The organism is Dyadobacter sp. HNCC25DJ184, from assembly GCF_056895215.1.
In genome coordinates this window covers 115,344-230,686 of record NZ_JBXHAQ010000010.1, presented here as the reverse complement: position 1 = coordinate 230,686, position 115,343 = coordinate 115,344, and the positions used below count along the sequence as shown (strand labels likewise).

Below are 115,343 nucleotides of genomic sequence, written 5' to 3'. Positions count from 1 at the left end.
TCCTCGTCATCATCAACGAGCAACACGTTAATAATTTTGCTATTCATAATCGCAACGTTAGCGCCTGAGCATATTGCTGTTTCCCACCGTCTCCTGCTTACAAGTCAAATTGTTTCATTTTATTGTAAAGCGTCTTTCTATCTATATTCAGCAACCTTGCGGCTTTGCTTTTATTGAAATTAACATCGCGTAGCACCTGCATAATCATATCATACTCAGCCTCGTTGGCCACTGTTTTCAGGCTGGGCTTCGTATCATCCCCTTCAGCCGTTTCAGAATGAGTAACTGTTACGTGCGCAATAACCGGCTGCTCGTCGTCCAAATCTTTAAGCCTTTTGTAATTGACTATTTCAAATGGAAGCGCCTTTTCCTCAATCAAATCACCATCTGACAACAGCGTTGATCTTTTGATTACATTCCTCAGTTCTCTCAAATTCCCTGGCCAGGAGTAGTTCAGAAAGTCATTGATAACCTCCTTCGAAAACCCTTTCACATCTTTACCCAACTCTCTGTTAGTCGATTCAAGGAAGCTTTCAGCAAAAATCATCAGGTCATCTTTTCTATTTCTCAAAGCTGGCACTTCAATGGTAAATTCGTTGAAACGGTAGTATAGATCCTCTCTGAATTTTCCGTTTTTTGCAGAATCGAGCAATCGCTCATTACTCGCAACAATGATCCGTACATCCAGATCAATTTCCTTTGAACCTCCAATCCGTCTCATCTTTCGTTCCTGAACTACACGTAGCAGAGCAACCTGTGTTTCATATGATAAGTTGGACACTTCATCAAGGAATAGCGTGCCGCCATTGGCGAGCTCAAAATGCCCGATTTTAGTTTGCAAAGCGCCTGTAAATGAACCTTTTTCATGGCCAAACAACTCGCTTCCAGCCAGTTCCTTTGATATTGCACCGCAATCCATCGCCACAAATGGCATATCCTTACGGTTCGATCTGTTGTGGATTTCATGAGCGATCGCCTCTTTTCCTGAGCCACTTTCACCATATATGATCACAGAGAAATTCGTGGGTGCTACCAGATCAACCTGCTTGTATAAATTTTCAGAAATATCACTTTCACCAGTCAGGTATCCTGGTTTTGAACGCGTCGAGAATTTCCTTCCTGCTTTTACAGCCGGTGCCGCCGAATTCGGTTGTGCGTTATTTACAAACTGTTCTTGCTGATCATCAGACGACTCAGCGTCGGCCAGCGCTTTTTTAACAGTCACTAAAATCTCGTCAGGAAAGAGGGGCTTGGTGATATAATCATATGCCCCCAGTTTCATAACATTTACTGCTACCTTGATATCTGAATAGCCTGTGATAATCAATACCGGCACTTTCGGCATTTTCGATTTAATAGCCGTCAACAATTCTGTTCCGGTAATATCTCCCAAGCGGAAGTCCGTCATCACTAAATCCGGCGAAACTCTCGCAATCAATTCCAGCCCATCTTTTCCGTTTTGCGCTGTTTCTACCTCAAAATCATTTTTTGACAAAAACCTCTTCAGCAGAAAACAAATGTCTGCCTCATCATCAACAACAACTATTTTTTTCATGAAATATTAGTAATTAGGCTAAATTCAAATGGTGACTCTCAATCTTGCCGTAGGTATATTCAACTGTTCTCTGTACTTCGCGACCGTTCTTCTGGCCACCGAATACCCTTTTTCTGCAAGCATATCGGTAATCTGTTGATCGTTGTATGGATGTCGCTTGTCTTCTACTTCCACGATCTCACGAATCGCTTCCTGAATTTCACGGTTAGAAACTTCCGTGCCATCCTCGTTCGTTACACCTTCGGTGAAAAGGTCTTTTAGCAAAACAATACCAAATGGCGTCTGAACATACTTATTGGTTGTCACCCTCGAAACGGTCGAAATATCCATATTGATGATCTCTGCGACGTCTTTTAGAATCATAGGGCGCAACTTCTTGATATCTCCCGTCTGAAAATAATCATATTGGAGTTTAACAATTGCTCTCAAAGTGTTCAACATCGTATTCTCTCGTTGCTTAATTGCATCGATGAACCACTTTGCTGAATTCATTTTACTTTTGATGAACTGATTGGTAGCCTTGTCCTTTTTCTTGTCGACCATCTCGGTGAAAACTTTGTTCATTTTCAACGCCGGGCTGTTTCCCCAAGTCAATTGAACTTCTATTTCCCCGTCTGAAGCATACCATAACAAAAAGTCAGGCTTGATGCTTTCATTTACAATTGAATCGTTTCTAAGACCTGATGCCGGCTTTGGATTGAGGGTTGTGATCAGCTGAATCGCCTTTTTCAGTAATTCCTCATCCAGGCCAAGCACCCGCATGATTTTGTCATAATTACGGGTTCCCAATTCGTCGAAAGTATCGGAAATAATCCTGAACGCTGCCTTCCAAATCTTGTCCTGAACTTCTAAACGATTGAGCTGAATGATCAAACATTCTTTCAGATCACTCGCTGCTATACCTGCTGGCTCCAATTGCTGGATCACCCGCAACATTAGCTCAACCTCCTCAGAATCAATAAACAAGCTATTGGCAAAAGATATATCATCAGCAATTACATCACATTCCCTTCTCAAAAATCCATCCTCATCCAGAGAGTCAAGAATAAAGTCTGCAATGAGTTGTTGCCTTTCATCTAATTGAAGGAAGTGCACCTGTTGCTTAAGATCGTCCCGAAACGATATGGTCTCCACCATAGGACGGGTATACAGCTCATTATCAGGTGAGTTGTTATTCGAATATGTTTTATAATCAGGTATATCGTCGTCGCGGAATTCATCCCAGTCATAATAATCCTGGACGGAGGACGAATCGTCGTCACCTGTGTTAATGTCGTCACCGAACTCATCGCCGGTCTCCTCGGTCGTATTCTCTTCCTTCCCCTCTTCCAATATGGGATTTTCTTCAAGCTCCTCTTTGATGCGCTGTTCCAACTCCATAGTTGTCAAATGCAATAGATTGAGCATTTGAATCTGAAGAGGAGAATACTTAAGTGTTTGCTTTTGCGTCTGCGTCTGTCTTTGCATAGAGCAACTGAGAAAAATTTAATTCTAACTGTAACTTTTTACGGCCCTTCTTTTCGGTCGGGTCTGTTCTATTTCTAAATTTACTACTCTTTCCCTAATCTATTGGCGTAAACTCAAAACTTCATATGAGTAGATATTTCCACACGTTGAGCAGATTCATTCAGGATGTAGATTTTCTCCTCAAGATTTCGGTTCAAATTAGGATTTGAAAACGCCGATATGTGTATGTAGTGTGCTGTTTTTGAGTAAAAAACGAATGTGTAGACACTGTCTCTTTTATGAATTTCTATATCCTACAACTATAAAGATAAGGCAATCAACACATTACATTTTCTTAAAAAATCGGGAGATTGTCAATCACTTTCCGAGGACCAGAATCGATGTCACTTCCCGTTTAACGTATAGTAGAAAAAGCTTTGCCAGCGATGTGCGACTTGTTAGCCTACAATAGCATAACAACCAAAAAAGCGGTATCGACTCAGATAACCTGGATCGATACCGCTTTACTGAAAGACCTCAAAGACTCAAGAATAGGTCGGTCTGTTATTTCATATTACTTTGTCAATTTGCTAGCCGCAGCTTCATCGACGAACCAGTGCAAATTCCCATTTTCAGGTTTAATAATCTGAGAAGGATAGGTATTAACGTTGGACTCGCCCTCCAGAACCTCTTTTAATACATCTGCCTTACCTGCTCCGGCGGCCGCGAAAACAACAGCCGAAGAGATATTTACAGCGGGGGCTGTCAGCGTTATACGAAACATATCCTGAGACGGCAGAAAGAAAGCGTCAACCCACGCATCTTCTTTCGATATCACATCGGTGCCCGGGAAAAGCGATAAAGTATGTCCGTCATCGCCCATACCCAGCAGTACCAGATCAAAAGTGACCGGAGAATCTCGGAAATATTGGTGCAATATTGATTCATAATTTGCCACCGACTCCGCAGGTTCGATATCCGTTTTCATAATATGAATCTGCGATGGAACAACACCAACTTTGTTCAGCAAGGTTTCGAAAGCCATTCTTGCATTGTTACGATCATCCTCAAAAGGTACGAATCGCTCATCGCCCCAGAAGAAATGCATTTTCTCCCAAGCAATTGCATCACGATATGGCTCATTAGCGAGCAATTGATACAAAACCTTCGGCGTGCTGCCTCCCGAAAGGACGAAGGTAAAACGATCTTGCTGACTAAGTACATCCAGGATGTAGTTCTTGATCCATTCGGCCAGAGATTCACTCAACTGCCCGGCATCCTTTGAGATATGTAACTCCACTTTTAGCTATGTTTTGTATTCACAAAATTAATCCAGGTATGACCGTCGCGGGCCAGAAGTGCCTCCGCTTCATCCGGTCCCCATGAATCCGGCGTATAGTTCGGAAAATCCTGAGGTTTGCGATTTTCCCAAGTTTCCAAAATCGGCATAATCACCTTCCATGCAGCTTCCACCTGATCAGCCCGCATAAACAGCGTAGCATCTCCTTCCATCACATCCAAAAGCAACGTTTCGTATGCTTCTGGTGCGTGTTCACCTTCCGCCTCCTCATAATGGAATTTCATATCCACAGGATCAAGCGACATGGTTTGTCCCGGACGTTTTACTTGAAAACGAACGCTGATATCCATATTTGGCTGAATACTGATTGTCAACCGGTTAGATCTCCAGCTTTCGGCAGCTTCCGCCGGGAAAGAGTAATGAGGTGCCGGCTTAAACTCGATATTGATATGTGTCGCCTTGTCGTGCAGATATTTTCCAGTTCTAACATAAAACGGAACCCCCTGCCAACGCCAGTTGTCGATATAGAATTTTGCAGCCGCAAAAGTATCAGTATTTGAATTTGGATCTACACCCGTTTCCTCGCGATATCCCACTACCTCAGTGCCTTTTTTCCAGCCAGAAGAATATTGTCCTCTTACGGCAAAATCGTGCACCTGACTGTGTTCAATTTTCCGGATTGCGTTCAATACATCCACCTTCTTATTTCTGATTTCATTGGCATCAAACGACACCGGAGCTTCCATCGCCACCATGCACAATATCTGCAATATGTGGTTTTGAACCATATCTCTCAATGCACCTGCATGTTCAAAATATCCACCACGACCTTCCAACCCCACACTTTCCGCTGCCGTGATCTGAATATGATCGATATAATGACGGTTCCAAAGCGGCTCGAATAATGCGTTTGCAAAACGGAGCGCGATGATATTCTGAACCGTTTCTTTTCCAAGATAATGGTCGATCCGGAAGATCTGCTCCTCTTCAAACATGCTGGTTAACAGCGTGTTGAGTTCATGAGCACTTTGAAGATCATGACCAAAAGGTTTTTCAACCACGATGCGTGTGCTGCTTGTATCCGAACAGATTTTAAGCGCCCCCAGCTTGCTTGCGATGGAAGGAACCAACTGCGGAGCAACTGCCAGGTAGAATACCACGTTAGGATGAACACCCCATTCGGCCTCCTTGGCTTTCACCAGATCAGTGATCAGACTATATGCCTGCTCATCGTCGGCGTTCATTTGAAGGTAGTTTACGTGCTGGCTGAATTCTGTCCAGTGCCCGTTTAACTTCCCTTTGCGTCTCGAAAATTTCGTAACTCCTTCCAATAAGTGCTGACGATAAGCATCATCAGTATATGGGCTCCGACCAATTCCCGCAATGGCGAACTGCTCAGGCATCCATTTATCTAGAAAGAGATTATATAAAGCTGGAGTAAGTTTTCTGTAATTCAAATCGCCACTTCCTCCGAATATGAATATGATCGAGGCTGGTGGACGTTTACTATCTTGCATAGATCTATAAGATTAAATTTGAGCCCAATCGGCGTGAAAAGTCCCTGGCATATCCAAACGCTGATATGTATGTGCTCCGAAGAAATCACGCTGAGCCTGTATTAAATTTGTCGGCATTTTTTCCGAACGGTAATTGTCAAAATAAGCCAGAGAAGCCATCAGCCCCCCTGATGCAGTACCCGAAAGTGCCGCCTGAGCAATCACTTTTCTCGTATTTCCTACCAAAGATCCAACAAGCGCAGCGAGCTCTTCGTTCAATAGAATATTGGGTAATTCAGGAGAAGCCGCGTATGCCCGCGAAAAAATTTCCAACAAGGAAGATCTGATAATGCAACCACCTCTCCAAACGCTTACTACCTGTGGCAAAGGTATCTCCATCGCCAAATCTTTCGAAGCCTGATGAAGCATCGCCAGGCCTTGTGCGTAACTCAAAATCGTAGCGAAATAAAGCGCGTCATGCACTTGATTGATCCATTCCTGAGTTGAAGCGGGGTATGATTTGTCGGGAGCGGCATACAGCTGTGATGCTTGCGTACGCTCTTCTTTATATCCGGACAAGGTGCGCATAGCAACTGCCATATCAATCACCGGAACGGCAACCGGAAGCTCCATAGCATCCTGAGAGGTCCATTTCCCAGTTCCTTTTGAACCGGCTTTATCAGATATAACGTCTACCAGCTTCTGGTCTGTTTTGTCGTCGTTTTTCTGGAAAATACTCGCAGTTATTTCCACCAGAAACGATTGCAACGCGCCTTCATTCCAGCTTTTGAATACTTCATGCAACTGGTCGTTATTAAGTCCACCGTGCTGAAGTAATGCGTAGCTCTCACTAATTAGCTGCATGATAGCATATTCAATGCCATTGTGGACCATTTTAACATAGTGACCTGCACCTTCTTTTCCGAGCCACGCCACGCAAGGAACTCCGTCAACCTTGGCAGCGATGGATTCCAAAACCGGACGTACATTTTCATAGGCATCCTTTTCTCCGCCCGGCATCATACTTGGGCCCGTGCGAGCCCCTTGTTCGCCACCGGATACTCCGATTCCCATGAAGTTAATACTCTTTTCACGCAGGTATTTTACCCGACGAAGCGTATCTGTGTAGTGTGAATTTCCTCCATCAATAATAACGTCATCTTTTTCCAGAAGTGGGAGCAACGATTCAATTACGTCGTCAACAGGCTTACCCGCCGGCACCAGCATCATAATTTTGCGCGGACTTTTCAACTGGCTAACCATATGTGCCAAATCCTGAACGCCTTTTACTGTCGTTCCCGCTGAAGCTGATTTCTCAAGTGCCTCATTTTTTGTTGCATCCTTATCAAAACCTATAACAGAAAAGCCATGGTCGGCCATGTTTAGCAACAGGTTACGCCCCATTACGCCAAGTCCGATCATTCCAAAATCAAAAAGGGTATTCGTCATATGTAGGAAGTCTATTTAAAAGATGTGCAATATTAGCCTTTTCGGAGCTAAAAATGAACTTATTATAGTACTCAAAATTAAGATTTAACGAAAAACCCGCCCTTTTTCCGCCGAAAATGAATCACGATTTCAGACGAAAAAACACGGGTTAAGCACTGACAGAAGTCAGGAATTTGATACTCCTATCTGTAAAACAGAGATGAAGAATGTAGAAAACAAAGTATTAACGCATAGCTTACCGAAAGGCAGATTTGACTTTAAAAGGCGCTATCTTCCAGAAAATGAAAATCAAATGACCATTTTCTGACAAAATCTGACCATGGTTCTTACTATACCATAACTTCCTTCTTCTCAGCGGTCGTGCCAAACTCATTGATATATATACGGACCAGTAACAAGAAATAGCTGATCAGAAGCGGACCAAAAATGAAGCCCCAAAAGCCTAGTAGTTTCAACCCTACAATCAGACCCAATACCGCCACAACCGGATGTACATCACCAATGCGCTTGAGTAGGGTAATCCTGGCCAGATAATCGACATTTCCTGTCACCACCAGGCTATAAATTGCCAGTCCTATACCCTGAGCGTCGTGGCCCGTTGAAAAGAGATTAATTACCAGCGGAACCCATATCAGCGTGGTACCTACCACAGGGAAAAAAGCAAATATGGCTGTCAAAAATCCCCAGAGAGCTACCTCCTTAACTCCGAAAATGGAATAGCCTATAATAGCAAAAACACCTTGAATAATGGATATGAGCGGGATTCCAATCGCATTTGCCTTCACCATTGTCTTGGTTTCTTCGGCGAGGATTTTTACGTTTTGCTTTTTTAGGGGTATATGCCTGGCAAGGACATCTTCAACCTGACGCCCACCAACCAGCATGAAAAAATATAGAAACAAGAGCATCAGAAAATTACCAACCATGCCCGCCCCGCTATTCAAGACCTTGGGGAGCATTGTAGTGAGAATTTTTGGTAGTTCTTCCAGGTTCTTCGCGCTCAGTACCTCACTCCCCGCCCACTCATTGACTTTTGAAACAACAGACTGGAACACCTGAACGATATCGTCAGAGTTGTTCATCACCATCTCAATTTTGGTAAAAACGAGACGTACCGTGAAAAACAACGGAATGCCGATCAAAACCACAAACCCAACAAGAAAAAGCAGGGCTGTGAGGCTTTTTTTCCACCCCTTCTCTGTGAGGTTATAGTACCAACCCCGACTCAATATATAGATAGTCAAAGCACCCAAAAAACCCGGCAAAAAACCGATCAACTCTTTGAATAGCAGAATAGTAAGTCCCAGAATAAAGATCAATAATGCAATCTGGCGAATTTTGTTGTCAAAAGTTGGCATAGCACTGATAGTCAATTGTTTATTTACGAAAATGAGATTTCAATTCACACCTAAAATTTTTGAAGACATTTGTTGTGTTTTGCTCATCACCATTTATATAAAAACCATTCCGAATAAAACCTGTCGAGAGACGGTCTACAGCTTGATCAAATTTAAGGTAGCCAAAGATCCGCCGGGAAATTGCTGCAGTTTACCGCCCTGTGAAAGCGAACCAAGATCGATACCTGCAAACCCTATACGGCTTATAATTTCAGCAACTACAGCTTTCGATTCTCCATCATCGCCAGAATAAAACATTACGCGGTTACCTCCATTTTCAGCAGGATCAGCAGCTAGCGTAGCAGTTGCAAGTGTATTAAAAGCCTTTACCACCTTTGCTCCCGGAATCCATGATGCTACCACTTCGGACGACGTTTTACCTCCTAAATCTGCAACCTGGAAGTTCGGTAAAAAAGGATTTGTCGCGTCTATGATAATTTTTCCTTCCCCGTATATGGTTGCTGCAATATCCTTGAGCGGTGGCCAGGTTACGCTTAGAAAAATGATATCTGCAGTGGCCGCCTCCCGAACGCTACTTGCTTTTACCTTTGGCCCCAGTTGCTCAGCCGTGGCACGTAGCGTCTCTGGCCCGCGACTGTTACTTATAATCAGCTCATATCCTGCCTTGGCCACATGTCCCGCAAAGGCACTTCCGATTCCGCCCATTCCAATAATTCCAATTTTCATAATGTTAAGTGTCTAGTTATCAATAATACTATATTTGTTACAAAAGCTTTGAAATACTAATTTGATCAATATACGAAGCATTTGGAAGTATTACCATCAAGCTATTTAGAAAATAAGAAGCAGTGAAAGACAAGTCGTTTTCCGGCGAAACTTCTATGAAATCAACTGAAAAGACTGAAAGCCGCAAAACAAAACGGACATGCCCAAACGGACATGTTTATTACAAATCCAGCGACTGTCCTGTATGCCCAATATGCGAAGACAATGCGAAGCCTGAGGACACTTTCCTGGCCAGTCTGTCGGCGCCTGCTCGCCGTGCCCTGCAGAATAACGGTGTGGTTGAGCTCAGGGAGTTAGCAAAAAAGACCGAGAAAGAAATTTTAGAATTCCATGGAATGGGCCCGGGTTCACTGCCGAAGTTGAGAAAGGCACTGAAAGATGCGGGGCTAGGATTCAGAAGCTGATTATTATCCTTAAAACGGTGAAGGGTATTAACGGAGAATGGAAAACCACTTCGTTAATACCCTTCTAACCCTTTCACCTGTTATCCTTTTAACCCTCCTTCTCCTGCCTGAAACTCTTCATAATCCACCCTCCTCCGATCACATCATCTCCTTCGTAGAAAACTGCTGCTTGTCCGGGAGCGATACCGTTTACTCCGTCGTGAAAGCGGGCCACGATACGATCTTTTTCCAGTTGCTCGATGATCGCAGGAGTTCCTTCATGTTTGTAACGGACTTTGGTTACTGTTTCCATTGGTGATTCGATGGAGGCATATTTTTGTAAATTCAGTTTGCTCACATACATGCCGTCGCGGAACAGATCGGGCATATCGCCTAGCACAACTTCATTTGTTTCTTTTCTGATTTCTGTCACAAAAACCGGCCTTCCCAACGCAATACCTAATCCTTTGCGCTGACCCACTGTGTAGAAGGGATATCCCTCGTGCTTTCCAACTACGGTTCCGTCTTCATACACAAAATTTCCGCCAGCGACTTCGGCTTCCAATCCCGGAATTCTTCTTTTCAGAAAGCCGCGATAGTCGTTATCAGGGACAAAGCATATCTCATAACTTTCTGATTTATTGACCAGATCCATAAATCCTCTCTCGCGGGCCATATCTCGGATCTCAGATTTGTGCAAAAATCCTAATGGCAATTTGGTTCTTGCCAAACTTTCCTGCGATACGCCCCAAAGCACATAACTTTGGTCTTTCCAGGCGTCAATTCCTTTGGAAACGTAGTGACGACCATTGTGGATATTCATGTTGGCATAATGACCAGTTGCAATAAATTCGCAATCGAGCCGGTCAGCACGGCGAAGCAATGCGTCCCATTTGATATGCGTATTGCACAAAACACAAGGGTTTGGAGTGCGACCTTCCAGATATTCACCTGTAAAATGGTCGATGACATAATCACCGAATTCATTCCTGATATCGAGGATATAGTGCGGAAAACCAAGCTCCACAGCTATTGTTCGCGCGTCGTTGATAGAGTCAAGCGAACAGCAGCCGGTTTCTTTTTTTGTACCACCGCTACTGGCATAGTCCCATGTTTTCATGGTCATACCAATTACCTCATAGCCTTGTTCGTGTAATAAAACAGCTGCGAGCGAGCTGTCGATGCCGCCACTCATGGCGACGAGGATTCTTCCGTGTTTGCTCATTGTTAATCTGCCGAAGGTTCAACGCCTTCCGATTTTAGCTAAAAAATATTTTGACCGGTTTTTTCCGGACTGCAAAGGTACTTATTAAAAATCAGATAAATGCAGTTAAGATAGAATTTACAATACATTCAATTCCAGAAGGTTATAAAAATCAACTTGCAGTAACGCTTAAATAAGTACAATTCGTGAGCGGTTATTCTTTCAATAATATATAGCTTAGATTCGAAAACGATCTGCAGCTTTAAGAAGAACATCGATGCGATTCAGAAGGCTATTAGTTTTGAGAAATTGAGGGAGATGTTGGGGGAAGTAGAAGTCTATATCACTTTCACATAGCCCAATATTTTCAATTTAATATCATTATTTTTTCCTGTCCAAGCTGTAAACGCCTTGGCACTTCATTGGTCGAAAGAACCAAGATCTGTCTTCTTTTGAATCTTTAATATACTAACACGAAAAACACCGCAATTATATTAACAAGTGCAACCAATCCGAACGCTTCTCGAAAAGTCATCGAAATTATCAGATAACGACTGGCATATCTTTTCCTCGAAATTAACAAAGCGGGTATATCCCAAAAAAACGACGCTGCTCAAAGTCGGACAGACCGAAAACTCATTATCCTTTGTGGAAACTGGTATTGTTCGTTTCTATATCCCGAAAGAAGAAAATGATCTGACCTTTGGTTTTGTCTTTGCCAACGAATTCAGCAGCGCATATGACTCATTTCTGACTAGAATGCCATCATCTTACAATATCGAAACGCTCGCAGAAACAACACTTTGGAGTTTGACTTACGAAGACTTGCAAGACGTGTACAAACAAACTGAAATCGGAAATGCGATTGGGCGTCATGCCGCGGAAGACTTGTTTTTAAGAAAATCCAAACGTGAACTTTCGTTACTAAACGACACGGCGGAGCAGCGATATTTGAATCTCTTTGAAGAACGTCCTAACCTCCTCCGGGAAATTCCTTTGAAGTATATTGCCTCCTACATTGGTGTAACGCCTCAGGCTCTGAGCAGGATACGGAAACGCATTTCTTAACCTGGGTTCATTGTTTGGACGTCTCAATCGGCCGAACTTTACTCAAAAAAAGATGAAGCCATTGATCGTTTTACTCACCGTATCTTGTCTGTCAGTTTTAGGGATTAAACTAATAACTGATGAATATCAAATCTCAACAGCCGCCAGAATCGCGATGTCAGGAATGCTCTTATTCACAGCAATCGGTCATTTCGTTTTCACAAAAGGAATGTCGTTGATGCTTCCCCAATTCATTCCTTTCAAAACACAGGCAGTTCACTTCACTGGCCTGCTGGAAATCGTGTTTGCTTTAGGCCTCTTCCTACCAACCTATCGTATCCTGACCGCCACCTTGCTTATTGTCTTTTTCATATTGATACTTCCCGCAAACACATATGCCGCGGTCAAAAATCTAGACTATCAGAAAGGAACTTATGACGGAAACGGTCTGAAACACTTATGGTTTAGAATTCCTTTGCAGCTGTTTTTTATTGTGTGGGTTTATTTGTCGGTAATTTTTAAACTAGATTAAAGGCGAAAAGGTCAGAGGACAAACGACGCCCACCGTTGCCCTTCCACTGGCCCGAGCTTGGTTTTAACCCTCCTCCCTTTCGTCCTTCCTGCCTTTCATCCTTCCATCATAAAGTCCCAAGCTTCATCTTTTGCAAAGTCTCCTGATATGAATTAGACGATCCGCCCGTTACATTTTGCGCTTCAACTGCTTTCGTTTGCCATTGGATGGCCTCATCTCTTCTACCAAGTTTGTACAAAATTTGTGCGTAAGTATCGATATATGCCGGGTTACCTAGTCTCATGGGATTACCTGTATTCCGATTTAGGGCGTTGAAAAACTCCTGAGATTGATATGACCATTTCAATGCTCTCTCCAGATCATCGGCATTGGAAAACAACTCATAAAAATGCCACGCATGCTCATTCAAATCCAGGTGGTAAAACTGGGATGCAGGTGCATAATTAAGAGTTTGGGGCCGCACATTAGCTGATTTTGAGTTTAAGGGTAGCCTGGCCTTTACATCTCGTTCATCCATTCTCCTCAACGAGTCAGCCGTTAGTCTCATATGATTATATTCTAAAAACTCGATCACCTGTCGCTTATATTGCGCAGTATCTTTAAGTTCATAATAGAATTTAAGCTGATTCCTGTTTTGCGCTACACTTCCCCGCTGGTAATCGTTTCCAAACGTCCGAGCAGTAAAGTTTGCAGTCTCGAAAGCCAAATTCTGATCCTTGTTTTTTACAGCTTTTTGGTAAGAGTTACCGATAATCCGATTGTTAATATCAACGGCCTCTGACCAAGGTATCGTTTTATACAAACTGTCAACCATCTTCCGCGATTGTCTTGTCTGCAGTAAAGTGTATGCCCGGCTGTCGACCGAAGGGCCTTGAGAGTATATAAATTTGACAGTTTGTAAACTTTCCAGTGGATCTACTGTTAACCTGCCTACATATTGATCCAGCAATTCGTCGACAGGAAGTCTTGCCTCTGAGCGTTTAGATATGTACTCCTGGAGGAATCTCAGTGAGCGCTCGCCAGCATTATAGTCTTTCTGATAATCACTGAGTTGTTTACCTGATCGCCTTGTCAGCGCGAGTTCGGCCTCCTCCGCATATTTAAATCCTGCATCCGTCGAACCTAAAAATTTGTTGAGCACATTTCCATTCGAATCAGCGAACAGTGCTACCGGACCACGCTCCACGTTAAATTTTGCCCCAACTTTGCGGCCTTCTTCCGTTTCAAGGTTGCATTTGATCGAAACAAAATTTTGGGCAAACTTTTCCCTCAACATGCTTGATGACAAACCTTTCGCCGCTACTTCATTGCATTGCGCACATTTACTGTCTTCAAACTCGATAAAAATGAGTTTCTTTTCTTTCTGAGCCCTTTTTGATGCCTCTTCCCAAGTTTGGATATTGGTAAAATTAACCTGACAGAAGCCTGGTAACGAGATTAATAGTAATAGATAAAGGATTGTTGTTTTCATGATTATTTGTTGATTTGAAGTGGAAATAGTATTAAAATATTGGTCGTTATATAAATGTTAATTTACTTTTTTTCGAGTGCTTTTTCTTAACTATTACCGAAGCCATTCCAATATCCAACCGAAGGTTAATCTGCGGCCCAGCAACTTTTTGAACAAAATTCGTCGGACAAATAGATAACTTCGCTTTCCAATACAGGTGTATGATTTGCGTATCCGTCGTGCTCAGCAGACGAATTGTGTTGTTTAGCTCTACTCCAACAACGGGGCTATATCCCGTGAAACTTCTCTTATCTTCCCGATTGTTATTTCTTGGGGTTATCTCATTGACGGCGAACCCAAAATATGGAATCGTCGACCACTTTTTGACCATAAATTTATACCCATATGAAAATTCAAAAGAGGCGACAGTAGTTTTTAAATCCGGAGCCCATTCTCCCTCTTTTTCAATAAATTTCTTTACTTTATTACCTCCCAGGTTTAGATCCATGGTAAATCTCGACCGTTTAACATCAAAATCCAGACCCAAATTCACGCCTGTTGAATTAGAAAAATAAGTTCCAGTTTTGCCAGGGAAGAAATTGCTCCCAATGCCCATAAAAACATTTGTCTGCAGTTTTCCAATTTCACTAACAACCTCTGCATCTGCAGTTTTACGGAGCAATTCGGATATTCTCACCTCCCATATCCCGAGCGCATCATCTTTGTTAACCATTTGGAGGTCCTTACTAAATTCCTTTCTCAGTTGAGCTATTTGCTGTCCGACATTAAATAAAACGCTTTCTACTTTCTGCGTTAAAATCGCATTCGATCCCTTCATTTCGCCGAGCTTCATTACCTCCTGTCGAACCAGTTTTCCATAATAGCCTTCAATATCAAACTCAAGTTGGGCGTAGCGTAAGTCATGATCAGACCCCTTGGATATCGTCGACGTCCGCCTATTCAGATAGATGTCGGTGTCAATAATCGCAATGGCTTTTCCAAAAGTGTTTCGATGGAAATAATATTGATAGCCAAACACAACATCGACATATGCCGGACCATCCTCATTTACAAAATCACTGTGCTTGAGTTGAATACCTTCATGCCAGTGAAGTGTATCCAATTGTGCATGGGCGAAGTGGAACGTAAAGAGAAATAACTGGGCTAAAAGAGTCAGTTTAAATTTTCGAAACATAATTCCGTTTATGGTATTCTCTGGCCATTGCTACGACTCCAGCCAGAATTTTTAATGTCACCAATATACGACAAAATCATATTTTACAAATACATTGACTTCATACTTACAGCACAACGATCGGGAGTCAAAAAATTCAAAAAGGGGTATATATAATCCGGATCTAATCAGCTTTCAGGGATTTGCGGTTGACGGATCGCCTGCTATTTTGATTGTTTTGGTTAGGTTAGGTTAGCACACAAACAGTCCGTGCCGCCGTAGTTAATCCTGGTAAAAGATTGCTAGCAAAATATCAATAATCAGCTGATTTACAAATCCTTATATCACGATATAACCTGCCGGATCACATTCTTGATATTGAGTTCGATGATATCCGTCATGGTCTTGCAGCGGAGATATGCCGAGTCGTTGTGTTGGGAAGCCAGGCCGGTGCTCAATTCCTCAATGTTTTCAGGAGTTGATATATTGTCTTTAATTGATATGTCGCGAAGTTCGCGTAAACGGTGTTTTTCGCTACGCGCCTGATACATGATAGACGACTGCTCTTCCTGGCGGTACTGAAGCACGGTTTTGTCCGTCAAATGCTCCATCGCAAGTTTCACAAAAGGCAAATTTTCCTTAAAGAACTGAGGCATATATACCTTAGGATTGCCCTCATAAAACTGCTGGTCAAAATCTATCGCCCGCAAGTGGAACTGAAACGCGTCAAAATCGGGGGTAATTTGCATGACAAAGTTGTAGGATCGCATATCGCCCAAAAGCGTGATCATACAGCGTTCGTTGAATTTTACAAATTCCTTGGCAATTCGTGTGGGATTATAATCGGGATGATTCAGTCGTGTTCTGGCAAATTCGTCACCAGGAATGCCGGCGATATGCTCCTCGATCAAAGTATTTCCGTCCACCAAATAATTTACCTGATTGGGCGAAAAAATCTCTTCCAGCTCGAGCCCGTATATCCTCGAAGCATCTGCTTTTTTTACATAAAAATAATCGTAGATATCATTCAACCGGTTCACTATCTTGATTCTGAACGGGTTGGAATTTCCGAATTTACAATAATCAATGCGCTCAATATATTTATGCTGAACAACTTTCAGATTTCCAGACGCTTTTAATAAGGCATATGCAACTTTCAGCCCGGCATGAAGCTTCTCGATGTCATGGGCAGGATATAGCGGGCATTCCCATAATGTATCATTTCCATTTTTGTCCGTGACCGGAAACGACTCGTAAAAATTGATCAGGTCCGAATAGCCAACCGGTAGCCGGGCATCACGCTGGTAGAAACGCAGGTATTTCCGTAAAGCCGGATTGATGGGATATATCGGTTTCTTTTTAAGTATTTTAACGTCTCCCTGCTCCATTTTCCGGGTTCAATTTTATTCTAAATATAGTAAAAATGGATTAAACGCAGAGTGATAGGAGTACAACGCGGAGTATGGGGAGATTTTCAACCGCTGCCAATGTCCCCACCAGACTCCTTTCTAAACAACGATAAGTTTGTTTAAAACCCGGTTTATAGCGAATCCAAAAAACTCAGCTGAGTACTCACCCAAACGCTGCGTTAAACAACCAACATAAAAATTGGTATATTTCGCGTCGTCGCAAACAAACTAAATATGTCAGTTGAAAGTCAACTTTATGGACTCGTAGTGTGCGGTGGTCAGAGCAGTCGAATGGGAGTCGATAAAAGCCGGCTTGTGTACCATCAAAAGGAACAGCGTTTTCATGTTTATGATATGCTGAAAAGTTTTTGTACCAAAGTGATTATCAGCTGTAACAATGAACAGGTCAAATCAATATCTTCTGATATCACCGCCATTGGAGACAGTGCAGAATATACGGAAATAGGCCCGATGGCAGCATTGTTAACAGCTTTTGACAAATTCCAAAATCAGGACTTTCTCGTTGTTGGCATTGATTATCCTTTTTTAACTGCTGCGGATCTTGAACATTTTCTGACCCATACCAAAAGAAATAGCATGGCCGCTGCCTTTTTCAATGCAGAAGGATTTTATGAACCCCTCCTGGCATGGTATTCCAAGGATTGTGGCAATCCCCTCCGGCAAATGTTCAAAAATGGCGAGTATTCGTTGCAACGATTTTTGCGAGATCACCATACAGAGCGATATATACCTGTCTTAAAGCAGGTTACATATAGTTCGGATACAACAGAAGACTATCAAAAAGCTAAATCATTTATTGCCAAGGGAGCACCTTTAAGCAATTTCAAGGCAACGTAAAAATGGAAACAATATCGGTTACTACCCACATCGTCTATAAAATCGGAAGGGATCAGGAAAAAGTGCAGGAAGACATACTGGCGATCGAGGAACCGTTGGAAATTCGTATCAGGCATGGTTTGGATGGGGATCTAAAAACGAAAAGTATATCCGTTACCATGCGTACGCCCGGCAACGATGCGGAGTTAGCCTCGGGTTTTCTTTTTACCGAGGGAATAATCAGCAATGCTAACCAAATAGTTGATATTCAATCAGATCCGTTTGACAATAATATTATCACTGTTGTATCCGCAGCGGATTTCGTGCCACAGTTGAACACTTCGGATCGTAATTTTTACACGACTTCAAGTTGCGGCGTGTGTGGAAAGTCGAGTATTGATTCCATTCGTTCCCATTCGGTATTTCACAATTTTCCATCTGACATCAGCGTATCCCCCGACGTTCTGTTTTCGTTAAAAGATAAGTTGTTCAGTCAGCAGGAAATTTTCGAACATACCGGAGGGATCCACGCCTCGGCGATTTTTTCCAAAACGGGTGAGTTGATATTGCTCCGTGAAGACGTGGGCAGGCACAATGCACTCGACAAAATTATCGGAACAGGTCTTGTACAGCATATGTTGCCATTTTCTGAAAACATCCTGTTGCTAAGTGGACGGGCAAGTTTCGAGCTTCTGCAGAAAGCATATATGGCAGGCATAAAAATAGTGGCGGCCATTGGTGCGCCTTCCAGTCTGGCAGTTCAGGCAGCTGAAGAGTTCGGTATTACCTTGGTGGGCTTTTTGAAACGTGATGGTTTTAATATTTACACCAATCCTGAAAGAATTATTCGTGGCGGATGAGTGAAAGTGTCACCCCTTCGGGGTTTTGTAAATTTCGATGATCGTATTTTCTATAATCATGTCAGCCTTTCAGGCTTTTGTAAACGGAATTGACAGGCGAAAGGGTTAATACCAGCTTGGAAAATCCGAAGGGATGAAATGATTTTAAAGAAAAGTAAAACAAATTAATCCCAAAGGGATGAAACGATTATAGAAAGAAATAGAACAGCAAAGCAATCCCGAAGGGATGAAATGATTATAGAAAGAAGTAAAACAGCAACGTAATCCCGAAGGGATGAAACGATTATAGAAATAAGTGGAACAGCAAAAAAATCCCAAAAGGATGAAACGAATATAGAAAGAAATAGAACAGCAAAGCAATCCCGAAGGGATGAAATGATTATAGAAAGAATAAGTGGAACAGCAAAAAAATCCCGAAGGGATGAAACGATTATAGAAAGAAATAGAACAGCAACGCAATCCCGAAGGGATGAAATGATTATAGAAAGAAGTTGAACAGCAGATTAATCCCAAAGGGATGAAACGATTATAGAAAGAAGTTGAACAGCAACGCAATCCCGAAGGGATGAAATGATTATAGAAAGAAGTTGAACAGCAGATTAATCCCAAAGGGATGAAACGATTATAGAAAGAAATAGAATAGCAGATTAATCCCAAAGGGATGAAACGATTATAGAAAGAAATAGAATAGCAACGCAATCCCGAAGGGATGAAATGATTATAGAAAGAAATAGAACAGCAACGCAATCCCGAAGGGATGAAACGATTATAGTGATTAATAACTGTACCGGCATTTCACAAAACAGAATACCGGCCAGAAAAAAAGCAATTACCTCATTAACTCATCGATCTTTACTGTTAACTTCTATGCCTTGTATGAAAATAAAATAACTTATGAAAATACGAATCAGCGGCAACACACTCAGAATCAGGCTATCTAAATCAGAAGTTTCCACGTTGGCAACTGAGGGTGTTCTGGAAAATAAGGCAAATTTTGGCACTGGAGTCTTGAAATACAGGCTGGCTCAATCTGCTGTTGACAAGCAGTTGATCGCAACTTTTAGCGACGAGACAATCGTAGTCAGTGTACCAGATTCCTTTGCATTGGATTGGCCCAACAACGACATTATTGGCCTCGACGGCAATCAGCCGGTATCTGAGACAGAAACGCTTTATATCCTGATTGAAAAGGATTTTAAATGTATCGACAATTCGGCCGAAGACCAGTCTGACAATTACGAAAACCCGAAAGCATGCTGAAAGAGGCATGATATCCATCCAAATGCGGTCTGTATGAAAAATGAAGCGGAAATACCTTCGTCTGAAAATCCGGAAGATTTTACGGGAATTAAAAGGGGTAAAATAAAGAAACAGGCGGCCGGAATACCCGCCGTCATATCTGCACTTGAAAAAACAATCAGTGAAGCGGGTGTAAACCGCGGCTTAACTGCGCTTTGGAACCTAAATAAAAAAGGAGGCTTCGACTGTCCGAGTTGCGCCTGGCCGGATCCTGACGACGAACGCTCGGGTATAGCAGAATATTGCGAAAACGGAGCCCGGGCAGTTGCCGAAGAAGCCACAACCAAAAAATTAACTGCGGATTTCTTTTCCAAAAATTCAGTCAAGGATCTGGCACACTTATCAGACTACGAAATCGGAGGCAAGGGCCGTTTGGCAGAACCGATGTATCTTCCTGTCGGAGGCACTCATTATCAGCCCATTTCGTGGAAATCAGCATTCAATAAAATTGGCAATAAGCTCAATGAGTTGGCTTCGCCAAACGAGGCAGTTTTTTACACTTCGGGCAGAACCAGCAACGAAGCCGCATTTTTATACCAGTTGTTTGTGCGTGAGTATGGTACCAATAACCTGCCCGACTGCAGTAATATGTGCCACGAAAGCAGCGGCGTTGCCCTTGGCGAGTCGCTGGGAATCGGGAAAGGGTCTGTCAAGCTCGAAGATTTTTACGAGGCGGAAGTGATTATCATATTAGGGCAAAATCCAGGCACAAATCATCCCCGGATGCTGACGGCTTTGCAAAAGGCCAAAGCAAAAGGTGCAGCGATTATATCCGTAAATCCGCTGCCGGAAACGGGGCTGATGGGTTTTAATAATCCCCAGACTTTCAACGGAATATTCCAGATATCATCCGAATTGACGGATCTTTTTTTACAGGTAAAAATCAACGGGGATCTCGCACTTCTGCAAGCGGTCGAAAAATTGCTTTTTCTGGAAGAAGCCAAAAATCCGTTCATGGTACTGGATCACGATTTTATTAATAACAAAACCATTGGATTTGAGGATTTTAAACACAATATACTTCAACAGGACATTCAGGAATTATCTGCTATTTCCGGCGTTTCCATTCCGGAAATTGAAGCGTTTGCAAGACTTTTAACCAATAAATCAAAAATCATCGCTTGCTGGGCGATGGGATTGACACAGCACAAAAATGCCGTTGATACGATTAAAGAAGTGGTTAATCTACTTCTGATGAAAGGCAGCATCGGCAAGCCTGGTGCGGGTACCTGTCCGGTACGTGGTCATAGCAACGTGCAAGGCGACAGAACGATGGGTATTTATGAAAAGCCCTCGGAAAAGTTTCTCTCTGCGTTGGACAGTAACTTTGGATTTAAGGCTCCGAGGGAACACGGCTTTGATACCGTGGAAGCAATCAAAGCCATGCACGAAGGCAAGGCAACGGTTTTCTTTGGTATGGGTGGCAATTTCCTTTCGGCAACACCTGACACCAATTTTACTGCTGAAGCGCTCCGTAGCTGTCAGTTAACCGTTCACGTCTCCACCAAACTCAACCGTAGCCATCTGGTACATGGCGAAGAAGCCATTATCCTACCCTGTCTGGCACGCTCCGATAGAGACATGACCGGCGGACAAAATCAGTTCGTTTCCTGCGAAAATTCCATGGGGGTTGTGCAGTTGTCACGAGGTATTCTGGATCCTGTGTCAGAAAACCTGTTGAGCGAACCCGCAATTGTCTGCGAGTTGGCGAAGGCGACTTTAGGCAAAAAATCGATGGTCAACTGGGAAAAATATGCGACAGATTACGATATAATCAGAACGGATATTGAAAGAACCATCCCCGGATTTGATGATTATAACGAGAAAGTCCGGGTGCCGGGCGGATTTTACCTGCCGAATTGTTCGCGAGAAGGAACGTTCAATACCGAATCTCAAAAAGCGCACTTTAACATCGGTATAGCAGAAGCTCTGGTGGTCGGAGAGAATGAATTGGTGATGATGACGATCCGAAGTCATGATCAGTTCAATACAACCATATATGGGCTAAATGACAGATATAGAGGCATATACAATGAAAGAAGGGTGATATTAATGAACGAAAAAGATATCTCCAGACTCAACCTGGCAGATAACATGGTCGTCGATATAAGAAATAATGACGATGGAATTGAGCGTATTGCAAGGAAATTTATTGTGATCGAATATTCCATCCCGGAAGGTTCATGTGCTACGTACTTCCCCGAAACCAACGTTCTTGTTCCGATTTCAAGCGTGGCGAAAAAGAGTAACACCCCAACCTCGAAGCATATTGTGGTGACCGTCGAAAGACATCAGGCCTTGACTAGCTAGTCTTCACATAATCTTAATCCACTTTATCGCGGGCATTCGTAATATTGCGTTCTGAAGATATTCCAAACCTTAACATTTGAATCAATACCTGCATATGTTATCCAGAAAAATTATTTTAATTTATTCGTTAAGTCTCCTTTGCCTGATGACCGTGACTGCCATGACGCGAAAAGATAAACAAACCAAAGTGATCGCTCACCGTGGTGCCTGGAAAAATACAAAAGTTCCTGAAAACTCAATTGCGGCCCTGAAAGCAGCTATCGATATGAAGTGTTACGGCAGCGAATTTGACGTGCATATGTCAGCCGACTCTATTTTATATATTAGCCATGATCACGAAATTCACGGATTGGATATCGAAAAATCAACTTCTGCACAATTGGATACAGTTAAACTGTCTAACGGAGAAGTTTTACCGACGTTAAAGTCATATCTGAATGCAGGTTCAAAACAGAAGAAAACACGCCTGATATTAGAAATCAAAGCCTCCAGAATCAGTAAGGAAAGGTCTTTGATACTGGCTCAAAAATGTGTGGAGCTTGTAAATGCGACGAAAACAGACAAGATAACCGACTATATCAGTTTCGATTTTGACGTATGTAAAAAGGTAAAAGAGCTTGCCCCCAAAGCAGAAGTTTGCTACCTGAACGGTGAAAAGTCTCCTGAGGAAATCAAGGCATCCGGCCTGAGCGGTGTTGACTATCATTACAATGTGTTCAAGGCAAAACCGAACTGGCTGTCAGAATTTAAAAATGCGAATCTGGTTACCAACGCCTGGACGGTGAACGACGAGAAAACCATGCAATCGCTTATAGATCAAGGAATTGACTATATCACAACCAACGAACCTGAAAAATTGCTTACGTTGGTAAAGAAATAAACTGAGGGGCTAACTAGCCTGATAGCATACTGAAAGAGGTTTATTTGTCTAATAGTCAGACAAGTAAACCTCTTTCTTTTTTATAAACCAGCAAGACCTCGCCAAAATAGTACACAACAATATCAATTGGTCATTGGCAGAAATGGATATAAAATACAATTTTTGTCTCCTATAATACCAAATGCAGCGCACCTTCGGGTTTGCGCTTTCCCAGCCACTTTTCAGCTATTAGACGTACAATGATGATGAGCAAATACTTTAAACATCTGGCCACAGTTTTGGTACTCATCATTATTGCGGTTTCGTGTTTTCAGAAAAATGGAACAATCAGTAAAACCTCTTCTCATGACAGGGTTTCTTACAATTTTGACGTACGGCCCATCCTTTCCGACAAGTGTTTTGCCTGCCACGGTCCTGATGCCAAAAAGCGCGAAGCCGGTCTTCGGTTGGATATGGCTGAAAGTGCATATGCCAAATTGAAAGACGGAAAGCATTTCGCCATTGTGCCGGGTAAGCCGGAAGAATCAGAACTTTACAAACGGATCAGTTCGTTGGATCCTGAATATCAGATGCCTACACCCGAATCTCATTTAGGAACCTTGAATGAGCATGAAATTGGTATTCTAAAAAAATGGATTGAACAAGGCGGGAAATATGAACAGCACTGGGCTTTTGTTGCTCCAAAACAGTCCCCGTTACCAAAAGTTAGCGACAACGATTGGCCCAAAAATGAAATCGACTATTTCACGCTGTCCAAAATGGAGGACTTTGGCCTTGAACCCAGTGAGGAAGCAAAGCCTGAAGAATTGCTTAAACGGTTATCACTCGACCTGACAGGTTTGGCACCCTCCCTGCAGCTCCAGCAAAAATTTGCAAACGAAAAGAGTCCAGATGCATATGAAAAGATGGTCGACGAATTGATCAGTAAGAAGACATATGGAGAGAAAATGGCTTTGCATTGGCTTGATATCTCGCGTTTTTCTGATTCGTTCGGATATCAGAATGACGGTCTAAGAACCCAGTGGCCGTGGAGAGACTGGCTTATTAGCGCTTTGAATCGGAATATGCCTTATGATCAATTTTTGACGTGGCAATTGGCCGGTGATATGTTGCCAAACCCCACAAAGGAGCAGGTTCTGGCAACTGCCTTTCTAAGAAACCATAAGATCACCGAAGAGGATGGCGTAATACCTGAAGAGTATCGAATTGAATATAACCTTGACAAAACCAAGACTTTCAGCAGTGCGCTTTTGGGATTAACCGTCGAATGTGCCCAATGTCATGACCACAAATACGACCCGATCTCGCAGGAGGATTATTATCGGCTTTTCGCTTTTTTCAATAATTCCAGGGAAAAAGGGTTTGATGGCAGTGTCGGTGGCGGACCGGCCAAAACTCCCATATTGACTATTTCTCAGGAAGAAGTAAGGAACCTGCTGACGTTTGTGAATAGTCAGGATACTGCGAAGTTGGAGGTTTCGGTAATGGGTGAAAACGATACGCTGAGGACCACCCATATACTCAATCGTGGCGTTTATGATCAACCTGGACGAATTGTCACAGCAAGCGGCTTAAAAGCCGTGATGAATTTCGATACTACGAGATATCCAAAGAACCGTCTTGGTTTGGCCAAATGGACAACAAGCAAGGATAATCCATTGACTGCCAGGGTATTTGTAAATCAGGTATGGCAGGAGTTTTTCGGCCGAGGAATTGTTAAAACATCTGGTGATTTTGGAATGCAGGGCGATCTCCCTACCCATCCTGAATTACTGGACTGGTTGGCGGTCGATTTTATGAATCATGGTTGGGATATGAAGCGTTTGGTCAAACAAATTGTGACTTCCGCGACGTACAGGCAGTCTTCCCGGATTACAGATCAGAAAAGAGAACAGGATCCTGACAATATTTACCTTTCAAGAGCCACAAGATATCGGGTTCCTGCCGAAATGGTGAGGGATATTGTACTGTCGACCAGCGGATTGATCAGCCCCAAAATCGGAGGGGCAAGCGCAAAGCCATATCAGCCAAAAGGCCTTTGGGAGGCGAGCACAGCTGGTCGCGGAGAACTTACCCGATATGTTCAGGATACCGGGCAGGAACTGTATCGCCGTGGAATGTATACGTTTATCAAACTCACCATGCCACCTCCCACCACGATTTTGTTTGACGGTAGCAATAGGGACCTTTGTGAGGTGAAAAGGCAAAAAACCAACACGCCGTTGCAGGCATTGGTGATGCTGAATGATCCGACAGTACTGGAAGCGTCGAGAGTGCTGGCGGAACGTACCGATGCGAAGAATTTGACCGCCACCGAAAAGATCAATGAACTTTTTCAGCGTATTGTCTGCCGTACCCCGAACAGCTCAGAGACAAAACTGCTTGTTGAATATTATGAAGAAGAATTATCTCGTTTTTCAAAAGACAGGAAGAAGGCCCAAAAAGTATTGAACGTCGGGGATCATCATCATGAAAAAGCTGTGAAAGTAGACCGCGCGGCAGCATTAATGCGTGTGATCAGTACGATGTATAATATGGAAGAGACCTTGACGAAGTCTTGATACCCAACCGATTATAATTCAGCTAAAATCATTTAGGGTTAGCTTGCTGATCTTTATACTTTTCAATAGCAGCTTTAATCTTTTCAGTTCTGTTTGCCGGGCTTGGGTGCGTGCTCATGAACTCGGCAGGCTGCTGACCGTTTGAAGCCTCTGCCAAAATGTCCATGACCCCCAAAAGTGCGTGTGGATCATATCCGGCCTGATACATATATTTCACTCCGAAATCATCTGACTCCAGCTCGTCATCACGTCCATAGCTTAAGTTCACCAGATTTGCCACATACTGAGCTGTTTGGGCAGAAGTATAATCGCCGCCGGCCACTCCAGCAGCACCTGCCAGACCTTGTAATAAATCCCCCTTGGCCATCTGTTCCGCCGAATGTCTACCTATTACATGCCCCATTTCATGACCTAAAACACCGGCCAGCTGATCTTCGGTCTTTAACCTTTTAAGCAAACCAACGGTAATAAAAATCTGTCCGCCCGGAACTGCAAAAGCATTAACGGTATTTGGGTCAGTTAATACGTGGAAATCAAACTTATATGGCGACCGGCTGGCTTCCGTGGTATTCACCAACTTTTGCCCAACCATTTTGACATCCTTTTGTACTTCCTCGTTTTGATATAGCCCACCAAATTCTGCTGCCATTTGAGGAGCCGATTGAAGCCCCAACTGTACCTCCTCCTCAGGAGTAAGATTGACCCGCTGTTTTTCCCCCGTCACCGGATTTTCCTGAGTTTTGCTGAAATAGGTAAATAAAGTCACCAGAACGATGACAACTGCAAAAATGAGTCTGCCTCCGAGTCTTCGCATGTTTTTGGCTGTTAGTGGTTAGTTAGTTATTAGTTTCAGTTGACCGTTATATCAGTTGGTTCTGCTTTGATTATGATCAGCGCGGGTCCAAATTCCTCAGTAAACTGTTTAAATTTAAAAAAAGTCCCACACAAATGCGGGACTCAAATTAACTATTTAATTTCATGCCAGTTTGAAAAAATCGGAGCCAGTTTAGCAGAAAATCAAGCGATCCTTCGAATTTCGTCGGTCTCCATCCTCCATTTCCTCCTTTTAATCATAACCGCTCACTCAATCTGCGCCAACTCCAGCCTCCCGTTACTATCCTGCCACGCCCGGATAACCTGTGTAAGTTGTTTATATTCAATCAAAAAACCATCATGCCCATATAGAGAATCAATTTCCTGGAAGCTCGCTCTTGGAATATGTCTCGCCAAAAACTGCTGCTCCGATATTGGAAACAAAAGGTCTGATTTGATACCTAACACCAATGTTTTCGCTTTCACGAGACCCAAAGCATGCACGATCCCGCCACGATTTCGGCCTATATTGTGCGAATCCATGATCTTTGATAACGTCCAGTATGAAAATGCGTTGAACCGTTTTACAAACTTATCGCCCTGATATTGCTGGTAAGACGAAGCACGGAAATCGTCGATTTGATCCGGATTATCTCTTGCCTGTGTAAAATTGTAAGTATCATAATTACGATATGAGAGCAACGCAATTGACCTGGCGGCACGCATTCCCATGCTACCGGCATCTTCTCTTTCCTCATCATAAGTAGGATCCGCTTCGATCGCCATACGCTGCGATTCGTTGAATGCAACTCCCCATGGCGAATGCAGCGCGTTTGTTGCGATCAATATCAATTCGTCAAATACGTCAGGAACCTCAATCGCCCACTCCAGCGCCTGCTGACCGCCCAACGATCCACCGATGCAGATTTTTATTTTGTTGATAGCCAATTCCTGGCGGAGTATTTCCAACGCTGCAACGACATCCTTAACGGTAATGATCGGGAAATTTTGATAATAAGGCTTTTGCGTTTTTGGATTGATTGACAATGGATTCGTAGATCCATATGCAGAACCCAGAATATTGGCGCAAATGATGAAGTGTTTTTCCGGATCAAAGTATTTCCCGTCACCTACCAACCCGTCCCACCATTCGGCTGCCTGCGAACTCCCAGTCAGCGCGTGGCATATCCACACGATATTGTCGTCGTTTTCATTCCGGGTTCCGTAGGTGGTATATGCCAGTTCAAAGCCGTTTAATTCATCGCCCAATTCCAGCGAAAAAGCATATGGATACTTAAATATTTTTTGTTCTGCCTGCATGGGTGCAAAAGCATTTTTAATTATAACAATTGAAACAACAACTTGTCAGTCTGCTATTTACACCGAATACTCCTTCTACATGCACCTTATTTCCATACGCTTTCCCTGCTCCAGAAATGGAAAGTAAAGACGCAAAAAAAGATCCTGCCAATTTGTCTCCTGCAATGTTGCCGGTGAAAATTAGCGGATAGCGACCAAAAGCCTTACGGCCCGAAAAAGAATAGAATAATTTCATTTACTAATTGAGTTTATATCTCCTAATTGCTTAGGTGGGAATTAGCACCTTTCTCCGTCGTGGTAGCAGGTTGCCAGAGGTTCATAGAGCCCATTCTCTCGCCTCTTCTTTATAAATCAATTACTATATACTGGTGAAGCAATTGACTTGATGACACAATATTAAGGCCGAAACACGGAATATGCAAATGTTGGATCAAATCAGGAATACTTTTTTACCTTTGTGGTAATCGCTCACTACTATGGCCCAACAATACCGTTTCGATAGAGAAAAAGCTTCAAGGCGTCCAGGAATCACTCCTCTTAAAGACGCAATTGATCAGATGTTGGAGAAATATCACTTGCGAAACCGCTTTGATCAGTCATATGTTGTTGCCCATTGGGATACCATTATGGGAACGGCGATTGCCTCCAGAACCAAAAAGGTGTTCATCAAAGACAATAAGCTTTTTTTACAGATCGAGTCGGCGCCATTACGGAACGAACTCGTGCGGGCAAAATCGAAAATCGTGGAGCTGATTAACCGGGAAATGAAGTCCAATCTCGTGGAAGATGTCGTCTTTATTTAAGATATCGTTCAATACTACCGCCGGAAATCCTGTCCCGGAAACCTTAAATTTCTAGCATGCCTCACAAAATAGCACCTCCCTTTTTAAAACAGGGCGATACCATTGGAATTATAGCTCCGGCAAGTGTAATTGACTATGAAGATCTTGTTCCCGGAATCAAACTATTGCAAGAATTAGGATTAAATGTATTGGAAGGTTCCACGTTGCGTGGCTCTTTCAACCAGTTTTCAGCCACAGATGAAGACAGGTTGGCCGACTTTCAAAAAATGCTGGATAATCCGGAAGTAAACGCAATCATAGCGGCGCGAGGTGGTTACGGCTGTTCGAGAATCATTGACCAGCTTGATTTTTCGAAATTTACCCAGAATCCAAAATGGATTGTCGGTTTTAGTGATCTTACCGTTGTCCTTTCCAGAATTCAGCTTTTGGGTTTTCAGAGCATTCACGCGCCGATGGTGAAATCCATGATGCAACAAGGTGCCGAAGTCGCCCGGGAAACTTTGATGAAACTACTTTTCGGAGAACTACCCGCGTATGAAATTGATGGAGGCTCCATGAACCGCCCTGGTATAGCTTCTGCGGAAATTACTGGCGGAAACCTTTGTCTGCTTGCCCATTTGATCGGCTCGGAAACGGAAGTCAATACGGAGGGAAAAATTCTTTTTATCGAGGATGTCAACGAATATTTATACAATCTGGACCGGATGATGCTGCAACTGAGACGCGCCGGAAAGCTATCTTCTTTGGCAGGATTAATTGTCGGGCAGTTTTCGGATGTAAAAGATAATGTTGCTCCGGTATTCGGGAAAAGTATCTATGAAATTATTGAAGAACATGTTTCCGGGTTCGACTATCCGGTTTGTTACAACTTTCCGGTTGGTCACGTTTCGGATAACAGACCGATGGTAACCGGGGCATATGCTGAGCTTGAGGTTACGAAGGAAAAGGCATCGTTAAAGTTTTTTGAATAATATTTCCTGACCGGGAAACGCTGATAATATGAATAGCTTTCAAAATAAGGTAGTATGGATCACAGGTGCCTCGTCCGGTATCGGGGAGGCGATTGCAATTGCTTTTGCCAAAGAAGGCGCCAAACTCGTTTTGACCGCCAGAAGACCAGATGAACTTGAAAGAGTTAAAAAACAAAGCGGGCTGGCAGATCAGGATGTGCTGATTTTACCGATGGATGTAACTCAGTTTGATCAAGCACAAAAGTCTGCTGATCAAGCAGTTGCCCATTTTGGCAGGATTGATATTATGGTTCACAACGCAGGTGTAAGTCAACGATCTTACATACAGGATACTTCTTTTGAGGTATATCAACAGTTAATGAATGTAAACTTTTTCAGCACGGTTGCTATTACAAAAGCGGTATTGCCCTATATGGTGAAACAACAAAGCGGACATTTTATCGTGATCAGCAGTGTGGCCGGTAAAATAGGAACGATTATGCGTTCAGGATATAATGCAGCCAAGCATGCATTGCAAGGATTTTACGACTCATTACGTGCAGAAGGGTATAAAGACAATATCCACGTTACAACCGTATGCCCAGGGTATATTCAAACCAACATATCTTTGAATGCGCTCGATAAAGCCGGCGATAAATTTGGCAAAATGGATAGCAATCAAGCCAACGGAATTCCGGTTAATGAGTGTGCCAGGAGAATATTAGATGCTGTCAGGAAAGACAAAAAAGAGATTTATATTGGAGGATTTAAGGAGGTTGCAGCACTATACCTGAAACGTTTTCTTCCCGACCTTCTTTTTGATCAGGTAAGAAAAAATATCCCTGAATAGAAAAAATTGGACATCAAACGCAAGTTGCTTCAGAACTTGAGGGATTGCCACTCGGATAGGCCGAAATCCTCAAATAAAGATTCGATTTGATATTAGTACCCGTAGACAACTACATGTGGTTCAGTATCGGTATGTTCTGCTTTTTTATTCGGCAGATTCTCTCTTTTAACAAAAACGATATGCCCACCGATTGCGGCGGCAGATTTCTGGATTTTCTCAACTTCTTTTTCGTCAGCCGCCTTCTTGCGAAGCTCAGTTTTATCCCCATAGTGAGAACGTATCTCACCTTTTTTTGTTAAGCCAACGACATCAAATTGGTTGTAAGTGATGACGACGTTCTTCCAGTCATCGACACTCTGAACCACAATTTTACGTGAAATCTGCTGAACATATCCCGTCTCGTAAACGATTTTTTCTACTTCCGGTCTTCCAATAAAAGAAACCGATTTCGGATCACCGTTAAGGCCATAGATGACTTTGCTTTCGGTCAGATAGCGGACTTTGACATTCAGCTTTTCGCCATTGTGTTTGTAAATCATATCTTGAGCAACAGCAATACTTGCCGACAGCGTCAACAATTTCAGGGAGAGTAAAAGGGTTTTCAAGTGGGATATTCTAAAATTTTGCACAAATTAACACTCAATCATTATTATACTGACGAAGCGGACTTAATTTCTTCCAACTATTTGTACATTTTAAGTACAATGCAAAAAGATTCTACTCAATTTATTGAATTACAATTGAATGATTTTTATCAAATAGGTTCGGAATATTTTTATGAATCCCGGAAATCCTGATGGACGCACGATTTAAATGGTTAAAGTAATAGAATTTCTCTTAAAATTAATATTGGGGCTGATATATTTAATTTCAGTCATAGTTACTTCTATTTTAATGGCCCCCATTATATTTTATTCCGCTATAACCAAAATCACCCAAAGAATTCTGGAACAAAGAAAACCCAAAGAATAGAAATAAATGCTAATTAGGTATAATCTTACGCATGCTTGCTAGCCGAATATTTTCTAAGTTTGGGTAGACAGAAAGAGCACTGCTCTTATATATTCACTGAATAGTGAACTGCAATCACACCCGATCCGAGCGTTTTTGTTTCGAGCAATTTCAGGGAACTCATAGTACTGTTGATATCAAATAGCTTAATACCACTCCCTAATATCACAGGGTGCAACGTGAGTTTATATTCGTCTATCAGCCCCAGATTCATAAAACTTTTGGCAAGCCCGGGGCTGCCGAATATAACCAGGTCTTTGCCTGGCTGCTGTTTGAGCCAATTCACTTCTTCAACAATATTATCTTTGATCAGAGTGGTATTGTTCCATGTCACGCTGTCCAAAGTTGTTGAGAAAACTACCTTTGGAATATCGTGCACCCATCGCGCATGTTCCGACGAGAATTTGCCGGCGTTGGGATTATTTAGTTCATTGGGCCAATAACCCTCCATCAATTGAAAAGTAGTCTTGCCATATAGGGGTGACCCTACTGTGTTTATCAGCTCCGCCGCATATTTTTCCAGTTCTTCGTCATATGACAAAAAACCCAGTCCACCATTTATATCTCCAGCAAAACCATCCAGCGACATGTGCGCAAATAATACTACCTTTCTCATTTTGAATACAGTTTTTTAGATTTAAAGTACAAGCCTTTGTGCGGTTTAAAAGTTGAACAAAAATCCGTAAGCCCCAAAAATAAGTTTAACAAATTTCAGGCAATTATCAAACCGGCAGGAACATGCCGGGAACGGCTGGTCTTACGCTTATTCTTTTGACACTCAACTGATAGAATTATAGATAATTCGAGACCTCCGCCGCCTGTTTTTATGGAGATGCTTTACTATATTTAGGCTACCTCTTACTCTTACTGACATATATGAAGCGCAGATCTTTTTTACGTTCAGGTTCTTTCTCGGGCATATCTATACTCTTGTTGTCAACTGGTAAAGCATTCTCTTTTGCCACAAACATACTCAGTTCAAATGCTCCCGAGGATGGGTATGAAGAAATGCCTGTAAACCAGATTCAGATGCTTATGGATGCCAAAACGTTGAATTCAGTAACTCTGGTCAAATATTATCTTCAACGGATAAAGGATATAGACCAGTCTCAAACCGGGTTGAATAGTATAATCCAAGTCAATCCTGAGGCGCTGAAAATCGCGGATCAACTGGATATTGAAAGAAACAACGGCCGGAAAAGAGGACCTTTGCATGGAATTCCGGTTCTTCTGAAAGACAATATTGATACAGCAGATCAACTCCAAACCACTGCCGGATCAGTCGCCATGGAAGGGAATTTTGCAAAAACGGACGCGTTTGTGGCCCAGCAGCTCCGTAAAGCGGGGGCCATTATATTGGGCAAGACCAACATGAGCGAATGGGCCAATTTCAGGTCTACCAATTCGTCAAGCGGATGGAGCAGCCGTGGCGGGCAAACCCATAATCCGTATGTACTGGACCGCTCTCCTTGTGGCTCAAGTTCAGGATCGGCGGTAGCGGTAGCTTCCAATCTCTGCTCAGTATCAATCGGTACCGAAACCAACGGGTCCATTGCCTGTCCGGCATCAATGAACAACATTGTTGGCATTAAACCAACGGTCGGTTTAGTGAGCAGAAGTGGCATCATACCTATTTCAAAAACGCAGGACACCGCTGGTCCCTTTGGAAGAACTGTAGCCGATGCCGCCGTGCTGCTAGGTACAATCGTGGGCGTCGATTCAAACGATGAAGTGACAAAAACCAGTTCAGGGAAAAGCTTCACCGATTATACCCAATTTTTGAAGGCAGACGGTTTAAAGGGAAAGAGGATCGGTGTGGAAAAAACGCTTTTGAAAAAGACCGCAGGAATTGATAAACTATTTGAGAAGAGCATCGAGCAAATGAAAGCGGAAGGTGCAACAATTGTCGAAGTAGAATTTGTAAATCAGAAACTGGGTAATGCCGAAGGTGAGTTACTAAGATTTGAATTCAAAGATGGTTTGAATAAATATCTCTCCGGAGCGAATGGTAAAGTCAAAAACCTGGAGGAGCTGATTGCTTTCAACATCAAAAACAAGGAAAAGGCAATGCCTTATTTCCAGCAAGAACTTTTGGAACAATCGCAGGCGAAGGGAAATCTGGAAAGCGCCGAATATAAAACGGCATATGAGAAAGTCATCGGCGTGAGGAAAAATCTCAACAAACTATTTCAGGAAGAGCAACTGGATGCTGTTTGTGGCCCAGCCACAGGGCCATCGTGGTGTATTGATAAAGTGAATGGGGATTTCTGGACAGGATATGGTTCATATGGCCCCGCGGCCATGGCTGGATATCCCTCTATCACCGTTCCTATGGGTTTGGTAAACGAATTGCCCGTTGGTCTTAGTTTTTTGGGTAAAGCTTATGACGAACCCGGACTGATCAGTATAGGATTCGCATATGAGCAAATCAGTAAAAACCGCACCAAACCAAAGTTTATAAAATCGCTGTAATTTACTTTGCACCCGCTTATCCCACTGATTATCATATAATTAATTGGAAATTATTTGATAAATTTGGTAAAGGACTTAAACGGGTGCGGATATGAAGAGACTTCCCTTATTGCTCCTGGCACTTCTGCCCTATTGGGCGTTTGCCAATTTTGTCATGATACCGATGGATCAGTCCCAGACGAACCATTTAAAAGCTTACGGTATCGCATATAAACTTCTGAAAGAAGAAATTGACGTCGACTGGCTCCTGAATTATCGGGGTGGCAGTTTTATGATTAAATATACGAAGGCTCTGGAAGATGAATGCCGGTTGAGAGCAGTGTCTTTTGAAGTGATTTCTGACGCGGAGAGCAGACGCGTTACCGCGGAGATCGAGGCACAAAATGTCAACATGAGTGATGTAAAACTCCATAAGGCCGCAAAAATCGCCGTTTATTCCCCCATAAAAATCAGCCCTTCCGAATTCGAGAATACGGATGCTGTTTTGTTGGTATTAAAATACGCTGAAATTCCGTTCGAAGTGATATATGACGAAGAAATCCTGAGAGGTGATCTTCCCAAATATGACTGGGTACACCTTCATCATGAAGACTTTACCGGACAGTTTGGACGAAATTTAAGGCGTGTATCCGAAGCCGATATCAAAGCGCAGGAATCTATAGCCAGCAGGTTTGGCTATAAAAAAGTGTCGCAAATGAAGTTGGCAGTGGCCAAATCAATTAAGGAGTTCTGTGCAGGCGGAGGCTTTCTCTTCGCCATGTGCTCGGGAGCAGAAACCTTTGATATTGCGCTTGCCGCGGAAGGAGTAGATATCGTCGAAAATATCGACGGCGATGGAAGTGATCCAAATGCAAACTCAAAACTGGATTTCGATAAAACGTTTGCCTTCCAGAATTTTAAGCTGCAGATGGATGAATATGACGGCATTGCGTTTTCAAATATTAATTCTTCGGCGGGCGGTCGGTATTGGGGAGGTGGAAGTGAAGAGTTTTTCACCATATTCGACTTCTCTGCCAAATGGGACGTAATACCCAGCATGTTGGTACAAAATCATGAACATCTGATTAGGGAATTTTTTGGACAAACTACTGCTTTTACAAAGGAAACTGTGAAGCCAAATGTGTTGGTGATGGGAACCAGCCCCCGTTCAGACCGCTACATTTATGGAGAGTTGGGAAGAGGACAGTGGACGTTTTACGGCGGCCACGACCCCGAGGGACGAGGCGGTGGCGGCAGAAAAATGGCCACCGACTTAAATTTATATCCCAACTCGCCCGGTTACAGGCTTATTTTAAATAATGTATTATTCCCGTCGGCCAGAAAGAAAAAACGTAAAACTTAGGTATTATGGCGTCAAGCCAGGCAAAAAAATGAAAGGCAAAGCACACAGAAGATGTCCTATCAGACCCTTTTGCGTGTTTTGCCTTTTTTCGGTCAACTTTTAGATTAATTTTTTAACCAACGAGTTGATAACCGGGTTTATCTCTTTCCCCCGATCAGGTAAAATACACTTACCTGGATGACGCTGTTTCTGAAATCAGGGTCAATATTGGATTGATCAAAATTACCTACTTTTGACAAACCGGCCACATACCTTGCACCCACACCAAATCCTCCAGCTGCCTGAAAACCAAGACCAACGGCACCCGCCAGATCCAGATTTTTGGCAAAATTATCTATCGTTTGATCTGGAATATTCTCTGACGTTTTGAAACCAGCCTGTGGGCCTAACTCAAAATAGAGTCCCTTCTGCGCCCTGAATTTGAACATTACGGGCACGGTAACATAGGTTGTCTTGAATTCCCTCTTTTGACCGTTGTCTTCGATCTTCGCTCCTTGTGTTGAAAACAACACTTCTGGCTGAATGGAGAACGTGTTGCCAACTGCCATATTCAACATACCTCCCAGATGAAATCCGACCAATGCATCGGATTTAATATCTCCGCCCATATAATTACTCATATTGACACCTACTTTCGGGCCGAAAGAAAGCTGAGCCTGAGCAGCAGTGAAGCTGGCACAGAAAACTGCAAAAACTAGAACTAACTTTTTCATACTTCATGTTATTTCGTGTGCGGGAACATTCCCTATCTTTTGGTAATATTAAAAAATCATTCCAACCACATACAGATAGTTTGATGTCCGCTCCTGAGAATTCAGGACGGCTTTTGATTGCTGATTGGACGTCTGGAAAAATTTTGTTGGAAAATTTAAAGTAATTTCCTGAGTGATTCGTCTGCCCGAAAAAGTCATACCCAATATATATTGTCGCACCAGGGATCAAATATAGTTCAGACCGTCAGAAGCTATGGAAAACAGCTGCTCTCGTTTATACGCAGCAGGGTTAATTCGGACGAAGATGCGGAAGATATACTACAGGACGTGTGGTACCAACTGAGCAGTTTTCCGGAAGTGGAGGCAATTGAACAGATGAGCGCATGGCTGTACCGCGTTGCACGCAACAGAATTATCGACAAATATCGCAAAAAACAGCCCGAGGCGTTGGAAGACGATATTTTTTGGGATGATGAAGGCAATTCTCATATCCGTGAAATACTTTTGGCAGAAGACAACACGCCGGAAACGGTTTATATGAAAGAGCTTTTTTGGGAACAACTGAATATTGCGCTCGACGAGCTCCCCAAAGATCAGAAGCAAGTATTTATTTGGAATGAACTGGAAAACATGACGTTCAGGGAGATATCAGAAAAAACGGGGGAAAACATCAAAACACTCATTTCCCGAAAAAAATATGCTGTAACGCATCTCCGTAAACGGTTGGAGTCTGTATATCAGGAATTTGTAAATTATTAATATAGAATAAGATGAGACAACCAAGACCATATAAGGCGCATTTTCCCTTTTTTCCAGTCTTTTTCATAATCGCCATTTTAGGGCTCGGATTTGTGGTTCGGTTTCTATGGAATACTGTACTCGTGGCGGTACTGTCCGTCACAGTGATTTCATATTGGCAGGCGGTGGGTCTGCTAGCATTGTGCAGGATTCTCTTTGGCAGTTTCGGAGGACCGGGAAGTCGCCAGTGGGGTCGCCAGCCTGGCCCACATCGATTTGGAAATATGGGCGGAGATCCTTCATGGCGCAGTAAATGGAGGCATATGACAGATGAAGAAAGAGCGAAGTTTCGCGAGGAAATGATTAACAGACGTAACAACAGATTTAATCGCTGAAGGTCGTACCGGAAGATATTCAAAAATATTTTTTCAAAGTTTAAAGTAATTCTCTCCGATATCCGTCAACCTAACTGTACACGCAAGCTGTACAGTTTTTTTATGTTCAACTAAATCGTTTGTATCATGATATTACAGATTTTATCGATAGTAGGCTTTGGTTTACTAGGCGGGATTTTCCTTTTTCTCTTTCCTTTTTTGTTGATTAAACTGATCCTTATCCTCTTGTTTATCAGCATTATTTTCAGACGGTTTCGCGCCCGCCGTTTTTATGGAAGAGGCTTTCATTCAAGACGTTTTCACCACGGGCGTTTCTATGCGGGACACCCATATTCAGATTATTTTGCTGAAGACCGGTTCGGCGACAGACGTTTCCGTAATCAGTTTTATGGTTGGCAAAACCAGCAAGCTTATGATGACCGCGAATCGCTTCGGGACAATTCTTCTAACAGATCACCCATATCCATATAGCCATGAGCAGAAAGACCAGATTTATAACCGCGCTCGGAATAGCATTGATTACAGCCGGAGCACTTGAGCTGACCGTTGGGGAGAAATACAATGCATATCGGGGAAAACATTGCCATTCCCGCTGGTATTCGAAAACGTGGGGTAAGAGGGATGCTCCAGGCCAAAAACCAGCTGAGCAATTTTAATATATATACACCGATTTAGGGCAAACAACCTTAGTCATTAACTCAAAAAAACATGTGTAATCAACACCACGGCCGGTTTGGCCACCGCATGCGCCATCCATTTCTTGGCGATTTCAATCAAAATCATGGAACATATAAAGTTCCTGTCAATATCATTAAATGGGACGGCGGCTACGAGATTGAGGTCTTCGCTCCTGCCCGGAACAAGGAAGATTTCAGGATTAATCTGACGGGCAACAAACTGTCGATATCCTACCAGTTGCCGGAAGAACGGGCAGAAACCCAAAACTGGGTGCGACGTGAATTTAGTAAGGTTTCATTCGACCGCTCTTTTATTCTCGAAGAACCAGTTGAAAAAGAATTGGTAACTGCTGAATATATCAACGGGATTCTACGCCTCAAACTTCCTGTATTGCCCTCCGTAAATCAGGAAGGCCAGACAATCGAAATTATTTAATAGCCACGAACAAAGGCTCTCATCGGACCGCAATCCGATGAGAGCTCTTTATTTTACGAGACGTTCTTTTCCTTTTGAGTCTGTGATTTTAATATTCTTCGCATCGGTAGGAGCCAGCAAATTTCTGGTCGATGCCGACAAAAAGGAAGAGCCATAACTCAGATCCACTTTTCTTTGTTTCCCATTTTTTAGAACAATTACTGCAGAAGATTCCAGCGCAGTAACCCGAATGGCTTTGGGTGAAATGCGCCATTCATGAACGCTGAGCGAGTCCCGGTTTCGGGAGGATACAGTCAACACTTTACCATTTCCATTCACCAGATTGACCATTGCTTTCGCATTGCCGTCCACGCGAAACCCGCTAACCTGAGCAGATAGGGCTACAAAACTTCCTTTGCCGTCTCCTTTCAACAACAGCCCGTGCGATGCATCGTACCGCCCAACGATTAGGTCTGAGCCATAATCATTACCTACCAACAACACATCCAGATTTCCGTCATTGTCGAAATCGTTCGAAATCATCCCGAAAACCGGCGCTAACTGAGCTTGAATAGGAAGCGCTTTGATTATGAAATTCCCCTTTCCATCATTTTCCAGGAAACTGCTTTGCATCCAGTTCGCCCGCATGATCAACGCTTCTTTCAACTCTTCCGGCTTGAATATATCCGTAATTCCGGCGTCTGAAAACTTGGAATACTCCTGAAATCTCTGCCGAACCTGAATAATTTGCTTGCCCATTTCGTCGCGGTTATTATACGGAAATTCCTTTTTCACTCCCTGATCGTCGGGGTAATATACCGTTGGAATAGCGTCAAAATAACCGTCTTTGTTAAAATCGGCGGCATAGATCGAAGTCGGTTCCGCATCTGTAGCTTTCATGAATGAGTTAACACCCAGATTACCAGCTACATAATCCATATCACCGTCATTATCAAAATCTCCGGCAACAAGGCTACCCCATAAACCTTTTGCTTTCTCCAGCCCCGAACTGGACTTTTGGAATTTACCGTTGCTATTTCTCAAAACTGTGATTGGCATCCACTCCCCGGCAAGTACCAGATCGGGCCAGTTGTCATTGTCGACATCCGACCATAACGCATCGCAAACGAGGCCGATATTGTTCAATTCAGGAGCGAGTTGAGAAGTAACATTGGTGAATTTAACCTTCCCTCCATTGGAATCATTGCGCAAAATATAGCTGGACACCGAGACAGGATAAGCTCCAGGTTTCACCCGCCCACCAACAAAAAGATCAAGATCGCCATCACGATCAAAGTCGGCAGCACGGATACAGGACCCGCTTTTGGAAAAAGAAGGCAGCGCATCGGGCAGTAACTCAAACCGACCCGCACCCATATTGCGATAAAAACGATCCTGCAATCCGCTCGAAGTTGTGTCGGTTTCGTAGCTGCCACTTACTATATAGAGATCGTCGTAGCCATCCATGTCGGCGTCAAACAGCAACACGCCCATATCTTCGGCATTTTTACCCTCCCCGTCCGTTCCTGGCAATCGGTCCTCATTTGTAAAACCTCCCCCCTTTTTCTGAATCAAAAAACGCCCCTTGTGGCCCATGGAACCGCCAATAAAAATATCTTCCAAACCGTCACCATTTACATCGGCGACCGCCATTCCCGGACCATATTGGGAAAGTTTATGCGGTAATAGTTTTTGGACATTAAAATCGATTACGTCACTTTCTGAATGTACATAAGGTATCGCCAAAGAAGAAGTAACATTCATGAATGTCGTCGGTAGCACATCTGGTTTGATATCCTGAACAATTGCATTCTTTTCAAACACATGGAGCACCTGATTTGCCTTTACATCCTTCAGTATCTGTTTTTTTCCACCTGGCCAGGTGATTGTCAATGATTTAATATCAGCGATATCTCCCAAACCAAAATGAACCAAGGGCTCCATGGAAGATAGATATCCACGGAACGGCGAATTTTCAGCAGTTTGTTGTTGGTTTTGCCCGTAACTGATGTCGGCGATCGCCCCGATACCGTTTCTGTTATGGTGTTCTCCGTGAAAAGCGATCCGAAGGAAATTAGGCGCCTTTTCACTGATTTTCCGCGTATTGTTCTTATAAACAAAAGCCGAATCATTGATATTATTGACAATCCAATCGAGGTCACCGTCGTTGTCCAGGTCCACATATGCAGCACCATTTGAAAAACTGGGAACGTCAATCCCCCAATCGTCCGTAACATCTTTAAAGGTAAGATCGCCCTGATTATGATATGCGAAGTTTTTGATTTTGACCGAAGGAACCTGTTCAAGAAGCATCATCTTCGACATAATCCGCTCCACCGACGCCCGATATACCATAAAATCCATATCGGTAATGTCTTTCGGAAAGCCATTCGTTACGATAATATCACGATAACCATCATTATCAAAATCGGTTACCAACGGCGTCCAGCTCCAGTCGGTTTGGGCTATGCCGCTTAATAAGCCTATTTCTGAAAAAACCGGATTATTGTCATAGCCTGAAACTTTGCCTTGGTTCAATTGCAGTGTATTTCTGGCTGTCTGGTACTGATACCCCCATTTTTCGTTGTTCTGATAGGTGATATAACTATTCGCGGGCGTCATCATCTTCTTCCGGCGATTAGTATTGGGCATCATATCCAAAGCCACGATATCAGGCAGACCGTCATTGTTCAAGTCTGCCACATCGTTACCCATTGCGGAATAGGAAGTGTGCCCGAAATATTGGCCCGCTCGATCTGTAAACGTGCCATCATGGTTGTTGATATAAAGCAAATCATTCGTGACATAGTCATTGGTTACATATATATCTTTCCACCCATCCTGATTGATATCCGTCACATTCACACCGAGCCCAAATCCTTCCGTTAAAATTCCGGCTTGTTTTGAAACATTGGTGTAAACAGGATGGCTGCCCAGACTATCCCAATCGCAACGGTAAAGCCGGTCTGTGGTTCTTGAGGATCCATCTTTAATCTTCTCGTGATATTTGTTGGGATAAAAAGTGTTATCCATTTCATTGACTACCAGAAAAAGATCGAGGTCGCCGTCATTATCATAGTCAAAAAAGGCAGCGTTGGTGGTGTGTGTAGTATCGGCTATGCCATATGCTTTCCCCATTTCTTTAAAAACAGGCACATTATCTTCGTCATTACCCTGATTGACATATAGCAAATTTTCACGCTGCGAGGCTACCTTGCGAACAGTATTGCACACATACAAGTCCAGCTTTCCGTCGTTGTTGATATCGACTACTGCGACCCCGGAAGACCACCTGTCGTGAGCGGCAACACCGGCTTTTTTTGTAACATCCTCAAAATGAAAATCCCCTTTGTTAAGATATAGTTTGTTGTCGACGCAGTTGCCCGTGAAATAAACATCGGGCAGGCTGTCATTATTGAAATCGCCGATCGCGACGCCGCCTCCGTTGTAGATGTACTCGAAAGACAGGACGTTCATCGTGTCATTTTCGGAAATACGGTTGGAAAAATCGATCCCTGTGTCGTCGCTTTCCAACCTTGTAAACCGCTTCTCTTGCTTACATGAAATCCATAAGATTCCTAACAGAAGGACGGGAATCCATGTCCGGATCGTTTTTGCCATACCAGCTTTTTCGTTCTTTTTGGAAATAAAAAGGATATTTCTCATTAAAGCAAAAAGTGAGGGAATCTCCCCCACTTTTATACTCAATGTACCCTGATTAAAGTTATTTATAAGCCGGATCCTGAACCAAAGTAGCTGCACCCGCCTTGTAAGAACGGTCGATGGCTTCCTGAGGAATAGGAAAATACTCGTTTTTGTTTTTGGTGAATACCGCACCTTTTTTGTAGACGCGTTTGTTCTGCTCAGCTTCGTTATACTTATTGAGCGTTTCGGCAGCTATGCCCCATCTAACGAGGTCGAAGAAACGGTGGCCTTCCATTGCAAATTCCAATCTGTTTTCGAAGCGTACCGCCTTTCTGGCTGTCGCCACGTCAGTCCACGGTTTATCGTAAGTTTTGATCAGATAGTTGGCAGCCGGTTCGTCAAGTACGGTGAAATCGTCACGCGAGGCTGGGCCTTGAACCGCTTTTTTTACGAAAAAGGCAGGATTCGCGGCGCGGGTCCGGACTTGATTGACCAATTCTCTGGCCTCGTCGAGAGCACCTAATTCTACGTTGCATTCTGCCAGCCATAGCAATATCATACCATACCGCATGATTCTATAATTGTTACTGGAGAGGTTACCCCATCCATTTATACCAAAGCCTGCTTTTTCAGCGATATGCTTTTTAGGAGAATATGGTCCCGCGTAAGTCTGATCACGGATAAAATCACTACCGTGGATTTTAAAGTCCTTAAACAAAATCCCTCTTCTTCCAACTGTAAAGTCCACACGAGGGTCCAATGTACCTGCATATGGGACAAATGGATCAGCGTATTTCAGCCCTTGGTCATTTTTAACATCCGAATCATTGAATGTATCCAGCAAAGGCAAACCGTCTGCGCCAGTTTTATAGCTATTTACCAAATTTTGGGAAGGTTGGTAAAAACCGCAGCAGCCCCATGGATCAATATAAGGGTGAGCAAGCCCAACACCTGCATCAGCCGCATCACCGGATGCACTTGACACAGCATATTGTACTTCGAATATAGACTCCGCATTGTTCCTGGAACCAATCAAAAAGTTGTTCTGAAAATTAGGTACCAGTGAAAACTTGCCAGAGTTCACAATCTCCTCGAGAAGCGTTTTGGCTTTCTGAAGTACTGCCGTATTAGGGGCGCCTGTGTATACATCCCAACCCTGATACATATATGCTTTCGCCAGGAATGCCTTCGCCGCCCATTTTGTCGGACGTCCCACCTGAGCCTGAGTTTCTGGCAATCCATCAATTGCTGCCTGAAAATCGGCCTCAATCATTGGCCATATGTTCTGATCGTTCGGCACCTTCGTACTCTCCAGATCATTCAGATTGTACGTTTTTTCATCTATATAAGGTACTGTTTTCCACATTTTCTTGGCCTCAAAGTGGTAAAATCCTCTCAAGAATCTGGCTTCGGCTATCATCGTTTTTCGTCTGGCATCCGTCACCTCAGGCACCTCCGCAAGCGTATTGATCATATCATTCGTTCTGGCCACACCTTTATATAACCCTCTCCACTTGTTCTTGATATGGTTATTAGTTGGTTGAAAATCCCATTTTTCGATAAAGGATTGTTCCGGCTGGTCACCCGCATCCGTTCCTTTGTAGGAATCATCAGAAGCAATTCCGCCGAACACCCAACTTTGAACGTCGTTATTCCACGAATCCTGGCCGTCAAGTCCCTGACCATCGATCATTGCATATGCACCCAGCAACAAACCTTCGACACCATTCGGCGTTTTCAGGGCAGTCGGGCTATATTGCCCCTGCGGGTCTCTAGTTAAAAATTCCTCTTTACACGCGGTAATTACCAGTATAACTAAACCTGCGCAAAGTATATATTTCGTTATTGTCGTTTTCATATATCAGTTAGTTAGCCAGGTTTTAAAATTAAAATGCGAAGTTTAAACCTAACAGAAACGTTCTGGAAACTGGCATATAGCCTCCGTCAAAGCCGATCGTATTGTCAGTTCCTGCCTGGATTTCAGGATTAAGACCTGTGTATTTTGTCGCGGTGAAAAGGTTTTGAGCCTGTATGTAAATCTGGGCGTTACTGAAACCTGCTTTAGCTCCGGCTGCTCTTGGCAGCGAGTAAGTCAGCTGCACGTTTTTCATCCTGAAATAGGTTCCCTTTTCAACGAAGTAGCTCGAAGGCCGGCTACTGATCTGGTCATCTGCATCCATGATTGGAACAGTTCCACTTTTGTGATCAGGCTGCCAGGCATCATATAGTGCTCTTTTCGCACGATTTCCCTGAAAGGTGTTGAAGTCAGTAAAATAACGAACATAGTTAAAGATCTCATTACCAACCACACCGTTACCGAATACAGTCAAATCGAAAGCTTTGTAACCAAGGTTCAAGCTTATACCGTATACAAAATCCGGGTGAGGATTTCCGATAACCGTCCTGTCATCATCCGTGATTTTACCGTCACCGTTTATATCCGCCATTTTGAATTTACCTGCCTTGTTATACGAGCCATATGGTGCCCACGCTTTGGCCTCTTCATCCGACTGGAATATGCCCAAAACTTGGTATCCATAGTAAGAAGAAAGCGGTAAACCTGCTTGTGTAAGCGTCACGGCTGGAACACGTGATCCTGATCCAAAATATTTAGTGTTCGGACTTTCATCCAATTTGTCCACATTGTTCCGGTACATCGAATAATTGACCGAGCCACCATATCTGAAATCTCCGTTCTTCGAATTATTCTTGTAGCTGATACCCAAGTCAATTCCTTTGTTGGTCATCCCACCGACATTGAAAGACGGCGCATTGGCATCACCTGCAGTGAACGTGATTGGCGTTGAAAACAGCATGTCTGTTGTTTTTCTATTCCAGAAGTCTATTTCGAAGGTTAAAGCTCCGTTCAGGAATGATGCGTCCAAACCAAGGTTGTTTGAAGTTGTTGTCTCCCATTTCGCATTCGGGTTTCCAAAAGAAGCCGCATCATATCCGATTGTCGGCTGGCTTCCGGATCCGTCGATAGGATATCCTGCGTGGAAAATATCGGAACGATAGGTTGTAAAGGCGTTGTAATCCCCGATTTTCTGGTTACCGGTTTTACCCCAACCATATCTCAGTTTCAAATTGGAAATAAACGTCAGATCCTTCATGAAGTTCTCATCAGACAAGCGCCATCCAGCACTGAACGCCGGAAAAACAGCGCTACGAGAAGCCTGTTGGAATCTTGAGGACGCATCTCTACGAAGAATAAACTGTACAAGGTATTTATCCGCGTAAGAATAGTTCAGTTTACCGAATTGAGAATAAAGACTGTAGTCCTTGTCGGTACCACCGTAGTTGGTTGCTTTCGTCGCATCCCCCAGATTCAGATAACTTATAATTGCCGGGATTTCAAAAGCATATCCCTGACGGGCCGCTCCAAACGTCTCCCCAAATTCACGAATCGCTTCTATTCCTACATATGCGTCAACTTTGTGATTCGCGCCAAATGATTTGGAATAGCTCAGCGTATTCGTCCAAACCCATTGGTAGGAATATTTATCCTCCGCTTGCGAGCTGTTCACAAAACTACCCTCAACATATTCCGGGTTCGCCCTTCCTATATAGCGACCACGCTGACTTACACCATCGATCCCTAAACTTGTTTTGACGGTAAGGTTAGGAATGATATCAAACTCTCCATATGCATTTCCGAAGACACGCAGACGATAAGTTCTGTTGTCCTGCTGACGATATAGCGTAGCATATGGGTTGGAGTTATTTCCAAGGTTAGCTCCACGGGATCCTGCAAAATTACCTGCAATGTCATAAATCGGAAGCAACGGGTGATGTTTGTAACTTCCTGATACCGCATTTTGCTCATCGTTATTACCAAAACCTCCCTTACGATTATCAAACGATACCGCAAGATTCTCACCGATCCGTAAGCGCTTGCCCAAAGCAGAGAATTCAGTGTTCGCTCTAATGGTAAAACGGTCGTAGCCTATGAATTTAACAACCCCTTTTTGATTGAAATACCCCAAGGAAAGCGCATACCGGCTATTTTCGCTACCACCACTTGCCGAAACCTGGTAGTTTTGAATTGGTGCTCTTTCTGTAACCTCTTTCCACCAATCGGTGTCTGCTGCTCTGGTGATCGCGTATATGTTTCCGGGTGCCAAAGAATACTTCGCGGGGTCTACTTCGGGAGTCCCTTCTTTGCCTTTGCTTGGAAATACATAGTCAGGGATTGTTACCTCGCCATTAGCGCCAAATGTATACTGTCCATGAGTTGGTGTTTTGCCAGCATATTTGTCAGCCAGATAAAGATAAGTACCCAAATCCTTCGCATTCAAAGCCTGTACGTCTTCTGAAGCTTTTTGGGTTCCGAAATACGCATTGAAAGAAATAACGGGCTTACCGACCTTACCTCGTTTTGTTGTAATAATAACTACACCATTCGCAGCACGTGAACCGTAAATAGATGCAGCAGATGCATCCTTGAGGATCTGAATGGTTTCAATATCGTTTGGATTCAAATTGCCTTGGTTCTCGGTAGGCACACCGTCGATGATAAATAATGGGTCATTGTTACCGATCGTACCAAAACCTCTGATACGAACTGTTGCATTTCCACCGGGTGTCGCGTCATTAACGATGTTAAGACCGGACGCACGTCCCTGTAGCTGCTGTGCAAACGTTGTAGCGGGCACAGATTGTAAATCTTTCGCATTCACTGTCGTTACCGATCCGGTGATATCCCTTCTTGATTGGGATCCATAACCAGTTACAATAACCTCTTCAAGCGCACTGACATCACTGGCGAGCTGAACATCTACAACACTTTGGTTCCCAATCGCGACTTCCTTGGCAATGTAGCCAATAAAGGAAAAAACAAGAACTGAGGCATTTGATGGAATTTTCAGGGTGTAGTTTCCCTCAGCATCTGTTGTACTACCGATGGTGGAAGACCCCTTTACTGTGACGCTCGCACCTGGCAACCCCGAACCGGTCGAATTTTCAGAAACTTTACCGGTGATGGTTCGATCTTGAGCAAAAATTGCCGAACCTAAAAGGCACAGCAACATACAAAAGAAGAAGCTTCTTCTGCTAAACAGATAGAATTTTTTCATAATGTTTTGTTAGGTTAATAATCGTACTTCTCTCAAAAATATGCATTAATATCGTACAATAATTCTATACTTGAAAGTATATGCTTATTTTTTATTTATTTTGTACTATTCCAATAGATCATGTGCTAGAAAAATAGGACTTTTACAATAGAGAGTTCGTATTTTTAATCAAATTTTAATCCCAGCAAGTGTGTAAATATTTGTTTAGCAACAACTTAAATACCCTGAAGTTACATAGTTAAAATATTAACCTCGTATAGAAAATGTCTTATTCTAATAATTGTATAATTGACATTTCATTCGACATATAAAGATATAGAATAAGTATATCTTTATATTGTACAATAAATTATGCGAACGATAATTCTTCTACTACAAAATCAGCATAACAAAAAGCCCTGTAACGTCTTAATGTATACGTATGCAATGAAAAAAGAAGCTGTATATGACCCGACAACGGCTCTAAAGATCCCGAACCCAGTCTGCAGGAAGTAGCGTTGAAAAGCGATCATTTCCCAGATCACCGGCGATTTCGAACGACATTGGCATAACTACCCAGCCTTCTGGCGTAATAATCATATAACCGCGAGGGAGCGTGATCTGGGTATAGGCATAGGGCATATCGGGGTATAACGACCTCCCTTTCTTTTTCATATTAAATACTTCCAACTTAGTGGATGAAACGACAAGGCGTTCATTTTCCAGCTCACCCGGGCGGATAAGCTTTTCGCCTCTCACGAGCGTGATCCTGGTGTTAATGTGATTTGAAATACTATTGTATCCATTGGAAGGCCGCATCGACGAGAACCGAAGCGAATCGGGAATTTCCTGATAAACCCGAAACCCGTTTTCTACCAAACTGTCTGAAACCATGCTCGCCAGTAAGTTTTTCAATGAGCCTTTATACGCAGCTTCCTGATTGGCTCTCCACAACTTTTTTTGTGCCTCATCTTTTGGTTTTAATAATTCAAAACGAGTCGCCCCCCCATAATAAACTTTGCCATTATAATAATCGAAATCATCCAGATCCTGATAGATCCGATACCCAAGCGCGTTGTTTTCAATAATCAGAGGACTTGTAGTTTGCGCACCCACGTGACCATCTTCTGACGAAATGCGCAATACCTCTGTATTCATTAACTGGCATTGCTTGCTGAATTTGCTGTTTCCTAGCAGTTCCTTGGTAATAGTCTTTATATCCCTCTCTCTTTTCTTATTTTTTTTTGCATGAATCGTGACTGCTCCCAACTGCATACCTTCACGCATCTTGAAGATAACGGTTTTCGTACCTGGTGTTTCAAATCTCAATGTTTGCTTGATAGTCTCGTAACCCAGAAAAGTGACTGCAATTTCCAGCGTACCGATCGGCAGGTCTGCTAATTTATAGTTTCCATTTCCATCGGCATTGGTACCGATGGACGAGTTGTTCAGAAATACATTTGCAAATGGCAAAGGCAGACCGTTTTTCTCATCAGTAACTTTTCCAGTTAACGTCACCTTTCCGCCCTGAGCGTAAGAAGTTTCGCCCATGAAAACAGCAATTAATAAAAAAATCGCTTTAAGAAAATGTCCAATCCTTGTCATTATAACTTCGAGTATTGCTAATGTGGGTACTATCAGCTATCAATTTGTGTTGCAAAGAACTGCAAACTTCGAGAAAATTGAGCATAGAAAAAGGCTGGAACCCTTAACAAAAGAGTTCCAGCCCTATATTTTAATCAAAAAATAATTATTTAAGATTAAGCTCAGTTCCGATCGCGTTTACTTTTTCTTTCAGACTTGCATATACCGCATCAAAATCTTCATTCTTTTCGAGTACTGCACGAACACCTACATAGAATTTAATCTTAGGCTCAGTACCGGAAGGACGGCAAGTGAACTTGGTTCCGTCTTCTGTAAAGAACTGCAAAACGTTTGACGATTCGATTCCCATTTCCCCGGAAGGAATTGCTGTGGTTACACCCGATCCAAAGTCTGTAGTTGTCAAAGCTTTGTAGTCGTCCATGCGGATCACAGTTGAGCCTGCAATTGACTTCGGAGGATTTGCGCGGAAGTCAGCCATCATTTGCTGAATTTCGTCCGCTCCTGCCTTCCCTTTTTTAGTCAGGGAAATCAAGCCTTCATAATAGAAACCAAATTGCTTATAAATTTCCATCAGCATATCGAAGAGACTTAATCCCTTGTCTTTCGCATATGCGGTTAACTCGGCGATTACTGCACAAGATGCAATTGCGTCCTTATCTCTCACTGCGTCACCAATCAGATATCCGTAGCTTTCTTCACCACCACCGATAAACTGTTCCTTGCCTTCCTTCTCACGAATAACCTGAGCGATATATTTGAAACCCGTCAGCGTATTGTAGCAATTGACATCATATGACTCTGCCATCTTGTCGATCAGGTCAGTCGTCACGATTGTTTTACAAACAAACTGTGTCCCTGTTAATTTTCCTGCATCTTTCCATGCGTTTAACAGATAGTAAATCAAGACGCTTGCCGTCTGATTTCCATTCAAAAGCTGGATTTCGCCATGGTGATTTTTCACAGCGATACCCACACGGTCAGAATCAGGATCCGTTCCCAGAACCAAATCAGCATCGATCTCTTTTGCCTTGTTAACAGCAATCGACATCGCTTCGCTTTCCTCCGGATTTGGATATACCACAGTCGGGAATTGACCATTTCCAGCAGGTTCAGCTTGTTCCTCAATTACAGTCACAGACTCAAAGCCCATTTTTTTAAGCAATTGCGGTACAAGAGTCACGCCTGTTCCATGCAAAGGTGTATATACAATTTTCAAATCCTTCTGACGCGCAATCGCATCCTTTGATATTGAAAGCGAAAGGATATGCGCCAGATATTTCTCATCCACATCTGCACCGATCTTGATGATTTTGGAAGGATCGCCAGCAAATCTGATTTCGTCAATGGAAGTAATAGCATTCACCTCATCGATTACATTCGTGTCATGAGGAGCAACTACCTGCGACCCGTCTGTCCAGTAAGCCTTATATCCATTATATTCCTTTGGATTGTGTGATGCAGTTACCACTACCCCACTTTTGCAACCCAGCAAACGAATGGCGAAAGACAACTCCGGCGTAGGTCTCAGCGCTTCGAAAAGGTAGACAGTGATACCGTTCGCCGAAAAGATATCCGCAATAATTCCGGCAAATTCATCCGACTTAATCCGGCTGTCGTATGCGATTGCCACTTTAATTTCTTGTCCCGGGAAAGTTTTGTTCAGATAATTCGCGAGGCCTTGAGTTGCAGTGCCGACAGTATATCGGTTCATTCTGTTTGAACCAACGCCGATCAGCCCCCGAAGGCCACCTGTTCCAAATTCAAGATCTTTGTAAAATGAATCCGTCAGCTCAGTTTCATTTGCATCATCTATTAATTTTTGAATATACTGTTTGGTATCGATGTCATATTCTCCATTTAACCAGGTATTTACTTTCTCCAGTACGTTCGGTTCTAATTGCGTGGTCATAGTTAAAAATTTGGTAAAACTTATTAAACTTCATTTAGCAAGAAGTCCCTTTCTGATAAAAGGCCTGTGCCTCTGTTACAAAAAGGGACCATGGATTTTTGCAAATCCAATAGAATTATAAATGTAAATATTTAATGCAATTATTCACTTATTTCAAGATCATGTTTTGCAAACTCTTTTATTTCCTCACCTGCGGTTTTGTGGATCAGTTCCGCAACCAAACCAGTCCAACCCGTTTGATGACTTGCACCGCAGCCTCTCCCTGTATCGCCGTGAAAATACTCATAGAACAATACATGATCTTTAAAATTCGGATCATTTTGCATCTTCGCATCATGGCCATATACCGGCCTGATGCCTTCGTTATTCTTTTTGAAGATATCAATTAAGCGAGTCGCAATTCCAATCGCTGCATCTTTAATCGTGGTGAGATTACCTGAGTTAGTTGGATACTCAATTAGGAAATCTTCTCCATAATATTGATGGAATTTCATGAGCGAGTCAAACAGCAGGTAATTCAGCGGGAACCAGATCGGCCCGCGCCAGTTGGAGTTTCCACCCATGATATTGGTGAGTGCTTCCGCAGGGGTATAATCCACCTGCAAAACCTCTCCATTGATATAAAACTTATACGGGTTTGCAGCATGGAATTTCGAAAGGGCACGAACTCCGTAGTCAGATAGAAACTCAGACTCGTCCAACATCCGCTTCAGGATCATCTTCATCCGGTGACCACGCAGGATAGACAACAACCGGTTCTCCCCTTTACCGGATTCAAACCACCTTGATATCAACCTGGCAAGATCCGGCCGGTTGGCAAGCACCCACTCCACCCTTCGCTTGAAGGCTGGCAGCTTATCCAGATTCTGGGGCTCCAGAAGCTCTACTGCAAACAGTGGAATCAAGCCGACCATAGACCTCACTTTCAGCAGGATACTCTGACCGTTCGGGATATGGATGACATCATAATAAAACTGGTCTTCCTCATCCCAAAGACTGATCGACGAGTTTTTCCCTCCTATCGATTCCATGGCACCGGCGATGTTCAGAAAGTGCTCAAAGAATTTAGATGCCATGTCCTGATAAACCGGATGAACCAGAGAAATCTCTACCGAGATCCGAAGCATGTTCAACGTATACATGGCCATCCAGCCAGTGGCATCCGCCTGTTGTAATTTCCCGCCGAAAGGCATAGGCGTCGAGCGGTCAAATACACCGATATTATCGAGCCCAAGGAAACCACCACTGAAAATGTTATTGCCGGTGTCGTCCTTTTGATTTACCCACCATGTAAAGTTCAATAGTAGCTTGTGGAATATCTTCTCGAGGAATTCGATATCACCGACGCCGTTATTCTGCTCACGGTCTATCTCATATACTTTCCATGTAGCCCAACCGTGAACCGGCGGGTTTACATCAGAGAAATTCCATTCATATGCCGGAATCTGCCCATTAGGGTGCATATAGTATTCCCGCAACAATATTTCAAGCTGGCGCTTCGCAAAATCCGGGTCAACACGTGCCAGCGGAACACAATGAAACGCCAAATCCCACGCCGCAAACCATGGATATTCCCACTTATCAGGCATGGATATCAAGTTGGCCGCATACAAGTGCTTCCAGCCTGAATTTCTCCCCCATTTCCGACCCTGATTTGGTCCGGGCTGAGCCGGATCGCCTTTCAGCCATTCGTATACATTATAATAGTAGAACTGCTTGCTCCACAGCATACCCGCATAGGCCTGTCTGGAAATAGACTGAAGATCCGGATCGGAGACGTCCTTCTGAAGATCATCATAAAACTCGTCGGCTTCGCGAATCCTTTTGTCAAACAAATCCTCAAAACCGCCAAACGGTTCTGATATACTATGGTTGACAAGGCGCATTCTTAAGGTAATAGTTTCGCCAGCCCTAACCGTTCTGGTAAACCTTGCAGAAGCTTTTGTACCAATTCCGTTCGGATTTACCGTATTGCTTTTTCCGCCGCTTACGATATAGTCATTTATTCCGTCCTTCGGGTAAGCACTGCTATTAGCAGTGCCATATAGTTTTTTAAAGTTGGTTTCGTTTTCACAGAAGAGCAGTTCGTCAGCACCATCCAGATACAGATTATACTTCCCATGTTTTCTATGAGTAACTTCTATTAAACGGGTAGCAATCCCGTTCATCATCGGCTTGTAATTAAACGATTCATATCCCCACGACCAGGTATTGCGAAAAAGGATGGTGGGCAGCACTGTAATGGGAGCATCATTTGGGCCACGGTTTATGATCGTCACCTTCATCATGATATCCTCCTGATCAGCTTTCGCGTGCTCAATAAATATGTCGAAATATTCATCATTATCGAATATTCCAGTATCTGTTATCTCATACTCAAGCTCTTCCTTGGTTCTCCTCCGGTTTTCCTGACGGAGTTTTTCATATGGAAAAGCCTGCTGCGGATATTTGTAGAGCATTTTGGTATAAGAATGCGTCGGTGTACTATCCAGATAATAGTACATTTCCTTTACATCCTCTCCGTGGTTGGACTCACCATTCGTTAAACCGAAAATCCGCTCTTTGATCATCTTATCCTGATGATTCCAGAAGCCAAACGATAAACAGATATGCTGCTTACTATCGGAAAACCCCGCGATACCATCCTCTCCCCACCTGTAGGTTTTCGAATAGGCCATCTCATGGGTTATGTAGTTCCAGGCATCTCCATTTCCACTATAATCCTCACGCACTGTGCCCCATTGTCTTTCTGACAAATACGGACCCCATTTTTTCCAGCCTTTGTTTTCCTTCTGAAGACGTAATCTTACTTTTTCCGCACCTTGTGCCATTTAATCTGCTGATAATTTGGTGTAACAATTCCGATTAATTTACGTGATTAATCGTTAAAAGTCATGGAAATACCTTTTAACTGGTAAAATTTAATAGAAGACGGTGATACAAAACCATATTCTTCTCATTTATCCCGAAATTATATTATTTAACTTTTCCAATTTCCACCCACTCATCTATTTCACCAATTTCCGCGAGGCTAGAGTATGAACTTACATCATAATTTACATTCCCTGCAAAAAATTGAGTGAGCGGAGTCGCCTTTAAAGCTGTTTCTGTTAGTAAAGGATTTCGAGTTAGCCTAAGCAGTTCGTCCACGTCAGAAAAGAACTCTTTAAACATCAATGGATTTGGCAGTTTGTAATACTTTCCGTCCGTGTGATGGAGAACGGGAGTTACTGAAAGGATTCCCTCAGCGTTCAATTGACCATATTTCGTTCTGGTCTCAACATATGCATCCTCGCTGGCTTCAAACAATATCCCGACAGCTTTCTTCCGCTGATTATTCTGAGCAACAATCTTTTCATCAAGTTCAGAAAGCAGCTTACGCAACGTCCAGGTATCCTTTCCTATTCTGATTCTTTCTCTTAGCGATTGGCGGATTAAGTAAGTCAACGCCTGGGTTACGTTCAACCCGATTTCCGCCATTTGCTTGAATATAAATGACGTCGGCGACATCCCCGGAATGGTATTCGGGTCGTGAAGGAGAATTGTTCCGTCTGGTGTCAAAAAACCATCAATACGAACGCAGGCAGTGATACCCAGCTGCTCAAACACGGCAGCGATCATTTCCTGTATCTCTCTGTTCTTTTCCAAAGAGGCATCCACCGGAATTTTCTTGCGACTTCCCCCTGGTTTGTATTTCGAGTTGAAATCAAAAACCTCAACCAGTTTCACCACTTCACTTGGTGGCAATGCCAGTGATTTTCCGTCATCAAATTGTATACAGCCGCACGAGAACTCCTGACCGGAGATAAATTCTTCGATCAATACCTGATCTTCAGCATTTGAGCTGCTCAAAAGTGCAAATTCCTCGGTGTCTGTTTCAAAAAGTTGATCCAACTCTGTGATGAGTACTGAAGGATGGAAAACAGTTTTTCCTCCATTGATAATCATCGGAAAGCCTATCCCCTCATCCAGATTAGCCATTTTTTGGGCCCAGTCTTGCTTTGCCTTTGGTGTTTTGGATTTCCATTCAGAACCAATGACCTCCGTTTGAAAAAAGCACTGGTTAACGGCTGCAATGAAGTGTTCGAGAGAATCTTCCTTAACGATGGCAACGCCTATGGACGACCCTTGATGTGGCGCTTTCATCACCAGCGGCAAACCCAAATGTTTCTTTAAAACCTGAAACAATATACCGTATTCTGAAGGAATCCATTGGCTATATCGCAACGTCCAGCTCTTTTTCTGCTGTCCGTTTACCAGGGCAATCATTTCATTTTGAAGAATTTTATCAATTCCAACAGCCGACCCCATCAATCCGGGACCACTATAAGGAATCCTATACCATTCTAGAAGGCCTTGAATAGCCCCGTCTTCACAGTCTGGACCGTGCATGGCCAGAAAGGCAAAATCAAAATATTTTTTAAAATCTGCAGGAGAAATCTCTGTTCCAATTTCAGCCGGAACCGGCTCGCTTGCCAAATCCGGCAAAGATTCGATATAGACTTTGAAATCACCTGTTTGGCTCGAGGCTGAAGGATAAAAATCCCTGATCTGAGTGCTGTACATCAAATCAGGGATCAATTTTATAAATCTTCCTAAACTGTCCACGAAAACCGGAACCAGTTCAAAAAGTGATTTGTCTAGATATTCAAAAGCTGTCTTACCTCCTGAAAAGGAAATTTCACGCTCACGGGAAGGACCCCCGAAAAAAATTCCTACGCGCATGTTAAATTGATGTAATTGATGCTAATCAAATGATAGTCGCAATATAAGGGACTATTTCAGATCAATCAATTACATATACGCATGCCAACCAAGAATTAATACCAAAAACGTTAATTAAGCGGTTTTTGATGAGCGATTTAACCTTGCTGATTGTTAGCTTGCGAGAGAAGGCACATTCACCGCCACTACCTTATGGACAGACGGTACAGCTTTGCGGATAGATTCTTCCAAACCTGCCTTGAATGTCATGGCGCTCATCGGACAGCTTTGACATGACCCCTGAAGCTCAAGCATAACAATTTGATCGTCGGTAAATTCAATCAACTTCACATCTCCACCATCGGCAAGAAGGTAAGGACGAACAGACTCCAACGCCGCCTCAATTAATTCTATTGTTTTTTCTTTTGACTCCATTTTTAAGCGATATTCTATTTGCTAATATCCAATAATTTATTCTGATTATCAAATCTGACAGTATAGCAACTGCCACTAAAGCCCTAAGACATCAAGGGAATATTACTTGCGACTAATCTCATCGCCTTTGTAACCAAATAAATCCTGAAAGGTCTACGATTGCATTTCAACAACCATAGTTTTTGACTTCTCGGCATTTCTTATCGCTACTTGCTGAGCCAAAGCTTCGGCAGTCGCTTTAAATGCTTCAATGACCTGCTCATCCTGATCCATAAATGCCGGCCGACCATCGTCCCCTGCTTCTCTGATACTCTGAACTAAAGGAATCTGGCCTAAAACGGGAACATCAAACTTTTCGGCAAGCAATTGTCCGCCCCCTTTTCCAAAGATATGATACTTATGATTCGGCAATTCCTCAGGCGTGAACCACGCCATATTTTCAACTACCCCCAAAACAGGAACGTTGATCTGCGGCTGCCTGAACATCGACAATCCTTTGATTGCGTCTGCCAAAGCCACTTTTTGTGGTGTTGTAACTATAACAGCACCTGCAACCGGCACGGTTTGTACCAATGTAATATGTATATCACTCGTTCCCGGAGGAAGATCTATCAACAAATAATCAAGGTCGCCCCAGTCGGTGTCTGCAAAAAACTGTTTCAAAGCCTGGCTCGCCATCGGCCCTCTCCAAACCACCGCACTTTCCGGCGGCGTCAGGAAACCGATCGACATGATTTTGATACCATATTGCCTGATCGGATTGATCCAGTTTTTACCGTTGATGGGAGTAATGGTCGGCTGCATATTTTCTGCACCAAACATCACCGGCATTGAGGGGCCAAATATATCGGCATCTATTATACCCACTTTAGCGCCTGAACGGTGTAAAGCCATCGCCAGATTGGCAGTCACGGTTGACTTCCCTACTCCACCTTTTCCTGACGCAATCGCGATCACATTTTTAACACCAGGAAGCAATGGCCCGGTTTGTTTTGAGGTCGTCACGTTGGCGGTCAAATTCACAATCACCTCAATATCAGGACTCACATGTTCGTGAATCGCATCCACGCAACTCCTTCTGATCAATTCTTTCAACGGACAGGCTGGTGTTGTCAAAACAACTGTAAACCGGACCTGATCTACGCCAACTTCAATATCCTGTATCATACCGAGTGTCACCAGATCTTTTTTCAGATCGGGCTCTTCAACGGTACTTAATGCTTGTAAAATTTTCTCTTTGTTAACGGTAAATTCTCCCATTTTCCTTTTTCAGATACTCTGCGGTGAATAATTGACGCAACTTCGGACGTTACCAGTTGCTCAATCTATGCTTATGACTTTTGATAATCTCTTGTAACTCCAATACAGGAGAACACAAAATGACCCCAATGAGTTTATTTTGCGATTGGAAATTCTGCAATACGGTGCGAAATATCCGAAAGCTCAGCCGAAACGTCGACGCGGTCACTCAAACCTTTCAGCAGTTCTTTGACTTTATGCAATAATTTGAACTGACTTTCAGTATTTCCGTAAATATTCCGGTGATCTATCATTTGTTTTATTCTATTCCATTCCTTAATCAAAACCCGCGCGTCTTCTGTCAAAAATCCTTTGGCAAAGACATCAAAAATATGGTCTTCCGCTACCTTACTCGGATGAATCAGATCTTCCTTATAATATCGATAGTCTCGCAATTCATCGACCATAATTTCATACGACGGGAAATATTCTATATGCCGGAATTTCTCTGACAATTTATGACAAACCAGCCGAAGCGTTGATTTGCTTACCTGATTCAATATCAAAGTATCCTTTGTATGCCGTACCGGACTGACAGTCAGCACAATCTTCAAATTTCTATTCACAGAAAGCAAACGAAATATCAATTGCTCAAAAGCGATCATGATCTGGTCCTGATGCAAAAGCTCTTTCACAAACTGATCTGCCGGAACTTTATGACAGTTCCCAATCAGCTGATTCGTTCCACGATGACGATATGCATATGCGGTGCCGAGCGTGATAATCAGCACTTTGGTATCAGTCAGATATTGTCCCACTTCTTCCAGCTTTGTAGTTAAACGCAGCGCAAGGTCATCTTTGTCCGAACTCCACCACGAAGAATGAAAATCATGATGAAGCCATATCTTGTCCTGATTTTGGAAATACAATGCGGGATTAGGGGCTTTTTTGTCCAAAGCCAGATCCAGTATCTTAATGATAGACAAAGGATTAAATACTGTTCCGAATGGATTGCTGAGTACTGGAAATTTAGAATCCAAAAGTTGTGAACCAATCACCTCCGCAAAACATGACCCAAGCGTAAGGATTTCTGCCTGGTGATCAATTTTCCATTCCGGAGAAACGACATTAACCTCTGTTGCTATATTAAATAAATGCATTCTTATCCTCAATGGTCAGGATACAAAGGTAGTAATGGATTTTTAAAGATTCAGACTCAAATCACCGCACGCGAAATGGATCATATATTAAGCGAAATAACTTAAAACATTCTGGCTATTTTTACATTTATACAACATGATCCATCCATGAAAACTACCTTACTTCAGTTCGCTTTAATATTGGCGGTTGCAATTCCAGGCTGCTCTCAAAACCGTGACGCCGCTCCTGCTGAAGGATATCACTTTGCCACAACTCCGTCATGGAGTGATGAATTTGAATACTCCGGAGCACCTGATCCAAAAAAGTGGTCATATGACCTGGGAGGTGAAGGCTGGGGAAATCACGAACTGGAAAACTATACCGATAAGCGCGAAAACTCACGGGTAGACAACGGCGTTTTGATCATTGAAGCAAGAAAAGAAAAATCGGGCCCGCAGAATTTCAGTTCGGCGCGCCTCGTTACAAAGGGTAAAGGCGACTTCAAGTATGGTAAATTTGAGATACGGGCTAAGCTACCGACCGGCCGCGGCACCTGGCCTGCGATTTGGATGCTGGCCAGCTCAGGCGATTATGGCAATCATGGTTGGCCGGATAATGGTGAAATTGATATCATGGAGCACGTAGGTTTTGATCAAAACAATATTCACGGAAATATCCACACCAAAGCATTTAACCATACTATTCATACAAACAAAGGGAATAATATCATTATTGAAACAGCTTCCAGCGAATTCCATGTATACTCCTGCGAATGGACGCCGGATCGCATTTCGATATTGGTCGATGGAAAGGAATATTTTGTTTTCAAAAAAGAAGCGGGATATACCTGGGCTGAATGGCCATTTGACAAACCTCAGCATTTGCTCTTAAATATCGCAGTTGGAGGCGATTGGGGTGGTCAGAAAGAAGTAGACGAGACGATTTTTCCGCAGAAAATGGAAGTTGATTATGTACGTGTTTTTCCACTCGCCACTTCTAAGTGACTTTGAAATTCGGCGGCATGGAAGTAACTTGCGGCCATGGATCATTTTGTAGTATCGGCCCGGAAGTATCGTCCGGTCACCTTTGACTCGGTAGTAGGGCAGTCGCATATCACCACTACTTTAAAGAACGCAATACGGACGAATCACCTGGCTCAGGCGTTTCTGTTTTGCGGTCCGCGTGGTGTTGGAAAAACAACCTGTGCCCGTATCCTGGCAAAGACGATCAACTGTCAAAATCTGGGAGACGACGTGGAACCGTGCGGAGAATGTGAATCCTGTATCAGCTTTCAGAACAACGCATCTTTCAATATCCACGAACTGGATGCCGCTTCAAACAACTCTGTTGACGATATCCGAAACCTGATCGATCAGGTCAGATATCCGCCGCATACCGGAAAATATAAGATCTACATAATTGATGAGGTGCATATGCTCTCGCAGTCTGCTTTCAATGCGTTTTTGAAGACATTGGAAGAACCGCCCAGCTATGCAATATTCATTCTGGCAACTACAGAAAAGCATAAAATCCTGCCAACCATTCTTTCACGGTGTCAGATATTCGACTTTAATCGGATCCAGCCGCGAGATATCGCCACCCATCTCGCTGATATTGCTTTGAAAGAGGGCATCGAAGCAGAAATGGAGGCCTTGGAATTGATCGGCCAGAAAGCAGACGGCGGACTTCGGGACGCGCTCTCCATGTTTGACCTCAATGTCACTTTTTCAGTCGATCGAAAGTTGACCTATCCGTCCGTATTGGAGAATCTGCATATTCTTGATTACGACTATTATTTCAAAATGACGGACGCGCTCACCAGCGGAAGTATTTCCAATGCGTTGGTTCTTTTTGATGAAATATTAAGAAAAGGTTTTGACGCGCATTTGTTTGTGGTGGGCCTTTTGGAGCATTTCAGGAATTTGCTGGTATGCAAAGACAGCATCACGGTCTCGCTTCTTCAGGTATCCGAGGCTGCGGAAAAAAAGTATCTGGATCAATCGCGAAACGCGGATATCAGCTTTTTGCTTTCCGCACTGAGTGTTACGAGTCAATGTGATGTAAATTACAAATCGGCCAAAAATCAGCGGCTGCACGTGGAGCTCTGCCTCATGAAGCTCGCCAATTTGCCCCACGTTTTACAACTGAGTTCGATTGCCGCCGTTGATGAAACGGCAAAAAAAAAAGTTGAGCCAGTCAGTTTAGGTCAGCAAAATGGTATCACAGCGGAAGTTTCCCATGTCACAAAACCGACTCCGGACATTACGCCGCCGCCTAATATCGCCAAACCTACGGCAACTCCTCAGTCTTCTAAACTTAAAAGTACTTTATCGTTGACCTCGCCGAGTGTTCAAAAAGGTGAGGAAACTGCGACGGTGGCACAGGTGATTAACACCATTGTAAAAAACGGACGCGAGCAGCTGACCCTTGAAAATCTGCAGGCAGCGTGGTACGAATTTTCAGAAAAACGGAGAATTCAGTATAACTCTACCACTGAGGAAATTACGCTTAGGAAAGCATTCACACTTTCCGGTCAGTCCATCGAAATTGCCTTGGATAACGACCATCAATTGGATGCTATTCAAGGAATGCGTTATGATCTGGTCGGCTTTTTAAAGTCAAGGCTCGAAGCACCTGCGCTGGAAATAAACGCAAGGGTGGCTCCTCAGGAAGTAAACAGATTACCATATACCCCAGCCGAGAAATTTAATTTTATGGCGAAAAAGAACCCGCACCTGCTTAGTCTCAAGCAAGCACTTGGACTGGATGTTGACTTTTAGCAATATCGAATCTCATAATACTGCTATGACGATTGCAAAGCAAATAAGTGAAAGCAATGGGCGCCAAGGTTATCTGCAACAGCATTTCGCATTGTTAGCTGTTTTCTTCTTTTACTTCGCGTGACCCTTGTAAGAATATGCTTTCAGGAAATTTTCGTGTAGTCTTAAAACCTGTGGTATTAGCGGACTTTGCTCGTCGTTGAATATCCTGAAGTCTGCGATGGCATCCCGTTCTTCTTCGGAAACCTGACGTTTCATGATAGCGCGGATCTCATTTTCAGGCCGATGATCTCTTTCCAAAATACGTTGAATTCGAAGTTCGAGGGGAGCTTTTACAACGACTACATAATCAAGCGCGTTATTTTGGCCTGCTGCTTTCATGATAGCAGCTTCCTTTATCAAATAGCGTTCCGAAGAGTGGCTGTTTACCCAAACCTCATTATCTCGCCAGACTGCCGGGTGAACAATTTGATTAAGTTGCTTTAAAAGCACAGGATTATCGAATACCTGCGAAGCTACCCATTTGCGATTATACTGATTGTCTTTATCATATGCCTCTTCGCCAAGTAGGTCAACGATTTTTCGCCGAACTTCCCCGTTATGATTTGTCAGCCATTTAGCTCGTGAATCGGCATCGTAAATTTTTATTCCAAGGCATGCAAACACTTTACAAACTACGCTTTTGCCGGAGCCAATTCCTCCGGTTATTCCGATTTGCAAAGGTGCTTTACCCGTATCCATCACTTAACCGGAGGGGCTGGATTTAAATACTGGGCTACTTCGAAGCTAACAAAAACATCCCGATGGCTCACCTCTACCAGTGGCGAGACCGGCACGGGAATCGGCAGACTTTCGTCGTAGTTATTCTGGATTTTAGGTGTCGGAACAGAAACCCGGATGGTATCCGGATAAGAATGAATCAATGAAGCGGGGCCATCAACAGAAATCAGTGATGGAGAAACATTGATGAAACTCGAGATAACATATCCTTCCCGCAGGTTAATATGAACGCTGTCCACCCGAATGGGAATAATTTTTCTAACCTTTCTTTCAAAGCTAAGTTCGAAAGTATCAGCCACCACGTAATTTACTTTCAGATTCGGGAAAAGCTCCGCGATCTGGTCAGTAAGTGTTGTGGAGTTAATATAACTTGCTTTGTTGGGGTTTCTTACCAGATAGGTAACCGGCGGCGCGTTAAAATTCAGCCATGATTTTTGTAATAAACTCCACCCATCACCCGACACATTTACGGAAATGCGGCGGGGCAGAGTCTGAAGCGGTACGAAAAGCGAATGATCGTATTCAATTTGCAGTGGATAACTCAATTTGATTGAATAATTGTCTTTGTTCAAAACATTCATCAACCAAAAAAAAGCAGCCGCCAGCAGACAACCCAAAAAAGTTTTAAACTTATTTTTCCGTGATGGAACGTCGCTCACAGCCGTCAGATATTAGTTCACAATTCAAAAAACGGTTGTTAACCGGCAATAGTACGAGAAATCGCCGATTTCTCGATTGTCAATTTCACACCCTTATCTAATTCAAGTACAACCGTAGTTTCTTCAACCGTATATACTTTGGCATGAATGCCGCCGATAGTTACCACTTCGTCCCCTTTTTTGATACTATTAATAAGATCCTTCTGCTCTTTCGTCTTCTTTTGCTGCGGACGAATCATGAAGAAATAAAATACGCCGATGATACCGACCCACATGATAACCTGATAAATCATACCTTGTGAACCGCTGGATGCCGCTTGGGCTAATAGAGAAAGTTTCATTACTGAATGAAAAAAATGAGCTAATGATTTTAGGTAATATATGTTTGTTACTTGACTGCTTTGGGTGCTCCCTCAACGATTCCACGTAACCTAAGTTCTGAATAGGCAGGATCCGTGTTGGCATATACCGTGATGGTTTTCACCTGCGGCCCCACTTTATTCTTACTATCAAACCGAACTTTTATACTTGATTCTGCCTTTGGCTCGATCGGGTCTTTTGGCCATTCCGGAGTTGTACAGCCACAGGAAGACGTAATGTTGTTCAATATCAAAGGATATTCGCCGTCATTCCTGAATCGAAATGAATGTTCAACGACTTCACCTTCTTTTATTGTACCAAAATTGAAGGAAGAGCTGTCTATCATGGCCATAACCGGCAATTTGGACGACACCTCTCCCCCTTTTTTCTCTTCCGATGCCTTGTTACATGCCGAAAGCCATAATACTGTTCCCGAAACAAGCAGTATTCTGATTATTTTGTTCATAGGTGATCTATCAGTTGGCTTGGCCTTTAATTTGAGCCATCAGGCGATCAACATCCTCCAACAATTTTTCGGCCTTTTCCCGCGCATCGTTTACAACTCGTTCTCCTTCCACTCTGGCCTCACTATCCGGCTGATCTTTTTTGTCAACAAGGTCACCTATAACAGTCAGAAGTTTCTCTCTGTATTTGGACAAGCGGTATGTAAGTTGAGTACGAAGCACTTCTCCCCGGTCAGGAGCATAAAGAATACCAAGTGTCGCACCGGTAACAATTCCTGTCAGAAAAGCGATTAGATTATTTGAACTTTTACTCATGGTAATTTTACGTTATGGTCAACGGCCGTTTTCAAAGCCTGATTGAGATATTTTTCCCAAATTTATAAAAAACCATTCCATAGTCACCTCATTCTCCCACACCTTTTATCAACAACTATTTATTATCGATCAATCCTCTTCCGCTTTTTCTTATAACTCCCTCTTTGGCAAGCCGATCCGAAAGAACGTCGAGAACTCCATTCACAAACTTCCCACTTTTAGGCGTGCTGTATCTTTTCGCTATTTCAATAAACTCATTGATTGTAACCTTCACCGGGATGCCGGGAAAGTGAATTAACTCAGCCAAAGCTGTCTTCAAAATGATTAAATCGACAATGGCTACACGCTCCAGGTCCCAGTTCTTCAGCTGGTCTTCCAGATACACGTCATACTTGTCGTTCTCTTCAGTTACCACTTTGATCAGTTCCTCAACAAATTCACGATCTTCTTCCCAGTCTTTGGTCAAAGGAGCAAGCTGAAACGTATCCGCGTGATCTGCAGTTTTTAGGGTCTTGATAGCCAGGCCCCTGATCAGTTCATAATGATCGTCCCAATACAAATCTCTTTGTTCAAAGTAATTTAGGGGAGTCTCATGTTTCAGCAGGATCTGCCGAAGGATATGTTGAATAATCTGCTGGTCTTCCTCAACGGTGTGGGTATCTTTACCGCAATAATTTCTGTAGTCTTCATCCTTTCTAAGTGCCTCTTTGTAAGTTTGACGAACGACAGACAGATCGTTCCCCCAACTGATACCACTTCTGATGATCTCATCCTGAAGTCCTGCGTTTTCTTGCAAAACTTTAATAACACCGTTGGTGTCTAGTCCGGAATTTTTTGGAAATGGATTTTCAGGATCTTCATATGTTCTCTGCCTATCTAGCTGAGATTGATATGCCAATTCTGTAAGAAGGGAAATAACACGGATAAAGTCAACATGGATTAGCTCGGTCTCATTTAACACCCGGCGGACCATCTTTTCGCGGTCAGAGAGCGTTTGTCTTTGATAAACATTATATACCTGCCTTGCGGCTCTAATTGATTCTACAGGTACCTCATTCCCCTCTTTCGGTTCACCATTCTTAATTAATTCATCAAAAACTTTGGCAGCGAGGCCCTTCAATTTGGTAAGCTTGGGCCGGTCTTGCGGCTCCATGGAATTCAAATCAGGAGCAAACATTACATCCAGTTGGTCTATTCCCAACAAACGATTGGCGTCAGCAGCCAATTGGCTTGCATACAAAGCCTGAACAGCTTTTGTTCTTAATAATCTTCTATTCAGCATGAGCCGGAATACTATTTGGATAAAAGGTACAGTAAATCAAAGAGCGTTTCAACATGTTGCGTAAGACAAGATGTGCCCTACTACTTTTTTAAAATCGGCCACAAAAATACTGTATTTAATTGATAATTGAAAAAATAACGAGAGAGCTTTTAACTTTGCAACGATTTGCTCCTTTTGTCTGTTGACTTTAAAGTGCTGCAAAAAGCCTCTTAGATTTGTCCAAACGCTGATTATTGAGAAAAGTCAAATCTCAATATTTTTATCCTATACCGAGTTGAAAGCTTTAAAATACCTGAATCAATATCTCTGGAAATACAAGTGGTACCTGTTACTGGGAACTTTATTCACGGTAATATCCAATTTATTTGGAATTCTTCCAGCTCAATTGGTCCGTTATGCGCTGGATTTGGTCATAGAAACACTTGACATCTATAACCTTTTCGCCGGAACCAGCCTTCAAAGCAAGATGTATGACATTTTCGCATTCAGCATATTGTTATATGGTTTGCTTATTCTCGCAATGGCCCTGCTGAAAGGTATATTCCTCTTTCTGGTACGACAAACAATCATCGTGATGTCACGGCATATCGAGTACGATCTCAAAAACGATGTATACCGTCACTACCAAACGTTGCCAACAAGTTTCTTCAGAAAACACAATACCGGAGATTTGATGGCGCGAATTTCCGAAGATGTCAGTAATGTCAGAATGTACGTTGGCCCGGCATTGATGTATGGTATCAACCTGATCGTTCTGTTCTTTCTGGTGATTTCTTATATGCTAACTGTCAATGTAAAATTGACTGCCTATGTACTGCTTCCACTGCCTGTTTTGTCCATCAGCGTATACGTAGTGAATAGCATGATCATGAAACGGTCTCAGGAAATCCAAAAGCAACTGTCGGGATTATCTACATATGTTCAGGAGGCTTTTTCAGGAATAAGGGTCCTAAAGTCCTTCGTGCAAGAGGATTATTCCTATGGCAATTTCAAAAAGGAAGCCGAAGATTTTAAGAATAAATCATTGAAACTGACGAAGATAGATGCGTTTTTCTTTCCAATAATTATCCTTCTTATCGGCCTTAGTAATATCCTCATCATATATGTGGGCGGGCAGGAGATCGTCGCCGGAAATTTGACCCCGGGTAACATCACTGAGTTTATATTATATGTCAATATGCTTACATGGCCGGTAATGGCCCTTGGCTGGACAACGAGTCAAATCCAACGCGCAGCCTCGTCACAACAACGTATCAATGAATTCCTAAATGAGAAGACACCCCTGATTTCTGAAAAGAACATCGATAGACCTTTAGAAGGCAATATCTCGTTCAGAAATGTAGGATTTGTATACAATGATTCTGGTATTGAAGCCCTGAAAAATTTCAATCTGGATATAAAGCAGGGAGAAGCTGTGGCAATTTTGGGGACAACAGGTTCAGGAAAAAGTACGCTGGCCCATTTGCTTGGAAGACTTTATGATCCTACCTCCGGCCAGATTCTGATCGATGGATTGCCGATGCAGGATTATGAAACACACGCCTATCGGCGCCAGCTGGGATATGTGCCGCAGGATGTATTTTTATTTTCCGATACCATCGAAAACAATGTGCGGTTCGGAACAACAGATATGCCTTTTCAACAAATAGAAAATGCGGTGAAGGATGCAGATTTGTATAATAACGTCATGGATCTGCCCCACGGCTTTCAAACCATTTTGGGAGAAAGAGGTGTAACACTTTCCGGCGGTCAGAAACAGCGTTTATCGATAGCCAGAGCCATTGCCCGTGATCCAAAAATTCTTATTCTCGACGACTGCCTTTCTGCTGTTGATACGAACACAGAGAATATTATTCTCAATAATATGAAAAGGATTATGGCCAACAGGACTTCCGTTATTATTTCACATCGCGTGTCATCAGCCAAATTGGCAGATAAAATTGTGGTTCTGGATAATGGAGAAATCGTTGAACGTGGTACCCACACTGAATTGATGGCGCTCAACGGCGCATATAAAGAACTGTACGAGAAGCAGTTGATGGCCGAAGAAGTTTAGATTCGGCAATCCAACTCCCGGTAAATTCGCGGCTATAATCTTTCAGCTCTGCTGGTCCGCTCGACTTTGGCTATCGTTAGCCGATTCTCTTAACAGGCATATATTCAAAATTGTATATTATGTCCGAAAGGACTCCTATCCTTTATGAATCATGCAGTTAAGTGCAAACCGCCAATTCCTAAACTCAACGCCAGGCGCATTGATTTTTAATACTTCATGCGGAGCGAAGGAAGGAAAAACGAGGAGCTTATTATTATCAGGAGCGATATCAACGGGATCGTCGGAATCAGGTCCAAAAGGAAGTGGATGCAATCTAAGCTCTCCGCCGGTAAACTCCTTAGGCGATGTATGCAAATAATATATCGCACTGATTACCCTCGGTGTCGCTTTATCCTTGTGAACAATCGTATCAATATGGTTGGCAAAGAAAGCCCCGTCTCCGTGAGCTGCCAAGTGAAGATCTATCCGGCCTGGAGTGAATGTTGAGATCTTGAGATGAGCAATCATTTCCGGAACCATCGACCTGAATCTTTCCTCGAGTTTTTCCTGTAGCCTTCCCATATCATATAGCGTCACAGAAACACATATCGAGTCATCAGGTACGTTCATTCCTCCCCGGCTAATTGGCGTGGGAATAAATTCGCTCTGCTTTTCAATTGCAAAATCCAATATTTCCTGGTTCAATTCCGGTTCTAAAAAATCATTGACCAACAGGTAGGGAAACAACTTTGGCATTAATCTGAAATAAAATTAGTGTGTAAAAATAAACGGCTGAACTCCGGACAAAGATATTAACTTACTTCACAATCTTCTTAACCTCCTGTTTTAGCTCTTGGATTTCCTGATACAATTTCTCAAAACCCACATCTGATGTTGCAACTTCCAGCGAAGTTGAGATTTTGCTGTTCACCTGCCAGAGCTCCTGCACCTCGCTCTTATTCAACCGAATAGGGCTATATTCCGGATTAAGAGAAATAAGACGTATCATATCGCTGTTTTTGCCTATATCGATTTTTTTGACCAGAATACTGTCCAGAGTGACCACAACATACATGTATTTGCTGCTCAGATTTTCCAGATCGCTAACCGCTTTTCCCATAATCCAGTCCCCCGGCTGTAATGCAGGTTGCATACTGTCTCCTTCGACCTGAAAGCCGCGGAATGTTGCATTATGATATTCCGGCAACGGAATTGAGAAGGCGGGCAAAGCTTCAAACCAGTTAGAATCCCCAATATTGTATGGATATCCGGCAGCTGCCTTCGCATTCACCATCACGATATTTTCATTCCCGTCGTTATGGACCGTCACGATAGAAGGTGTAATATTCCCGGATGCGGGGTGGAGATATTTGTCCTCACTTTCACCAAACAACCACAGTGGGTTAATCTTGTGTTGCTTCAGCAATTCTTTCACCACATATCCCGGAATTCGGGTTCGGCCCCGTTCTATATCCGCGGTCGTCGCACCTATTCCAAGTTGCTCAGCAAAAGCGCTTTGTGTGAAATTCAACTCCTCTCGTATCTGCTTAAACCTCTTATATTCCTGTTCGATGGCCATGAAAATTATTTAAAAGTTGAGGCATTTTGCTGTCTAACCCTCTCGTTCTCACAAAGCTATCTATTTTCCGGAAATATTCCATAAAACAATATGGACAATATCCATATGTTTGGAAATATTCCATAAATTTGTAAAAATTCCAAATGATTATGGATCGCACGATATTACATCTGGACCTTGACACATTTTTCGTTTCTGTTGAAAGAAAGAACGATAGTCGGCTAAATGACAAACCCATTTTAGTTGGCGGAGTGGGAGACCGCGGAGTTGTGGCCGCCTGCAGCTACGAAACCCGCGCTTTCGGTATCCATTCGGGAATGCCGATGAAAATGGCGCGTAACCTCTGTCCCGAGGCGCTAGTCATCCGCGGCGAGGGCAGTACTTACTCCAAGGAATCAAAGATTGTAACTGAAATTATCCGAGAGCAGGTTCCTGTTTTTGAAAAAGCGAGTATTGATGAATTTTATGCTGATTTGTCTGGAATGGATCGTTTTTTTGGGTGCTATCAAATCGCCACAGAACTTCGGCAACGCATTATTCGAGAAACAGGATTACCGATTTCATTCGGGCTGTCGGGAAACAAAATCGTGTCAAAAATTGCTACCGGAGAAGCCAAACCTAATAACCAGCTGAAAATTGATGCCGGAAACGAAAAGCCTTTTCTGGCTCCGATGCCAGTGAAGAAAATTCCGATGGTGGGTGAAAAAACCAATCAGATTCTTTATAACCTTGGTGTAAGGCAGATCAAAACAATTCAGGAAATGCCCATGGAAATGATGGGAACGGTGCTTGGAAAAAATGGAATTGTTTTATGGAATAGAGCCAACGGGCTGGACAACTCCCCTATTATCCCTTTCCACGAACGAAAGTCAATATCCAATGAACGAACATTTGGGAAAGACACGGCGGACGTAAAACGGATGCGCGAAATGGTGAGGGCTATGGCAGAAAATCTCGCTTTCCAGCTCCGGACAGGCAACAAATTAACATCATGCATATCTGTCAAAATTCGTTACTCCGACTTTAATACCTTTTCCAGGCAGTTAAAAATAGCCTATACTTCTGCCGACCATATTCTGATTCCACAGATAGAGCGCTTGTTTGATCAGCTATATAATCGCCGGATGATGGTACGTTTAGTTGGAGTCAATTTCAGCGATCTGGTGACTGGAAATTATCAGATCAATTGTTTTGACGACACAGAAGAAAGGCTAAATCTATATCAGGAAATGGATTATATCCGTAACCGTTATGGCAACAATAAGCACGGTAAGCAGATACTTACCTGGGGAAATACGATGGAGATTTCAGATATCGGTGGTACAGGCAACCCATTTAACGGCGAGCCGGCATTCGTACCTGCGCATCGGAATGCGTGAAAGAGGGAAATTAACAAATGAAACGCGGGTTGCTACGCAACCTACTGACGGAGCTTTTGAGTATTTAACAGCTCCTGGTGAATTAAAAGTTGTACTTCTTCCCGATCATAATCGTCCCGTAACCCTAACCAAAATTTCGATGAAGTCCCGAAATACTTGCTAAGCCTGAGAGCTGTGTGTGCTGTTACTCTTCTTATTCCTTTGATGATCTCACTGACCTGGGTGAATGTTCTTTAACTTTCTCATAATCAAGAAAATAACCGAAACGTTTCAATCTTCAAAAATCAATGCTCCTCAATTGCCATTCATATTTCAGTCTGCGTTACGGTACTATTCCGGAGGAAGATTTGCTGAAACTCGCGAAGGGTAATGGATATAACGCCATTGCTTTGACCGATATCAACAACACTTCCGGCTGTCTTAATTTTATTCGGCTTGCTCGTCAGCTTGGCATTAAACCGGTTGTCGGCATCGATTTCAGGAATGGCTTTCAACAGCAGTTTGTGGCAATTGCGAAAAACAATGAAGGCTTTCAAGAACTGAACCAGTTTCTTTCTCTCCACCTTCAAAACAAAACCGATATCCCGGCCGAAGCGCCATCTTTTAAGAATTCCGCCGTAATATACCCCTTCGAAAAGCTGTTAAAATCAGAGAAAACATCCTTTTCTCCAAACGAATATATTGGTGTAACGGCAGGCGACCTGCGCAAAATCAGGTATTCACGGCTTTATCAATTTCAGGATCGCTTCGTGATTCTTCAGCCTGTTACTTTTCGTAATAAGAAAGAGCATAGCATGCATCGGTTATTACGAGCCGTTGACGAAAATACGCTGCTTCAAAAAATCACGATATTCGATACCGCACCAGAAAGCGAGCAGATGTTGCCGATTGGACAACTTGCTTCAAGTTTCGCTGAATATCCATCAATCATTTACAACACTGAAAAGCTACTGGATGAATGCAGTATTAATTTCAGCTTTGGCGACAACCGGGAGCATCAGAATCTCAAAGTTTTCGGCAAAAATAAGGAAGACGATGTGGCGTTGATCCGTAGGCTGAGCTACGAGGGAATCGGATATCGATATGGCGATCAGGTTACTGACAAAGTTTTTGATCGGATATCCACCGAACTTGACCTTATCGCCCAGCAGGATTTCATACCTTTTTTTCTTGTTAACCATGACATAGTCAATTATGCCCGGCACAAGGATTACTATTATGTCGGGCGGGGCAGCGGCGCTAATAGTATTATTGCTTACCTGCTGAATATCACCAACGTAGATCCCATAGAGCTCGATTTGTATTTCGAAAGATTTATGAATCTCTACCGGAAAAATCCACCGGATTTTGACATTGATTTTTCATGGCGAGATCGGGAAGATATAACCCGCTATATATTTGAGCGGTTTGGTCAAAATGGACAAGCGGCATTACTGGCCACATATAGCACTTTTCAGCATAGTTCCGCGGTGAGAGAATTGGGGAAAGTGTTTGGCTTGCCTACCCATGAAATTGATGCGCTCAGCGATGGTAAATATGAACTGAACAAACTCGACCATATATCGCAACTTGTCATCAAATATGCAGGATACCTGGAAGCCAACAATCAGCCCAATCATTTAAGCATTCACGCCGGGGGTATTCTGATTTCTGAACGACCTACTCATTATTTTTCAGCTACTAGCCTGCCTCCAAAAGGTTTCCCTACTACGCAATTTGACATGGTGATTGCTGAAGACGTGGGGTTATTCAAGTATGATATACTCAGTCAGAGGGGATTAGCTAAGATAAAAGAGACGCTGGATGTGATCCGCTATAATCGCCCCGAACAGCCGCCGATTGATATAAATGATGTTAACCGATTCAAAAAAGACCCGAATATCAACAACCTGATCAAGCGGGCTGAGTGCATCGGGTGCTTTTATGTGGAATCGCCTGCGATGCGGATGTTGCTCAAAAAACTCGAAGTGGACAATTACCTCGGGCTAGTGGCAGCGAGTTCCATTATCCGGCCAGGCGTTGCAAAAAGCGGGATGATGCGGGAATATATTCTTCGTCATCGATATCCCGAAAGACGCCAAAACGCGCCAGAACAGCTTTTGGAGCTCATGGAAGAAACCTACGGGGTTATGGTATATCAGGAAGATGTTATCAAAGTTGCGCATTATTTTGCGGGACTAACGCTTGGTGAAGCCGATGTGATCAGACGAGGAATGAGCGGGAAGTTTCGTGGAAGGGAAGAGTTTGAATATGTTAAAAATAAATTCTTCCAGAACTGTATCGAACGGGGGTATGATCCTCAAATCACTCAAGATATCTGGAACCAAATAGCGAGTTTCGCGGGATATGCCTTCGCGAAAGGGCATTCTGCATCCTACGCCGTAGAAAGCTACCAAAGTCTTTTTCTGAAAACCTATTTTCCGCTGGAGTATATGGTTGCCACGATCAATAACGGGGGTGGTTTTTATACGCCGGAGTTATATGTTCACGAAGCGCGTATGAAGGGTGCGGACATTCAGCCGCCTTGTATCAACCACAGTTTGTCGGAGACTGTCATTGAAGGAAAGACTATATATCTGGGTATGCAGATGCTCAGTCAACTCGAGGCACGCACTATTGCCAATATTCTGAAGGCGCGGCAACTGGATGGCGCATTCGAATCCCTCAACAATTTTCTGGACCGGGTGTCCATTTCAATTGAACAGCTGACTATCCTGATTCGGATCAACGCCTTTCGTTTTACCGGAATCGACCAAAAGACTTTGCTATGGAAAGCTACTTTCAGGCTTAATAAAACGCCAAACAAAACTCCACAGAAGCAGCTTTTTCAGACGCAGACAAAAGATTTCAGTCTCCCAACCTTTTATTCCACTGCTACAGATGACGCCTATGACCAGATCGAATTGCTCGGATTTGCGCTGAGCAGTCCCTTTGACCTAACCAAAATTCAAATTCCAAATGGCATTTTCGCTGCGGATTTGTATCAGTATATCAATCAACAGGTTACGATGTATGGGTATATGGTCACGATCAAAAATACCAGGACTTCAAAAGGAGAAACGATGCAGTTTGGTACTTTTATAGATCGTCAGGGCCACTTCATTGACACAGTTCATTTTCCACTTACAGTCAAACAATACAAGTTTTCGGGCAAAGGAGTTTACAAAATAACCGGTAAAGTGATCGATGAATTTGGATTTTTGAGTGTGGAAGTAAGTGAAATGATCCGGATGGCGTCGGCGGAAAGATGAAAATGATGATGGTGCATTTTTATGATATTCATCAACCTATATATCCAATTTAATAAAAATATTTTACCTTGAACGCCTAAACAGAACAAGCAATAACCCAGCAACCTATCATGAAAATCTTCAAAATTGTTTTTGGTTTAATATTCATCTTATTTTCCTATTTCCAGTTAAATGACCCTGATTCGGCCATTTGGATATTTACATATAGTATTGCAGCGCTTGCTTGCTACATGAGCCTTAGAGACTTATGGCCAAGCTGGGTTTTTTACGCTATGGCTGGCGGTTATCTAATCGCAGCAGTGTTACAATGGCCTCCACATTTTGAAGGCATATTTTTTGGAGAAACTCAGATGCGCAGTATCAATATTGAAGAAGCACGCGAATCGCTTGGACTGGGCATAAGCTGTCTGGTAATGCTAGTTTTGGGGAAATGGGGTTAATCCTCCCATATCCATTCCAGCTCTTTGATATCCAGTTCAAGAGTGCCTGTTTCTCCTTCCACGTTGACCAGCAATTTTCCAAGTGGACCAATACCGACAATGGTCGCCATCGCTGTACCGAAGGAGAAACGGTAATTTCTTTTTTGATTGATTCCCAATAGATTCGACAGATACTCGGATCGAAGTACCTCGTAATTTCCCGCCCGAAGTCGCAGATAATACGCATCCAGAAAAGACACCAAACCCCTGAATTCTTCCTGTAATGACAATTTTAAACCCAATCGCTCCCCAACGGAAGTAGCGCGAATCCCACCAGCTACTTTGTTGATATTCAACCCAATACCCACAACAGACGAGGCGATTGCAGCACCTTGAATTGAGTTTTCAACCAACATTCCACATACTTTCCTATTGCCGATCATAACATCGTTCGGCCATTTGATTTTAGAGTCCAGCTTTTTTGACAACAGGAATGCATTCACTGCCAATGCAAAAGTTTGACTGATAAGAAACTGATCTGAAATCGAGATAAATTTTGGGGAGATAATAACCGAAAAAGTCAGATTTTCGGCTACGCCAGATGTCCATCCGGTACCCCGCTGGCCTTTGCCTTTAGTTTGATCGTCAGTAATGACAACGGTGCCCTCTTCGCCGAGTCCGTTCTGTACTAATTCCGCCGCTATGTCGTTTGTGGAATGACAACTTGGCAGATATATCACCTTTTTACCAACAATTAACGTTTCTTGTATAGAGTTGTACAATTTTTTTGCTTTATTTTAGGGTTTATAGAAATGGGAATTAACTAAGCATGAAAGAACGCAAAAATAAAGAACTATCTTCAAAAGAACTCTCTGAGTTGGTGGCGAAGGGGATGGCTGAGAAAAAAGGGTTGGATATTACAATAATGGATCTTCGCAAAGTCAAAAATTCAATAACCGATTTTTTTGTAATTTGCTCTGGTAACTCTGATACTCAGATCGACGCCTTGGCGAATTCTGTTGAAGATGAAGTGTATAAATACTCGAAAAACGAACCATGGCAGAAAGAAGGTAAGGCCAATGGAGAATGGATTCTGATAGATTATGTGGATGTGGTCGCTCACATTTTTGTAAAAGACAAGCGCAAACATTACGATCTTGAGGAATTGTGGGGTGACGCAGAGGTCACACACTTCGAAGACTCGCTTGCTCAATAGCATAATTCTGGCCCTGGTTGAACAATAGCTGTTAGCCAAACGTTGTTAAATAAGTTTCCTCTTAATTACATTAGAATGTCCGAAAACGATAATAAGCGAGGGCCACTAAACCCCAAAAGTCCCCAAAAAGGATACCAAGGATGGATTATTGCCGCTCTCATAGCTACTATATTAGGAATAACCTACCTCAATAAAACTTCAACTGTCAGAGACACCACTCAGAAGAGGTTTGAAAAAATGGTTGCCGACAAAGAAGTTGAGCGCGTCACCATTGTCAATGACAAGACTGTAGAGGTCACTTTGAAGCCGGAAGCTTTGAAGCTCGATAAGTATAAGGTTATTTCAAAGGAAAATAACTACTTCGGAGGTGAATCACCATCTCATTATCAATTCCAGGTAACGTCTGCCGAAACCTTTAAGAAGGATTTCGATAAAATGCAGGAAGGTGTGCCCGATGACGATAAAGTGACTTTCGTTGTGGATACAAGAAATGACTGGACCAGTTTTCTGGGCACCTGGGGTTTCTTCATTGTCATGATCCTTGTCATGTACTTCATTTTGGGCCGTATGTCTGGTGGAGTTGGACCTGGAGGGCAGATATTTAATATCGGCCGTTCGAGAGCAACCCTGTTCGATGCCGAAGCCAAGGTTAAGATTACATTTAACGATGTAGCGGGTCTTGATGAAGCAAAAGAAGAAATAAAGGAAATTGTTGAATACCTTCAAAGTCCTGATAAATTCAAGAAATTGGGAGCCAAGATTCCGAAGGGAGCACTTCTTGTAGGACCTCCCGGAACTGGTAAAACCCTTCTTGCAAAAGCGGTGGCCGGAGAAGCGGGAGTACCTTTCTTCTCACTATCAGGATCTGACTTCGTTGAAATGTTTGTTGGGGTGGGTGCGGCTCGTGTTCGTGACCTTTTCAAACAAGCGAAAGAAAAGGCGCCGTGTATCATTTTCATTGATGAGATTGACGCGGTTGGTCGTTCTCGTGGCCGTGGTGCCATGCCTGGTTCTAACGACGAACGTGAAAACACGTTGAACTCGTTACTAGTTGAAATGGACGGTTTTGCTACTGACTCAGGTATCATTATCGTTGCTGCAACTAACCGTCCTGACGTTTTGGATCCGGCTCTATTGCGTCCTGGTCGCTTTGACCGCCAGATATCGGTTGACAAGCCAGATGTGATTGGTCGTGAAGCAATTTTCAAAGTGCATTTGAAACCATTGACTCTGTCAGAAGACGTCAATATACAAAAGCTGTCATCGCAGACGCCTGGTTTTGCCGGTGCAGAAATTGCGAACGTTTGTAATGAGGCAGCTCTTATTGCTGCTCGTCGTAATCGTGACCAGGTAACAATGCAAGATTTTCAGGATGCGATGGATCGTGTGATTGGTGGGCTCGAAAAGAAAAATAAACTGATTTCTCCTGAGGAAAAAGAGATTGTTGCATATCACGAAGCTGGTCACGCAGTAGCAGGATGGTTCCTGGAACATGCTGATCCATTGGTGAAAGTATCAATAGTTCCTCGTGGGGTTGCAGCCTTGGGTTATGCACAGTATCTACCGAGAGAGCAATATTTGTACAGAACTGAGCAGCTTTTTGATGAAATGTGTATGACTTTAGGTGGTCGTGCAGCGGAAGATGTGGTTTTCGGTAAAATTTCAACAGGTGCGTTGAGCGATCTGGAGAGAGTTACCAAAGTTGCATATAGCATGGTTACGATGTACGGAATGAATGATCGGATCGGAAATATCTCTTTCTACGATTCCAAACAAAGTGATTACAATTTCACAAAACCATATTCAGAATCAACTTCGCAAGTTATTGATGAAGAGGTTCGTAAGTTGGTAGATCAGGCATATCAGTTTGCTAAAAATCTTTTGAGTGAAAAGCGTGAGGCTTTGGAAGTATTGGCGAAGGAACTACTTGAGAAAGAAATTCTTTTCCAGAGTGATCTCGAGAAATTGATTGGTAAACGCCCTCACGAACGCGAAACCAGTTATCAAGCATACATTAATCGTCGTTCAAACGAAGAGGCTGCGATACATGAGGAAGCGGTAAAAGAGCACGAAGCTGAGGAAAAAGCTGAGGCATTAGCCGAAACCAAAGATGTAACTCCATCTTAAAGTTGGTATATCGTATACGAAATAAAACCGGGCAGGCTTCTGTCCGGTTTTATTTTTTTATTTTGCAATAATAAATCCTATTTAAAGCTTTTGAACATGTCATTTGAAATCATAAAGCAACAGTTTGGAGATCTTACCGAATATGTTGTTCAGCAACCATCAACCGGTAACCGTTTTGTTGTAATCCCTGAGTTGGGAGGAATTGTCAGACAACTTTCTTTACGGAAAGAGGTGACACTATTTTCGTTACTGAAAACGCCGGTCACTCGGGAGGCTCTCAAAAATGATACGCAAAGTGCAAGTGAACTTCTTTTCCCATTTGCCAGCCGTATACCCCAGGGTAAATATAAATTTCTTGGAAAAGAATATCAGCTGGCCTTAAATGAGACCGGTGGACAGAATGCGATTCATGGGTTGGTGCGAAAAAACCATTTCCAGATTGCAGAACAAAGCATTTCAGAGGATCATGCAGCTATTAAACTGACCTATCATATTGACAATCCTGAAGGATATCCATTTAATGTGCTCTTCTCTGTGACTTACTCACTTTCAAATGATGGTGTTTTTTCCCTTACTTATGAAGGTGAGAATAAAGGTTCAAAACCATGTCCTGTCATGTTTGGCTGGCATCCCTATTTTCATCTGGGAAATGAAGATGCAGACGCATGGAAAATCAATATTCCTTCAGATACCATCGTTCGGTTCGACGACAACCTGATTCCAATTGGCAGAGATCCTTACTCAATCGAGGGTCCGACGCTTCTGTTCCGGAAACAGTTTGATAATTGTTTTATTGTAAAAAACGATAGCGAAATTGCGACTACAGAGCTAATATCCGACAATCAGAATGTCAGATTGTCTATCACTCAGGAAACCGGCGAAGGGAAGTTTAATTATCTTGTTGTATATACTCCGGCGGCCAGAGATTGTGTGGCGATTGAAGCACTTACGGCCAATGTCGATTCGTTTAATACGGGTGAGGGATTGAATATTTTGGGGCCGTCTCAGGTAATATCCGGAACCATTCGACTGCAATTGAAGTAGGTGTACTTCGGAATATGGTCAAGGATTGTCAGGAGGAGCTCATTCAGGTTTAATATTCTCAGGGATCGGGTCAAGAGGAAAATCTTGGTATTATTAACTGAGAACTATTTACCAGAGTACCACTTGGCTTTACTAAAAATCAGTGAGAAGCGTGTGAGGTAATTGATATGCGCCGACAGTATCCTTAATTTGTCGGAGAGCCGATCGCGGTACTTCATATTGTAATTAAAAATCTGCACCGACTTTGTAGTCGGTTTGTAGCGCGTATTTTCCCAGTGCATGATGATATCATTATAGAATCCTGCACTGGGATATTTTTCGATCGATTCGCCGGGCAAGTATTTCAAATAGTCTTCTCCGGTGAGTTTGTAAACCAATCCCAAAGATTGTAAGAATAGCTTAAAAAAACCTGCCTTCTGGATCGTTTCTCTGATTAACAGCCAATCCATATTCCCCGCATTTCGGCGGAGTAACCTGATAAAATCACCAAAATATTTGAGCTTGTCCCATTGTTCTACCCCTGCATGATGAATCACCATCATCAGCAGCTGCATTTCCCACGACGGAATTTGAATTTTACTTTTCAGGAATTCCATATCCATCGGTTCTGACATAAGCTGAGCCCAATCAAAGGAAAACTGGTATCGCGGGTAGGAGCAATTCCACTGAAGCTCAACCGATTTTACATGATTTTGGGATGTCGGTATAAGTGGAAGTTGATAATCGGTGGCTATATAGAGTTTTCTGAGTTTTTCAGTTTTCAGCAAATACTCACGATACAGATCAGGGGCAAAACCGTTTTCCTCAAGCACCGCCAAGGCCGCCTGAATTTGTGACGCATCAACAAAAATATCTATGTCTCCAAACGCCCTTTGCCCGGGTTTCTCATATAGCAACCAGGCCCATATCGCCCCTTTCATAGGGAATGCTTTAATTCCCTTCTCAGTCAGCTTCTCATACAGGGATATGGATGTTTTCAGAAACATCATATTGCTTACGGCCTGCTCCATACTCATATGCCGGAGTTCCTTTAAAATATCGTCCGGTATATTTTCAGCCTCCCCTTTTTCCAAAAATGGATACACCAGGGGAACAATGGAATGCCATTCACTCAATTGGGCGATACGCTGCCAGTCCAGATTCTTAAAACTCACGTTAACTTGTGAATTCTCGGAAATGACTGCCGAAATCAGGAAAGAGAGCTCGCTTGAAAGAGGCATATGAACCTATGATTGCACCACCGGCATAAGTGTATCGACGCTCGTTTTTACCCATTTTTCCAGCAGTTGGAAGTTGAGTTCACGGCTCTTTTTCCACAGAGATGCTAGCTGAAAACACTTTAGACTCTGCATGAAATGGGTCTTTATTACCTCGGGAGTCAAAATGTCAATTGCTAATGGAAAATGCCGCAGTAATTCTGTGGGCGCCTCCGAAGGAGATAACCTTTCCAATTCCGGCGTTTCACTTGTTTCACTTAGGAAAAAGATATGGGCTAACTTTACTGGATCATGGCCAAAGAGCTCATCGGGGATATGCGAGAACTTGTTGTGTCCTTCGGTCAAAGGCCTCAAATCCTCATTGGCATAATCCAGACCGGTTGCCGTATTCTCCCATATTTTCAGCTGTGGATATGCAGGCAGCACATAGGCTGCGCCATTTTCGAAGTAAATGGCTGTGAGATCGTCACTTAACAGTGGACACCCCGCTTTAACAAATGCTGCAGCACTCGTGGATTTTCCCGCACCGGGATCGCCCATAAAACACCACGCCTCATTTCCCACATTTACCGAACTAGCATGCAACAGGAAAAACCCCTTTTGAAAAAGGATCAGTCCCAATGCCTCACTTACGGTAAAAAGGCTAAGCAATTCGCGATCACTTGTAAAGCTATTTACAATAAGTAATTTTCCATCAATGGCTTCAAAATCAGCGACACCAGGCCATTGTAAAAAAAGTTGGTTGTTACCCGACTGTCCAAAATTAGCTTTAATTCCCCTTCTGAAAATTTTCGTCTCCTGTAAATCATCAGGTAAATGAACGTGCCTTAGATGGATCGTCAAATCAGGCTCCGACTGTATATCCGACTCCAGCTCGGGCAGCTCAATTTCTGAATGTATATGGAGTCCGTACGCTTTGTAAAAATGCATTTGTTGTTTTCAAGTGAAATCACTCCCACGCCCAAAGTGTGTGATATGAAGTTGTTTCCGGCCATTCTCCGATAATAATCCGTCCATTTTTCTCCACCCAGGCGTGAGCTTCGAAAGAACTTTGCATTTTGTTCACATCCACTCCGATCTGCAGTACAAGAGAGTCTACATCTCTCAGTAAATATTTTGTAGCTAATGCGCGTGGGAGACATAATAGTTGAAATGGGAGATTGTTGGCCACTATATTTACGGCCCATACAACTTCGCTGATCTGTTGATCACTCAAACTCCTAAAGTGATCGGAATACGTCAATTTGGAATATATTCTTCGAAAACTGCTAAAAGGCAGAAAAATCAGACCGGCTTTGATAACAAGCAGAACACCTGCCGATTTCAAAAAAGTTAATTTTCCGAAACCCGACAGTTGCTGCCATTTTTGCCAAAATCTGCTTGCCTTCCCCAATTTCTATTCAGTTTCTTCAACCAGCCCTTCGGCGATTAATTCTTTCAAAAGGCCTGATATATCATCTTTACATTTGGCCAATTCCACGTCGTATTCAGCAGAAACTGCTTCACAAAGCGTATCAATGGACTGAGCACCTTTCTCAAGTTCATCCCAAACCACCGCCCCCACTGCATCCAGCCCATAATAAGATCCTTTGTCGTGATTTAGGATTACGGTTTCCTCTGAAACCTTTGAGGCAATCTGATTAGTTGTAAGCTGATATCGCATTTTAATGTCTCCTTGAGTTTCAGTTTTAATACAATAATGGTAATGATTTAAATCTCCAGTCAACACGAACCTATATTAAACAATGTTAAATTACTTAATCATTCGTGTGTTTGAAGCAGTGTGGCAATATTCATTTTGCCGTCAACCTTTTACTAACAAAGTTAAAAATATTAGTTAGCTGATTTCAAACTTTATTCCCTGCGCCAGGGGAAGCGTTTTTCCATAATTGATGCTGTTTGTCTGCCGACGCATATATGCTCTCCAGGCATCTGACCCCGACTCTCTACCACCCCCGGTCTCCTTTTCACCTCCAAAAGCTCCACCAATTTCTGCACCAGAAGTACCAATATTCACATTAGCAATTCCACAGTCCGATCCGAGAGAAGAAAGAAACAATTCAGCCTCCTGGATATTGGTTGTAAAAATGGAAGAGGATAGGCCCTGAGGTACATCATTTTGCAGATTTATGGCTTCCTCCAACTCTTCGTACTTAATTAGATACAAAATTGGTGCAAAAGTTTCGCTTTGAACGATATTAAAATCATTTCTGACCTCGGCAACACAAGGTTTAACATAACAACCAGACTCAAAACCTTGCCCTTCCAATAGGCCAGGTTCCACCAAAAAGACGCCTCCCTCCTCTTTTATCTTTTCAACGGCGGCAGTATACAGTCGCACAGCTTGAGCATCTATTAGCGGACCCATATGTATTTCAGTGTCGAGCGGATCTCCTATGCGGATCTGGTCGTATGCCGCCTTAAGTCTTTCGGTCAATTCCTCGTAAATACTGAAATGAATAATCAACCTGCGTGTGGATGTACAGCGCTGACCAGCAGTTCCAACTGCTCCAAAAACAATACCAGGAATTGCGATTTTGAGATCGGCACTGGGCGTTACTATAATGGCATTGTTTCCACCAAGCTCGAGCAGACTTTTCCCTAGTCGATTAGCAACAGCGGCTGCCACGGATTTTCCCATTCTTGTGCTGCCAGTTGCCGAAACCAAGGCAATTTTCTTACTCTGAGCAAGCCATTCCCCCGCTTCTCTGCCACCGATAATAACACAGGAAACTCCCTCTGGAATATTATTTTTTTGAAATACCTGACTTACAATATGCTGGCATGCAACTGCGCACAGAGGCGTTTTTTCCGAAGGTTTCCATATGCAGACATTTCCGCAAATCCAGGCAATCATCGCGTTCCAAGACCAAACCGCAACAGGGAAATTAAAGGCTGAAATGACGCCAACCACCCCAAGCGGATGCCATTGTTCATACATTCGGTGCATTGAACGTTCAGTTTGCATCGTAAGGCCGTACAGTTGTCGCGAGAGCCCCACTGCAAAATCACAAATATCAATCATTTCCTGCACTTCCCCTAGGCCTTCCTGAATACTCTTTCCCATTTCCAGGCTCACCAACATGCCCAAATCCTCTTTCTGCGATCGCAGTGCGTCCCCAATCTGACGTACGATATCCCCTCTTTTCGGAGCCGGAATTTCCCTCCATATTTTGAAAGCGTCTGTGGCAATATCTGCTACCTCATCATATTTATCGGCCATATATACCGAAGCTATCAAACCGCCGTCAACCGGAGAGAATGAATCCAGTAAAGCCCCTTTTTCCTGCCATATCCCAGCTCCGGTATATATCCCCGGATTCGTTCTCTTTATTCCGAGATTTGCTAAAACCCTTTGAATATCTGCCATATTTATGTGTATTTATACCGATTTACTCCTCGTGTTCTGAAAAGTATCTCCCATTTTCCGTTTTCAGGAAATCGGCCAAAATAATATCTTCCTGTTTGATAAAACCCTTGTCCGGGAGCGAACCATCTGCCACCATTTCAACCACTGCGGCTATGGAAGCGGCCGTTGTCCATGAAATGGCCCGCCAATGTTCACCGTCAATATCGATCGGGTGATATGCCCGATAAAACTCTTCCCTTTCAAGATGTTCTCCTTTCCATCCCTCCACCACCGCATACACATATACAACATCTTGCTGTACAGGCGGTTTCGCTTCTGTCAATATCTTTTCAGTTAACTCCCGGTTCTCTTTGAGAATCAATTCATATAACAAAAAACGCATAAGACTGCAATGGCCTGGATATCGGATTGTCTTGTAGTTCAACGTATCCACTTTCCCTTCGAATGTCTCGCACATGGTTCCCAAGCCACCAGAAGTGGTAAATGCCTCAAATTCCTGACCTTCGATATTGATCAATTCTATTCCTTCCAGAGAAGGCACCATCTTCTTGACGCCATTGTGAATCACCTCGGCATCGTTCAGATATTCATTGACAACGCCAGCCGGCGACCATGTAAAAGAATATCCAAGAAGCCCATTGGGGTATCTTGGCAAGGCACCAACCCGTAATTCAATATCCCGTATCTTTGTAAATTTTCTTGTCAAATCAGTACCCACAATCCCGATAAAACCGGGAGCCAGTCCGCATTGAGGTGCCATAACGGATCGACTGCTTTTTGCCATCTCACGAATCACCGCAGTCGTATTCACATCTTCGGTTAAATCGAAATAATGAATTCCGTTGTTGAATGCGGCCGTTGCGATGGGCAAATTGAGGTAATATGGCATGCAGGAAACCACAGCATCCTGACCTTTCAAAACCTGCTCGAGAAATTCGTGATTAGATATATCCCCAATTTTTGTCTCAAAAACGGTATGTTCCGGCAGTTTTTTGTCGACACCCGTTACATTGAAGCGTTTGGCGAGCAATGTGCCGACCAAACTTCCTACTTTACCAAGACCTACTACAAGAACGTTTTGCATATATTCTCAGGGCTAAATAAAAATTGATTCTATCAGAGAGCTGGCATCGAGCTTTGTTTTGAAGTTTTACAAAATGTCTACTCAGCCAATTGGTGTCAGGAGGTAGTCATTGTATTGCAAAATCATCCAAAATTAAACGCCAGAAACGTCATGCTCTCAGAGCAAGTTAGAAAAAGAATTTGCAGATTACCCATTAATGGATTCATTTTGTGAAATTTTAAAAATCAGCCATTCATGGAGATTGTAATTATTGGGGGCGGCGCTTCGGGGTTTATCGCGGCTATTACTGCTGCGGAATTATTTAAAGAAGCGAGGATTACAATTCTTGAGAAAAGCAGGACTGTTTTAAATAAAGTAAGGATATCTGGCGGTGGCCGTTGCAATGTTACCCATCAGCCACTGGAACGCAGATTTTTTATCAAAAACTATCCCCGGGGCGAAAAAATGCTTCGCAAACTCTTTGAGCAATTCGATGCCTCGGACACTGTCCGATGGTTTGAGCAACGTGGGGTCGAACTGAAAACAGAAGCCGATGGACGGATGTTTCCGGTCACAAATTCTTCTCATACGATCGTTGAATGCCTTATGACGGAAGCGAAAAAGTCAGGAGTTGAGGTTCGGACAAGCTGCGGAGTAAAAAACTTCACGATCTCTATCGAAGATTTTGAGAAAAAATTCAGACTTGAAACCGATACGGACGAAATACTAATCGCAGACCGGCTTTTAGTTGCTACCGGTGGATATCCAAAATTAAGTGGGTTTGACTGGATACAGTCTCATGGTCATGATATCATTGAACCTGTTCCCTCACTTTTCACATTCAACACACCGAATAATCCGTTGTTAAATCTTGCCGGAGTTGCGGTGCAGGATTGTCTGGTAAAAATTTCCGGATCAAAACTCGAATGGCGCGGTCCTCTATTGATCACGCATTGGGGCTTTAGCGGCCCAGCAGTTTTGAAACTTTCTGCCTGGGGAGCCCGACTTTTGTCTGAAAATCAGTATGATTTTGTCTGCCGTATCAATTGGGTGCCTGAATATAATGAGGAGAAAGTACGCGAGATACTAATGGCAGAAAAGACCTTGTCCGGGAAACAGTTGATACAATCTCACGCGAAATTTGGTTTACCGGTTCGACTTTGGAAAGAATTTTCCGGAAAAGCAGAGATACCAGAAAACCTCCGCTGGATGGAAATCAGCCACAAAATGATCAATCGACTAGTGGAATATCTGACAAACAGTCAGTTTGAAGTGAAAGGAAAAACTACTTTTAAAGAGGAGTTTGTGACCTGCGGCGGAGTGCAACTCGATAACATAAATCAGACTACGATGGGAAGCAAGTCTGTTCCTGGTTTATTTTTCTCCGGAGAAGTAATTGACGTAGACGGAATTACAGGTGGATTCAATTTCCAAAACGCCTGGACTACCGGGTACGTTGCTGGCAAAAATATTGGTTTACAACGCTAGCCCCAATTTGAAATCGGCGTTCTATGGTCAAGCGTTTAAAACGCGCATAGTAGCAAAGTAAATGGCTCAATTCGCCATCGCATCAAAATATGACCTAAGCTTACGTGCAACTGATGCACCCGCCACCTCCGTTAATTTCTCAACAGAGCTTTCTCTGATCCCCTTTACTGAACCAAAATATTTAAGAAGCTTCGTGGCGGTTATTTTTCCAATACCTTCTATTCCTTCCAACTCACTGATCAGGCTACCTTTGCTTCTTTTGTCGCGGTGAAAAGTGATGCCAAACCGGTGAGCTTCGTCGCGAACTTGCTGAATCAATTTAAGTGACTCTGATTTTTTGTCAATATACAATGGCAGGGAATCTTCTGGAAAGTATATCTCTTCCAATCTTTTGGCAATACCGATAATCGGAACCTGACCATATAAGCCCAGATCTTTCAACGCATCGCACGCCGCCCCCAGCTGACCTTTTCCACCATCAATAACAATCAGATCGGGGAGTTTTTCATTTTCGGCAATCATGCGAAGATACCTTCTACCCACAACTTCAGTCATAGACGCAAAGTCGTTTGGTCCGATTACCGTTTTGATATTGAAATGTCGGTAATCTTTTTTGGAAGGTTTTCCGTCCTTAAAACATACCATCGCCGCAACCGGATTAGTACCCTGGATATTCGAGTTGTCAAAACATTCTATATGCCTCGGCAGAGCTTTAAGCTGCAAGTCGGCTTTCAATTTGATCAGCACCCGATCCTTTTTCGAAGATGTTGCGGATGCCTCCACTTCTCTGCGCTCTGCTTTTTCACGTCTGAAATACATCACATTTTTCATGGACATATCCAGTAACTTTTTCTTATCACCGATTTGTGGCACGACAACCTCCAGGCGCATTTCCAAATCAGGCTTCAGGTTGGAGATCAACTCCCGCGATTCGTCCCCGTAAGTTTCCCGCATCTCCACGATCATCATTGTCAGGATCTCCTCATCACTTTCGTCCAGCTTCTTTTTCACCTCCAAAGTCTGAGCCGCTACCATATACCCCTCCTTTATTTTCATAAAATGGAGATATGCAGATTCTTCATCTGACACAATCGTAAGCACATCAACATTTCCGATTTTCGGATTAATGACAGTCGCTTTGCTTTGAAAATTGGAAAGGTGCTCGATTTTTGTTTTCCAGGAATGTGCCTGTTCAAAGGCCATATCTTCCGCCGCCTTCAGCATTTTATCTTTAAAATACTGTTGCGGACCTGTCAGATTTCCTTTCAGAATATGATGAACCTGATTGATTTCTATATTATAATCTTCCGCAGATTGTAAACCTTCACACGGCCCTTTACAATTCCCGATATGATATTCCAGACAAACTTTAAACTTGCCGGCCTCGATAGTTTGTTTGGTTAATGCCAACTGGCAAGAACGAATGGTATACAGCGACTTGAACATATCAAGCAAAGTATGCATCGATCGCAAATTGGCAAAAGGCCCATAATAAGTTCCTTTCGACCTGTCCATATTGCGCGTTACATATACCTGCGGGAAAAGCTCGTTGGATATACAAATAAATGGAAAGGTTTTGTCGTCCTTGAGAAGGATATTAAACTTCGGCTGAATTTGTTTAATTAGTTGATTTTCAAGCAAAAGTGCATCCCATTCGCTATTAACGATGGTATATTCAATCCGTCTGATCTGACTAACCAGGCGTTTTGTTTTTCTGTCATGTTGATTTGATTTCAGGAAGTAGCTTGACACACGGTTACGCAGGCTCTTGGCCTTGCCAACATATATAATCGTTCCATATTCGTCAAAATACCGGTAAACGCCGGGATCTAATGGAATTTTAATAAGCTCTTCTTTATAGTTGAAATCGGACACGCGTGAGATATTATGGGTCAAAGTTTTTCCAATCGGCCGATACTATCTGTGACGGCCTACAGAAGATTGAAACAAATTTACAAGCTGGAAAGTTGCCTCTTTGACCAGGGTATATGCCTCAGCACTTGCGGTCTCGAGATCCATTGGTCGATTAATAACGGAAATTGCACTCGTAATACCCGCTTTTCTCAGTTCGGAAGCTGAAATCAATAGAGTGCCACAAACTACTACCAGAGGAACCTTGTATTGGCGACATACATCAGCCAGTCCTTTTACGACTTTTCCCTGTAACGTTTGCTCATCCACTTTCCCCTCACCAGTTATTACAAGGTCCGCATTAGCAATTAGCTGATCAATATTACTTTGTTCCATCACAATGCCAACACCTTCTTTTAACCGGGCATTCAGGAACCATAATGCACCAGCCCCCAAGCCTCCTGCCGCGCCTGCACCCGGCACCTGGCTTAGATCGGAGCCAAAAGTATCCGTGGCAACTTTTGAGAGGTTTTTCAAACCATCATCAAGGATCTTTACCATCTCCGGATCGGCGCCTTTTTGCGGTCCGTATACATATGCAGCACCAGACTCTCCAAATAAAGGATTGGTGACGTCGCATGCTACTGTCACCGAAATATCGTCTAGTCTCTTGTCAACCTCCGAATTATCTATTTTCCGGATATCTGTCATCGAACCGCCGACCGGGTCAAGCAGGTTGTTTTGTTCATTATAAAAACGATATCCGATAGCGGCCGCCATGCCTATACCTCCGTCAGTAGTGGCGCTCCCTCCAATGCCCAGAATGATATGCTTCGCACCACTGTCAATAGCATTCAAGATCAACTCCCCAGTCCCATATGTGCTCGTGAGCATGGGATTATGCTCCGATGAATCAAGCAAATTCAGGCCGGAAGCCACTGCCATTTCTATAAAAGCAGTTTCCGTTTTTTCCGAAAATCCGTATTGACTGCTGATTGGACGCCCTAGCGGGTCTTGTACTTCAACAGATATATACTGCCCTTCCGCCAACCCGGTAAGAATTCGCATCGTTCCTTCTCCACCATCCGCCAGCTCAACCGAAGCGATGGATATCTCTTCGGAAACCTCTCGAATTCCATCTGAAACAGCTTTTATTACCTCAGCTGCATCAAGAGAGCCTCTGAATTTATCGGGGGCAACAAGAATGTTCATTAATGAATCAGGTAATTAGAAAAGTACACCTTCATCGTCCGATCGGGATGGCGGGATATAGGTATCAGTACTATCTGAGAATACTGTACCACAATCTCTTATGTAATTTTCCGGTTTAAGAAAAGGTCCCTTTCTGTATTGCTGCAAGGTCTGATCATTATACACTTTTTGCATAAATAATCCCCAAGCCGGCATAGCAAGTCGTCCACCCTGGCCTAACGCAATAGTACGGAAGTGGATACTTCTGTCTTCCCCCCCAACCCAGACGCCTGAAACCAGATTTTGGGTCATACCCATAAACCAACCATCTGAATAATTGGAAGTCGTACCCGTTTTGGCAGCAATTTCATTTCCTTCTGTAACTCCATATTGCCTCAGTCTTCCGGCTGTTCCGCCCGGATCTTCAACCGCCCCGCGCATCAGATATAGCATATCATATGCCATATTCGCGCTAATTTCCTGATTTTGTTTTGGATAAAATTCCTCCAAAAGATTCCCGTCACGGTCCTCAATTTTCAAGATCGTAACTGCTTCAGCACGATGTCCACCGTTCGCAAAAGAACAGTAGGCACTTACCATATCATAAACTGACACATCGCTGATCCCCAAACATAAAGATGGTTTCTCTTCCAGCGGGCTCGTAATTCCCAGTTTATGAGCATATTCCACTACCGTCTTCGGCTTCACCATCTTCATGATCTGCGCACTTATGGTATTGACAGACTTCCCAAGAGCCTGACGCAACGACAAACTTTGATAAGAGTATTTATTAGTTGAATTTTTGGGCGTCCATCCACCGGGCACACCGTCTTCTGGCCCAAAATACACAGGTGCATCTGTCAGACGATCGCAGGGTGTCAGGAAATTTTTGTCTAAAGCCGAGAGATACACAAATGGCTTGAATGTCGATCCGGGCTGTCTTGACCCCTGTTTCACATGATCGTATTTCAAATATTTAAAATTGATCCCACCCACCCATGCTTTCACTCGGCCTGTTCGAGGATCCATCGACATCATCCCGATACGTAAAAGCCTTTTATAATATTTGATCGAATCAATCGGGCTCATCGTCACGGTCTTTTCTCCGCCATCCCATGAGAAAACTTTCATTTTATAAGGCTTACGCATCACACGCCAGGCTTCTTCTTCCCCAACTTCATTTTTCAGCTGTATGAAATGAGGCGAACGTTTTACCGCCTTGTCAATGAAGCCCACCATCTCTTTTCCATCCTTATCAATCCACGGATTTCTTCCTTTCCAGTGGTCATCAAAAAGGCGTTGCTGTTCTTTCATATGCTGCGCAACTGCCTGTTCCTGATAGGTTTGCATGCGCGAATCTATCGTGGTATAAATCCGTAACCCACTCGTGTTCAAATCCAGACTCGTACCATGTTCCTCGTTATAAAGCTTCACCCAGGCTTTCAAATATCCACGCATCGACTCGCGGAAATATGGAGCTAGTCCTGTATTGTGACTGTCAATTGTAAAATTCATCCCAAGCGGCCTCTCTTTGAACTCCTGGAATTTTTCGTCAGCCAGATAATCATATTTATTCATTTGTGCTAAAACCGTGTTTCTACGGTTGAGCGCATTGGTTGGGAAACGCAACGGATTATACAGGGTCGGGTTTTGTAACATACCCACAAGCAGGGCCGCGTCCGTTACGGTGAGATCCGAAGCATCCTTGTTAAAATAGGTTTTTGCTGCGACCTTAATACCGTAAGTATTGTTGCCAAACGATACCGTGTTCAGGTACATTTCCATGATCTCCTGCTTGGTATATTTTCTTTCCAGTACCACCGCCAGAATCCATTCCTTCGTTTTCGCAATCACTATACGTACAACCGGAATTTTTCCCAAAAGACCTTCGTATTCTTCGGAACGAGTATTGAAAAGGTTCTTGGCAACCTGCTGTGTCAGTGTACTTCCTCCACCAGAACTAGCACTGGCTGTCGCCACACCTTTGGCAACGCGCAACAGGCTTCGGGCATCAATTCCCGAATGATTGACGAAACGGGCGTCCTCGGTCGCTACCAACGCCTCAATCAAATTCGGCGAGATCTGGCCAATCTCAATACGTGTACGGTTTTCGACGAAGTATTTACCTAGGGACTTTCCATCCTCAGAAATGAGTTCCGAGGCCAATTCACTTTTAGGGTTTTCCAACGTTTTTAAATCAGGCATTCCCCCAAACAACCAAAACAGGTTGAAGCTGACAGAAACCACATATACTATTAACAGTACCAGTCCGATTCCGACAAAACGCCATAGGCGAAGAATTGTACGACGGTACTTTCCTGGTTGAAATTCAAACATTTGCAGGGTATTGTTGTCTTAAAGGTTCAAAAAATAGATTCTCCTATTGCCGCTTTCCAGCCGACAATGTACTTAATTCCTGCATTTCTTTCAGTCTTGCGAGGTAATTACTGTTTGGGTAAAGTCTGATAAATTCGCTGATTGCTGCGGCATATGCCTCTCTTCCACGTACTTTTCCTACTAAAAAAACCCGAAGCACTGCGAATTTATCTTCAAGTGGTCCACCTTGATAATTGGGGAAGTTTCTTTCAATCTCTTCAAGTGCTCTTTCATACTCACCGCTTGCGTAGAGCGCGTAGATCGCTTCATAAGCTTTGTATGAATCAGTCGAGGCAGCTCCTCTCTCGTCTTTGGTGTCCCCAACGCGAATCAGTCTCGCGTAAGTTGAATTGGGAAATTCGGTTATCAATTTGTTTTGCCAAGTCAACCGCTCCGGAGAATTATCTTCTACCGTAAGATGTAGCAAATAATAAACTTCCTCTTTGTGCTGGGTGTCCGGAAAGTCGGATAAAAGCCGTTTGAGCGTTGCCACAGCTTCGATCGGCTCTTTAAGGTCAAATTTGTATATCTTTCCAAGATTATAAAGCGCTTCTTCTTTTTTCTTTTGTGAATCGAGGAACTGGCCTTCGGTCAGCGGCACATTTTTCTTTAATTCCGCATGAATCGCGTCCCACTCAGGCGTACCTTTCGTTAAAACCGGCTCTTTTTTCTCAGTAGCTGAGGAATCGATAATTGTCGCAACCGGAGCATCTGAATTTATCACGTTGATCTTTTCGCTTCGTCGCCAGTTATCTTCCAGTTTTCTGCTACCCCACTGTTTCTTGAATTCGACCCGTCCTTTTGAGACAAAAGTCGGATCATATAACTCCCATCTTCTGGCCGTGCCCCCGCCTGGAACGGCGTCACCTATTGGCTGAGATACATCAAAAGTAGAAGCCTTCATCGCTTCCTTAGCTTTTCTTTCTTCTTCAATCCTTTCTTTTTCCCGCTTCTCAATAATCTCGTCGATCTTTGAATCCAATGCTGCGGGATTCAATCTGGCCAAATTCTGAAGACTATCTTCATTTCTAACGACAGTGTATTGTGTCACGAAAGCATTAAGTGCATTGTTTCTATCCGAGACCAGTTTATAATCGTTGGATGTCTGAGGCAAGACCGCCAATGCACTGTCATAATAAGCCTTCGATATATTAAATTGTTCCAGAGCTTCATAGTTGATCCGCGCCAGCTGAAGATAGGTATATGCCTTTTGTGTCGGGTTTTTACCAGGAACGGCAGCTGCTTTTTTCAGATAGCCAATCGCCCCGGCAATATCTTTTTTGTGCTCCGCCAGCAATCCCATCGTAAAGTAAATCCTATCTTTCAAATCCTCATTTTTACGATCCTTTAGCATTTTATTGAACCCCATGGCGGATAGATCCTTTTTGGGATCGAGAAAGACCTGATTTTGAAGCGAATTCAGGGAGGCGAAAAAACCGAGGTCATATCCAGGCTTGTTGCGACTAACACTTTTATAATGTTTATTAGCCAAGTCATATTTGCCCAGACGATCGTACATTTGGGCAACAGCATAGTGCAGGCGGGCCGTTTCAGTAGACTTTTTTAAAAGCGGAAAGGTCTCTTCCATGATCGCGATGGAAGTTGGAAACTCTTCATTTTGTTGATGCAGATATGCTTTCGTCAGATAAAAATCCTTAATATCAGCTTTATCCAAAGGCTGCTGGCTTAGATATTCAGCCACACCCAGCGCGTTCGAAAAGTCCTTTTTCACCACGTAAGCCCTCATCAGAACGATCAGCGCGCTATTTTTATCATTATCGTCCTTACCGTTAGCGAAAACATATCGCAACGCCTCCAGGCCATCTGCCCATTGTCCAAGATAAAGTCGCGATTTGCCGAGAATAAGATAGCTGTTATCTACCCATTTGCTGTTTTGGTGTTTTTCTGCTACCACAGAAGCTTTTTTTATTGCATCCAGCAACTCTTTCTTTTGCCCTTGAAACAGCATCGAATCCATCGGATACAATATAGGAACCAGTTGGTTATAGTCCTCTTTATATGCCTTTTTCATCGCGAACTCAGCCTCAGCCAAATCCTGATCCCCTATAAAATAGGCGTTATATCGTGCAGACAGGTTATGAAAGGTAACGGCTCCCGGCTTACTGCTATATTGAGAACAGCCCAACAAACAGCAAGCAATTAAAAGTGTGTAAAAAACAGATTTATAATATGTCGATGTACAACTGAGCACAAACAGGATTTTTAGTTGATAGTACAATTCGGGTATCCGTAAAACGGTATTTTACTTAAATACGTATCGAAGATACTGCCATTTACAAAAATAGAAGCAACTTTACCTATAATTTCAACCACATCGCTATGAAGGACCCCGCTGAAAAGCAACCAGAGAACCCGTTGCGTACTTCATCCCGCTTTTTACGATACTCAGGACTCGCCACCCAAATGCTCGGGTCGATTTTGGTGTTTACCTATGGCGGATATCGGATTGATCTCTGGCTAGGCAATCATGTCCCGGTGTGGACGCTCGTCTTATCACTCCTATCCATTGCCGGATCTCTATATCTACTTACCAAAAACATCACTAAAATCTAAAAATACCATATAATATATGCTCCGGACGATCTATTTCACAATTTTCATAGGAATTGTACTTTTCTTAGCTCAACGCTTATCCCATTCGTCCTGGACTCACCCTTACATATGGTATATACTTGCATTCTTCTTTGGGCTTTCATTTTTGTTCCATCGGCTCATGGAAAATGGCATGAAGGACGACCGTAAAAAGTTTGTGAATTTCTATCTTACTACTATTGTAGTACGCTTAATTGCCAGCATTATCTTTATTGGAGTATGTTTATATTCAGGGCTAACTGACTCATTATTATTTACTATCAATTTTTTCGTGGTCTATTTCTTATACATGGGCTTTGAAATATATGGTTTGTATCGTAACTTGCGCCGAAATTGACAAAGCCAAGTATTTCAAGCCTTTATGTATACTCGTTTACGACAGTTATTTACCGCCGCTCTTATTGCCTCATGCTGCTTTTTTGCAGTTCCGTCTCAAGCGGAAGAGCCCACTCAAGCAGAACACCAACCAGTAGCTGATGCCGTAAATGCGGTAGAAGGTGAAATTGAACATAACCTGGAAAAGCACGAGGAAGAGTTCAATATCGGTGAAATGATTATGCATCACATCGCGGACTCACACGAGTGGGAATTCTCTCACGGAGTTGCAATTCCACTTCCTGTCATTCTTTATTCAAAGGATCGCGGATTGGAAATTTTCTCTTCATCCCAGTTCCATAACGAACATCACGAATACAACGGATATCATCTGGTTCACGGCGAATCTGAAGTAATCAAGCCGGTTGACGAATCTAGGTCTATCATGGATTTTTCGATTACTAAAAACGTAGCGTCCATGATGTTAAGTGCGATTATTCTTGTTTTGTTATTTACAAGCATTGGATCTGCATACACCAAATCAAAAGGAAAAGCTCCAAAAGGCTTCCAGTCGGCTATGGAAGTAGTTATTCTTTTCATTCGTGACGAGGTTGTTAAACCTAATATAGGAGCGAACTACGAGAAATATCTGCCATATCTTCTTACCTTGTTTTTCTTCATTCTGATCAACAATATTCTTGGACTATTGCCAGGATCGGCTAACGTGACAGGTAATATTGCTGTAACAATGACATTGGCTGTCTTGACGTTCATCATCGTTCACATCAACGCGAACAAGAACTACTACAGCCACCTTGTGAGCCCTCCGGGAGTACCTAAGCCGTTGTTGCTGGTTATGATACCGGTAGAGATCGTAGGTGTGTTCATGAAGCCATTCTCATTAATGGTCCGGTTGTTCGCGAACATTACTGCAGGTCACATTATCCTTCTAAGTCTTTTCGGATTAATTTTCATATTTAAGAGTATCGCTGTGGCGCCGGTTATCTCGGCTTTCGCATTGTTCCTTAACTTCATTGAAATCATGGTTGCCTTTATCCAGGCTTTCATCTTTACGCTTTTGACGTCTATGTACATCGGGACTGCTGTTGAAGAACATCATCACGCTGAGCACGGACATTGATTTTTCATTCTCTTTTTTTATTAATTATAATTAAACAATAACAATTATGTTGGCTCAAATTTTGCTTCAAGCTGCAGAACAAGGTGGTGCAGGTCTAGCTGTTTTCGGTGCTGCTATCGGTGCTGGTCTTGCTGCTATCGGTGCTGGTCTTGGTATCGGTAAAATCGGTGGAAGTGCAATGGAAGGTATCGCTCGTCAGCCAGAAGCTGCTGGTGCTATCCAAACTGCAATGCTTATCATCGCGGCTCTTATCGAAGCGGTAGCTTTGTTCGCAGCGGTAATCTGTCTTCTTATCTCTTTCAAATTGTAGTAAGAAGCGGGCTTACGCCTGTGAAACGCCGTCTTTAAGCAATAGGCTAGAAGAATAAGGCAAAAGAAATTTCGTGGAAGCAATAGGCTTCCACGATTTTAAAATAAAAAGAGAACTGCCGGATATCCCAAAATCTGATATCGGCTATTAAGATTTTAAAAACTTAAAACTCATCTAATACTATGTCATTACTTACTCCAAACCCAGGTCTTATTTTCTGGATGCTGGTAGTATTTTTACTCGTAGTTTTTATACTTGCCAAATTTGCATGGAAGCCTATTCTTGCAGGCCTTAAAGCTCGTGAAAATGAAATTCAGGGTGCACTTGATCTTGCTGAGAAAACTCGTGCCGAAATGGCTCAGCTTAAGTCGGACAACGAAAAATTGATCGCCGAAGCAAATGCTATCCGTGACTCGATACTTCGTGACGCGAAAGATGCTGCTACCCGCACCATCACTGAGGCGAAAGAAAAAGCAAGCATTGAAGCCCAAAAAGTGTTGGATACTGCTCGCGAGACTATACGCAACGAACAGCAGCTGGCTGTTACGAAAATCCGTAACGAAGTGGCAGTATTGTCAATCGAAATCGCTGAGAAAGTACTTAAGAGAGAATTGAAAGACAAAGAAGCTCAGGAAAAATTGGTTGCAGATTTAGCTTCAACTGCAAGATTGAACTAAGCCTTTTCATTGTCATTCATAAAATTTGATTTAAGATGTCGGTAAGTATAGTTGCTTCCAGATACGCCAAGTCCCTGATTGAACTAGCAAAAGAACAAAATGTTTTGCCAGCGGTTTATGAGGACATGAAGTTCTTCAAGGATACTGTGGAACATAATCGTGGACTGATGCTGGCGCTGAAAAGCCCTGTGGTTCGTCACGAAAAGAAATTAGCAATTCTGAGAGCGATATTTGAGGACAAGGTAAATCCTGTCACATTCGCTATTTTCAATATTATTACCAAGAAAAACAGAGAGGCTATTTTAGATGCAATCGCTGACGAGTTCCTGATCGCTTACAACGATTTTCAGGGAATTCAGAAAGCTTTGGTTGTAACTACTACACCTCTGACGGAAGAATTAAGAAAACAATTTACCAGTATAGTTGCCTCAGCTACCGGAAAGACGGTTCAGCTGGAAGAAAAAATCGATGAAAATCTGATTGGTGGCTATTTGTTGAGAGTGAACGACCGTCAGGTTGATGCATCTCTTAAAAAGCGTCTCAACGAGATGAAGCTTCAACTGGTGAAGTAATATTTTTATCTGCATAATGTAGAAGACCCGGCAGCTATGCGACCGGGTCTTTTCGTTTTAAATCGGGTTGTGATTTTGCAGTCAAGACTCTCTAGAGTAGATTCGTTAACGTCAAATTATGCCAATTCCGACCGCAAATCCCCTTGACCGTCTTCTGGCAAACCCTGACAATCTAAACCTTCATCTTAACAAGATTTTTGTAACTGATATCAATTGCCTCCAGAGCCGGACGTTTGGCAACATCCTGTTCCACGAAAAAGTGTTCCAAACCAGCTATTTTGCGGGCAGCGAAAATTTTTGCAAAATCAATCGAACCGGTACCTACTTCGGCAAAAGATCCGTCTGTTTTGTCCATATCCTTTATATGCCACAAATGGCAGCGTCCCGGATACTTTTTAAACAACTCAACCGGATCAAGACCTGCCTTCACTACCCAATAGAGGTCAAGTTCTAGCTTCACAAGTTTAGGGTCCGTCTTGCCTGCGATGATATCGTAAGGAGTTTCTCCGTCGATTTGCTTGAATTCAAAATCGTGGTTATGATATCCAAACTGCAAACCCGCTTTTTTAGCTATCTCACCCGACTTATTGAACAAATCAACATAGCTTTTGTACTGATCGATAGTAACTCGTTCCTTGGGCGTTAAATATGCACAGTTTACATATTTCTGACCTAACTCCGCTGCGTCATCTACTGCACGTTGCCAGTCGTTACTTAGCGTCCCTTTTGCAGTTTTGTTTTCCACTCCGGCACCATAATGGCCACTCACAGGATCCAGGCCTATCTCCTTTAAAAATGCCTTTAATTCCTTTGCTGTTTTGCCAAAGAATTTACCATCAGAATATCCATATAACTCCATCTCCTTATATCCCAATTGCGCCACTTTACGCAGCGTGCCTTCCACATCCTTCGCAATATCACCTCTCAGTGTATACAGCTGAAGACCGATTCTCGAAGCTGCCTTCGTTTCGAAATTCAGGTTATTGAAAAGCGGCAGTGACAAAGCCATTGCGCTGGCTTTGATAAATTCTTTCCGCGAAATATTTTTGTTAATGTTCATTCTAGAATAAATAATTAGGTAGGTTGATCAACGTATTAAAAGCGACTGCAATATATAACATATCGCAGCCTAAATATAACGAAAACAAAAGTTTCAAGATTTGAATGGGATCTGATAAATTATGAATCACCGAACAATGCATTCATCATATCAACTTTTAACAATTGTTCGAGCTTAGCTATCTCGTCATATACGGCTTTTACATCCTTTGGTCTACTAGTCACCGCTTGACTCATTGATTTGTGTATCCCGTGAACGACAATTCAAGACCCTGTAATTCACCAATTAATAGGGTCCAAGACTCGTCGCTGTATCTCCCATCAACAATTTGGGACTGAGCGATACTGCTGTTGTTCATACCTAAGCTCAGCCCAACCCGCTCATCTTTTATAATAGAGAGCAATCTTATCATCTGATTAGCTATAACTCCTACGGATGAATTTCTCGTATCACCATCAGCCATGATAAATTCTGCTAAGTAGTTATCTCCCCCGGAACTCCATTTGTATGCCAATGATTGCGTAACTTTTTGCAGATCGTTTACAACTGCTTTTAAATATGCTTTCCGCCTGACACTGTCTGCTGAGCTAAATGCCTTCATTACGTCCTCGGCTTTTTGACCATTGGATCCGTAAAGTAGATACTCAATAACCCATATCCCCAAATATCCTGAGCCTAATGAACTTATATAATCATTGTCGATTACAAGATTTTTATTAGCAATAATGGATTCAATCCCCTCTTCGTCCACCGGTCCGTAAATTGAGGATTAAACCAGATTCTCAGTCATTGGCCCGAAAGTGAACATGGAAACCCTCTTCCAACTAACAGCCATTTCTACCCATTTGAGTCTAAGAGTAAGCAGTTTTTCCTTATTTTCAGGGCTAAACGCGAAAGCATTAACATACTCCCTAAGGCCATTAACGGACTCATCCACAAGTAAGAGGCTTGTAATTATCTGGTTTTGTCCTATAGTCTGCAAAACAAGGCGTCGGTCGGAGACGGTAACCGGTTCTGGATCCTTCGTTCTTAAACAACTAGGCAAAAGAAGAGACATGGTTAGCATGACAATTAGCAATTTCATGTTGATTGTTGATGATGATGATAAATAACGTCATCGAGTCATGAAGTGGTACGATGACCCAGCACAGTCTCATGATTAATTTCACCTCAGGTTACGAACTTCTCCCAATCAGCTCAAAATCAAAAAAGGGTAAGCCGCGAAGCCTACCCTTTCTATTTATATTATCAAGCTAATTAATTAGCCAATTCTTCTTCTTTTTTTCTAACCGTGATGGTCAATTCCTCGCTCTTATCTGCGTGATCGGCGACCAACACATCTCCTTCACGAAGATCTCCTTTCAGAATTTCTTCAGCTACCGGATCTTCAAGGTATTTCTGAATCGCTCGGTTCAATGGTCTTGCTCCATATTGCGGATCGTAACCCTTTTCTGACAAAAAGTCTTTCGCAGGAACTGTAAGTTCTATCTCATAACCAAGACCTTTCACTCTGTTGAAGAGTTTGCCAAGAGATATATCGATGATCTTGTGCAGATCTTCTCTTTGCAGAGAGTTGAACACGATTACATCATCCAAACGGTTCAGGAACTCAGGAGAGAATGCTTTACGAAGCGCACTTTGAATGGTACCTTTCATAATTTCGTCCTGATTGTCAGACTTGGCTCTTGTTGAGAAACCAATTCCGCTTCCGAAATCTTTCAAGTCACGCGCTCCGATGTTCGAAGTCATGATGATGATTGTATTGCGGAAATCAACCCTTCTACCCAACCCGTCTGTCAGAATACCATCATCCAGAACTTGCAATAAGATATTGAATACATCCGGATGCGCTTTTTCGATCTCATCCAGCAATACCACACTATATGGTTTGCGACGAATTTTCTCGGTTAGCTGACCACCTTCTTCATATCCAACATATCCCGGAGGTGCTCCCACCAAACGCGATACACTGAATTTCTCCATGTATTCACTCATATCTATTCTTACCAAAGAGTCATCTTTGTCAAACAGATAAGTAGCCAAAACTTTCGCCAATTCAGTCTTACCTACACCAGTTGGTCCAAGGAATATGAACGAGCCGATTGGTTTTTTCGGATCCTTCAGCCCAACACGAGTTCTTTGGATTGCCTTCACCAGCTTTTCAATCGGCGGGTTCTGACCAATTACTTTAGCTTTAAGCTCGTCTGCCATGTTCAGCAATTTCTTGCCTTCATCCAGCGAAACATTAGTAACAGGTATGCCAGTCATCATAGCAACTACCTCAGCAACATTGTGTTCTGTAACAGTATAGCGTTTCTGCTTGGTTTCTTCTTCCCAGGCAAGTTTGGCTCTTTCCAATTGATCGATCAATTTCTTCTCGCGATCTCTTAATTGAGCAGCTTCCTCGTATTTCTGGCTTTTTACAACCTTGTTTTTCTCTTGCTTGATGTTCTCAATCTGCTCTTCCAGGTGCAGGATATCTTCAGGAACAGTGATGTTGCTGATATGAACTCTTGCTCCTACTTCATCCATTACATCAATCGCCTTATCAGGTAAGAACCGATCAGTAATGTATCTTTCAGAAAGTTTAACAGCAGTAATCAGAGCTTCCGGTGTATAGTTAACGTGGTGATGCTCTTCGTACTTATCCTTGATATTGTTCAGGATCTGAACAGTTTCTTCGATTGAAGTAGCATCCACCATCACCATTTGAAAACGACGGGCCAATGCACCATCTTTCTCGATATACTGACGATATTCATCAAGCGTCGTAGCTCCGATACACTGGATTTCTCCACGAGACAACGCTGGTTTGAACATGTTCGATGCGTCCAAAGAGCCGGAAGCACCACCTGCGCCTACGATTGTATGCAACTCATCAATGAACAGGATCACGTCCGGAGACTTTTCCAATTCGTTCATCACCGCCTTCATTCTTTCTTCAAATTGTCCACGGTATTTCGTTCCTGCAACAAGCGAGGCCAAGTCCAATGTAACAACTCGTTTGCCAAATAAAACCCTCGAAACCTTTTTCTGAACAATACGGAGTGCCAAACCTTCTGCGATGGCAGTTTTACCAACACCTGGCTCACCAATCAAAATCGGATTATTCTTCTTTCTGCGGCTTAATATCTGAGCAACTCTTTCAATTTCTTTTTCACGACCAACGATAGGATCCAGTTTTCCAACCTCTGCCATCTTGGTAAGGTCTCTTCCGAAATTATCCAAAACCGGCGTGCGAGATTTCTCAGTTCCTTTCGACTCTTTACCCGAAGATGATCCGCTTCCTCCTCCAAACATTCCGCCTCTTGCTTCATCATCCCCGTCTTCTGTTTCCGGACCCATATTAGGTCTGGTTCCTGATGATTGATATTCTAACATTTCCTTAATGACTTCGTAGTTAACATTAAATTTATGTAAGATTTGTGTGCCTACATTATCCTCGTCACGAAGAATCGACAAAAGTAAGTGCTCAGTTCCTATCAGTGGGCTTTTGAAAATCTTGGCCTCCAGATAGGTAATTTTCAAAACTTTCTCCGACTGTCGTGTCAATGGAATATTCTGAAGATTTTTGACATTATTCGTGGCAGCCCCTTTGGTTGCCTGTTCTATGGTTTGCTTCACATCGTCCAAAGAAACTCCAAGTTTCTTCAACAATCCTATTGCAATACCATCACCCTCACGAATCATTCCTAATAATAAGTGTTCGGCGCCTATGTAATCGTGCCCTAACCGTAAGGCTTCCTCACGACTAAGGGTAATTACCTCTTTCACTCTATTTGAAAATTTTGCCTCCATGTGCAATAAAAAAAATGTGTCTTAAAAAGCATAACGCTACTTCGACAATCTTTGTTCAAAATAGCTCAATCGATCACTTCTGAGATTTTGATAGCAAGCTTTTCGCCTCCGGGCCAAGATTGAAAATCAAATCGATAATACTGAGATTCGCTACAAAATCATTCCCAAAGGTTTGATAATATGGAATTGGTACGTAATATTTATCATTTTCGTCACCTTTCTTCCCGTTCAAAGCCGAAACAACGTTTACAACCTGATTCTCAGGGATATCCAGACCTGACAATTTGTACTTAATTTCTTTTTTAACTCCTACCAATCTAAGACAAATTGTCAATAAATCATAATTAAGATCGGCTAAAAAGACATTCCGTTTGGAGTATGCGTTCTGAAACTCGTGTGCGTAAAATTCAAAGTAAGGCGATTTACCATAGGCTGACTTCAAGCACCCCCAATGACGTCGGACCCAATCCTGGTCATGGTCAATTTTGATGTCTTTGGTTAATGCACCGGCCGGATAGGCCTTCACAGGAACTGTCAAAGTATCAACTTTATTGGCTGTTAGCACACGACAACGGTTTCTGAAAGTCTGCTTTACATACCTCTCATTCGTATCAATCCACACTTCCCCAAACTTCATCAAACACGTTATGTAAGCCAGACTCGGAAGATATTGCAGCTCGATTTTTAATGCATCAGTTTCTTGAATCGTATTCGCCATTTCTGCTACTATCAAATATGGCGAAGCATGACCATATTATCAAAAAATTAATAATAAATATTTAGGATAAATAGTTAAATACAAAGGCAACTTCGGATAATTCAATTCCTTAGATGATGGCACTGACATCACCAAGTCCTTCGCGGATGATTTCGAAGTCGTCATTGCTTGCCATGACAATCGTTGATCCGATATTTCCACCATATCCGCCATCAATTACGATATCAACAAGATGCTCGAATTTTTCGTAAATCAACTCAGGATCAGTTGAGTACTCAATCACTTCGTCTTCATCCTTAATGGAAGTTGTAACAATTGGATTGCCCAACGCTTTGACGATCATCCGGGGTATGTTATTATCCGGCACCCTGATACCAACCGTTTTTTTGTTGGTGTTCAATAGCTTGGGAACATTGTTAGTTGCGTCCAGAATAAACGTGTATGGCCCAGGCAATACTTTTTTCATCAGTTTGAATGCACCATTTCCTACTCTTGCATAGTCGGCAATATGGCTCAAATCGTAACAAATAAAAGAAAAATCGTTCTTCTGAGGTTTTACTCCTTTAATTCTCGCAATCCTTTCAACAGCACGGCTATTATAAATATCGCAACCTAAACCATAAACCGTATCTGTCGGGTAAATTACTAAGCCGCCATCTTTAAGGCAGTCTACAATCTGCCTGATTTTTCTTTCATCCGGATTGTCCGGATATAATTTTATGAATTCCGCTGACATTAATACCTCCTTTTTCTTCGTAACAATTTAAAAAGCGAAATCCTTTCTGTAAGAAGCAGTTTTTTGTATATTTTTCATATAAAACATGTACAGCGCATTGATTGGAACGTGCAACTTGCACATAAGTACGATTGCTTCTGTGCTTAAGCCCGGGTTTTCTATAAAATTCAAGAGCTTTCTAAATTTGACAGCCAACTCAAACTCATTAGCATACCAACACTTTCTGATAAATGTACGGATTCGTTGTGCTAAAAGATCGAACTCCATTTGATCACGATTCAGATCATAGGCTTTGTTGCAAACGGCGTAATATGCATCCAGAATTCTGGTCCCCGATTTAATAACCTGCATACCCAGGGAATCCTCCACCACCCTTTTATCAGTTAAAATTTCATCCAGATAGAAGTAACCATATTTCACCGCAGTTCTGACCCAGAAATCAAAATCTTCGACCACCAACGTTTCGTCGTAACCATTCATTTCGACCAGAATGCTGGTACGCATCATCATTGTCGGCGTGCAGATAAAGTACCTTTCCAGCACTTTTTTATATACATCGCCGGAAGGCACCCTACCTACGGCATGTCCTTCTTGATCCGTAAAATAGTGGTCGCTTATATAGCCTCCCGCGTCGCTGATATATCTTGCATTCGTAAAAACTACTGCGAAATTTTCCGAAAGCGACTCGAATGCCTGAACCTGTTTTTCAATCCTTGTGGGATGCATGACGTCGTCGCCTGAAAGATCGATGATATACTTTCCTTTGGCTAGCTGTAATCCGGCATTGAAAGCCTTGCATAAGCCCACGTTGATATCGTTTCTGACAACAGTTATAGATTCCTCTTCCGCCGCTATCTCCTTGATAACCTCATAAGTCTTGTCAGTACTGCAATTATCGTATATAAGAATCTGAATATTTTGATAGGTTTGCCATAATACTGATGTTATCGCCTCTCTAATAAATCGTTCCTGGTTGTAGGCTGTAAGGACTACAGTGACCAGTGGGCTCGTCATCGTCATTTCAATTACTTTTAGTAGGCGTCTACGTATCCAAGTAGTTCGGCATATTAGTTTGTTAACACAAATTTAAAATTCCTGAATTCAGAAGTGCTATGCTACTTATTATTCGGTTGGGGACTTACCTTAAGGTTTAGCACGAGAGCGGATGGAAACAATACTTGCGTTGATTTCGAATCCAAGAATAAGGGAAAATGAAAGAAGATATAACCAGACCATCATGGCAATTAGCGTGCCGATGGAGCCATATAGCTTGTTATAGGAGCTAAAATTGGAGAGATAAAACGAAAAAGCATAGGTAGAGCCTACGATCAGACCCGTGGTGACCATGCTACCCGCATTCCAAAAAGAAAAGCTGCGTCCATTGGTTGGCGCAAATCTGTAAATAATTGAAACAGCGAGCATTATCGCGCAAAAACTGATCAAATACCTGACAGAATTAAGAAGAAACAATATAGAATTACTTGGCATGACGCCCCAGTCGCCCAGGAGATTCATTAGCGCATCGCCAACCACAAAAAATATAACAGCAATGAAAATGACGGCAACAAGCAGTAGGGTCAATAAAGCAGCAATTCCCCGCTTTTGCATAAAGCCCCGCTCACCTTTTTCCTCATCGATCACATCAAATGAGTTCATCAGTGCAAGCATTCCATTTGTAGAAGCAATTACCGTAAAAATAAAACCAAACGAGAGGACGTCTGACCTTGGACGGCCAACAATGTCTTCAATGGTGTGCCTCACATCCCTAAACACTCCGGTAGGCATAATACCACGGAGGAACTGCATAATTTCGTCATCCAGATTTTCGATCGGGATGTAGGGAATGAGCGTAAAAAGGAAAATAATAGCAGGAAAAGAGGCCAAAGTAAAGCCGAAAGCCACGGAGGACGCTCTTTGGTCTATATCATACTTTCTATTGCTGTGAACAACATGAAGCAGAATATCATAGAGGGAAACAGTTCCCTTGAAAAAAACAGTTTGCTGTAACCAAAGAACCAGGCTTTTGATGTATTGGTGTTGCAAAAGTTTTTTGATCATCACATCCCTTTTTAGTCAAAAAATACTTTTAATCTTTCCAGCAAAGGATCAGGTGCAAAGCAGAGTTTGGCATTGTCCTTCAGTTGGAAAACGAGTGTAGTTTCGCCGGAATTTAGAAGGATATTATCCTGATTGCTAATTTCATACTGAAAAATTATTCTTGCACGCGGTAATTCTGGAATCGTCACTTTGATCGTCAATTCATCATCGTACCGGGCCGGCTTATGATACCTTGACCGGTTTTCATAAACCGGCATCATCACGCCCGAGTCTTCCATTGCCTTATAGTGAAAGCCAAGACTTCGCAACGCCTCTACCCTGCCGATTTCATAGTATCGGGCATAGTTTCCGTAATAAACGTAGCCCATTTGGTCTGTATCGGCATAACGAACCCTGATGCCCTTCACTTCATATGTAAACATGCGAGACTGTTTTGAGCAAAAAGCTTCCGCTATTTCATGATTTTTAAACGATTCAACTCGGCCTGATACATCCCGGCATTTTTCAAATGGTCGGCATAGGTGGTCGCAAAGGCATGATATCCTGACAAGTCGGCCTTGGCGCACATATAGAAATAAGTATGCTTGTCGTAATTCAGTACTGCATTCAGTGAGTTGAGATCGGCAATGCGGATTGGCCCCGGAGGTAAGCCAATATTAACATAGGTATTATAAGCCGACTTGACACGTAATTGATCATTCAATATCCTCTTGATCGCAAAGTCGTTCAACGCAAATTTGATCGTGGGGTCAGCCTGCAATGGCATACCCGCTTTCAAACGATTCAGATACAGGCCAGCTACTTTTGGTCTTTCGTCCACTTTTCGGGCTTGTTCTTCTTCCACGATGGATGCCAGAATGGATACCTGAACGGGAGTCAGGCCGATTTCTGCGGCTTTGGCAGTCCTTTCTGCGTTCCAGTATTTTTTATATTCGTCGTGCATTCTGTCGAGAAACTTCTCAATGCTGGTTGTCCAGTAAATTTCGTAGGTATTGGGCAGGAAAATGGAAATGATATTTAAGGTATCCATTCCATACTTGTTGCATATTTTTGGATCGTCCAATGCAGATCTGAACGCTGCTTCGCCAAATTCGAATTTGCCGCCGATGCGTTTGATCAAATCCTCTTTCAACCTGATATTGTTGAAAGTGAGCTTCACCGCATCCTGACTTCCCGAAACCAGCTTTTTGATCGCAGCATAGTTGCTCATATCAGGTTTCAACACATACCTTCCAGGTTTGATTTTCTCTTTAAGGTTAAGAAATCTTGCCAGAAAGCGGAATGAAATCTGATCTCCTACAACATCATGCTTGTTGAGAGAGTCTAAAACACCCTGATAAGTCCCTCCTTCGGGAATCAAAAGTGCAAAGTTAGACTGCTTATCTACCTGAATATTCGGCGTCTTGAAAATCTGCCAGAAGTAGAATGTAAATGTGGTAGTTAAAATTGCAAGTGTTAGAAATACACCGACTTTGAAATTACGTGACATGAAAATATTTTTTTCCGACCACTGAAGGCCGCATTATTAATTAACAATTATAACCTTAAAAGTAGGAGCCAAATAAACTAAGCTGCCCCAAACCATCAATCAACGAACAATTCACTAAAATAAATGACCATTTCATGACAATACATATCTACTCCCCGAACACCCTATACCCCACCATTAAAATCTATACCGAAACGTTCGGCAAGTTCCGTCAATGACATAACGACAGGCGGTAGCAAATCCAATCCTTTGATTTGACGCTCGGCCTCCATTTCCCTTTCCGGGTCCCCGGGAATCAGAACCTTTTCTCCTTCCACAGCCCGTGCACCTCTGAACGCCCTGATCCATTTGTCCATATCCTCCTTAAATTCATCGGCAGGTCTGAATCCGTCGATCCTCATTGCACCTAAAAAATGACCGGTTCCTAATCCGACACTCTGCTGGGTGGACATAAAACCTGCAGTAGCGAATGGCGGAACCCATGGTCCAAAATTAGCACCGGACAATACTCCTGACAGGATATCAACAATGGCTCCCAACCCATATCCCTTGTGACTTCCATGCTCCCTGTCAGAACCGAGGGGAAGCAACCCTCCACCACTTTTCACCGCGTTTGAATCCGTTGTTGGTTGGCCTTGTGCATCCTGAGCCCAGCCTAATGGGGCCGGCAGTCCCTTTCTTTGCAATATTTCAAACTTACCATATGCGACCGCAGTGGAAGCAAAATCTGCGACAAAAGCAGGCTCCTCACTGGCTGGCACCGCTACAGCTACCGGATTGGTTCCCAATAATTTATCCAGTGAAAAAGTTGGGGCAACAAGCGGAGCCGCATTCGTCATCGTCCAGCCAATCATATCCTTTTCCAAAGGCAACATGGCGTGATATCCTGCAATACCAAAGTGATTGGAATTACGCACTGATACCCATCCCGAACCGACCAATTCTGCCTTCTGCATCGCAATTTGCATAGCCTTGGGTGCTACCACGAGTCCCAAACCTTTATCTCCATCCACCACAGCTGTGCTCGGAGTTTCGTACACAACTTTGATATCAGGCGTTGGGTTGAGCCGACCGTGGTCGTACAACCTGACATAACCTGCCAGACGGGCAATACCGTGAGAATCTACACCACGAAGATCGGCGCTGATCAAAACGGTAGACGCGAGTTCCGCATCTTCAGGGCTGCAACCTATTGCCAAAAAAACTTTTTTTGTAAAATCCTTTAAATAAGGGACTTGAAACATATAGAAGCTGATATGAATAATTCAAACTCTAATACTCTGGAATTCCCGCTTGTCACGTTTTTACCGGAAAACCTACAAATATCAATATTCCATTCTCAGTGTACAAAATTAAAAACTGTCGGCTTTCCTCCCGCGCCTATTAATTCCCTCCGAAAGTCTAATTTTTCGTGGAATGCTGATAGCCGACTGCTGTTGTTAATAGTTATCCTGCAATATCATACGTTATGTGGTCTTTTAGTGAACCAATTAACTGTATTTTCCGTAACATATACGTTGCTTTTCGTGGTTTAAAGCTGTTCCTTTATGATTATTTCACACTATTAGTCATGGAATTCCGAAGTCTGTTTAATAAACGCCTAATTAATTATTTTATAAGGGGGCTAGTTCTTGTTGCACCTTTATATATTACCATTTTGATCATTTGGTCGGGAGTTGAATATCTCGACAATCTTATCCCGATTAATGTGCCTATTTCGGAGACTCAGAGTGTTTATCTGCCGGGTCTTGGTGTATTAATTATTTTGGGGATCATTATCCTTCTTGGCTTTTTCTTTTCTACAGTCGTTCCACAGTCTTTCTTCCGATTGACAGAAGGGATCATGAGAAGGATTCCTTTGGTAAGCCTTATCTACTACTCAACCAAAGATTTAATTCTGGCCTTCGTTGGCGATAAGAAAAAATTCAATCAGCCCGTTTTGGTGACGATGTTCAAGGAAACGGGTATCAAAAAGATCGGATTTATCACCCAGTCGGATCTCAGTCAGATCCATATTGCCGACCATGTGGCCGTATATATGCCTTTTTCATATTCTTTATCCGGCGAACTCTTTATCGTTCCTGCCGACAACGTTGTACCAGTTGAAGCTTCGTCTACTGATATCATGAAAATGTTGATTTCGGGTGGGGTTTCGATGAAACTTTCGAAGGAAGAAGTCGTTGAAGAAGTGCTTACTGAAGAATAATTCATGCCCCGCATACAGTGGCGGAATAGATACTACTCCTGACAAAATCGAATAGAAGGTTTAAATATTACTCACCCCAATTAATTTCAAATCAGAGCGGCTGGTATTATTTACCATTCCAGACCGCGTTTTGAAATCACTCCTTAATATATCGTGGGCTGCCAGATTCGTTCTTGAGCAAGAATCGACTTCATTTTAACGTTTGAAAAATGTATTCCCTATCTTTGGCGTATTAATTTAGCATATGAAACAAGTACTGGTAATTTTTATATTTCTTGCGCTTTGTCATCCGCTCGTTTTTGCACAAGATCATTACGATCCGGCCAAGGCGCTCAACAGTGAAGAAATTTTCCTGAAATCGAACCCTTCCCACAGATTTATCGCGCAGGCTGGTCAGAAATACCTGGCCTTGGATGCCAATCCCGCAATCGGTGGCTTTCACAGATACCGGTTTTTTCCCGGTGATATGATCAAGTTCAGAATGAAAAATGAAACAATCCGTTTCAATGAGTCCATCGCCACTGTAAAGGACAGCTCATTTACAATAGGAGTCGTTAATGACGCGCTAGGCCGGATGGATTATCAGGATGTACCCCTGAAAGAAGTGAAATTAATCAAGATTACAAGAAATATTCCTTTTGTTTCTCAGGCCGTTGTGCTTCTGCCACTTGCCGGGATTATATATATGGGTGCCGATTTTTTCAACCGGGGTATTGACAACAAACGTTATACCATGGATCAGTCCAGCTTTGTCGTTGGAGGTGCATTTATAGTAACAGGTTTTATTTGTTACAAGATGACTTTTTCCAGCATGAAGATTAATAGTAAAAATAAATTGAGAGTCCTTGAGACTTATTAACTCAACAGTACAAGTTTAACAGCATACGATTTTACAAGTGAATTCCATTCTCGTTAGTCCGCCTCAAAGTCCAATCCGTGCCGAAATTAAACTGGCCGCATCCAAAAGTGAGTGTAACCGTGCTTTGATTATTAATGCTCTCACAGGCTTTCAGTGCGATTTATCAAACATCTCCGAAGCACGTGATTCTCAAACTATGTTGAGATTGCTTAACGAAAAAAGCGAGATTGCTGACGTAATCGACGCAGGAACGACCATGCGATTTCTAACGGCTTACTTCACTGTGACAAATCAGCAAAAAACGATGACCGGAACGCCGAGAATGTGCGAACGTCCGATCGGGATCCTCGTTGACGCATTGCGAATTTTGGGCGCTGATATTGCTTATGAAAAAGTGGAAGGGTACCCTCCTATGAAAATCAGTGGGTTTAACTACTCCGGCAACAACGAGATCAGTATTAAAGGCAATGTTAGCAGCCAGTATATCTCGGCTTTGCTACTAATAGCGCCCTCTTTGCCCAAGGGTATTATAATCAAACTAGAGGGAGAAGTTGGCTCAAGGCCGTATATTGAAATGACGCTGAAACAAATGGGTCATTTTGGTATCAAATACGATGCTTCCTGGGAAACCAACACCTTGCGTGTTGAAAACCAAACTTATATTCCTCAACCATACGCAATTGAATCTGACTGGTCAGGCGCGAGTTATTGGTATAGTATTGTCGCACTTGCCGACGATGCAGAGGTCGAGCTTTTAGGCTTGAAACAAGACTCGTTACAGGGTGATAGCGCAGTAGTCGACATCATGAAATCGCTGGGTGTCGAGAGTAATTTTACTGATAGAGGTGTTATCCTAACTAAAATTGCGCCGGCAACTTCACTTCATTGGGATTTCACAGATTGCCCTGATCTTGCTCAAACGATCGCGGTCTGTTGCGCGTTGAAAAATATTCCGTTGACGATGACGGGTGTCGAAAGTCTTAAGATCAAAGAGACCGACAGAATATATGCTTTGCAGGAAGAGCTGAAAAAATTGGGTGCCGAGCTCGTTGAAATTGAAACAAATCATCTTTACAGAGTTTCCAAGATCAGCGAACCTTCTGAAACTCCGTCCATTCATACTTACGACGATCATAGAATGGCGATGGCTTTTGCGCCTGTTGGAATGAAACGACCAATTGTGATCGAAGAGCCGGGAGTGGTAGTCAAATCATACCCAGGGTATTGGAAAGACCTCGCCAAAGTGACAACGTGGGAAGAGGTTCAGTAGTAATACTAACCGGCGACCATCTTTGTTATTGGTGTAATATCACGATAATTTGTAATTGTCCTGCCAGCCCAAAATTCTTTATCAACAGAGATACCTGAGATTTATGATGTTTGCCTCCATTTTTACCGTCATCCCTGTCTGGTTGATTATACTAATCGTATTTATCCTTTATCTCGCCATCAGCGATGTTCTACAGAAAAAACAAACAATAAGACATAACTTTCCTGTCGTTGGAAGGTTTAGATATTTGATCGAAAAAATCGGCCCTGAATTGCGTCAGTATATTGTGGCAAATAATCGGGAAGAACTGCCTTTCAACAGACGGCAACGATCGTGGATTTATGCATCTGCCAAACAAGAAAATAACTATCAGGGATTTGGCACCGACCAGGATATTCTGCAGGCCGGCTACGTTTTCATCAAGCCGGCGATGTTGCCGTTTAAATTGCCCGCAGATCACCTGCACCATTCAATAAACGCCAAAAAATCAGATCACTATAATATCCCCGCGGCGAAAATCATCGGTGAATATCATAACAGAAAACGCCCTTTCCGACCTCGTTCGATAGTCAATGTGAGCGCTATGAGCTTTGGTTCGCTTTCTGCGAAGGCTATTGAGTCTCTCAATATAGGCTCCTACACTTTCGGAAATTACCACAACACAGGTGAAGGCGGATTGTCTCCATATCATCAAAATGGTGCCGATATCGTCTTCAATATGGGCACCTCTTATTTTGGCGTACGTGATGATGAGGGAAATTTTGTTTTGAAAAAATTAGTAAAGCTTTGTCAGGATCACCCTGCTATCAGGATGATTGAATTGAAACTATCTCAAGGAGCCAAGCCGGGAAAAGGTGGCGTACTTCCAGCAAGTAAAATTACGGCAGAAATTGCCGCTATCCGGCACGTTCCTATGGGAAAGGACGTCGTTTCGCCCCCATATCACAGCCAGTTTTCAGATGTTAAAGGCATGATTGCTTTCATTGAAGAAATGGCTGAAGCTACGGGTTTACCAGTGGGTATTAAATCGGCCGTTGGCAAGATTGAAATGTGGGTAGAGCTGGCAGAATTGATGGTCGAAACAGGAAAAGGGCCGGATTTCATCACCATTGACGGCGGAGAAGGCGGAACAGGCGCGGCACCGCCCTCTTTTGCTGATCACGTTTCGCTTCCTTTCGTGCATGCTTTTTCAACGGTATATAAAATATTTCAGGCAAGAAATCTTAACGACAAAATTACATTTATTGCTTCCGGCAAATTAGGCCTTCCTGATCAGGCTATTATGGCTTTTGCTATGGGAGCCGATGTGATCAATGTAGCAAGGGAAGCCATGCTGGCGATTGGCTGTATTCAGGCTCAGATTTGCCACACAAACCGATGCCCAACCGGAATAGCGACCAATAATAAATGGCTGGAAGCAGGTATCGACCCAGCTTTGAAAAGCGAGCGTTTTCACAATTACATGAAAACATTCTCCAAAGAAATCAATGAGATTACCCATGCAGCCGGATATGAGCATCCCTCTCAGTTCACGATGAATGACGTCGAAATTTCATTGGGCGATAACAAAACGCAAGCTCTGGCGGATTTTTACGGCTATCAAAAAACTACAGTGCCTTTCAGCGGGGTCGAAGAATTATTTAAAACACCATTTTTAGGAGGAAAAAAGGAAAAGGAAGTATTTGCACATTGATTGTCTCAAACATTCGACAGTTATTTGCAAGATGAAGTAACCAGCTGGACGACCTGACGAGTTCCACGGTCTCAGAACCATTCCAAATATTGGGGAACTCGGCGATGAGCAATGGAATTCATGATGGACTGCCAATTAATTTATCAATCCTTTTAATGAGAAAACTTTCCCTTTTTGTCATCATTTGTGCTTCGCTGATGGCGGCATGCAATGACGACTATATCTATGTTGCCGACAATGGTTTTGATTATATTCCGGTTCGTCCTGGAAAATACAGTGAGTTTGACGTAAGCAAAACAGTGTATGCCATAGGCCAGCCGGCCGATAAATCCGAGTATATTCAGCGAGAGATGGTGGTCGACTCGTTTGGAGATCCTTCGGGGAACACAGTATATCAGCTTGCCTATTCTGTTCCCGATAGTACCAATTGGAAGACAGATTCGATAAGTACCTTCTGGTTTAACAAGGACCAGGTATTGGCGAAAGAAGGCGGAGACGTGATTGTAAAACTGATGGTTCCTATTTATGAATCACGATTCTGGGACGGAAATCAATATAATTCCATAGGAAAGAACTACTTTGAATTGAGATACTATAAAAAAAGCTTCTCCACCCCTGCCGGGATTTTTCCTGAAACTATTACCATTGTCCGACAATATGACTCCACACTCGTTTCCAAAAAGGCGTATACCGAAGTATATGCCAAAGGTGTGGGTCTGATAAGAAGGGAACGGAGTTTTGTACAATACTGTAACACACCGGATTGTGTCGGAAAGGGAGTTATTAATTCTGGTTGGGAAGAAGTCAGCATTTTAAAAGCTTACGAGCAATGAAGCCACAAACACTATACATTTTCACATTAATATTTTCTTTTGTTACATTGATTAGTAAGGGGCAATCTTCACCCCGGTATCTGGTTCTTTTTAAGGACAAGACAAATTCCCCGTATTCGGTTAGCAAGCCGGAAGCCTTTTTATCTGAAAGAGCCATCAGCCGACGCACACGACAAAATGTGGCCATCACTTCCGATGATCTCCCGGTCAATCCCAACTATATTACGCAAGTCAATCAGACGGGCGCTAAGGTCATTTTTCCCACCCGATGGTTCAATGGTGTATTGGTAGAGGCCAGCGATGCCCAGCTTGCAGCCATCAAAACTCTGAGTTTCTTTAAATCCGTTGAGCTCAACAGAGCCGTTTCCGAAGCAGGTTCGTTAGGTGTCGCAAGAAAAAATGGCACGCTCGACAAACTTGGAACAACCGAAGACCTTGATTACGGCCGGATGAGAGCACAACTGGTTCTTATGGGCGCGGATCAGCTACATGCCAAGGGCTTTCATGGTGAAAATCAACTGATTGCAGTTTTGGATGCTGGGTTTAGCAGAAGCAATGAACTATCCTATCTGAAACACATTTTCGATGAAAATCGCGTGGTTGATACTCAGGATTTTGTGGCGAGGGATGGAAATGTATATAATGATCACTGGCATGGAAACGCGGTATTATCGACCATAGCTGCATATCAGCCAGGCAATATGATTGGGGTGGCGTATAAAGCACAGTTTGCACTTTACAGGACGGAAAACGCCGACACAGAATCGCCGTATGAGGAAGTAACCTGGTTGGCAGGTGCGGAACGTGCAGACAGTTTGGGAGCTGATGTAATCAATACTTCCCTCGGGTATTTTGAATATGACGATCCTACTTTGAGCTATACCTATGCCGATATGGATGGAAAGACCACGATCATAGCCCGAGCGGCCCGGTTTGCTACCAGGAAAGGAATTATCGTGGTCAATGCTGCCGGGAATGAAGGAAACGGAAGCTGGAAATATATCACAACTCCTGCCGATGTAGATTCTGTTCTGACAGTTGGTGCATGTAACTATGATAAAAGTTATGCAGCGCTGAGCTCCATAGGGCCCAATGCTGCCGGCCAGCTTAAGCCTGACGTAGCGGCAGTCGGTTCTGGAACTGTTATCGGTAATAATGTCGGCACGGGAAGTGTTTCCACAGGAAGCGGCACTTCATTCGCGTCACCACAAATTGCCGGATTGGCCGCTATATTTTGGCAGGCGCACCCGAATTTGAATGCTCAGGATATTATTCGTGTTTTAAAGAAATCAGGAAACCAGGCTGCCAACCCTGATAATTTATTGGGATATGGTATACCGGATATGACGGAGGCCGAAGAAATTATTGAAGAAGAATTTCCTGTATTAGGTATAGAACCGGATTTTCTGAGTGCTATCGAACTTGCACCAAATCCAGTAGTCAACAATCTCACTTTGAGAGTCCCCTCCTATTGGAGTGGCAAAAATGTCAGATTCAAAGTGCTCAGTTCAGGCGGGAAGACCCTTACTTCGTCAGATCAGCCGCTCATGGAACTAACCATTGTTCCGACGGAACAACTGGGAACTGGTATATACCTCCTGCAAATTATTTCCGGAGATTCACAAAGAATTATGCGTTTTATAAAACGCTGATCTTCCGCGCCATACGTAATAAAGATTCAGAACTATTATATTCTGAAACGTCAGCAATATCGATCCATTTGACCTCCTTCGATTCTATGTTACCCGATATGTGCTTTTCTGCATCTGCTTTAAATAAGAATCGGATGTCGTAATGATAATGCGCCTTTTCTTTCGGATTGTCAGGTATCAGATGAATATCAACATCAAAAATCGCCTCATTCGCTAATGAAAACTCCATAAGCCCAGTCTCTTCTTCTATTTCCTTCCGGGCTACCTGCCGCACATCAGGATCGCCGTCACAATGTCCACCCGGCTGAAACCATTTATTGAGCTTCCGATGATGCATCAGTAGTACTTTACCATTGTCCTCGGAAACAATCCAACCTGAAGCAGTGACATGTCCTATATCCAGAGTTCGTTCGAAACAATTGCCGTGCTCCGAGACAAACGCCAGAGTATCAATGCGCATTTGTTCTTCTTCCTGATTCTCTGTTTTGTGCTCTTCAAGCAATGAGATTAAACTGTTTCGATCCATGGTAGGCTATATGACATTTTCATTCTAATTTCACTGCGAGTTTAATATACACGTCCAAACAATTACCATTTCAATGAAAAAATATTTGCTTCCACTAACCCTTTTTTCTGGATTAAGCATCGCCACTTTTGCCCAGCGTACCCCACAAGCCAGTCCTTCAGCAACGGCCATACAAACTGTTGGAGTAACTGATTTCTCCGTAAAATATTCAAGACCAAGCATTAAAGGAAGAACCGTATTTGCTGACAACGCCACTTTGGCGCCATATGGCGAGCTATGGAGAACGGGTGCAAATGCCGCAACCACCTTCGAAGCCAGTACAGCATTTTCATTCGGCGGCAGAGAAGTTCCTGCCGGGAAATATTCCCTTTTGACGATACCGTCAGGTGGTGCATGGACGGTGATATTAAATAAAAACCCAAATCAGCAAACAGCCGATTACAAACAAACCGATGAAGCGGCAAGGATTTCCGTCGCACCCACATCAGATGAATACGACGAGTCATTCAAAATTGACTTTTCGAATATCACCGACAGCACGGCATTGCTTAATATCTCCTGGTCTACTGTAACAGTCCCTGTCCCACTGGCAGTGAAAACGCAAGAATTAACGCTGTTTGGGCTAAACAAAGCCGTTGCCGAAAAACCGGAGGACCAACAAGTACTTCAAACTGCATCCGGATATCTCCTTTCAAAAAACAAAGACCTGCCCGTAGCGCTTTCGTTAGCTGACAAATCCATCGGCCTAAAAGAAAATTTCACCAACCTCTGGCTGAAAGCACAAATACTGAGCAAACTCGGCAAGAACGCCGAAGCACTACCCTTGGCCCAAAAATCACTGACACTCGGAGCGACTTCAGGCGAACCGTCTTTCGCGTTCTACAAAGGACAAATCGAAAAAGGAATTACTGATATTCAGGCAAAATTGGCGGTGGATAAACCTGCGGTGCCGGTTAAGGGAAAGAAGAAAAAGTAAGGTATTTCCATAAGATTTTAATTTAAGAT

At 42.9% G+C, this 115,343-nt stretch carries 100 protein-coding genes, 1 pseudogene and 1 riboswitch (1 of these 102 only partly in view); of the genes and pseudogenes, 41 read left to right on the top strand and 60 right to left on the bottom strand.

Annotated elements, in window-relative coordinates; translation table 11 throughout:
* From AC1XUD_RS16750 to AC1XUD_RS16715, 8 genes are all read right to left on the bottom strand, one after another.
* Nucleotides 1-47 carry the start of a two-component system sensor histidine kinase NtrB gene (locus tag AC1XUD_RS16750; protein ID WP_483362178.1) on the bottom strand. Its footprint begins 1,387 nt before the window's first position, so 47 of the gene's 1,434 nt are visible here — the first part of the coding sequence; it begins with the start codon at nucleotides 45-47; its stop codon lies beyond the left edge, outside the window.
* Nucleotides 48-97: 50 nt separating this feature from the next.
* A complete protein-coding gene (locus tag AC1XUD_RS16745) occupies nucleotides 98-1,555 on the bottom strand; it encodes a sigma-54-dependent transcriptional regulator (RefSeq protein ID WP_483362177.1) in 1,458 nt (485 codons plus the stop codon).
* 24 nt (nucleotides 1,556-1,579) lie between these two features.
* Complete coding sequence (gene rpoN / locus AC1XUD_RS16740; RefSeq protein WP_483362176.1) at nucleotides 1,580-3,022, bottom strand: RNA polymerase factor sigma-54; 1,443 nt, start codon at nucleotides 3,020-3,022, stop codon at nucleotides 1,580-1,582.
* A gap of 553 nt (nucleotides 3,023-3,575) precedes the next feature.
* Entirely contained in the window at nucleotides 3,576-4,301 is a 726-nt protein-coding gene (pgl, locus tag AC1XUD_RS16735; protein ID WP_483362175.1) for a 6-phosphogluconolactonase, read from the bottom strand.
* Nucleotides 4,302-4,303: 2 nt separating this feature from the next.
* Nucleotides 4,304-5,818, bottom strand: coding sequence for a glucose-6-phosphate dehydrogenase (gene zwf, locus AC1XUD_RS16730; RefSeq protein WP_483362174.1), 1,515 nt, complete (start codon nucleotides 5,816-5,818; stop codon nucleotides 4,304-4,306).
* A gap of 12 nt (nucleotides 5,819-5,830) precedes the next feature.
* Complete coding sequence (gndA, locus tag AC1XUD_RS16725) at nucleotides 5,831-7,246, bottom strand: NADP-dependent phosphogluconate dehydrogenase (RefSeq protein ID WP_483362173.1); 1,416 nt, start codon at nucleotides 7,244-7,246, stop codon at nucleotides 5,831-5,833.
* 329 nt (nucleotides 7,247-7,575) lie between these two features.
* Complete coding sequence (locus AC1XUD_RS16720; RefSeq protein WP_483362172.1) at nucleotides 7,576-8,604, bottom strand: AI-2E family transporter; 1,029 nt, start codon at nucleotides 8,602-8,604, stop codon at nucleotides 7,576-7,578.
* A 135-nt stretch (nucleotides 8,605-8,739) separates the two neighbouring features.
* The gene (locus AC1XUD_RS16715; RefSeq protein ID WP_483362171.1) at nucleotides 8,740-9,330 is read right to left on the bottom strand and encodes an NADPH-dependent F420 reductase; all 591 of its coding nucleotides are present in this window, start codon (nucleotides 9,328-9,330) and stop codon (nucleotides 8,740-8,742) included.
* 155 nt (nucleotides 9,331-9,485) lie between these two features.
* Between AC1XUD_RS16715 and AC1XUD_RS16710 the strand changes: the two genes are divergently transcribed.
* A complete protein-coding gene (locus tag AC1XUD_RS16710) occupies nucleotides 9,486-9,794 on the top strand; it encodes a DNA-directed RNA polymerase subunit alpha C-terminal domain-containing protein (RefSeq protein WP_483362170.1) in 309 nt (102 codons plus the stop codon).
* A gap of 88 nt (nucleotides 9,795-9,882) precedes the next feature.
* Here the strand turns inward: AC1XUD_RS16710 and mnmA are convergent, their stop codons facing one another.
* Entirely contained in the window at nucleotides 9,883-10,998 is a 1,116-nt protein-coding gene (mnmA, locus tag AC1XUD_RS16705) for a tRNA 2-thiouridine(34) synthase MnmA (RefSeq protein WP_483362169.1), read from the bottom strand.
* A gap of 480 nt (nucleotides 10,999-11,478) precedes the next feature.
* Here mnmA and AC1XUD_RS16700 point away from each other — a divergent pair, with 480 nt between their 5' ends.
* Nucleotides 11,479-12,045 (top strand): Crp/Fnr family transcriptional regulator, encoded by a 567-nt coding sequence (locus AC1XUD_RS16700; protein ID WP_483362168.1) that lies wholly within the window; start codon nucleotides 11,479-11,481, stop codon nucleotides 12,043-12,045.
* A 52-nt stretch (nucleotides 12,046-12,097) separates the two neighbouring features.
* On the top strand, nucleotides 12,098-12,556 hold the full coding sequence (locus tag AC1XUD_RS16695) for a DoxX family protein (RefSeq protein WP_483362167.1): 459 nt from the start codon (nucleotides 12,098-12,100) through the stop codon (nucleotides 12,554-12,556).
* A gap of 106 nt (nucleotides 12,557-12,662) precedes the next feature.
* Here AC1XUD_RS16695 and AC1XUD_RS16690 read toward each other — a convergent pair whose 3' ends face one another.
* The 3 genes from AC1XUD_RS16690 to AC1XUD_RS16680 form a co-directional block, all read right to left on the bottom strand.
* Nucleotides 12,663-14,027, bottom strand: coding sequence for a thioredoxin family protein (locus AC1XUD_RS16690; protein WP_483362166.1), 1,365 nt, complete (start codon nucleotides 14,025-14,027; stop codon nucleotides 12,663-12,665).
* A 46-nt stretch (nucleotides 14,028-14,073) separates the two neighbouring features.
* Entirely contained in the window at nucleotides 14,074-15,201 is a 1,128-nt protein-coding gene (locus AC1XUD_RS16685) for a hypothetical protein (RefSeq protein WP_483362165.1), read from the bottom strand.
* 323 nt (nucleotides 15,202-15,524) lie between these two features.
* A complete protein-coding gene (locus tag AC1XUD_RS16680; protein ID WP_483362164.1) occupies nucleotides 15,525-16,568 on the bottom strand; it encodes a hypothetical protein in 1,044 nt (347 codons plus the stop codon).
* 255 nt (nucleotides 16,569-16,823) lie between these two features.
* Between AC1XUD_RS16680 and mobA the strand changes: the two genes are divergently transcribed.
* The 6 genes from mobA to AC1XUD_RS16650 all read left to right on the top strand — a co-directional run bounded on the left by mobA (nucleotide 16,824) and on the right by AC1XUD_RS16650 (nucleotide 25,336).
* Nucleotides 16,824-17,447, top strand: a complete 624-nt coding sequence (mobA, locus tag AC1XUD_RS16675; RefSeq protein ID WP_483362163.1) for a molybdenum cofactor guanylyltransferase — start codon at nucleotides 16,824-16,826, stop codon at nucleotides 17,445-17,447.
* Nucleotides 17,448-17,449: 2 nt separating this feature from the next.
* Nucleotides 17,450-18,286: a formate dehydrogenase accessory sulfurtransferase FdhD gene (fdhD, locus tag AC1XUD_RS16670; protein ID WP_483362162.1), complete on the top strand. Its 837-nt coding sequence runs from the start codon at nucleotides 17,450-17,452 to the stop codon at nucleotides 18,284-18,286.
* Nucleotides 18,287-19,180: 894 nt separating this feature from the next.
* Nucleotides 19,181-19,546 (top strand): DUF7009 family protein, encoded by a 366-nt coding sequence (locus tag AC1XUD_RS16665; RefSeq protein WP_483362161.1) that lies wholly within the window; start codon nucleotides 19,181-19,183, stop codon nucleotides 19,544-19,546.
* Between the two features lie 33 nt (nucleotides 19,547-19,579).
* Nucleotides 19,580-21,895, top strand: a complete 2,316-nt coding sequence (locus AC1XUD_RS16660) for an FdhF/YdeP family oxidoreductase (protein WP_483362160.1) — start codon at nucleotides 19,580-19,582, stop codon at nucleotides 21,893-21,895.
* A 160-nt stretch (nucleotides 21,896-22,055) separates the two neighbouring features.
* Nucleotides 22,056-22,775: a glycerophosphodiester phosphodiesterase gene (locus AC1XUD_RS16655; protein ID WP_483362159.1), complete on the top strand. Its 720-nt coding sequence runs from the start codon at nucleotides 22,056-22,058 to the stop codon at nucleotides 22,773-22,775.
* Nucleotides 22,776-23,017: 242 nt separating this feature from the next.
* Nucleotides 23,018-25,336, top strand: a complete 2,319-nt coding sequence (locus AC1XUD_RS16650; RefSeq protein WP_483362158.1) for a PSD1 and planctomycete cytochrome C domain-containing protein — start codon at nucleotides 23,018-23,020, stop codon at nucleotides 25,334-25,336.
* Between the two features lie 28 nt (nucleotides 25,337-25,364).
* Here the strand turns inward: AC1XUD_RS16650 and AC1XUD_RS16645 are convergent, their stop codons facing one another.
* From AC1XUD_RS16645 to AC1XUD_RS16635, 3 genes are all read right to left on the bottom strand, one after another.
* Entirely contained in the window at nucleotides 25,365-26,150 is a 786-nt protein-coding gene (locus AC1XUD_RS16645) for a M48 family metalloprotease (RefSeq protein WP_483362157.1), read from the bottom strand.
* Between the two features lie 266 nt (nucleotides 26,151-26,416).
* The gene (locus AC1XUD_RS16640; RefSeq protein WP_483362156.1) at nucleotides 26,417-27,469 is read right to left on the bottom strand and encodes a homoserine O-acetyltransferase family protein; all 1,053 of its coding nucleotides are present in this window, start codon (nucleotides 27,467-27,469) and stop codon (nucleotides 26,417-26,419) included.
* Nucleotides 27,470-27,485: 16 nt separating this feature from the next.
* The gene (locus AC1XUD_RS16635; protein ID WP_483362155.1) at nucleotides 27,486-27,704 is read right to left on the bottom strand and encodes a hypothetical protein; all 219 of its coding nucleotides are present in this window, start codon (nucleotides 27,702-27,704) and stop codon (nucleotides 27,486-27,488) included.
* 10 nt (nucleotides 27,705-27,714) lie between these two features.
* Nucleotides 27,715-27,822, bottom strand: a riboswitch (SAM riboswitch).
* Nucleotides 27,823-27,945: 123 nt separating this feature from the next.
* Between AC1XUD_RS16635 and AC1XUD_RS16630 the strand changes: the two genes are divergently transcribed.
* The 3 genes from AC1XUD_RS16630 to AC1XUD_RS16620 are packed head-to-tail and all read left to right on the top strand — an operon-like array spanning nucleotide 27,946 to nucleotide 30,072.
* The gene (locus AC1XUD_RS16630; protein WP_483362154.1) at nucleotides 27,946-28,272 is read left to right on the top strand and encodes a DciA family protein; all 327 of its coding nucleotides are present in this window, start codon (nucleotides 27,946-27,948) and stop codon (nucleotides 28,270-28,272) included.
* A gap of 56 nt (nucleotides 28,273-28,328) precedes the next feature.
* Nucleotides 28,329-29,243, top strand: coding sequence for a S66 peptidase family protein (locus AC1XUD_RS16625; protein ID WP_483362153.1), 915 nt, complete (start codon nucleotides 28,329-28,331; stop codon nucleotides 29,241-29,243).
* 28 nt (nucleotides 29,244-29,271) lie between these two features.
* Nucleotides 29,272-30,072: an SDR family oxidoreductase gene (locus AC1XUD_RS16620; RefSeq protein ID WP_483362152.1), complete on the top strand. Its 801-nt coding sequence runs from the start codon at nucleotides 29,272-29,274 to the stop codon at nucleotides 30,070-30,072.
* A gap of 92 nt (nucleotides 30,073-30,164) precedes the next feature.
* On the opposite strand, the gene AC1XUD_RS16615 is transcribed toward AC1XUD_RS16620, so the two are convergent.
* On the bottom strand, nucleotides 30,165-30,677 hold the full coding sequence (locus tag AC1XUD_RS16615) for a hypothetical protein (RefSeq protein WP_483362151.1): 513 nt from the start codon (nucleotides 30,675-30,677) through the stop codon (nucleotides 30,165-30,167).
* 452 nt (nucleotides 30,678-31,129) lie between these two features.
* Nucleotides 31,130-31,699 carry a dihydrofolate reductase family protein gene (locus tag AC1XUD_RS16610; protein WP_483362150.1) on the bottom strand — a complete coding sequence of 190 codons (570 nt, stop codon included), beginning with the start codon at nucleotides 31,697-31,699 and terminating at the stop codon, nucleotides 31,130-31,132.
* A gap of 260 nt (nucleotides 31,700-31,959) precedes the next feature.
* On the opposite strand from AC1XUD_RS16610, the gene AC1XUD_RS16605 reads away from it, so the two are divergent.
* Nucleotides 31,960-33,555, top strand: coding sequence for an amidase (locus tag AC1XUD_RS16605; RefSeq protein WP_483362149.1), 1,596 nt, complete (start codon nucleotides 31,960-31,962; stop codon nucleotides 33,553-33,555).
* Nucleotides 33,556-33,646: 91 nt separating this feature from the next.
* Nucleotides 33,647-34,897, top strand: coding sequence for an asparagine synthetase B (locus AC1XUD_RS16600; protein WP_483362148.1), 1,251 nt, complete (start codon nucleotides 33,647-33,649; stop codon nucleotides 34,895-34,897).
* A gap of 137 nt (nucleotides 34,898-35,034) precedes the next feature.
* On the opposite strand, the gene AC1XUD_RS16595 is transcribed toward AC1XUD_RS16600, so the two are convergent.
* Nucleotides 35,035-35,610 carry a porin family protein gene (locus AC1XUD_RS16595; RefSeq protein ID WP_483362147.1) on the bottom strand — a complete coding sequence of 192 codons (576 nt, stop codon included), beginning with the start codon at nucleotides 35,608-35,610 and terminating at the stop codon, nucleotides 35,035-35,037.
* 210 nt (nucleotides 35,611-35,820) lie between these two features.
* Here AC1XUD_RS16595 and AC1XUD_RS16590 point away from each other — a divergent pair, with 210 nt between their 5' ends.
* The 5 genes from AC1XUD_RS16590 (at nucleotide 35,821) to AC1XUD_RS16570 (ending at nucleotide 37,856) form a co-directional block, all read left to right on the top strand.
* Nucleotides 35,821-36,369 (top strand): RNA polymerase sigma factor, encoded by a 549-nt coding sequence (locus tag AC1XUD_RS16590; RefSeq protein ID WP_483362146.1) that lies wholly within the window; start codon nucleotides 35,821-35,823, stop codon nucleotides 36,367-36,369.
* An 11-nt stretch (nucleotides 36,370-36,380) separates the two neighbouring features.
* The gene (locus tag AC1XUD_RS16585) at nucleotides 36,381-36,743 is read left to right on the top strand and encodes a hypothetical protein (protein ID WP_483362145.1); all 363 of its coding nucleotides are present in this window, start codon (nucleotides 36,381-36,383) and stop codon (nucleotides 36,741-36,743) included.
* Between the two features lie 126 nt (nucleotides 36,744-36,869).
* Nucleotides 36,870-37,214: a hypothetical protein gene (locus AC1XUD_RS16580; protein ID WP_483362144.1), complete on the top strand. Its 345-nt coding sequence runs from the start codon at nucleotides 36,870-36,872 to the stop codon at nucleotides 37,212-37,214.
* Between the two features lie 2 nt (nucleotides 37,215-37,216).
* Entirely contained in the window at nucleotides 37,217-37,399 is a 183-nt protein-coding gene (locus AC1XUD_RS16575; protein WP_483362143.1) for a hypothetical protein, read from the top strand.
* A gap of 52 nt (nucleotides 37,400-37,451) precedes the next feature.
* Nucleotides 37,452-37,856 (top strand): Hsp20/alpha crystallin family protein, encoded by a 405-nt coding sequence (locus tag AC1XUD_RS16570; RefSeq protein WP_483362142.1) that lies wholly within the window; start codon nucleotides 37,452-37,454, stop codon nucleotides 37,854-37,856.
* Nucleotides 37,857-37,904: 48 nt separating this feature from the next.
* On the opposite strand, the gene AC1XUD_RS16565 is transcribed toward AC1XUD_RS16570, so the two are convergent.
* The 10 genes from AC1XUD_RS16565 to AC1XUD_RS16520 all read right to left on the bottom strand — a co-directional run bounded on the left by AC1XUD_RS16565 (nucleotide 37,905) and on the right by AC1XUD_RS16520 (nucleotide 57,586).
* Nucleotides 37,905-41,501, bottom strand: coding sequence for a VCBS repeat-containing protein (locus AC1XUD_RS16565; RefSeq protein ID WP_483362141.1), 3,597 nt, complete (start codon nucleotides 41,499-41,501; stop codon nucleotides 37,905-37,907).
* 58 nt (nucleotides 41,502-41,559) lie between these two features.
* A complete protein-coding gene (locus AC1XUD_RS16560; RefSeq protein WP_483362140.1) occupies nucleotides 41,560-43,338 on the bottom strand; it encodes a RagB/SusD family nutrient uptake outer membrane protein in 1,779 nt (592 codons plus the stop codon).
* A gap of 28 nt (nucleotides 43,339-43,366) precedes the next feature.
* Nucleotides 43,367-46,555, bottom strand: a complete 3,189-nt coding sequence (locus tag AC1XUD_RS16555) for a SusC/RagA family TonB-linked outer membrane protein (RefSeq protein ID WP_483362139.1) — start codon at nucleotides 46,553-46,555, stop codon at nucleotides 43,367-43,369.
* 462 nt (nucleotides 46,556-47,017) lie between these two features.
* On the bottom strand, nucleotides 47,018-48,085 hold the full coding sequence (locus AC1XUD_RS16550) for a carboxypeptidase-like regulatory domain-containing protein (protein WP_483362138.1): 1,068 nt from the start codon (nucleotides 48,083-48,085) through the stop codon (nucleotides 47,018-47,020).
* A gap of 199 nt (nucleotides 48,086-48,284) precedes the next feature.
* Nucleotides 48,285-50,048: a phospho-sugar mutase gene (locus tag AC1XUD_RS16545; protein WP_483362137.1), complete on the bottom strand. Its 1,764-nt coding sequence runs from the start codon at nucleotides 50,046-50,048 to the stop codon at nucleotides 48,285-48,287.
* A gap of 140 nt (nucleotides 50,049-50,188) precedes the next feature.
* A complete protein-coding gene (locus AC1XUD_RS16540; RefSeq protein ID WP_483362136.1) occupies nucleotides 50,189-52,879 on the bottom strand; it encodes an MGH1-like glycoside hydrolase domain-containing protein in 2,691 nt (896 codons plus the stop codon).
* A 145-nt stretch (nucleotides 52,880-53,024) separates the two neighbouring features.
* Nucleotides 53,025-54,773, bottom strand: coding sequence for a D-alanine--D-alanine ligase family protein (locus tag AC1XUD_RS16535; protein WP_483362135.1), 1,749 nt, complete (start codon nucleotides 54,771-54,773; stop codon nucleotides 53,025-53,027).
* Nucleotides 54,774-54,926: 153 nt separating this feature from the next.
* Nucleotides 54,927-55,187, bottom strand: a complete 261-nt coding sequence (locus tag AC1XUD_RS16530; protein ID WP_483362134.1) for a NifU family protein — start codon at nucleotides 55,185-55,187, stop codon at nucleotides 54,927-54,929.
* Between the two features lie 153 nt (nucleotides 55,188-55,340).
* Nucleotides 55,341-56,447 (bottom strand): Mrp/NBP35 family ATP-binding protein, encoded by a 1,107-nt coding sequence (locus AC1XUD_RS16525; RefSeq protein ID WP_483362133.1) that lies wholly within the window; start codon nucleotides 56,445-56,447, stop codon nucleotides 55,341-55,343.
* A gap of 134 nt (nucleotides 56,448-56,581) precedes the next feature.
* Nucleotides 56,582-57,586 (bottom strand): GSCFA domain-containing protein, encoded by a 1,005-nt coding sequence (locus AC1XUD_RS16520; RefSeq protein ID WP_483362132.1) that lies wholly within the window; start codon nucleotides 57,584-57,586, stop codon nucleotides 56,582-56,584.
* 147 nt (nucleotides 57,587-57,733) lie between these two features.
* Here AC1XUD_RS16520 and AC1XUD_RS16515 point away from each other — a divergent pair, with 147 nt between their 5' ends.
* Entirely contained in the window at nucleotides 57,734-58,570 is an 837-nt protein-coding gene (locus AC1XUD_RS16515; RefSeq protein WP_483362131.1) for a glycoside hydrolase family 16 protein, read from the top strand.
* Between the two features lie 36 nt (nucleotides 58,571-58,606).
* Entirely contained in the window at nucleotides 58,607-60,346 is a 1,740-nt protein-coding gene (locus AC1XUD_RS16510; RefSeq protein WP_483362130.1) for a DNA polymerase III subunit gamma/tau, read from the top strand.
* Between the two features lie 111 nt (nucleotides 60,347-60,457).
* On the opposite strand, the gene coaE is transcribed toward AC1XUD_RS16510, so the two are convergent.
* The 6 genes from coaE to nusB form a co-directional block, all read right to left on the bottom strand.
* Nucleotides 60,458-61,087 (bottom strand): dephospho-CoA kinase, encoded by a 630-nt coding sequence (coaE, locus tag AC1XUD_RS16505; RefSeq protein WP_483362129.1) that lies wholly within the window; start codon nucleotides 61,085-61,087, stop codon nucleotides 60,458-60,460.
* Nucleotides 61,087-61,785 carry a YbbR-like domain-containing protein gene (locus AC1XUD_RS16500; protein WP_483362128.1) on the bottom strand — a complete coding sequence of 233 codons (699 nt, stop codon included), beginning with the start codon at nucleotides 61,783-61,785 and terminating at the stop codon, nucleotides 61,087-61,089. Before AC1XUD_RS16500 ends, coaE begins: the two co-directional genes overlap by 1 nt.
* Before the next feature lie 38 nt (nucleotides 61,786-61,823).
* On the bottom strand, nucleotides 61,824-62,126 hold the full coding sequence (yajC, locus tag AC1XUD_RS16495; RefSeq protein ID WP_483362127.1) for a preprotein translocase subunit YajC: 303 nt from the start codon (nucleotides 62,124-62,126) through the stop codon (nucleotides 61,824-61,826).
* A gap of 47 nt (nucleotides 62,127-62,173) precedes the next feature.
* The gene (locus AC1XUD_RS16490; RefSeq protein WP_483362126.1) at nucleotides 62,174-62,611 is read right to left on the bottom strand and encodes a DUF1573 domain-containing protein; all 438 of its coding nucleotides are present in this window, start codon (nucleotides 62,609-62,611) and stop codon (nucleotides 62,174-62,176) included.
* Between the two features lie 10 nt (nucleotides 62,612-62,621).
* The gene (locus AC1XUD_RS16485; RefSeq protein WP_483362125.1) at nucleotides 62,622-62,924 is read right to left on the bottom strand and encodes a YtxH domain-containing protein; all 303 of its coding nucleotides are present in this window, start codon (nucleotides 62,922-62,924) and stop codon (nucleotides 62,622-62,624) included.
* Nucleotides 62,925-63,039: 115 nt separating this feature from the next.
* A complete protein-coding gene (nusB, locus tag AC1XUD_RS16480; protein WP_483362124.1) occupies nucleotides 63,040-64,206 on the bottom strand; it encodes a transcription antitermination factor NusB in 1,167 nt (388 codons plus the stop codon).
* A 274-nt stretch (nucleotides 64,207-64,480) separates the two neighbouring features.
* Between nusB and AC1XUD_RS16475 the strand changes: the two genes are divergently transcribed.
* The gene (locus tag AC1XUD_RS16475) at nucleotides 64,481-66,262 is read left to right on the top strand and encodes an ABC transporter ATP-binding protein (protein ID WP_483362123.1); all 1,782 of its coding nucleotides are present in this window, start codon (nucleotides 64,481-64,483) and stop codon (nucleotides 66,260-66,262) included.
* A gap of 135 nt (nucleotides 66,263-66,397) precedes the next feature.
* Here the strand turns inward: AC1XUD_RS16475 and AC1XUD_RS16470 are convergent, their stop codons facing one another.
* Complete coding sequence (locus AC1XUD_RS16470) at nucleotides 66,398-66,997, bottom strand: 2OG-Fe(II) oxygenase (protein WP_483362122.1); 600 nt, start codon at nucleotides 66,995-66,997, stop codon at nucleotides 66,398-66,400.
* A 61-nt stretch (nucleotides 66,998-67,058) separates the two neighbouring features.
* Nucleotides 67,059-67,820, bottom strand: a complete 762-nt coding sequence (locus AC1XUD_RS16465; protein ID WP_483362121.1) for an XRE family transcriptional regulator — start codon at nucleotides 67,818-67,820, stop codon at nucleotides 67,059-67,061.
* 143 nt (nucleotides 67,821-67,963) lie between these two features.
* Between AC1XUD_RS16465 and dinB the strand changes: the two genes are divergently transcribed.
* Nucleotides 67,964-69,199 (top strand): DNA polymerase IV, encoded by a 1,236-nt coding sequence (dinB, locus tag AC1XUD_RS16460; RefSeq protein WP_483362120.1) that lies wholly within the window; start codon nucleotides 67,964-67,966, stop codon nucleotides 69,197-69,199.
* Nucleotides 69,200-69,240: 41 nt separating this feature from the next.
* Here the strand turns inward: dinB and AC1XUD_RS16455 are convergent.
* A pseudogene (locus AC1XUD_RS16455) lies at nucleotides 69,241-69,423 on the bottom strand (helix-turn-helix transcriptional regulator); the annotation flags it as partial.
* Nucleotides 69,424-69,486: 63 nt separating this feature from the next.
* Here AC1XUD_RS16455 and AC1XUD_RS16450 point away from each other — a divergent pair.
* Nucleotides 69,487-72,450 carry a DNA polymerase III subunit alpha gene (locus AC1XUD_RS16450; protein ID WP_483362119.1) on the top strand — a complete coding sequence of 988 codons (2,964 nt, stop codon included), beginning with the start codon at nucleotides 69,487-69,489 and terminating at the stop codon, nucleotides 72,448-72,450.
* A 110-nt stretch (nucleotides 72,451-72,560) separates the two neighbouring features.
* Nucleotides 72,561-72,890, top strand: coding sequence for a transmembrane 220 family protein (locus AC1XUD_RS16445; protein WP_483362118.1), 330 nt, complete (start codon nucleotides 72,561-72,563; stop codon nucleotides 72,888-72,890).
* Here AC1XUD_RS16445 and AC1XUD_RS16440 read toward each other — a convergent pair.
* Nucleotides 72,887-73,651: a biotin--[acetyl-CoA-carboxylase] ligase gene (locus AC1XUD_RS16440; protein WP_483362117.1), complete on the bottom strand. Its 765-nt coding sequence runs from the start codon at nucleotides 73,649-73,651 to the stop codon at nucleotides 72,887-72,889. The two genes, AC1XUD_RS16445 and AC1XUD_RS16440, sit on opposite strands and share 4 nt — an antisense overlap.
* Before the next feature lie 47 nt (nucleotides 73,652-73,698).
* Between AC1XUD_RS16440 and rsfS the strand changes: the two genes are divergently transcribed.
* The 3 genes from rsfS to AC1XUD_RS16425 all read left to right on the top strand — a co-directional run bounded on the left by rsfS (nucleotide 73,699) and on the right by AC1XUD_RS16425 (nucleotide 77,256).
* Entirely contained in the window at nucleotides 73,699-74,085 is a 387-nt protein-coding gene (gene rsfS, locus AC1XUD_RS16435) for a ribosome silencing factor (RefSeq protein ID WP_483362116.1), read from the top strand.
* Nucleotides 74,086-74,160: 75 nt separating this feature from the next.
* Nucleotides 74,161-76,212, top strand: coding sequence for an ATP-dependent zinc metalloprotease FtsH (ftsH, locus tag AC1XUD_RS16430; protein ID WP_483362115.1), 2,052 nt, complete (start codon nucleotides 74,161-74,163; stop codon nucleotides 76,210-76,212).
* Nucleotides 76,213-76,308: 96 nt separating this feature from the next.
* A complete protein-coding gene (locus tag AC1XUD_RS16425; RefSeq protein WP_483362114.1) occupies nucleotides 76,309-77,256 on the top strand; it encodes an aldose epimerase family protein in 948 nt (315 codons plus the stop codon).
* Between the two features lie 104 nt (nucleotides 77,257-77,360).
* Here AC1XUD_RS16425 and AC1XUD_RS16420 read toward each other — a convergent pair whose 3' ends face one another.
* From AC1XUD_RS16420 to AC1XUD_RS16395, 6 genes are all read right to left on the bottom strand, one after another.
* Nucleotides 77,361-78,476 carry a nucleotidyltransferase domain-containing protein gene (locus AC1XUD_RS16420; protein ID WP_483362113.1) on the bottom strand — a complete coding sequence of 372 codons (1,116 nt, stop codon included), beginning with the start codon at nucleotides 78,474-78,476 and terminating at the stop codon, nucleotides 77,361-77,363.
* Nucleotides 78,477-78,482: 6 nt separating this feature from the next.
* Entirely contained in the window at nucleotides 78,483-79,403 is a 921-nt protein-coding gene (locus AC1XUD_RS16415) for a serine kinase (RefSeq protein WP_483362112.1), read from the bottom strand.
* 19 nt (nucleotides 79,404-79,422) lie between these two features.
* Nucleotides 79,423-79,800 (bottom strand): lasso peptide biosynthesis B2 protein, encoded by a 378-nt coding sequence (locus tag AC1XUD_RS16410; RefSeq protein ID WP_483362200.1) that lies wholly within the window; start codon nucleotides 79,798-79,800, stop codon nucleotides 79,423-79,425.
* A 69-nt stretch (nucleotides 79,801-79,869) separates the two neighbouring features.
* Nucleotides 79,870-80,136 carry a PqqD family protein gene (locus tag AC1XUD_RS16405; protein ID WP_483362111.1) on the bottom strand — a complete coding sequence of 89 codons (267 nt, stop codon included), beginning with the start codon at nucleotides 80,134-80,136 and terminating at the stop codon, nucleotides 79,870-79,872.
* 174 nt (nucleotides 80,137-80,310) lie between these two features.
* A complete protein-coding gene (gene amaB, locus AC1XUD_RS16400; protein ID WP_483362110.1) occupies nucleotides 80,311-81,843 on the bottom strand; it encodes an L-piperidine-6-carboxylate dehydrogenase in 1,533 nt (510 codons plus the stop codon).
* Nucleotides 81,844-81,865: 22 nt separating this feature from the next.
* The gene (locus tag AC1XUD_RS16395) at nucleotides 81,866-82,927 is read right to left on the bottom strand and encodes a saccharopine dehydrogenase family protein (RefSeq protein ID WP_483362109.1); all 1,062 of its coding nucleotides are present in this window, start codon (nucleotides 82,925-82,927) and stop codon (nucleotides 81,866-81,868) included.
* Nucleotides 82,928-83,161: 234 nt separating this feature from the next.
* Between AC1XUD_RS16395 and AC1XUD_RS16390 the strand changes: the two genes are divergently transcribed.
* On the top strand, nucleotides 83,162-84,394 hold the full coding sequence (locus AC1XUD_RS16390; RefSeq protein WP_483362108.1) for a BaiN/RdsA family NAD(P)/FAD-dependent oxidoreductase: 1,233 nt from the start codon (nucleotides 83,162-83,164) through the stop codon (nucleotides 84,392-84,394).
* A 66-nt stretch (nucleotides 84,395-84,460) separates the two neighbouring features.
* Here the strand turns inward: AC1XUD_RS16390 and uvrC are convergent, their stop codons facing one another.
* The 4 genes from uvrC to porW are packed head-to-tail and all read right to left on the bottom strand — an operon-like array spanning nucleotide 84,461 to nucleotide 92,024.
* Nucleotides 84,461-86,269 carry an excinuclease ABC subunit UvrC gene (uvrC, locus tag AC1XUD_RS16385; protein WP_483362199.1) on the bottom strand — a complete coding sequence of 603 codons (1,809 nt, stop codon included), beginning with the start codon at nucleotides 86,267-86,269 and terminating at the stop codon, nucleotides 84,461-84,463.
* Between the two features lie 42 nt (nucleotides 86,270-86,311).
* Nucleotides 86,312-87,457: a glycerate kinase gene (locus AC1XUD_RS16380; protein ID WP_483362107.1), complete on the bottom strand. Its 1,146-nt coding sequence runs from the start codon at nucleotides 87,455-87,457 to the stop codon at nucleotides 86,312-86,314.
* A gap of 15 nt (nucleotides 87,458-87,472) precedes the next feature.
* The gene (locus AC1XUD_RS16375) at nucleotides 87,473-89,773 is read right to left on the bottom strand and encodes a penicillin-binding protein 1A (RefSeq protein ID WP_483362106.1); all 2,301 of its coding nucleotides are present in this window, start codon (nucleotides 89,771-89,773) and stop codon (nucleotides 87,473-87,475) included.
* A gap of 43 nt (nucleotides 89,774-89,816) precedes the next feature.
* Nucleotides 89,817-92,024, bottom strand: a complete 2,208-nt coding sequence (porW, locus tag AC1XUD_RS16370) for a type IX secretion system periplasmic lipoprotein PorW/SprE (protein ID WP_483362105.1) — start codon at nucleotides 92,022-92,024, stop codon at nucleotides 89,817-89,819.
* A gap of 128 nt (nucleotides 92,025-92,152) precedes the next feature.
* Between porW and AC1XUD_RS16365 the strand changes: the two genes are divergently transcribed.
* The 5 genes from AC1XUD_RS16365 to atpH all read left to right on the top strand — a co-directional run bounded on the left by AC1XUD_RS16365 (nucleotide 92,153) and on the right by atpH (nucleotide 95,440).
* Nucleotides 92,153-92,386 carry an AtpZ/AtpI family protein gene (locus AC1XUD_RS16365; protein WP_483362104.1) on the top strand — a complete coding sequence of 78 codons (234 nt, stop codon included), beginning with the start codon at nucleotides 92,153-92,155 and terminating at the stop codon, nucleotides 92,384-92,386.
* 400 nt (nucleotides 92,387-92,786) lie between these two features.
* Nucleotides 92,787-93,881, top strand: coding sequence for a F0F1 ATP synthase subunit A (gene atpB, locus AC1XUD_RS16360; protein WP_483362103.1), 1,095 nt, complete (start codon nucleotides 92,787-92,789; stop codon nucleotides 93,879-93,881).
* A 46-nt stretch (nucleotides 93,882-93,927) separates the two neighbouring features.
* The gene (gene atpE / locus AC1XUD_RS16355) at nucleotides 93,928-94,191 is read left to right on the top strand and encodes an ATP synthase F0 subunit C (protein ID WP_483362102.1); all 264 of its coding nucleotides are present in this window, start codon (nucleotides 93,928-93,930) and stop codon (nucleotides 94,189-94,191) included.
* A 182-nt stretch (nucleotides 94,192-94,373) separates the two neighbouring features.
* Entirely contained in the window at nucleotides 94,374-94,868 is a 495-nt protein-coding gene (gene atpF, locus AC1XUD_RS16350) for a F0F1 ATP synthase subunit B (RefSeq protein ID WP_483362101.1), read from the top strand.
* A gap of 35 nt (nucleotides 94,869-94,903) precedes the next feature.
* Nucleotides 94,904-95,440: an ATP synthase F1 subunit delta gene (gene atpH / locus AC1XUD_RS16345; RefSeq protein ID WP_483362100.1), complete on the top strand. Its 537-nt coding sequence runs from the start codon at nucleotides 94,904-94,906 to the stop codon at nucleotides 95,438-95,440.
* A gap of 172 nt (nucleotides 95,441-95,612) precedes the next feature.
* On the opposite strand, the gene AC1XUD_RS16340 is transcribed toward atpH, so the two are convergent.
* The 11 genes from AC1XUD_RS16340 to AC1XUD_RS16290 all read right to left on the bottom strand — a co-directional run bounded on the left by AC1XUD_RS16340 (nucleotide 95,613) and on the right by AC1XUD_RS16290 (nucleotide 106,543).
* Nucleotides 95,613-96,500: a sugar phosphate isomerase/epimerase family protein gene (locus AC1XUD_RS16340; protein ID WP_483362099.1), complete on the bottom strand. Its 888-nt coding sequence runs from the start codon at nucleotides 96,498-96,500 to the stop codon at nucleotides 95,613-95,615.
* Between the two features lie 232 nt (nucleotides 96,501-96,732).
* Complete coding sequence (locus tag AC1XUD_RS16335; protein WP_483362098.1) at nucleotides 96,733-97,251, bottom strand: imelysin family protein; 519 nt, start codon at nucleotides 97,249-97,251, stop codon at nucleotides 96,733-96,735.
* An 18-nt stretch (nucleotides 97,252-97,269) separates the two neighbouring features.
* On the bottom strand, nucleotides 97,270-97,584 hold the full coding sequence (locus AC1XUD_RS16330) for a hypothetical protein (protein WP_483362097.1): 315 nt from the start codon (nucleotides 97,582-97,584) through the stop codon (nucleotides 97,270-97,272).
* 173 nt (nucleotides 97,585-97,757) lie between these two features.
* Nucleotides 97,758-100,298, bottom strand: coding sequence for an ATP-dependent Clp protease ATP-binding subunit (locus AC1XUD_RS16325; protein WP_483362096.1), 2,541 nt, complete (start codon nucleotides 100,296-100,298; stop codon nucleotides 97,758-97,760).
* A gap of 73 nt (nucleotides 100,299-100,371) precedes the next feature.
* Entirely contained in the window at nucleotides 100,372-101,016 is a 645-nt protein-coding gene (locus tag AC1XUD_RS16320) for a WbqC family protein (RefSeq protein ID WP_483362095.1), read from the bottom strand.
* A 109-nt stretch (nucleotides 101,017-101,125) separates the two neighbouring features.
* On the bottom strand, nucleotides 101,126-101,752 hold the full coding sequence (locus AC1XUD_RS16315; RefSeq protein ID WP_483362094.1) for an L-threonylcarbamoyladenylate synthase: 627 nt from the start codon (nucleotides 101,750-101,752) through the stop codon (nucleotides 101,126-101,128).
* Between the two features lie 27 nt (nucleotides 101,753-101,779).
* Nucleotides 101,780-102,772, bottom strand: a complete 993-nt coding sequence (locus AC1XUD_RS16310) for a glycosyltransferase family 2 protein (RefSeq protein ID WP_483362093.1) — start codon at nucleotides 102,770-102,772, stop codon at nucleotides 101,780-101,782.
* Between the two features lie 123 nt (nucleotides 102,773-102,895).
* Nucleotides 102,896-103,810: a YihY/virulence factor BrkB family protein gene (locus tag AC1XUD_RS16305; protein ID WP_483362092.1), complete on the bottom strand. Its 915-nt coding sequence runs from the start codon at nucleotides 103,808-103,810 to the stop codon at nucleotides 102,896-102,898.
* An 11-nt stretch (nucleotides 103,811-103,821) separates the two neighbouring features.
* Complete coding sequence (locus AC1XUD_RS16300; RefSeq protein WP_483362091.1) at nucleotides 103,822-104,232, bottom strand: acyl-CoA thioesterase; 411 nt, start codon at nucleotides 104,230-104,232, stop codon at nucleotides 103,822-103,824.
* Nucleotides 104,233-104,261: 29 nt separating this feature from the next.
* Entirely contained in the window at nucleotides 104,262-105,299 is a 1,038-nt protein-coding gene (gene mltG, locus AC1XUD_RS16295; RefSeq protein ID WP_483362090.1) for an endolytic transglycosylase MltG, read from the bottom strand.
* 164 nt (nucleotides 105,300-105,463) lie between these two features.
* Nucleotides 105,464-106,543 carry an Ldh family oxidoreductase gene (locus AC1XUD_RS16290; RefSeq protein WP_483362089.1) on the bottom strand — a complete coding sequence of 360 codons (1,080 nt, stop codon included), beginning with the start codon at nucleotides 106,541-106,543 and terminating at the stop codon, nucleotides 105,464-105,466.
* Nucleotides 106,544-106,956: 413 nt separating this feature from the next.
* Between AC1XUD_RS16290 and AC1XUD_RS16285 the strand changes: the two genes are divergently transcribed.
* The 6 genes from AC1XUD_RS16285 (at nucleotide 106,957) to AC1XUD_RS16260 (ending at nucleotide 113,812) form a co-directional block, all read left to right on the top strand.
* Nucleotides 106,957-107,505 (top strand): DUF502 domain-containing protein, encoded by a 549-nt coding sequence (locus tag AC1XUD_RS16285; protein ID WP_483362088.1) that lies wholly within the window; start codon nucleotides 106,957-106,959, stop codon nucleotides 107,503-107,505.
* 244 nt (nucleotides 107,506-107,749) lie between these two features.
* Entirely contained in the window at nucleotides 107,750-108,364 is a 615-nt protein-coding gene (locus AC1XUD_RS16280; RefSeq protein ID WP_483362087.1) for a hypothetical protein, read from the top strand.
* Nucleotides 108,365-108,401: 37 nt separating this feature from the next.
* Entirely contained in the window at nucleotides 108,402-109,634 is a 1,233-nt protein-coding gene (locus AC1XUD_RS16275) for a 3-phosphoshikimate 1-carboxyvinyltransferase (protein WP_483362086.1), read from the top strand.
* Nucleotides 109,635-109,737: 103 nt separating this feature from the next.
* The gene (locus AC1XUD_RS16270; RefSeq protein WP_483362085.1) at nucleotides 109,738-111,327 is read left to right on the top strand and encodes an FMN-binding glutamate synthase family protein; all 1,590 of its coding nucleotides are present in this window, start codon (nucleotides 109,738-109,740) and stop codon (nucleotides 111,325-111,327) included.
* Nucleotides 111,328-111,482: 155 nt separating this feature from the next.
* Entirely contained in the window at nucleotides 111,483-112,160 is a 678-nt protein-coding gene (locus AC1XUD_RS16265; protein ID WP_483362084.1) for a hypothetical protein, read from the top strand.
* On the top strand, nucleotides 112,157-113,812 hold the full coding sequence (locus tag AC1XUD_RS16260; protein ID WP_483362083.1) for a S8 family serine peptidase: 1,656 nt from the start codon (nucleotides 112,157-112,159) through the stop codon (nucleotides 113,810-113,812). The genes AC1XUD_RS16265 and AC1XUD_RS16260 overlap by 4 nt, the downstream gene beginning before the upstream one ends.
* Here the strand turns inward: AC1XUD_RS16260 and AC1XUD_RS16255 are convergent.
* Nucleotides 113,799-114,338, bottom strand: coding sequence for an NUDIX hydrolase (locus tag AC1XUD_RS16255; RefSeq protein ID WP_483362082.1), 540 nt, complete (start codon nucleotides 114,336-114,338; stop codon nucleotides 113,799-113,801). The two genes, AC1XUD_RS16260 and AC1XUD_RS16255, sit on opposite strands and share 14 nt — an antisense overlap.
* A 73-nt stretch (nucleotides 114,339-114,411) precedes the next feature.
* On the opposite strand from AC1XUD_RS16255, the gene AC1XUD_RS16250 reads away from it, so the two are divergent.
* Complete coding sequence (locus AC1XUD_RS16250) at nucleotides 114,412-115,314, top strand: DUF2911 domain-containing protein (RefSeq protein ID WP_483362081.1); 903 nt, start codon at nucleotides 114,412-114,414, stop codon at nucleotides 115,312-115,314.
* Nucleotides 115,315-115,343: the final 29 nt, after the last annotated feature.

Bases quoted from the DNA above. Each gene is read 5' to 3' on its own strand.
- atpE (WP_483362102.1), top strand. From the start codon at position 93,928: ATGTTGGCTCAAATTTTGCTTCAAGCTGCAGAACAAGGTGGTGCAGGT.
- AC1XUD_RS16545 (WP_483362137.1), bottom strand. From the start codon at position 50,048: ATGACCACGCAATTAGAACCGAACGTACTGGAGAAAGTAAATACCTGG.
- AC1XUD_RS16255 (WP_483362082.1), bottom strand. From the start codon at position 114,338: ATGGATCGAAACAGTTTAATCTCATTGCTTGAAGAGCACAAAACAGAG.
- AC1XUD_RS16515 (WP_483362131.1), top strand. From the start codon at position 57,734: ATGAAAACTACCTTACTTCAGTTCGCTTTAATATTGGCGGTTGCAATT.
- AC1XUD_RS16270 (WP_483362085.1), top strand. From the start codon at position 109,738: ATGATGTTTGCCTCCATTTTTACCGTCATCCCTGTCTGGTTGATTATA.
- AC1XUD_RS16300 (WP_483362091.1), bottom strand. From the start codon at position 104,232: ATGTTTACATATGAAGTGAAGGGCATCAGGGTTCGTTATGCCGATACA.
- AC1XUD_RS16535 (WP_483362135.1), bottom strand. From the start codon at position 54,773: ATGCGCGTAGGAATTTTTTTCGGGGGTCCTTCCCGTGAGCGTGAAATT.
- AC1XUD_RS16290 (WP_483362089.1), bottom strand. From the start codon at position 106,543: ATGTTTCAAGTCCCTTATTTAAAGGATTTTACAAAAAAAGTTTTTTTG.
- AC1XUD_RS16465 (WP_483362121.1), bottom strand. From the start codon at position 67,820: ATGGCCATCGAACAGGAATATAAGAGGTTTAAGCAGATACGAGAGGAG.
- zwf (WP_483362174.1), bottom strand. From the start codon at position 5,818: ATGCAAGATAGTAAACGTCCACCAGCCTCGATCATATTCATATTCGGA.
- AC1XUD_RS16520 (WP_483362132.1), bottom strand. From the start codon at position 57,586: ATGCATTTATTTAATATAGCAACAGAGGTTAATGTCGTTTCTCCGGAA.
- AC1XUD_RS16645 (WP_483362157.1), bottom strand. From the start codon at position 26,150: ATGCGAAGACTCGGAGGCAGACTCATTTTTGCAGTTGTCATCGTTCTG.
- AC1XUD_RS16510 (WP_483362130.1), top strand. From the start codon at position 58,607: ATGGATCATTTTGTAGTATCGGCCCGGAAGTATCGTCCGGTCACCTTT.
- dinB (WP_483362120.1), top strand. From the start codon at position 67,964: ATGATTATGGATCGCACGATATTACATCTGGACCTTGACACATTTTTC.
- ftsH (WP_483362115.1), top strand. From the start codon at position 74,161: ATGTCCGAAAACGATAATAAGCGAGGGCCACTAAACCCCAAAAGTCCC.
- coaE (WP_483362129.1), bottom strand. From the start codon at position 61,087: ATGGATACGGGTAAAGCACCTTTGCAAATCGGAATAACCGGAGGAATT.
- AC1XUD_RS16420 (WP_483362113.1), bottom strand. From the start codon at position 78,476: ATGCCTCTTTCAAGCGAGCTCTCTTTCCTGATTTCGGCAGTCATTTCC.
- nusB (WP_483362124.1), bottom strand. From the start codon at position 64,206: ATGCTGAATAGAAGATTATTAAGAACAAAAGCTGTTCAGGCTTTGTAT.
- AC1XUD_RS16395 (WP_483362109.1), bottom strand. From the start codon at position 82,927: ATGCAAAACGTTCTTGTAGTAGGTCTTGGTAAAGTAGGAAGTTTGGTC.
- mobA (WP_483362163.1), top strand. From the start codon at position 16,824: ATGTCAGTTGAAAGTCAACTTTATGGACTCGTAGTGTGCGGTGGTCAG.
- AC1XUD_RS16620 (WP_483362152.1), top strand. From the start codon at position 29,272: ATGAATAGCTTTCAAAATAAGGTAGTATGGATCACAGGTGCCTCGTCC.
- AC1XUD_RS16565 (WP_483362141.1), bottom strand. From the start codon at position 41,501: ATGAGAAATATCCTTTTTATTTCCAAAAAGAACGAAAAAGCTGGTATG.
- AC1XUD_RS16630 (WP_483362154.1), top strand. From the start codon at position 27,946: ATGGCCCAACAATACCGTTTCGATAGAGAAAAAGCTTCAAGGCGTCCA.
- AC1XUD_RS16685 (WP_483362165.1), bottom strand. From the start codon at position 15,201: ATGTTTCGAAAATTTAAACTGACTCTTTTAGCCCAGTTATTTCTCTTT.
- AC1XUD_RS16305 (WP_483362092.1), bottom strand. From the start codon at position 103,810: ATGATCAAAAAACTTTTGCAACACCAATACATCAAAAGCCTGGTTCTT.
- AC1XUD_RS16380 (WP_483362107.1), bottom strand. From the start codon at position 87,457: ATGAACATTCTTGTTGCCCCCGATAAATTCAGAGGCTCTCTTGATGCA.
- AC1XUD_RS16625 (WP_483362153.1), top strand. From the start codon at position 28,329: ATGCCTCACAAAATAGCACCTCCCTTTTTAAAACAGGGCGATACCATT.
- mltG (WP_483362090.1), bottom strand. From the start codon at position 105,299: ATGTCACGTAATTTCAAAGTCGGTGTATTTCTAACACTTGCAATTTTA.
- AC1XUD_RS16280 (WP_483362087.1), top strand. From the start codon at position 107,750: ATGAAACAAGTACTGGTAATTTTTATATTTCTTGCGCTTTGTCATCCG.
- AC1XUD_RS16555 (WP_483362139.1), bottom strand. From the start codon at position 46,555: ATGAAAAAATTCTATCTGTTTAGCAGAAGAAGCTTCTTCTTTTGTATG.
- AC1XUD_RS16715 (WP_483362171.1), bottom strand. From the start codon at position 9,330: ATGAAAATTGGAATTATTGGAATGGGCGGAATCGGAAGTGCCTTTGCG.
- AC1XUD_RS16445 (WP_483362118.1), top strand. From the start codon at position 72,561: ATGAAAATCTTCAAAATTGTTTTTGGTTTAATATTCATCTTATTTTCC.
- AC1XUD_RS16660 (WP_483362160.1), top strand. From the start codon at position 19,580: ATGAAAAATGAAGCGGAAATACCTTCGTCTGAAAATCCGGAAGATTTT.
- AC1XUD_RS16680 (WP_483362164.1), bottom strand. From the start codon at position 16,568: ATGGAGCAGGGAGACGTTAAAATACTTAAAAAGAAACCGATATATCCC.
- AC1XUD_RS16365 (WP_483362104.1), top strand. From the start codon at position 92,153: ATGAAGGACCCCGCTGAAAAGCAACCAGAGAACCCGTTGCGTACTTCA.
- AC1XUD_RS16415 (WP_483362112.1), bottom strand. From the start codon at position 79,403: ATGCATTTTTACAAAGCGTACGGACTCCATATACATTCAGAAATTGAG.
- AC1XUD_RS16375 (WP_483362106.1), bottom strand. From the start codon at position 89,773: ATGTTTGAATTTCAACCAGGAAAGTACCGTCGTACAATTCTTCGCCTA.
- AC1XUD_RS16450 (WP_483362119.1), top strand. From the start codon at position 69,487: ATGCTCCTCAATTGCCATTCATATTTCAGTCTGCGTTACGGTACTATT.
- AC1XUD_RS16655 (WP_483362159.1), top strand. From the start codon at position 22,056: ATGACGCGAAAAGATAAACAAACCAAAGTGATCGCTCACCGTGGTGCC.
- AC1XUD_RS16540 (WP_483362136.1), bottom strand. From the start codon at position 52,879: ATGGCACAAGGTGCGGAAAAAGTAAGATTACGTCTTCAGAAGGAAAAC.
- fdhD (WP_483362162.1), top strand. From the start codon at position 17,450: ATGGAAACAATATCGGTTACTACCCACATCGTCTATAAAATCGGAAGG.
- AC1XUD_RS16260 (WP_483362083.1), top strand. From the start codon at position 112,157: ATGAAGCCACAAACACTATACATTTTCACATTAATATTTTCTTTTGTT.
- AC1XUD_RS16610 (WP_483362150.1), bottom strand. From the start codon at position 31,699: ATGAGAAAGGTAGTATTATTTGCGCACATGTCGCTGGATGGTTTTGCT.
- AC1XUD_RS16265 (WP_483362084.1), top strand. From the start codon at position 111,483: ATGAGAAAACTTTCCCTTTTTGTCATCATTTGTGCTTCGCTGATGGCG.
- AC1XUD_RS16640 (WP_483362156.1), bottom strand. From the start codon at position 27,469: ATGCAGGCAGAACAAAAAATATTTAAGTATCCATATGCTTTTTCGCTG.
- AC1XUD_RS16560 (WP_483362140.1), bottom strand. From the start codon at position 43,338: ATGAAAACGACAATAACGAAATATATACTTTGCGCAGGTTTAGTTATA.
- AC1XUD_RS16605 (WP_483362149.1), top strand. From the start codon at position 31,960: ATGAAGCGCAGATCTTTTTTACGTTCAGGTTCTTTCTCGGGCATATCT.
- atpH (WP_483362100.1), top strand. From the start codon at position 94,904: ATGTCGGTAAGTATAGTTGCTTCCAGATACGCCAAGTCCCTGATTGAA.
- AC1XUD_RS16320 (WP_483362095.1), bottom strand. From the start codon at position 101,016: ATGGCGAATACGATTCAAGAAACTGATGCATTAAAAATCGAGCTGCAA.
- yajC (WP_483362127.1), bottom strand. From the start codon at position 62,126: ATGAAACTTTCTCTATTAGCCCAAGCGGCATCCAGCGGTTCACAAGGT.
- AC1XUD_RS16710 (WP_483362170.1), top strand. From the start codon at position 9,486: ATGAAATCAACTGAAAAGACTGAAAGCCGCAAAACAAAACGGACATGC.
- AC1XUD_RS16720 (WP_483362172.1), bottom strand. From the start codon at position 8,604: ATGCCAACTTTTGACAACAAAATTCGCCAGATTGCATTATTGATCTTT.
- atpF (WP_483362101.1), top strand. From the start codon at position 94,374: ATGTCATTACTTACTCCAAACCCAGGTCTTATTTTCTGGATGCTGGTA.
- AC1XUD_RS16315 (WP_483362094.1), bottom strand. From the start codon at position 101,752: ATGTCAGCGGAATTCATAAAATTATATCCGGACAATCCGGATGAAAGA.
- AC1XUD_RS16650 (WP_483362158.1), top strand. From the start codon at position 23,018: ATGATGAGCAAATACTTTAAACATCTGGCCACAGTTTTGGTACTCATC.
- AC1XUD_RS16635 (WP_483362155.1), bottom strand. From the start codon at position 27,704: ATGAAATTATTCTATTCTTTTTCGGGCCGTAAGGCTTTTGGTCGCTAT.
- AC1XUD_RS16530 (WP_483362134.1), bottom strand. From the start codon at position 55,187: ATGGAGTCAAAAGAAAAAACAATAGAATTAATTGAGGCGGCGTTGGAG.
- AC1XUD_RS16690 (WP_483362166.1), bottom strand. From the start codon at position 14,027: ATGAAAACAACAATCCTTTATCTATTACTATTAATCTCGTTACCAGGC.
- AC1XUD_RS16490 (WP_483362126.1), bottom strand. From the start codon at position 62,611: ATGAACAAAATAATCAGAATACTGCTTGTTTCGGGAACAGTATTATGG.
- mnmA (WP_483362169.1), bottom strand. From the start codon at position 10,998: ATGAGCAAACACGGAAGAATCCTCGTCGCCATGAGTGGCGGCATCGAC.
- AC1XUD_RS16570 (WP_483362142.1), top strand. From the start codon at position 37,452: ATGTGTAATCAACACCACGGCCGGTTTGGCCACCGCATGCGCCATCCA.
- AC1XUD_RS16405 (WP_483362111.1), bottom strand. From the start codon at position 80,136: ATGCGATATCAGCTTACAACTAATCAGATTGCCTCAAAGGTTTCAGAG.
- AC1XUD_RS16595 (WP_483362147.1), bottom strand. From the start codon at position 35,610: ATGAAAAAGTTAGTTCTAGTTTTTGCAGTTTTCTGTGCCAGCTTCACT.
- AC1XUD_RS16310 (WP_483362093.1), bottom strand. From the start codon at position 102,772: ATGACGATGACGAGCCCACTGGTCACTGTAGTCCTTACAGCCTACAAC.
- amaB (WP_483362110.1), bottom strand. From the start codon at position 81,843: ATGGCAGATATTCAAAGGGTTTTAGCAAATCTCGGAATAAAGAGAACG.
- atpB (WP_483362103.1), top strand. From the start codon at position 92,787: ATGTATACTCGTTTACGACAGTTATTTACCGCCGCTCTTATTGCCTCA.
- AC1XUD_RS16330 (WP_483362097.1), bottom strand. From the start codon at position 97,584: ATGAAATTGCTAATTGTCATGCTAACCATGTCTCTTCTTTTGCCTAGT.
- AC1XUD_RS16425 (WP_483362114.1), top strand. From the start codon at position 76,309: ATGTCATTTGAAATCATAAAGCAACAGTTTGGAGATCTTACCGAATAT.
- rsfS (WP_483362116.1), top strand. From the start codon at position 73,699: ATGAAAGAACGCAAAAATAAAGAACTATCTTCAAAAGAACTCTCTGAG.
- AC1XUD_RS16600 (WP_483362148.1), top strand. From the start codon at position 33,647: ATGAAGAGACTTCCCTTATTGCTCCTGGCACTTCTGCCCTATTGGGCG.
- AC1XUD_RS16695 (WP_483362167.1), top strand. From the start codon at position 12,098: ATGAAGCCATTGATCGTTTTACTCACCGTATCTTGTCTGTCAGTTTTA.
- AC1XUD_RS16250 (WP_483362081.1), top strand. From the start codon at position 114,412: ATGAAAAAATATTTGCTTCCACTAACCCTTTTTTCTGGATTAAGCATC.
- AC1XUD_RS16550 (WP_483362138.1), bottom strand. From the start codon at position 48,085: ATGGGCGAAACTTCTTACGCTCAGGGCGGAAAGGTGACGTTAACTGGA.
- AC1XUD_RS16325 (WP_483362096.1), bottom strand. From the start codon at position 100,298: ATGGAGGCAAAATTTTCAAATAGAGTGAAAGAGGTAATTACCCTTAGT.
- AC1XUD_RS16585 (WP_483362145.1), top strand. From the start codon at position 36,381: ATGAGACAACCAAGACCATATAAGGCGCATTTTCCCTTTTTTCCAGTC.
- AC1XUD_RS16470 (WP_483362122.1), bottom strand. From the start codon at position 66,997: ATGCCAAAGTTGTTTCCCTACCTGTTGGTCAATGATTTTTTAGAACCG.
- AC1XUD_RS16340 (WP_483362099.1), bottom strand. From the start codon at position 96,500: ATGAACATTAACAAAAATATTTCGCGGAAAGAATTTATCAAAGCCAGC.
- AC1XUD_RS16745 (WP_483362177.1), bottom strand. From the start codon at position 1,555: ATGAAAAAAATAGTTGTTGTTGATGATGAGGCAGACATTTGTTTTCTG.
- AC1XUD_RS16580 (WP_483362144.1), top strand. From the start codon at position 36,870: ATGATATTACAGATTTTATCGATAGTAGGCTTTGGTTTACTAGGCGGG.
- AC1XUD_RS16525 (WP_483362133.1), bottom strand. From the start codon at position 56,447: ATGGGAGAATTTACCGTTAACAAAGAGAAAATTTTACAAGCATTAAGT.
- gndA (WP_483362173.1), bottom strand. From the start codon at position 7,246: ATGACGAATACCCTTTTTGATTTTGGAATGATCGGACTTGGCGTAATG.
- AC1XUD_RS16390 (WP_483362108.1), top strand. From the start codon at position 83,162: ATGGAGATTGTAATTATTGGGGGCGGCGCTTCGGGGTTTATCGCGGCT.
- AC1XUD_RS16575 (WP_483362143.1), top strand. From the start codon at position 37,217: ATGAGCAGAAAGACCAGATTTATAACCGCGCTCGGAATAGCATTGATT.
- AC1XUD_RS16665 (WP_483362161.1), top strand. From the start codon at position 19,181: ATGAAAATACGAATCAGCGGCAACACACTCAGAATCAGGCTATCTAAA.
- rpoN (WP_483362176.1), bottom strand. From the start codon at position 3,022: ATGCAAAGACAGACGCAGACGCAAAAGCAAACACTTAAGTATTCTCCT.
- AC1XUD_RS16485 (WP_483362125.1), bottom strand. From the start codon at position 62,924: ATGAGTAAAAGTTCAAATAATCTAATCGCTTTTCTGACAGGAATTGTT.